This is a genomic window from Neorhizobium sp. CSC1952 (assembly GCF_030378245.1).
Lineage (GTDB): Bacteria > Pseudomonadota > Alphaproteobacteria > Rhizobiales > Rhizobiaceae > Neorhizobium > Neorhizobium oryzae_A.
Genome location: NZ_CP128416.1, coordinates 3,735,803 through 3,851,145, shown reverse-complemented (window position 1 = coordinate 3,851,145; position 115,343 = coordinate 3,735,803). Strand labels below are relative to the sequence as shown.

Annotated in this window: 100 protein-coding genes and 1 pseudogene (2 of these 101 running past the window's edge); 59 read left to right on the top strand and 42 right to left on the bottom strand. The window is 63.0% G+C overall.

Annotation, left to right across the window (positions count from 1 at the left end):
• Window positions 1-528: the 5' end (the start) of a UbiD family decarboxylase gene (locus tag QTA58_RS18700; RefSeq protein WP_289670109.1), read on the bottom strand. The gene continues 1,014 nt to the left of window position 1, outside the view; 528 of the gene's 1,542 nt are visible here — the first part of the coding sequence; it begins with the start codon at window positions 526-528; the stop codon falls past the left edge of the window.
• Between the two features lie 158 nt (window positions 529-686).
• Between QTA58_RS18700 and QTA58_RS18695 the strand changes: the two genes are divergently transcribed.
• The gene (locus QTA58_RS18695) at window positions 687-1,667 is read left to right on the top strand and encodes a tripartite tricarboxylate transporter substrate binding protein (protein WP_289670107.1); all 981 of its coding nucleotides are present in this window, start codon (window positions 687-689) and stop codon (window positions 1,665-1,667) included.
• Window positions 1,668-2,041: 374 nt separating this feature from the next.
• Entirely contained in the window at window positions 2,042-2,713 is a 672-nt protein-coding gene (locus QTA58_RS18690; protein ID WP_289670105.1) for a GntR family transcriptional regulator, read from the top strand.
• An 81-nt stretch (window positions 2,714-2,794) separates the two neighbouring features.
• Here the strand turns inward: QTA58_RS18690 and QTA58_RS18685 are convergent, their stop codons facing one another.
• A complete protein-coding gene (locus QTA58_RS18685; protein ID WP_289670103.1) occupies window positions 2,795-3,715 on the bottom strand; it encodes a LysR family transcriptional regulator in 921 nt (306 codons plus the stop codon).
• A gap of 121 nt (window positions 3,716-3,836) precedes the next feature.
• On the opposite strand from QTA58_RS18685, the gene mdlC reads away from it, so the two are divergent.
• Window positions 3,837-6,920 (top strand): benzoylformate decarboxylase, encoded by a 3,084-nt coding sequence (mdlC, locus tag QTA58_RS18680; RefSeq protein ID WP_289670102.1) that lies wholly within the window; start codon window positions 3,837-3,839, stop codon window positions 6,918-6,920.
• An 89-nt stretch (window positions 6,921-7,009) separates the two neighbouring features.
• On the opposite strand, the gene QTA58_RS18675 is transcribed toward mdlC, so the two are convergent.
• The 4 genes from QTA58_RS18675 to QTA58_RS18660 form a co-directional block, all read right to left on the bottom strand.
• Window positions 7,010-7,468, bottom strand: a complete 459-nt coding sequence (locus QTA58_RS18675; RefSeq protein ID WP_289670101.1) for a DUF3237 domain-containing protein — start codon at window positions 7,466-7,468, stop codon at window positions 7,010-7,012.
• 9 nt (window positions 7,469-7,477) lie between these two features.
• Complete coding sequence (locus QTA58_RS18670; RefSeq protein WP_289670098.1) at window positions 7,478-8,773, bottom strand: TRAP transporter permease; 1,296 nt, start codon at window positions 8,771-8,773, stop codon at window positions 7,478-7,480.
• Window positions 8,770-9,270 carry a TRAP transporter small permease gene (locus QTA58_RS18665; protein ID WP_085424712.1) on the bottom strand — a complete coding sequence of 167 codons (501 nt, stop codon included), beginning with the start codon at window positions 9,268-9,270 and terminating at the stop codon, window positions 8,770-8,772. Before QTA58_RS18665 ends, QTA58_RS18670 begins: the two co-directional genes overlap by 4 nt.
• 76 nt (window positions 9,271-9,346) lie before the next feature.
• Window positions 9,347-10,381 (bottom strand): TRAP transporter substrate-binding protein, encoded by a 1,035-nt coding sequence (locus tag QTA58_RS18660; protein WP_289670095.1) that lies wholly within the window; start codon window positions 10,379-10,381, stop codon window positions 9,347-9,349.
• A gap of 549 nt (window positions 10,382-10,930) precedes the next feature.
• On the opposite strand from QTA58_RS18660, the gene QTA58_RS18655 reads away from it, so the two are divergent.
• Window positions 10,931-12,319, top strand: coding sequence for an FAD-linked oxidase C-terminal domain-containing protein (locus tag QTA58_RS18655; RefSeq protein ID WP_289670092.1), 1,389 nt, complete (start codon window positions 10,931-10,933; stop codon window positions 12,317-12,319).
• Between the two features lie 517 nt (window positions 12,320-12,836).
• Here the strand turns inward: QTA58_RS18655 and QTA58_RS18650 are convergent.
• The 4 genes from QTA58_RS18650 to QTA58_RS18635 form a co-directional block, all read right to left on the bottom strand.
• The gene (locus tag QTA58_RS18650) at window positions 12,837-14,243 is read right to left on the bottom strand and encodes an aminomethyltransferase family protein (RefSeq protein ID WP_289670089.1); all 1,407 of its coding nucleotides are present in this window, start codon (window positions 14,241-14,243) and stop codon (window positions 12,837-12,839) included.
• A 188-nt stretch (window positions 14,244-14,431) separates the two neighbouring features.
• Entirely contained in the window at window positions 14,432-15,526 is a 1,095-nt protein-coding gene (locus QTA58_RS18645) for an ABC transporter ATP-binding protein (RefSeq protein WP_289670087.1), read from the bottom strand.
• 86 nt (window positions 15,527-15,612) lie between these two features.
• Window positions 15,613-17,379, bottom strand: coding sequence for an iron ABC transporter permease (locus tag QTA58_RS18640; RefSeq protein WP_289670085.1), 1,767 nt, complete (start codon window positions 17,377-17,379; stop codon window positions 15,613-15,615).
• A gap of 73 nt (window positions 17,380-17,452) precedes the next feature.
• Window positions 17,453-18,514, bottom strand: a complete 1,062-nt coding sequence (locus tag QTA58_RS18635; RefSeq protein ID WP_289670083.1) for an extracellular solute-binding protein — start codon at window positions 18,512-18,514, stop codon at window positions 17,453-17,455.
• Between the two features lie 522 nt (window positions 18,515-19,036).
• Between QTA58_RS18635 and QTA58_RS18630 the strand changes: the two genes are divergently transcribed.
• From QTA58_RS18630 to QTA58_RS18570, 13 genes are all read left to right on the top strand, one after another.
• A complete protein-coding gene (locus QTA58_RS18630) occupies window positions 19,037-19,963 on the top strand; it encodes a LysR family transcriptional regulator (protein ID WP_085424719.1) in 927 nt (308 codons plus the stop codon).
• A 216-nt stretch (window positions 19,964-20,179) separates the two neighbouring features.
• The gene (locus tag QTA58_RS18625; protein ID WP_289670081.1) at window positions 20,180-21,259 is read left to right on the top strand and encodes an amidohydrolase family protein; all 1,080 of its coding nucleotides are present in this window, start codon (window positions 20,180-20,182) and stop codon (window positions 21,257-21,259) included.
• 3 nt (window positions 21,260-21,262) lie between these two features.
• The gene (locus QTA58_RS18620) at window positions 21,263-22,366 is read left to right on the top strand and encodes an amidohydrolase family protein (protein ID WP_289670080.1); all 1,104 of its coding nucleotides are present in this window, start codon (window positions 21,263-21,265) and stop codon (window positions 22,364-22,366) included.
• Window positions 22,367-22,381: 15 nt separating this feature from the next.
• Window positions 22,382-23,506 (top strand): amidohydrolase family protein, encoded by a 1,125-nt coding sequence (locus QTA58_RS18615; protein WP_289670079.1) that lies wholly within the window; start codon window positions 22,382-22,384, stop codon window positions 23,504-23,506.
• Window positions 23,503-24,609 carry an amidohydrolase family protein gene (locus tag QTA58_RS18610; protein ID WP_289670078.1) on the top strand — a complete coding sequence of 369 codons (1,107 nt, stop codon included), beginning with the start codon at window positions 23,503-23,505 and terminating at the stop codon, window positions 24,607-24,609. Before QTA58_RS18615 ends, QTA58_RS18610 begins: the two co-directional genes overlap by 4 nt.
• Window positions 24,610-24,611: 2 nt before the next feature.
• Window positions 24,612-25,025 carry a Rieske (2Fe-2S) protein gene (locus QTA58_RS18605; protein ID WP_085424724.1) on the top strand — a complete coding sequence of 138 codons (414 nt, stop codon included), beginning with the start codon at window positions 24,612-24,614 and terminating at the stop codon, window positions 25,023-25,025.
• Between the two features lie 35 nt (window positions 25,026-25,060).
• The gene (locus QTA58_RS18600; RefSeq protein WP_289670075.1) at window positions 25,061-26,080 is read left to right on the top strand and encodes an extracellular solute-binding protein; all 1,020 of its coding nucleotides are present in this window, start codon (window positions 25,061-25,063) and stop codon (window positions 26,078-26,080) included.
• Window positions 26,081-26,340: 260 nt separating this feature from the next.
• A complete protein-coding gene (locus tag QTA58_RS18595; protein WP_289670073.1) occupies window positions 26,341-27,951 on the top strand; it encodes an ABC transporter substrate-binding protein in 1,611 nt (536 codons plus the stop codon).
• A 43-nt stretch (window positions 27,952-27,994) separates the two neighbouring features.
• Window positions 27,995-28,981 carry an ABC transporter permease gene (locus QTA58_RS18590; protein WP_289670071.1) on the top strand — a complete coding sequence of 329 codons (987 nt, stop codon included), beginning with the start codon at window positions 27,995-27,997 and terminating at the stop codon, window positions 28,979-28,981.
• Window positions 28,981-29,811 (top strand): ABC transporter permease, encoded by an 831-nt coding sequence (locus tag QTA58_RS18585; protein WP_289670068.1) that lies wholly within the window; start codon window positions 28,981-28,983, stop codon window positions 29,809-29,811. Before QTA58_RS18590 ends, QTA58_RS18585 begins: the two co-directional genes overlap by 1 nt.
• Window positions 29,808-30,590 (top strand): ABC transporter ATP-binding protein, encoded by a 783-nt coding sequence (locus QTA58_RS18580; RefSeq protein ID WP_289670066.1) that lies wholly within the window; start codon window positions 29,808-29,810, stop codon window positions 30,588-30,590. The genes QTA58_RS18585 and QTA58_RS18580 overlap by 4 nt, the downstream gene beginning before the upstream one ends.
• Window positions 30,587-31,390 (top strand): ATP-binding cassette domain-containing protein, encoded by an 804-nt coding sequence (locus QTA58_RS18575; RefSeq protein ID WP_289670065.1) that lies wholly within the window; start codon window positions 30,587-30,589, stop codon window positions 31,388-31,390. Before QTA58_RS18580 ends, QTA58_RS18575 begins: the two co-directional genes overlap by 4 nt.
• The gene (locus QTA58_RS18570; RefSeq protein WP_289670064.1) at window positions 31,387-32,478 is read left to right on the top strand and encodes an aminotransferase class V-fold PLP-dependent enzyme; all 1,092 of its coding nucleotides are present in this window, start codon (window positions 31,387-31,389) and stop codon (window positions 32,476-32,478) included. The genes QTA58_RS18575 and QTA58_RS18570 overlap by 4 nt, the downstream gene beginning before the upstream one ends.
• Window positions 32,479-32,585: 107 nt before the next feature.
• On the opposite strand, the gene QTA58_RS18565 is transcribed toward QTA58_RS18570, so the two are convergent.
• Genes QTA58_RS18565 through QTA58_RS18555 form a run of 3 tightly spaced genes read right to left on the bottom strand, consistent with a single transcriptional unit; the run spans window position 32,586 to window position 37,008 of the window.
• Entirely contained in the window at window positions 32,586-34,142 is a 1,557-nt protein-coding gene (locus QTA58_RS18565; RefSeq protein ID WP_289670062.1) for a VOC family protein, read from the bottom strand.
• An 11-nt stretch (window positions 34,143-34,153) separates the two neighbouring features.
• On the bottom strand, window positions 34,154-35,152 hold the full coding sequence (locus QTA58_RS18560) for a TRAP transporter substrate-binding protein (RefSeq protein ID WP_289670061.1): 999 nt from the start codon (window positions 35,150-35,152) through the stop codon (window positions 34,154-34,156).
• Between the two features lie 26 nt (window positions 35,153-35,178).
• Window positions 35,179-37,008, bottom strand: coding sequence for a TRAP transporter large permease subunit (locus QTA58_RS18555; protein WP_289670060.1), 1,830 nt, complete (start codon window positions 37,006-37,008; stop codon window positions 35,179-35,181).
• Between the two features lie 328 nt (window positions 37,009-37,336).
• Between QTA58_RS18555 and QTA58_RS18550 the strand changes: the two genes are divergently transcribed.
• Together QTA58_RS18550 and QTA58_RS18545 are read left to right on the top strand one after the other, a co-directional pair.
• Complete coding sequence (locus QTA58_RS18550; RefSeq protein ID WP_289670058.1) at window positions 37,337-39,190, top strand: ABC transporter ATP-binding protein; 1,854 nt, start codon at window positions 37,337-37,339, stop codon at window positions 39,188-39,190.
• 15 nt (window positions 39,191-39,205) lie between these two features.
• Window positions 39,206-41,104 (top strand): ABC transporter ATP-binding protein, encoded by a 1,899-nt coding sequence (locus QTA58_RS18545; RefSeq protein WP_289670056.1) that lies wholly within the window; start codon window positions 39,206-39,208, stop codon window positions 41,102-41,104.
• 155 nt (window positions 41,105-41,259) lie between these two features.
• Here the strand turns inward: QTA58_RS18545 and mmsB are convergent, their stop codons facing one another.
• The 6 genes from mmsB to araD1 all read right to left on the bottom strand — a co-directional run bounded on the left by mmsB (window position 41,260) and on the right by araD1 (window position 48,994).
• Window positions 41,260-42,450 (bottom strand): multiple monosaccharide ABC transporter permease, encoded by a 1,191-nt coding sequence (mmsB, locus tag QTA58_RS18540; RefSeq protein WP_289670054.1) that lies wholly within the window; start codon window positions 42,448-42,450, stop codon window positions 41,260-41,262.
• A complete protein-coding gene (gene mmsA, locus QTA58_RS18535; RefSeq protein WP_085424738.1) occupies window positions 42,447-44,009 on the bottom strand; it encodes a multiple monosaccharide ABC transporter ATP-binding protein in 1,563 nt (520 codons plus the stop codon). The genes mmsB and mmsA overlap by 4 nt, the downstream gene beginning before the upstream one ends.
• Before the next feature lie 62 nt (window positions 44,010-44,071).
• Window positions 44,072-45,136, bottom strand: a complete 1,065-nt coding sequence (chvE, locus tag QTA58_RS18530; RefSeq protein ID WP_085424739.1) for a multiple monosaccharide ABC transporter substrate-binding protein — start codon at window positions 45,134-45,136, stop codon at window positions 44,072-44,074.
• An 84-nt stretch (window positions 45,137-45,220) separates the two neighbouring features.
• Window positions 45,221-47,065, bottom strand: a complete 1,845-nt coding sequence (locus QTA58_RS18525; RefSeq protein WP_289670050.1) for an IlvD/Edd family dehydratase — start codon at window positions 47,063-47,065, stop codon at window positions 45,221-45,223.
• Window positions 47,066-47,067: 2 nt separating this feature from the next.
• A complete protein-coding gene (locus QTA58_RS18520; protein WP_289670047.1) occupies window positions 47,068-47,994 on the bottom strand; it encodes a Gfo/Idh/MocA family oxidoreductase in 927 nt (308 codons plus the stop codon).
• 7 nt (window positions 47,995-48,001) lie between these two features.
• A complete protein-coding gene (gene araD1, locus QTA58_RS18515; protein WP_289673216.1) occupies window positions 48,002-48,994 on the bottom strand; it encodes an AraD1 family protein in 993 nt (330 codons plus the stop codon).
• 329 nt (window positions 48,995-49,323) lie between these two features.
• Here araD1 and ytfQ point away from each other — a divergent pair, with 329 nt between their 5' ends.
• The 5 genes from ytfQ to QTA58_RS18490 all read left to right on the top strand — a co-directional run bounded on the left by ytfQ (window position 49,324) and on the right by QTA58_RS18490 (window position 54,672).
• Window positions 49,324-50,283 carry a galactofuranose ABC transporter, galactofuranose-binding protein YtfQ gene (gene ytfQ, locus QTA58_RS18510; RefSeq protein WP_085424741.1) on the top strand — a complete coding sequence of 320 codons (960 nt, stop codon included), beginning with the start codon at window positions 49,324-49,326 and terminating at the stop codon, window positions 50,281-50,283.
• A 101-nt stretch (window positions 50,284-50,384) separates the two neighbouring features.
• A complete protein-coding gene (locus QTA58_RS18505) occupies window positions 50,385-51,911 on the top strand; it encodes a sugar ABC transporter ATP-binding protein (RefSeq protein ID WP_289670044.1) in 1,527 nt (508 codons plus the stop codon).
• Window positions 51,911-52,945 (top strand): ABC transporter permease, encoded by a 1,035-nt coding sequence (locus QTA58_RS18500; RefSeq protein WP_085424742.1) that lies wholly within the window; start codon window positions 51,911-51,913, stop codon window positions 52,943-52,945. The genes QTA58_RS18505 and QTA58_RS18500 overlap by 1 nt, the downstream gene beginning before the upstream one ends.
• Window positions 52,942-53,928, top strand: a complete 987-nt coding sequence (yjfF, locus tag QTA58_RS18495) for a galactofuranose ABC transporter, permease protein YjfF (RefSeq protein ID WP_289670042.1) — start codon at window positions 52,942-52,944, stop codon at window positions 53,926-53,928. Before QTA58_RS18500 ends, yjfF begins: the two co-directional genes overlap by 4 nt.
• A complete protein-coding gene (locus tag QTA58_RS18490; RefSeq protein ID WP_289670040.1) occupies window positions 53,929-54,672 on the top strand; it encodes a FadR/GntR family transcriptional regulator in 744 nt (247 codons plus the stop codon).
• Window position 54,673: 1 nt separating this feature from the next.
• On the opposite strand, the gene QTA58_RS18485 is transcribed toward QTA58_RS18490, so the two are convergent.
• The 3 genes from QTA58_RS18485 to QTA58_RS18475 form a co-directional block, all read right to left on the bottom strand.
• A complete protein-coding gene (locus QTA58_RS18485; RefSeq protein WP_289670039.1) occupies window positions 54,674-55,822 on the bottom strand; it encodes a M20 family metallopeptidase in 1,149 nt (382 codons plus the stop codon).
• Between the two features lie 156 nt (window positions 55,823-55,978).
• Entirely contained in the window at window positions 55,979-56,401 is a 423-nt protein-coding gene (locus QTA58_RS18480) for a heme-binding protein (RefSeq protein ID WP_085424746.1), read from the bottom strand.
• Between the two features lie 135 nt (window positions 56,402-56,536).
• Window positions 56,537-57,475, bottom strand: a complete 939-nt coding sequence (locus tag QTA58_RS18475; protein ID WP_289670036.1) for a LysR substrate-binding domain-containing protein — start codon at window positions 57,473-57,475, stop codon at window positions 56,537-56,539.
• A gap of 125 nt (window positions 57,476-57,600) precedes the next feature.
• Between QTA58_RS18475 and QTA58_RS18470 the strand changes: the two genes are divergently transcribed.
• The 8 genes and pseudogenes from QTA58_RS18470 (at window position 57,601) to QTA58_RS18435 (ending at window position 66,313) form a co-directional block, all read left to right on the top strand.
• Window positions 57,601-58,521: an ABC transporter permease gene (locus QTA58_RS18470; protein ID WP_289670034.1), complete on the top strand. Its 921-nt coding sequence runs from the start codon at window positions 57,601-57,603 to the stop codon at window positions 58,519-58,521.
• 10 nt (window positions 58,522-58,531) lie between these two features.
• Window positions 58,532-59,371 carry an ABC transporter permease gene (locus QTA58_RS18465; protein ID WP_289670033.1) on the top strand — a complete coding sequence of 280 codons (840 nt, stop codon included), beginning with the start codon at window positions 58,532-58,534 and terminating at the stop codon, window positions 59,369-59,371.
• Between the two features lie 56 nt (window positions 59,372-59,427).
• Entirely contained in the window at window positions 59,428-61,008 is a 1,581-nt protein-coding gene (locus QTA58_RS18460) for an ABC transporter substrate-binding protein (protein ID WP_289670032.1), read from the top strand.
• Entirely contained in the window at window positions 61,008-61,844 is an 837-nt protein-coding gene (locus tag QTA58_RS18455; RefSeq protein ID WP_289670031.1) for a creatininase family protein, read from the top strand. Before QTA58_RS18460 ends, QTA58_RS18455 begins: the two co-directional genes overlap by 1 nt.
• A 108-nt stretch (window positions 61,845-61,952) precedes the next feature.
• Window positions 61,953-63,208, top strand: a pseudogene (locus QTA58_RS18450) (ABC transporter ATP-binding protein); the annotation flags it as partial.
• Entirely contained in the window at window positions 63,205-63,882 is a 678-nt protein-coding gene (locus tag QTA58_RS18445) for an RraA family protein (protein WP_289670030.1), read from the top strand. The pseudogene QTA58_RS18450 and the gene QTA58_RS18445, both read left to right, overlap by 4 nt.
• Entirely contained in the window at window positions 63,882-65,429 is a 1,548-nt protein-coding gene (locus QTA58_RS18440) for a gamma-glutamyltransferase (RefSeq protein WP_289670028.1), read from the top strand. Before QTA58_RS18445 ends, QTA58_RS18440 begins: the two co-directional genes overlap by 1 nt.
• Window positions 65,430-65,440: 11 nt before the next feature.
• Complete coding sequence (locus tag QTA58_RS18435; RefSeq protein ID WP_289670027.1) at window positions 65,441-66,313, top strand: N-formylglutamate amidohydrolase; 873 nt, start codon at window positions 65,441-65,443, stop codon at window positions 66,311-66,313.
• 7 nt (window positions 66,314-66,320) lie between these two features.
• Here QTA58_RS18435 and QTA58_RS18430 read toward each other — a convergent pair whose 3' ends face one another.
• The 4 genes from QTA58_RS18430 to QTA58_RS18415 form a co-directional block, all read right to left on the bottom strand.
• Window positions 66,321-67,181 (bottom strand): shikimate dehydrogenase, encoded by an 861-nt coding sequence (locus tag QTA58_RS18430; RefSeq protein ID WP_289670026.1) that lies wholly within the window; start codon window positions 67,179-67,181, stop codon window positions 66,321-66,323.
• 61 nt (window positions 67,182-67,242) lie between these two features.
• A complete protein-coding gene (locus QTA58_RS18425; protein ID WP_289670025.1) occupies window positions 67,243-68,256 on the bottom strand; it encodes a TRAP transporter substrate-binding protein in 1,014 nt (337 codons plus the stop codon).
• 70 nt (window positions 68,257-68,326) lie between these two features.
• On the bottom strand, window positions 68,327-69,607 hold the full coding sequence (locus QTA58_RS18420; protein ID WP_289670023.1) for a TRAP transporter large permease subunit: 1,281 nt from the start codon (window positions 69,605-69,607) through the stop codon (window positions 68,327-68,329).
• Between the two features lie 11 nt (window positions 69,608-69,618).
• The gene (locus QTA58_RS18415; protein WP_085424759.1) at window positions 69,619-70,185 is read right to left on the bottom strand and encodes a TRAP transporter small permease; all 567 of its coding nucleotides are present in this window, start codon (window positions 70,183-70,185) and stop codon (window positions 69,619-69,621) included.
• A gap of 294 nt (window positions 70,186-70,479) precedes the next feature.
• Here QTA58_RS18415 and QTA58_RS18410 point away from each other — a divergent pair, with 294 nt between their 5' ends.
• The gene (locus QTA58_RS18410; protein WP_085424760.1) at window positions 70,480-71,127 is read left to right on the top strand and encodes a TetR/AcrR family transcriptional regulator; all 648 of its coding nucleotides are present in this window, start codon (window positions 70,480-70,482) and stop codon (window positions 71,125-71,127) included.
• 56 nt (window positions 71,128-71,183) lie between these two features.
• Here the strand turns inward: QTA58_RS18410 and QTA58_RS18405 are convergent, their stop codons facing one another.
• Window positions 71,184-71,504, bottom strand: coding sequence for a hypothetical protein (locus QTA58_RS18405; RefSeq protein WP_289670020.1), 321 nt, complete (start codon window positions 71,502-71,504; stop codon window positions 71,184-71,186).
• Between the two features lie 114 nt (window positions 71,505-71,618).
• Entirely contained in the window at window positions 71,619-72,548 is a 930-nt protein-coding gene (locus tag QTA58_RS18400; protein ID WP_289673215.1) for a LysR substrate-binding domain-containing protein, read from the bottom strand.
• An 85-nt stretch (window positions 72,549-72,633) separates the two neighbouring features.
• Here QTA58_RS18400 and QTA58_RS18395 point away from each other — a divergent pair, with 85 nt between their 5' ends.
• Window positions 72,634-73,542 carry a DMT family transporter gene (locus tag QTA58_RS18395; protein WP_289670019.1) on the top strand — a complete coding sequence of 303 codons (909 nt, stop codon included), beginning with the start codon at window positions 72,634-72,636 and terminating at the stop codon, window positions 73,540-73,542.
• 6 nt (window positions 73,543-73,548) lie between these two features.
• Here QTA58_RS18395 and QTA58_RS18390 read toward each other — a convergent pair whose 3' ends face one another.
• Window positions 73,549-74,109, bottom strand: coding sequence for a DUF922 domain-containing protein (locus QTA58_RS18390; protein WP_289673213.1), 561 nt, complete (start codon window positions 74,107-74,109; stop codon window positions 73,549-73,551).
• Between the two features lie 157 nt (window positions 74,110-74,266).
• Window positions 74,267-75,226: a trypsin-like peptidase domain-containing protein gene (locus QTA58_RS18385; protein ID WP_085424764.1), complete on the bottom strand. Its 960-nt coding sequence runs from the start codon at window positions 75,224-75,226 to the stop codon at window positions 74,267-74,269.
• A gap of 268 nt (window positions 75,227-75,494) precedes the next feature.
• On the opposite strand from QTA58_RS18385, the gene QTA58_RS18380 reads away from it, so the two are divergent.
• Together QTA58_RS18380 and QTA58_RS18375 are read left to right on the top strand one after the other, a co-directional pair.
• Complete coding sequence (locus tag QTA58_RS18380; protein WP_289670018.1) at window positions 75,495-77,582, top strand: TonB-dependent siderophore receptor; 2,088 nt, start codon at window positions 75,495-75,497, stop codon at window positions 77,580-77,582.
• Complete coding sequence (locus QTA58_RS18375; RefSeq protein WP_289670016.1) at window positions 77,582-78,808, top strand: MFS transporter; 1,227 nt, start codon at window positions 77,582-77,584, stop codon at window positions 78,806-78,808. The genes QTA58_RS18380 and QTA58_RS18375 overlap by 1 nt, the downstream gene beginning before the upstream one ends.
• Window positions 78,809-78,829: 21 nt before the next feature.
• On the opposite strand, the gene QTA58_RS18370 is transcribed toward QTA58_RS18375, so the two are convergent.
• Window positions 78,830-79,915, bottom strand: a complete 1,086-nt coding sequence (locus QTA58_RS18370; RefSeq protein WP_289670015.1) for a siderophore-interacting protein — start codon at window positions 79,913-79,915, stop codon at window positions 78,830-78,832.
• 263 nt (window positions 79,916-80,178) lie between these two features.
• Between QTA58_RS18370 and QTA58_RS18365 the strand changes: the two genes are divergently transcribed.
• The 8 genes from QTA58_RS18365 to QTA58_RS18330 all read left to right on the top strand — a co-directional run bounded on the left by QTA58_RS18365 (window position 80,179) and on the right by QTA58_RS18330 (window position 88,345).
• Window positions 80,179-80,931, top strand: coding sequence for a FadR/GntR family transcriptional regulator (locus QTA58_RS18365; protein ID WP_289670014.1), 753 nt, complete (start codon window positions 80,179-80,181; stop codon window positions 80,929-80,931).
• Window positions 80,932-81,002: 71 nt separating this feature from the next.
• Window positions 81,003-81,908: a 5-dehydro-4-deoxyglucarate dehydratase gene (gene kdgD / locus QTA58_RS18360; RefSeq protein ID WP_289670013.1), complete on the top strand. Its 906-nt coding sequence runs from the start codon at window positions 81,003-81,005 to the stop codon at window positions 81,906-81,908.
• 4 nt (window positions 81,909-81,912) lie between these two features.
• Complete coding sequence (locus tag QTA58_RS18355; RefSeq protein ID WP_289670012.1) at window positions 81,913-83,049, top strand: mandelate racemase/muconate lactonizing enzyme family protein; 1,137 nt, start codon at window positions 81,913-81,915, stop codon at window positions 83,047-83,049.
• Window positions 83,049-83,930, top strand: a complete 882-nt coding sequence (locus QTA58_RS18350) for an amidohydrolase family protein (protein WP_289670011.1) — start codon at window positions 83,049-83,051, stop codon at window positions 83,928-83,930. The genes QTA58_RS18355 and QTA58_RS18350 overlap by 1 nt, the downstream gene beginning before the upstream one ends.
• Before the next feature lie 67 nt (window positions 83,931-83,997).
• Window positions 83,998-84,957, top strand: a complete 960-nt coding sequence (locus QTA58_RS18345) for a TRAP transporter substrate-binding protein (RefSeq protein WP_289673211.1) — start codon at window positions 83,998-84,000, stop codon at window positions 84,955-84,957.
• A gap of 85 nt (window positions 84,958-85,042) precedes the next feature.
• Window positions 85,043-85,564: a TRAP transporter small permease gene (locus QTA58_RS18340; RefSeq protein WP_085424773.1), complete on the top strand. Its 522-nt coding sequence runs from the start codon at window positions 85,043-85,045 to the stop codon at window positions 85,562-85,564.
• Window positions 85,564-86,844, top strand: a complete 1,281-nt coding sequence (locus QTA58_RS18335) for a TRAP transporter large permease (protein ID WP_289670010.1) — start codon at window positions 85,564-85,566, stop codon at window positions 86,842-86,844. Before QTA58_RS18340 ends, QTA58_RS18335 begins: the two co-directional genes overlap by 1 nt.
• A 67-nt stretch (window positions 86,845-86,911) precedes the next feature.
• A complete protein-coding gene (locus tag QTA58_RS18330; RefSeq protein ID WP_289670008.1) occupies window positions 86,912-88,345 on the top strand; it encodes an aldehyde dehydrogenase family protein in 1,434 nt (477 codons plus the stop codon).
• A gap of 72 nt (window positions 88,346-88,417) precedes the next feature.
• On the opposite strand, the gene msrA is transcribed toward QTA58_RS18330, so the two are convergent.
• The 9 genes from msrA to QTA58_RS18285 all read right to left on the bottom strand — a co-directional run bounded on the left by msrA (window position 88,418) and on the right by QTA58_RS18285 (window position 98,121).
• Complete coding sequence (gene msrA, locus QTA58_RS18325; protein WP_085425135.1) at window positions 88,418-88,942, bottom strand: peptide-methionine (S)-S-oxide reductase MsrA; 525 nt, start codon at window positions 88,940-88,942, stop codon at window positions 88,418-88,420.
• A 77-nt stretch (window positions 88,943-89,019) separates the two neighbouring features.
• Window positions 89,020-90,213 carry a mandelate racemase/muconate lactonizing enzyme family protein gene (locus tag QTA58_RS18320; RefSeq protein ID WP_289670007.1) on the bottom strand — a complete coding sequence of 398 codons (1,194 nt, stop codon included), beginning with the start codon at window positions 90,211-90,213 and terminating at the stop codon, window positions 89,020-89,022.
• A 10-nt stretch (window positions 90,214-90,223) separates the two neighbouring features.
• Window positions 90,224-91,135 carry a dihydrodipicolinate synthase family protein gene (locus QTA58_RS18315; protein ID WP_289670006.1) on the bottom strand — a complete coding sequence of 304 codons (912 nt, stop codon included), beginning with the start codon at window positions 91,133-91,135 and terminating at the stop codon, window positions 90,224-90,226.
• Complete coding sequence (locus QTA58_RS18310; protein WP_289670005.1) at window positions 91,132-91,968, bottom strand: carbohydrate ABC transporter permease; 837 nt, start codon at window positions 91,966-91,968, stop codon at window positions 91,132-91,134. Before QTA58_RS18310 ends, QTA58_RS18315 begins: the two co-directional genes overlap by 4 nt.
• 1 nt (window position 91,969) lies before the next feature.
• Complete coding sequence (locus QTA58_RS18305) at window positions 91,970-92,902, bottom strand: sugar ABC transporter permease (RefSeq protein WP_289670004.1); 933 nt, start codon at window positions 92,900-92,902, stop codon at window positions 91,970-91,972.
• Window positions 92,903-93,117: 215 nt separating this feature from the next.
• Window positions 93,118-94,389, bottom strand: coding sequence for a sugar ABC transporter substrate-binding protein (locus tag QTA58_RS18300; RefSeq protein ID WP_289670003.1), 1,272 nt, complete (start codon window positions 94,387-94,389; stop codon window positions 93,118-93,120).
• A gap of 81 nt (window positions 94,390-94,470) precedes the next feature.
• Window positions 94,471-95,277 carry an SDR family oxidoreductase gene (locus QTA58_RS18295; protein ID WP_289670002.1) on the bottom strand — a complete coding sequence of 269 codons (807 nt, stop codon included), beginning with the start codon at window positions 95,275-95,277 and terminating at the stop codon, window positions 94,471-94,473.
• Window positions 95,274-96,368 (bottom strand): sn-glycerol-3-phosphate ABC transporter ATP-binding protein UgpC, encoded by a 1,095-nt coding sequence (ugpC, locus tag QTA58_RS18290; protein ID WP_289670000.1) that lies wholly within the window; start codon window positions 96,366-96,368, stop codon window positions 95,274-95,276. Before ugpC ends, QTA58_RS18295 begins: the two co-directional genes overlap by 4 nt.
• A gap of 28 nt (window positions 96,369-96,396) precedes the next feature.
• Window positions 96,397-98,121 (bottom strand): SMP-30/gluconolactonase/LRE family protein, encoded by a 1,725-nt coding sequence (locus QTA58_RS18285; RefSeq protein WP_289669999.1) that lies wholly within the window; start codon window positions 98,119-98,121, stop codon window positions 96,397-96,399.
• Between the two features lie 142 nt (window positions 98,122-98,263).
• On the opposite strand from QTA58_RS18285, the gene QTA58_RS18280 reads away from it, so the two are divergent.
• The 5 genes from QTA58_RS18280 to QTA58_RS18260 all read left to right on the top strand — a co-directional run bounded on the left by QTA58_RS18280 (window position 98,264) and on the right by QTA58_RS18260 (window position 102,670).
• Window positions 98,264-99,415, top strand: a complete 1,152-nt coding sequence (locus tag QTA58_RS18280; RefSeq protein ID WP_289669998.1) for a mandelate racemase/muconate lactonizing enzyme family protein — start codon at window positions 98,264-98,266, stop codon at window positions 99,413-99,415.
• 12 nt (window positions 99,416-99,427) lie between these two features.
• Entirely contained in the window at window positions 99,428-100,351 is a 924-nt protein-coding gene (locus QTA58_RS18275) for a 2-dehydro-3-deoxygalactonokinase (protein WP_289669997.1), read from the top strand.
• A 2-nt stretch (window positions 100,352-100,353) separates the two neighbouring features.
• A complete protein-coding gene (locus tag QTA58_RS18270; protein WP_289669996.1) occupies window positions 100,354-101,283 on the top strand; it encodes a 2-dehydro-3-deoxygalactonokinase in 930 nt (309 codons plus the stop codon).
• Between the two features lie 13 nt (window positions 101,284-101,296).
• The gene (locus QTA58_RS18265) at window positions 101,297-101,917 is read left to right on the top strand and encodes a 2-dehydro-3-deoxy-6-phosphogalactonate aldolase (protein WP_289669995.1); all 621 of its coding nucleotides are present in this window, start codon (window positions 101,297-101,299) and stop codon (window positions 101,915-101,917) included.
• Window positions 101,918-102,019: 102 nt separating this feature from the next.
• The gene (locus tag QTA58_RS18260) at window positions 102,020-102,670 is read left to right on the top strand and encodes a class I SAM-dependent methyltransferase (protein WP_289669994.1); all 651 of its coding nucleotides are present in this window, start codon (window positions 102,020-102,022) and stop codon (window positions 102,668-102,670) included.
• Window positions 102,671-102,678: 8 nt separating this feature from the next.
• Here QTA58_RS18260 and QTA58_RS18255 read toward each other — a convergent pair whose 3' ends face one another.
• A complete protein-coding gene (locus QTA58_RS18255) occupies window positions 102,679-103,530 on the bottom strand; it encodes a MurR/RpiR family transcriptional regulator (RefSeq protein ID WP_289669993.1) in 852 nt (283 codons plus the stop codon).
• Between the two features lie 223 nt (window positions 103,531-103,753).
• Here QTA58_RS18255 and murA point away from each other — a divergent pair, with 223 nt between their 5' ends.
• The 10 genes from murA to QTA58_RS18205 all read left to right on the top strand — a co-directional run bounded on the left by murA (window position 103,754) and on the right by QTA58_RS18205 (window position 115,337).
• Window positions 103,754-105,010 (top strand): UDP-N-acetylglucosamine 1-carboxyvinyltransferase, encoded by a 1,257-nt coding sequence (murA, locus tag QTA58_RS18250; protein WP_289669992.1) that lies wholly within the window; start codon window positions 103,754-103,756, stop codon window positions 105,008-105,010.
• On the top strand, window positions 105,007-105,891 hold the full coding sequence (locus QTA58_RS18245; protein ID WP_289669991.1) for an N-acetylglucosamine kinase: 885 nt from the start codon (window positions 105,007-105,009) through the stop codon (window positions 105,889-105,891). Before murA ends, QTA58_RS18245 begins: the two co-directional genes overlap by 4 nt.
• A 181-nt stretch (window positions 105,892-106,072) precedes the next feature.
• Window positions 106,073-106,996: an N-acetylmuramic acid 6-phosphate etherase gene (murQ, locus tag QTA58_RS18240; RefSeq protein ID WP_289669990.1), complete on the top strand. Its 924-nt coding sequence runs from the start codon at window positions 106,073-106,075 to the stop codon at window positions 106,994-106,996.
• A 78-nt stretch (window positions 106,997-107,074) separates the two neighbouring features.
• Complete coding sequence (locus QTA58_RS18235) at window positions 107,075-108,610, top strand: ABC transporter substrate-binding protein (RefSeq protein ID WP_085424792.1); 1,536 nt, start codon at window positions 107,075-107,077, stop codon at window positions 108,608-108,610.
• 38 nt (window positions 108,611-108,648) lie between these two features.
• Window positions 108,649-109,611 (top strand): ABC transporter permease, encoded by a 963-nt coding sequence (locus QTA58_RS18230; protein ID WP_289669987.1) that lies wholly within the window; start codon window positions 108,649-108,651, stop codon window positions 109,609-109,611.
• Window positions 109,611-110,450, top strand: a complete 840-nt coding sequence (locus QTA58_RS18225) for an ABC transporter permease (protein ID WP_289669986.1) — start codon at window positions 109,611-109,613, stop codon at window positions 110,448-110,450. The genes QTA58_RS18230 and QTA58_RS18225 overlap by 1 nt, the downstream gene beginning before the upstream one ends.
• Entirely contained in the window at window positions 110,447-112,204 is a 1,758-nt protein-coding gene (locus QTA58_RS18220; RefSeq protein WP_289669984.1) for an ABC transporter ATP-binding protein, read from the top strand. The genes QTA58_RS18225 and QTA58_RS18220 overlap by 4 nt, the downstream gene beginning before the upstream one ends.
• Before the next feature lie 11 nt (window positions 112,205-112,215).
• Window positions 112,216-113,247, top strand: a complete 1,032-nt coding sequence (locus tag QTA58_RS18215; protein WP_289669983.1) for a serine hydrolase — start codon at window positions 112,216-112,218, stop codon at window positions 113,245-113,247.
• 11 nt (window positions 113,248-113,258) lie between these two features.
• Window positions 113,259-114,374, top strand: a complete 1,116-nt coding sequence (locus QTA58_RS18210) for an anhydro-N-acetylmuramic acid kinase (protein ID WP_289669981.1) — start codon at window positions 113,259-113,261, stop codon at window positions 114,372-114,374.
• Window positions 114,375-114,416: 42 nt separating this feature from the next.
• Entirely contained in the window at window positions 114,417-115,337 is a 921-nt protein-coding gene (locus tag QTA58_RS18205; protein ID WP_289669980.1) for a DMT family transporter, read from the top strand.
• Here the strand turns inward: QTA58_RS18205 and QTA58_RS18200 are convergent, their stop codons facing one another.
• Window positions 115,338-115,343, bottom strand: partial view of an ABC transporter permease gene (locus tag QTA58_RS18200; RefSeq protein WP_289669979.1) — the final stretch only. The gene runs 735 nt beyond the window's last position; only the last 6 of its 741 coding nucleotides appear in the window; its start codon lies off the right edge, out of view; its stop codon occupies window positions 115,338-115,340.

The window sequence follows — 115,343 nt, the reverse complement described above, 5'->3', positions numbered from 1 at the left end:
CAGGTCGACGCCCGCTTCCTGGGGACCGCGCAGCATCAGGCGGCGCATGCCGCAATTGTAGCGGCCATCCTTCGGATCGATCGTGTAGTCGATCGTCGCGGAGATATAGGGCGCGCCGTCAAGCGCGTGCTGCACATGGACCGGCAGCTTGAGGAGGTCGGCATCCGTACCGGTGAGCACGACCTGCTGCACCGGGGCCTCGTCTTTCGAAAGCTTGACGAGTTCGGGCTTCAGCGACAGCCGGCGGCGCATTTCGAGAGCGACCTCGCCCGCGGACACGCCGAAGGCCTTGGCGAGACGCGACCGGCTGCCGACGACATTGCCGACCAGTTGCTGGCCTTCCGGTCCGACATTCTTGAAGAGGACCGCCTTCGGATTGTTCTGCAGGATAACCGCCACATCGGCCAGATCGACCTTCTCCTCGCGGATCTCCAGCTCGTCGGCACCCAGCGCGTCGACGAAATTCCTCAGCCGAAACCGGTCAAGATCGAGCGCGGCGGCGGATTTGGTTGTGGTGTTGACGGTCATTCTGTCCTCTCCCGAAAACGCGTTTTCTGCGTGCCGTGTTTTCTATCCAGAACAGTTGATTAAATCAAATATAATTATACAATGTCGCATCAGGTCGCATTGGGAGACGCGACCGACCGGCTCGATGCGACGTCCGGTCATTCACAGGGAGGGACTTTATGCAGAACATTACACGTCGTTTCATGCTTGCGGCTTCGGTAGCCCTTGCGGGCACCGCCTTCGGCCTCTCGCCGGCCGCGGCGCAGGCGGATTATCCGAGCCAGACCATCAGCATGATCTGTGCTTTCCCGGCAGGCAGCGGTGCCGATGTCATCGTCCGCTTTTTCGCCGAGAAGATCTCCAAGCTTTCGGGCGCGACCATCATCGTCGAGAACAAGCCCGGCGCCGGCGGCAATATCGCCGCCGAATATGTCGCCCGCGCCAAGCCGGACGGCTACACGATCTTCTTCCATACCGGCAGCGCCATCGCCGGCAACATGCACATGTTCAAGAAGCCGCCGATCGATGTCGTGAAGGACCTTCAGGTCGCAGCGACGATCAACAAGCAGCCGCACATGATTGCCGTTCCGGTCTCGAGCCCGATCAAGAACATGAAGGAACTGACCGAATATCTGAAGAAGGAAGGCTCGAACGCCAGCTACGCCGTCAACAACACGTCGGGCAAGGTTCTTGCCGCCATCTACAAGCAGGAAGCCGGCCTGGAAACGGTCGAGGTCTCCTATAAGAGCAGCGCCGATTCGATGAACGACGTGATGAGCGGCGCGATGGCGTTTGCCGCCCAGGATCCGGTTTTCTCCCTCGCCCAGCTTCGCGAAGGCCGCTATCGCCTGCTGGCGGTCAGCTCCGGCAAGCGCATTCCCGGCGCCCCCGAGGTTCCGACGATGACCGAGGAAGGCTATCCGATGGACCAGGTCGGCTGGTTCGCCATGATGGTTCCATCAGAGACACCGAAGGAAGTCGTCGCCAAGATCAACGGCTGGACGAAGGAAGTCCTCGGGCAGGACGACGTCAAGAAGTTCGTGACCGACCAGGGCGGCGACATCTTCGTCAGCACGCCGGAAGAAGGCCAGGAATATCTCAAGAAAGAGGTCGCGGCCTGGGCCGATTACGTCAAGATCGCCAACATTCCGCAGCAGTAAGACGGCCATTCGCTCCAAAACTTTAAACGGCGCCTCACGGCGCCGTCAGCTTGATGACAAACCTCGCCTCTTGTTCGGCGTCATCCTCGGCCTTGTGCCGAGGATCTATAAACGTCAATGGTTTGCAGATGCTCGGGACAGGCCCGAGCATGACGATCGGAGATTTTCGAGCCTTTGTCAGCAGTCTGACGGCGCCTCACGGCGCCGTTTCTATTTCATAGGTCGTTTCGACATCGACCTTTCGCTCATCGCTGTGAAAGAAAACCACCCTTCCCGGCAGCCGCCGCTTTTCAAGGTTGCGCTTGACGATATATCCAAGCGGATATATCGATTGAAAATTCCCGTCAATGCGGATACGAGGGAGCCGGAGACCTATGACCATCCTTGGAATGAATATCGTGCCGGAGCCTTTGCTCCGCGAGAAGGTCACCGAAGCCATTCGCGCCTCGATCGCTGCCGGGAACCTGGCACCCGGACAAAAGCTGGTGGAACGGGAAATCTGCGGCGAACTCGGCATCAGCCGCACCGTCCTTCGCGAAGCCTTGCAGCATCTGGAAGCGGAGGGACTGATCGTCAACCGCTCCCGGCGCGGCCGCACGGTGATCAGCATCGGACGACGGGAAGCCGCCGAGATCTACGCGGTCCGCAAGGCACTCGAAGGGTTGATCGGCACCGGCTTTGCCGACAACGCAACCGCCGCGCAGATCAAGAAACTCAAGGCCCATCTCCAGTCGATGCGAAGCAGGCAGCCGCGCGATGCCTTCGCTGCCGGGCAGCAGTTCTTTGCGATCATGCGGGACCATTGCGGCAACCATGTCGCCGCCGATTTCGCCCGCCAGCTCGACGGCCGCGTGATGATCCTGAAGCAGCTTTCGACCTTCCAGAATATTCCCTATCAGGAACGGCTGCAGGAGCTCGACGCCATCGTTGCCGCGATCGAAACGCGCAACGGCAAGCTGGCAGGCGAGCTTTGCATGAGGCGGATCGAGAGATTGTCGGAAGGTGTCGTCAATCTCATGGAGGACGCGGAGGCCATGGCTTCCTGACGGATCAGCGGCCACGGTCAGACCTGCTCTCGTCTAGCAGTCTGCGCGATCGCGGGCCGGTCGTTGCATAGGCGAGCTATGTCAGATGGTCTGCCCTCGCCACGTCTCGCTGATCCGGCGGATGGCCTGCAGCAGGTTGGCGGTCGGCGGCGTCATCAGGCCCTTCTTGCGGCGGTAGACGCGAAATGTCCTCTGCCAGTCGAGTTCGGGCACGTTGACCCGCGCCATGTCGCCGCGTTCGACTTCCTCGCGCACCAGCGGCAGCGGCATCCAGCAGAACAGCGCTTCCGACAGAACGGCCGCCTTCAGCACCGGAACCGAACGGGAGATGATCGACGGCGCATTCGGCTCCAGCGCATTGTCGTGGAAACGGCGCTGCCATTCGCGCACGGTCGGCGTTCCCGGCGGCGGCAGGGCCCAACCGAATCCGGCAGCCTCGGCGAGCGTCACATGCTGCCGCCCGATGATCGGATGGTCGGCGCGTGCGAAGACGGAGACGGTGTCGTGCATGATGTCCGGCGTCGCGATGACGATATCGTCGTCCAGATAGGGCTCCGGGGAGATTGCGATGTCGATCATCCCGCCCTTCAATCCTTCCAATACCCGGTCTTCGAGATCCTCGATGATCTGGTACTGCACCTCCGGATGCTCCTTGCGCATCTCGCGGATGACGGCGATGACGAAGCCGCTGACGACGCTCGCAACCCCGCCGATCCGGACCACGCCGCGGCTCGCACCCCGCATCTGTCGGATCACGTCGGTGGCGTTGCCGATCTCCGACACCACCAGTTTCGCATAGGGAAGCAGCGCCTCGCCGAAGACGGTCGGCACGACGCCGCGGGTCGTGCGCTCGAAGAGCGGCACTCCATAGCTTTCTTCGAGACGCTTCAGCATCCGGGTGATCGCCGGCTGGGTCATGTTCAATGCGGAAGCGGCCGCACCGAGGCTTCCACGGCGTGCGCATTCGAGCACGATCTGGGCTGATCGAACATCCAAAGTCATGCCTTTATGTAATGGATTTTTGGAGATTCTTCAATTCCAAGACAAGGCGCCATCTGCGACATTGATAGGGCACGATACGCGCTCAGGATGCATTCCTGAAGGCCGGGAGGAGGCCTCAAGCATGAACAAGATGACGCGGGATTTCCTGTCCGGCAGCACGAAGCTGCATGGCCAGACGGTCAGCGAAGCGGTTTTCGATTTTCTGAGGCAGAAGGGCATCGACCGGATATTCGGCAATCCCGGTTCCACCGAGCTGCCGATGTTCATGAACATTCCGGAAGATTTTTCCTATGTGCTCGGCCTGCAGGAATCGATCGTAGTCGCCATGGCGGACGCCTATGCGCAGGTGAGCCGCAAACCGGCCTTCGTCAACCTGCATTCGGCCGCCGGCCTCGGCCATGCGCTCGGCAATATCTATACGGCCTACCGCAACCGCGCGCCGCTGATCATTACCACCGGCCAGCAGAGCCGCGAACTCCTGCCGCACGACCCCTTCCTGTTTGCCGAGAGCCCGACCGATTTCCCGAAACCTTATGTGAAATGGGCCTGCGAGCCCGCCCGCGCCGAGGATGTGCCGGCGGCGATCGCCCGGGCCTACCATATGGCGATGCAGGCGCCGCGCGGCCCGGTCATGGTCTCCGTCCCATTGAGCGACTGGCAGGCGGAAGCCCGGCCGATCGCCATCCGCGACGTGGAGACGGTAATCAGCGCACCGGCAGAAGCGCTGGACAGGCTCGCCCGGGAGTTGAACGAGGCGAAGGAGCCGGTGCTCGTCGTCGGCCCCGGGGTCGATCTCGACGATGCCTGGGATTCGGCGGTCCGGCTTGCGGAAATCCTGCAGGCCAAAGTCTGGGTGAGCCCCCTTTCCTCGCGCTGCAGTTTTCCGGAGCGGCATCCGCTCTTTGCCGGTTTCCTGCCCGCTTTTCAGCCGAAACTCGCGCAATGTCTCGGCAATGCCGACCTCGTGCTGGTCCTCGGCGCGCCGGCCTTCACCTATCATTTCGCCGGATCCGGCCCGGATGTTCCGGAAGGTGCCGAGCTCCGGCTCATCACCGACGACCCGGCACAGGCGGCAAATGCCGTCACCGGCAATGCGATGGTCTCGAACCTTCGCGCAGCCGCCGAAGGCCTCGTCTATCGTTTGCGCTGCCGGCCGCAGCGCACCGACGGGCCGGCGCGCGTCATTCCCCGGCTGAAACAGCCGAAGGGCATCACCCAGGAATTCTTCTACCAGACGCTCGCCGATGTCCGCTCGCCGGAGAGCATCGTCTTCGAGGAGGCGCCGGGCGGCCGCGACGCGCTGCACGACTTCTTTCCGATCGAGCGGCCGGGCGGCTTTTTCGCCACCGCCAGCGGCGGCCTGGGTTACGCCCTGCCCGGCTCCGTCGGCGCCGCGCTGACGAAACCGGAACAGCCGGTCATCGCGGTGATCGGCGACGGGTCGAGCCTCTATTCGATACAGTCGATCTGGTCGGCCGTCGAATATGACGCGAACCTGCTGATCGTCATCCTGAACAACGGCGGCTACAAGGTCCTGAAGGCCATTGCCGAGAAGACCGGGTCCGGGCGCATCGACGGCGTCGACATCGGCCACATGGATTTTGTGAAGGTCGCGGAGGCTCAGGGCTGCAAGGCCGTCCGCTGCGACGAGGGAGAAGAACTGGCATCGTGCCTGCGGTCCCTTCTCGGGATGAAAGGGCCGCGCCTTTTGGAAGTCATTCTATCAGAGGAGGAGACTGAAATGAATGTCGCTGTCAGAAACGAGAAAGTCCTGAAGACCCCGGAGAAATTCTTCATCAACGGCGAATGGGTGACCCCGTCCGGAACCGGCAAGCTGGATGTCATTTCGCCCGTCACCGAGGAACTGCTGCTGAGCTATCCGGAAGCGAGCAATGCCGATATCGACAAGGCCGTGGCGGCCGCCCGCGACGCCTTCGACAACGGCCCCTGGCCGCGCCTGAGCAACAAGGAGCGTGCCGGCTATCTGCGCAAGGTGGCCGAACTGCTCACCGCCCGCCTGGACGAGATCGCCAATGCCTGGACGACCCAGGTCGGCGCACCGATCTTCCTGACCAAGAAGCTCGTCGGCCAGAACCCGGGCCTCTTCACCTTCTATGCCGACCTGATCGAGAAGGACGACTTCGTCAGTCACCGTAAGCGCGCCGACGGCGGCGAAGTCCGCGTCGTACGCGAGCCGGTCGGCGTCTGCGCGGCGATCACGCCGTGGAATGCCCCGATGGTGCTTCTGAACTACAAGGTCTCGGCGGCACTCGCCGCAGGCTGCACCATCGTCGCCAAGCCTTCGCCGGAAACCCCGCTGGAAGCCTATATCCTGGCCGAATGCATCGAACAGGCAGGCCTGCCGAAGGGCGTCTTCAACCTCGTGCCGGCCGGCCGCGAAGGCGGCGATTATCTCGTCCGCCACAAAGGCATCGACAAGGTCTCGTTCACCGGCTCGACGATTGCCGGCCGGGCGATCGCGGCCGCCTGCTCCGAGCGCCTCGCCCGCTACAGCCTGGAACTCGGCGGCAAATCCGCAGCCGTGCTCCTGGATGACGCCGATTTCGCGAAGGCGCTGCCGAGCCTGATGGTCTATTCCATGCCGATCACTGGTCAGGTCTGCTTCTCGCTGACCCGCATCCTGGTGCCGGAATCCCGCAGCCGAGAATTCACAGACATGTTCGTCGGCGCGGTGAAGAACATCAAGGTGGGCGATCCGGCCGATCCGACCACCCATATGGGACCGCTCACCATGGCCCGTCAGCTCGCCCGCGTCGAAGGCTATATCGCCGCCGGCCGTGAAGGCGGCGCGAAGATCGCCTGCGGCGGCGGCCGTCCGGCCGGTCTCGACAAGGGCTACTTCATCGAGCCGACCATCTTCACCGACGTGACGATGGACATGAAGATCGCGCAGGAGGAAATCTTCGGTCCGGTCGTGTCGATCATCAGCTACAAGGACGAGGACGAAGCCGCGAAGATCGCCAACGATACCATGTACGGCCTCTCCGGCGCGGTCTTCACCGCCGATCCGGAACGCGGCTACGCCTTCGCCCGCAGAATGCGCACCGGCAGCGTGACGGTGAACGGCATGATCGTCGACATCCATCATCCCTTCGGCGGCTTCAAGCAGTCGGGCATGGGCCGCGAAGGCGGGCCGGAGGGTCTCGAAAACTATTTCGAGGTCAAGACGATCCACATGGCCTGAGGGTGATCCATCCTATTGCATGAGATAAAAAGGCCGCCGGGATGAAATCCGGCGGCCTTTTCCCCCTCGGTACTCCGGTGGATCGTTGATCAGAGCACTTCGAAGATGAAAATTCTTACGAAATTGGCCATGCGCTCGCCGGTGCCGATGAACATGGTGTGGTTGAGCCAGGCATAACGCGGATCGCCCGTCTGGAAGCGCGGATTGGTGCGCATGTAATAGAGCGCCGGATCGACCGTCTCTCCTGCCGCGAGCCGCGCCAGCACCTCCGGCGGCCCGTGCCGGAAACCGAAATTGCGGATGTCGATCATCGCGCCGTCATGGGTCTCGATGACATAACGGGTATCGAGCTCCGCATAGCCCGCATCGTAGACGTTCTGCCAATCCGCGCCGAGATCGAGGATGCGACCCGAAAGGCGCTCCCCTTCCACGGTTCCGCCGATGATCGGGATGATCCGCCAGCGACCGCCCGGGCCGCCTCCCTTCTCGATCGGCGGGCCGAGGTCGGCACGGATTTCGCAAAGCGGTCTGAGGCCGGGAGCCTGCATCATCTCCTCCTATCGCATTGTCGTCGGCAGCCAGAGCGCGATCATCGGGAAGATCACGAGCAGGATGAGGCGGATGATATCCGTCAGGATGAAAGGCATCACCCCGCCATAGATCGTCGTGATCTTCACATCCTTGGCTATCGAATTGATGACGAAGACGTTGATGCCGACCGGCGGCGTGATCATCCCGAGTTCGCAGGCGACGACGATGATAACGCCGAACCAGATCGGATCGAAACCGAGATGGACTATGACCGGAAAGACGATCGGCACGAGCAGGATGATCATCGCCATCTCGTCCATCAGGGCACCGGCGATGAAAAAGATCAGGAGGATCAGCGCCAGCGTACCATAAGGCCCGAGATCCATGGCCACCAGGAACGCCGTCAGCTTCTGGGGCGACTGGGTGATTGCCAGGAAATAACCGAACAGGATGGCGCCGATCAGCACGCTGAACAGCGAGACGGAGGTGCGGAGCGATTCCACCAGGCTCGCCATGATGAGCTTGGTGTTGAGCCGCCCGCGCAATATGCCGATCACCATGGTCAGCAACGCGCCCACCGCCGCCGCCTCGGTCGCGGTGGCGACGCCCAGATAGATGACGCCGATCACCGCGATGAAGAGAAGCAGCACGGCCCAGACGTCGCGGAGCGAGGCGATCGCCTCCTTCAGGTCGAAGGTCTTGCCGGGGGGCAGTCGCTTGCCGTGCGCGATCAGCACGGTCGCCATATACATGAGCGTCGCCATGATGCCCGGGACGATGCCCGCCATCAGCAATTGACCGACATCCGTCTCGGTCAGAAAGGCATAGACCACCATCATCACCGACGGCGGGATGAGGATGCCGAGCGTGCCGCCGGCGGCGATCACCCCCGTCGACGTGGCATCCTCATAACCGGCCTTGCGCATTTCGGGCAGTGCGATGCGGGTCATGGTCGCGGCGGTGGCGATCGAACTGCCGCAGATCGCCGCAAACCCGGCGCAGGCGGCGATCGTCGAAAGCGCAAGGCCACCCCGGAACTGCCCGAGCCAGGCATTGCCGGTCCTGAACAATTCCCGCGACATGCCGGAATTGGTGGCGAACACGCCCATCAGGATGAAGAACGGCACCAGCGTCAGGTTGAAATCGGTGATGACGCGGATCGGTGATGTGGTGAGAAGATTGAGCGCCGGGGCAATGCCGCGCATGGAAGCAAAGCCGAAGACCCCGACGAGCCCCATGGCGACACCGAGCGGCACGCGCAGCCCCATGAGCACGAACATGGCGACGAAGCCGCCGATGGCAACGAGATCAGCGGTGTTCATACGCCATGGCCCTCGAGCGGATTGGGTTCCTCTGATTTGCGGCGCAGGAACGGCACCACGGCCGTCGTGATGACGGCCGATGCGCAGCCGAGCCAGATCAGGCCGATGAGTGGCCATACCGGAATGCGCAGGTCAAAGGTTGCTTCGTTGCTGCGATAGGCGCTCGTCAGGCGGAAGAACATCATGTAGGCGAGCATCGCCGTGAACGCGAGCAGCGAGGCCCAGGCGATGAAATCCAGGACGCGGCGCCCCCTCGGGCCAAGCGGCTCGTAGAGCAGGTCCACCGCGATATGCCCGCCGCGATATCCGAGCGAGGCGAAACCCCACATCATGCAGGCCCCGATCAGATAGCGGGAAAGGTCGAAGGAATCCGGTATCGCCCAGGAGAAGACGTAGCGGCCGACTGTGGAGGCGACGATCAGGATCGTGCACAGGCCTAGCAGAAGACCGGCGATCATATCGACAGCTTCGCTGAAGCGTTCGAGATATCGGTTCATGGCACAAGCTCGAAATACGAATGAGGGGAAGGACGGGCACCGCAACGGCGCCTGTCCCGGTCGGCCTGCCGGACGTTTACTTCACGTCCGCATTGTACTTCTTGAGCGTCTCTTCAAGGCTCGCCCAGGCGGCTTTGGCATCGATCCCGGCCTTGGTCGCGGCCGCTTCCCATTCGCCCTGGAGCGATGCGGTCGCCTTCTTCCAAAGCTCCACCTCATCGGGCGTCGGCTTGTAGAACGTATGGCCGCCCGCATCGAGCATCTTCTGGCGGCCTGCCGCTTCCGCATCCGCCCATTTGCTCGCCATCTTCTCCGCCCATTCGGGCGTGCAGTGATCGTCGATCACCTTGCGGTCCTGCGGCTCGAGCCCGTCGATCTTGTCCTTGTTCATCACGAAGGCGAAGGTCGTGACGTAGAAGGGCATGTCGAGATGGTGCGTCGTCACGTCCTGCAGTCCGAACGTGTAGATCGAGTTCCACGGCGATGCGGTCATGTCGGCCGCTCCCTTGGAGATCAGTTCGCGCATCTCGCCGGCCGGCACCTGCACGGAGGCTGCCCCCAGCGAGTTGACCAGACGGGCCATCGTGGCATGCGCCGGGCGGATGTTCTTGCCCTTGAGATCGGCCGGGACCTGGATCGGCCCCTTGGTGCCGTGCAGCGTGCCGGGGTCATGGATATGCACCATGCAGACATAGACGTCGCTCATCTCCTTGCCGGAATACTGGCGATACCATTCGTCGAGCGCCCGCGAGCCCCCTTTGGCATTGGAGATCAGGAACGGAATCTCGCCCGCGGCGAGGATGGGGAAACGGCCCGGCTGATAGCCCGGGTTGATGAAGCCGATATCGACGATACCGTCACGCGCCATATCGTAATGGTCGGGCGCCGCACCGAGCTGCGAGGCCGGATAGATGGTGATGCTGATGCGTCCGCCGGACGCCTCGCTGATCGATTTCGCCCAGGGCTCCATGCCGCCGGGTTGCAGGGCATGGGTGGCGGGCACCCAATGCGACAAGGTCAGTTCCACTTCGGCGGCCCGTGCAGCTGTGACCGGCGCCGTGGCGGCCAGCGCTGCGAGGCAGGCCGAAGCAAGCAATGCCTTCAGTTTCATGCGTTTCTCCTCCCGTTGAAAATGAAGTCGGCGGGGCTCCCTCCCCGTCCGGTCAATGAGCTGTTCGCACCCTCTCGTTAAGGAAGAAGGCTGCAAGCGGACATCGATCTGGTGGCCGAAACCGAACTTGCCATAGGCATGGCAGACGCAACTGTGATGACCAGTTGTGTATACATCGATCTCCTCCCATGCCCGATTTACCACGACGATCCGTTCTCCCTTGAGATCGCCTGTTCGAGCATTCGAATTTCAACACATTGCAGCGGAAACGACAAGTTGTCATTTGGGTTCGGGATGCAAAAATCAGGCATCCTGAGATTTTTCCGAGAGGCTCTTCACCCCGGGTTCAAACTGTTTAGAATGATACAGTACGACGCTCGTGCATACATGGGAGCCGGCCGGAGGAATGTAGCGCGACGGGAGGCGCCGCGCCGAGGGAGACGTGGCTTGACCGCCCGTGCGGCCGGCTGGGATTGCATGACCGCATCACGACATCCGGAGCGGCACGCTTCGCTTCATCGGTGCGGAGATCAGGGAGGAAGACAGAACATGGATGATCTCATCACGCCCGCCGGCAGGGCCATTGCCGAGCTCAAGACCGTTCTCGGTGACCGGCTGGTGACATCGGCCTCGGTTCGCGACCACCACAGCCACGACACGTCGCGCCTGAAGCCTCACCTTCCCGATGCGGTGGCCTTTCCGCGCACCGAAGAGGAAGTGCAGGCGATCGTCTCGGCCTGCGCCGCACATGGGGTGCCGGTCGTGCCGTTCGGCGCCGGCTCCTCGATGGAAGGCCATACGATCCCGATCCGCGGCGGCATCTCGCTCGATACCCGCGAGATGAACCGGATCGTCGAAATCCGTCCGGAAGATCTGCTCGCCGTCGTACAGCCGGGCGTCACGCGCAAGCAGCTCAATGTAGAACTGCGCGAGACCGGCCTGATGTTCTCGGTCGATCCCGGCGCGGATGCCTCCATCGGCGGCATGGCCTCGACCCGCGGCAGCGGAACCACCGCCGTGCGCTATGGCACGATGCGGGAAAACGTTCTGGCTCTCCGGGTGGTGACACCGGACGGAACGGCGATCCAGACCGGCTCGCGGGCGCGAAAATCCTCGACCGGCTACGACCTCACACATCTCTTCGTCGGCGCGGAAGGCACGCTCGGCGTCATCACCGAGCTTACCGTTCGCCTGCATCCGATTCCGGAAGCGGTGTCATCGGCGATCTGCTCCTTCCCGACGGTCGCGAATGCCGTGGAAGCCGTGATCGAAGCCGTCCAGTACGGCATTCCCGTCGCGCGCGTCGAGTTCCTGGACGAGGTGGCGATCGCCGGCGTCAACAACTATTCGAAGCTCACTCTTCCCGTCGCGCCCACGCTCTTCTTCGAGTTCCACGGCACCCAGGCCTGGGTCGAAGAGCAGGCACGCCTCGTCGAGGAGATCACCGGGAGCCACGACGCGATCTCCTTCCGCTGGACCGCGGACGCCGACGAACGCACGAAACTCTGGCAGGCCCGCCACGACCTCTATTGGGCGACGAAGGCGATCATCCCCGGCTACGATCTCTATACCGGCGATATCTGCGTGCCGATTTCGCGGCTTGCGGAAAGCATCGTCGCGGCACGCGCCGATATCGATGCCTCGTCCCTGAAAGGCCAGATCATCGGCCATGTGGGCGACGGCAACTTCCATACCGCCTATCTGATCGATCCGGACAACCCCGCGCATCTTCAGGAGGCGGAGGAAATGTCTGACAGGCTCGTCGAGCGTGCGCTTGCGGTCGGCGGCACGGCGAGCGGCGAGCATGGCATCGGCATGGCGAAGCAGAAATTCATGCGCCGGGAACACGGCAAGGCGGTCGACGTGATGAAGAAGATCAAGGCCGCGCTCGATCCGCTGGGCATCATGAATCCCGGCAAAATGGGGGACGCCGGGTGAGATCAAAAAGGGCAAAGTTCAACCGGCCGTCATCCTCCAGCTGTCCCGAGGAACTATCCACGTTGATCGAAGGTTTATTGTCCGGAGAAGCCCGGGGTAACGCAAGCAATTATCCTCACTTATTCGGCGTAAAGCCTTGCTCTGCCATGCAAGCGCGGAATGTACTATCTGACGCAGCTAGACCAAGTATCCACAACCGTCCTGCGACCACTCGCGTTTCGGCTGCTCGACCATTGCAGATGCTTTTTGCCCGCTCAAATCTTGCATCCTTGGTACTCGGCGATGTTTCCGACCATTCAGCGCTTGAACTGGTATTGCACGCCGAAAGTAGTGGGATAACAATCAGCAAGCAGATTTGCGCCATACTCCTCATGCTCTAGACCTCCCCATGCCCTCGATCGATTGATAGAATTGCATGGGATTGTCCGAACAGACAAGATGACGAGCCTTCCTCCTTTTCCCCATAACGAAAAACGGCGCCCGAAGGCGCCGTTCCCGTATTGGCCTTGGGAGGCAGTTAGACCTTTTTGGTGCGCCAGCTTTCGGCGTAGTTCTCGCGGGCTTCGCGGGCATAGGGCGTCGGCGAAACGCGGACGCGGATCTCCGCCTGCTTGTGCCCCTTCTCGATCGAGGTCTTGTCGGTGCCGCCATTCGGCTCGCCCCAGATGAGCGTCAGCACATCGCCTTCCTGGATATCCGGATCGACGACGCCGAGCGACAGCATGCAACGCTCGTTATAGCTGTAGCCGTTGAACATCGACATGCCGACGACCTTGTCGCCATGCATGATCCGGTCGGCACTGGAGGAGGCGTAGTTCGGCTGCGGCAGATCGATCCACTTGTAGGCCTCACCGCCCGGCACGAAGTTCGAGGCGATGACCTTCATCACGTCCTCGGCATTCCACTCGAAGGTGACCTTCTTGCGCTGCGGCTTGCCCTTCATCGCTTCGAGAGCGGCACGGCCGACGAAGTCATGGTCGAACTTGATGTAGATGCCGTAACCCAGCTCGTACGGGTTGACGTAATAGTCCTCGATATTGTCGGAGACGAGGCTGCCGCCGATGGAGCCGGTCGCTTCATAGCTGTCTTCCGTCAGCCAGTCGCGGTAGCCCTTGAGCTCCTCGCCGGTATAGATGGCCGGCAGCGGCGATGGGATCCAGCCGGATTCGAGCGTGTTGGTGGAATAGGCGCGCGCACCGACGAGATAGAGCTCGACTCCCGCATCCTTGGCCGCCTTGACGATGATGTCGCGCACCTCGTCCTTCTCGGCATAGGGACCCCAGATTTCGAGACCCGGGGCGCCGGCCATGCCGTGGCGCAGTGCCTGGACCTTCTTGTTGCCGACATTGATCCAGTCGACGTGGAAGAACTTGATGTCCGGGATCGGGCCGCCGTTCATCTTCTCGAAGATCTTCGGCGCATCCGGACCCTGGATCTGGAACCGGTAATGGACGCGGGTGACGAGCTTGCCGTCCGGACGCGACGGAGACCGCGGGTCATGGGTGAGCTTGACGTTGTGCTTGCCGAGCGAGGCGTTGTAGCGCAGCCAGTTGGCGGTCGGCGCACGGCCGACGAGTACGAACTTCTGTTCGGTCTCGCGGAAGATGATCATGTCGCCGATGACATGGCCGGCCGGCGTCACCGGGACGTAATGCTTGGCGCGGTTGGTGTCGAAATTGGCAAAGCTGTTGATCGCCAGGCTTTCGAGAAATTTCGCAGCGTCCGGACCTTCGACGATCAGTTCGTCCATGTGATGCGACTGATCGAAAAGAACGGCAGACTGGCGCCATGCGACCTGTTCGGTGCGCCAGTTGGAAAATTCCGGGGCAACGACCGGATAGATGTACATGCCGATGCGCGAATTGCGCAGCATCTCGACGGTATTGCCCTTCTCTTTAAGGATCTGGGTCAGATTCTTGAGCATTTCTCCTCCTCACTCGATTGTGCCTGTGGTCCCGGGCGCAAGTCCACCGTCGCCCGGAGCAATTCATCGAGACCATCTATGTATACATAAACGAGCCGGCAGCCAATTAGAAATGGATGAAGGTCATAATTTCCTTGCAACTCGCGCCGGTCGATAACGGACGTGTACACACGACGGATGAAGAATCCTTAATTACGGACCGCCCAGGCCGCGTCCGAAGGTGCCGCGACCGTGACCGGCCGGCCGATGCCGACATCGGCAAGCGAGGGCGTTTCCACATGCAGCGTCTGGGCCGGAGTCTTGACCATGATCGAACGGTGCGGGCCCCGGAAGATCGCCTGTGAAATCTCGCCCGACCAGGAAAGCCCGCCGTTCACCGTGCCGGTCTCCCGGATATGCAGGTTTTCCGGCCGCACCATGACGGTGACGTCAGCACCCTTCGGCATTTCGCTCGCCGCATGACATTCGCCGGACCACCCCTGCCCTTCGACATCCAGCTTGTAATACTGGCCGCCGTTTGGGCGACAATCCCTGACCTTCGCATCGAGCAGGTTCGGGGTGCCGAAAAAGGCCGCCACCTGTCGGTTTTCCGGCCTGCGGTAGATGTCTTCCGGCGCGCCCACCTGCAGGATCTTGCCGCCATGCATGACGACGACCCGGTCGGAGAGCGCCATGGCCTCCGACTGATCGTGTGTCACGTAGAGCGCGGTGATCTTCAGCCGCTGCTGGAGCTGGCGGAACTCGTCGCCCATCTGGGTGCGCAGCCGCGCGTCGAGGTTGGAGAGCGGCTCATCGAGAAGCAGCACCTCCGGCTCGAAAACGAGGGCGCGGGCAATCGCCACGCGCTGCTGCTGACCGCCCGAAAGTGCCGGCGACGGGCGCTCCGCATATTGCTCCATCTCGACGAGCCGCAACGCGTTCATGACCCGATCCTGGATTTCCTTGTCCGGGCGGCGGCGGATGCGCAGCGGATAGGCGACGTTGTCGAACACCGTCATGTGCGGCCAGATCGCATAGGACTGAAAAACCATCCCGAGGCGGCGCCGCTCGGAGGGCACGAAATAGCCCTTGTCCGCATCCGAGACCACATTGTCTCCGATCGAGATGCGCCCGCCGGTGTTCTTTTCGAGCCCCGCCACCATGCGCAGCGTCGTCGTCTTGCCGCAACCCGACGGCCCGAGCAGCGTGACGAATTCGCCGCTCTTGATCTTCAGGTTCACGTGATCCACGGCCGTGATCGCGCCATACATGCGGGTCACGTTTTCGAGCGTTACCGAAGCCATATTTCTCTTCCTTGCCGAGCGCGGATTTGGAAATCCGCTGACTGAAAAATCGATTGGTGCCGGCGGCCGCAGCCGCCGGATCGGGTTCAAAGCTTGCTGATGCGGGCCTTGATGAAGCGAAGCTGCACCCAGCGGAACAGGATGACGAGCAACATCATCATCAGACCGATGACGCTCACCTGTTCGGCATTGCCGTTCGCCCACAGTTTCAGGAGCACGACGGCCAAGGTCTCCGAACCGACCGAATAGAGCAGGATCGATGCGGACAGCTCGCGCATGATGCCGAAGAAGGTGAGCACCCAGCCGACCGCGAAAGCGGGCCAGGCGAGCGCCACGAGGATGCGCCAGAGGGTCTGCAGCCAGCTTGCGCCGTGAACGCGGGAGCATTCTTCCAGATCGTAGGAAAGCTGGTGGTAGGAGCCCGTCATGACGCGCACGGCGACCGGGGTTCCGAGCGCGATATAGGCAAGCAACAGCGCCCAGATGGTCCCGTAGATCGGGATCGGCCCCGGCAGCATGGCAAACGCCCAGAGGAAGCCGACGCCGAGCACCATGCCGGGCATCATCCAGGGAAGCCAGGCCATGCCGTCGATCAGGCTGCGGCCCCGCCACTTGGTACGCACCGAGATATAGGCGACGATCGCACCGAGCGCCATGGTCGCGGTCGCGCCAAGCAGGCCGAGCACCATCGTGTTACGCATAGCCCGCCAGAATTCGGAATTCGAGAAGACCGCCCTGTAATGCTCCAGCGTCAGCATGTCGTAGGTATAGAAACCGAAGAACCGGAAGAAGGAGCCGAGCAGAAGCTGGCCGACCGGCAAAACGACGGTGACTAAGAAGAAGAGCACACAGATCGCGAAGGTCACCCAACGCCAGGGGCCGAGTTCCATCACGTTCGGACGGAACCCCTTGCCGGTGACCGTCTGGAAACTCTTGCCGCGCAGGATCGCCCATTGCGCGATGACCAGCAGGAACATCAGCCCCATGATCGCGAAGGAAAGCGAGGTCGCGTACTGGTAATCCGGTGTCGCGCGGTGGTTGATCGACTCGTAGATATCCGTGGTGATCACCTTGATGCCGGCCGGCAGGCCGAAGAACAGCGCCGACTCGAAGGTCTCGATGCCCTTGATGAAGCTCAGCATGAAGGAACTGGTCAGCACCGGCAGCATCAGGAGCAGCGTGACCTTGCGGAAGGTCGTCCAGCGCGAGGCGCCGCACATGCGGCTCGATTCCTCGAGCGACGGGTCCATCGCCCGGAATGCATCGACCATGAACAGGAAAAGGAAGGGGATCGAATACTGGCACATGTGCCAGATGACCCCGCCATAGGAATAGATGTTGATCAGCGGGTCCTGGGCACCGGTGAGCCAGCGCCACACCATGTTGATGACGCCGACCTGCGGATTGGCGAGCATGCCCCAGGCCATCGCCGTCAGGATCGGCGGGATGAAGAAGGGCAGCGTGATCAGCACTTCCAGCGTCCCGCGGAACGGCGTGTCGGTGCGCGCGACGATCCAGGCGAGAAACACCGCGATCGTCAGCGACGGAATGGTTTTCGCAAGCGAAATGCCGACCGTATTGACCAGAACGATGAGGTTCTGGGTCGTCATGATCGAGCGGTATCCGTTGAGGTTGAACTCGCCGGCCATCCCGGGAGGCGTCGAATGCAGGCTGCCGTAAAGCAACATGGAGAGCGGATAGATCGTCAGGAAGCCGAGGATTAAGATCAGCAACAGCATGCCGATCAGGCGCGTCAGCGAGCCGCCCGAAAAAGCGCGCGTAATGGCATTGCCGCCGAGAACCGGCGTGGTGTCGTTGATATCGTCCAGGGAGCGATTATGGATAATCGTCATAAGGATCCTCGCTGCTCCAATGTCATGGGAAAGCGCCTCCGCCGGATCGTATCCCGGCGGAGGTGCTGTAATATCACTTGAAGATGTCCTTCGACTTCGCGAGCATCTCGTTCTGGCGGGTCGTGTCCGTCGTGCCGTAGAGCTTGGCTTCGGAAATCGCCTTGACGTCCGCCGGCAGGCCCTCGGTCATGCCGTCAAGCACGGGGCCGTAGCCGAGGCTTGCGTAGATCTTCTGCACGACCGGCCCCTGCAGGAAGTCGAGATAGAGCTTCGCGGCGTTCGGATGCGGTGCCTTCTTGAGCAGAACGTTGCCGTAAAGGACATACGGCACGCCCTCTTCCGGAATGATGAACTTGACCGGGAGACCCTTGAGATCCGAAAAATCGGTCAGGATGACCGGCATGTAGATCGAATATTCGCCGCGGGCGGTGCGCCGCTGCGATTCGCGCTGGTCGCGCGTGAAGGAGAGCTTCTGGGCCGCGACCTTCCTGGCATAGTCCTCGCCGATCCGATCATGGGTCGAGAAGAACCAGAGATAGCCGGCCCCGATCGCACGCGGATCATCGGAGAGAATCTTGCCCTGCCATTTCGGATCGGCAAGGTCCTTCCAGCTCTTCGGCTCGTCCTCCGGCTTGACGAGGCCGGTATTGACCATGATGCCGTAAGGAATGGTCATCACCGAAGCCATCGGCACCTTGAGCTTGAACCTGTCGTTGATCTTCTGGGAATTCGGCGTCACCGGCAGCGGATCGACCGACTTGTCCTCCTTGTCGTAGAGCATCGTCTGCCCTTCGCTGGTAAACATCACGTCGGCCGCGAAACGACCGGCCGCCTGCTCGACGCGGACACGCTCGCGGATTTCGCTGGCGCGCGCCTCAAGGATCTCGACGTCGATGCCGTATTCCTTGGTGAAGGCCTCGGCGATCGCCTTGGTGCTCGGCTGGCCTACAAGGGCGGTATAGAGGACGAGCGTGCCCTCCTTCTTGCCCGCTTCGATCACTTTCTGCCATTCGGCATCCTGCGCGTGAACCGGCAGGCCTGCCGCCGCCGCGATGGCAATGCTGCCTGCGGCCGTCAGAAAAAACCGGCGCGACCAATTGCGAATGGCCGAAGTCCTGAATGTCGTTCTCGTCACGTATCTCTCCTCCCTGGAACCGACGATGGGGCGCGATGGCGAATTGCGACATCGACGCTGAAACTGCCTGCGGCCACCCTGCCGCAATGTCCTTCTCCACTTGACGGCACCGTTTTCCCGGACGATGCCGTCGCCTCCGCCCGCCTGAAAGGCCATGGCGGGATTTACGTCCTGTCAGTGTCTACCGTTCCGGCCTGGACCAGGTCGATCTCGCGCACCCGCAGTGACAAGCTCCCTGATACGTACCGCGCGATACGGCACGAAAAGCTTTCCGTTCGGGCAAGATCGGCATCTGCCAATTGAAACTCCCTAATTCCGAATTCCGACCCAACACCTGTCTTTTCCGCCACCGGAACGGCGGCGCAGGGCACCGGAATTTCCTCCATTGCTAGATTGACCTTTTCCCTTGCAGTGGAAAAGCACCATTTTTTTACATTCACTTTTCTCGAAAATAGAAAGATGAATCGTGGTAGCTTTCCTGCGGAGGACCGCCCTTTCGGGCGGCTTGGGAGACTTAAAGCATTGGATACGCTCATCAATATTCGTACGTTTCTGGCGGTTGCCAGATCCGGCAGCTTCTCGGCGGCCGGCCGTCATCTCGGTGTCGCGCCGTCCGTCGTGACGAAGCGCATCAGCCGCCTGGAGGACGAAATGCGGGTGAAGCTCTTCGTCCGCTCGACCCGCCAGCTCATCCTGACGGAAGTCGGCGAACGTTACCTGCCGCGCTACCAGTCACTGGTGAAGGAGATAGACGATGCGATCAGCGGCGCCGCCGCGGTTGCCCAGCGCATCGAGGGACATCTGCGCATCAAGGCGCCGACGACGGTGACGATCGCTTTCCTCGCCCGCATCCTTAGCGACTTCCAGCAGGAAAATCCCAACGTCACCATGGACCTCGCCCTGGTGGACCGATCCGTCAACCCTGCGGAAGAGGGATATGACATCGCGCTTGGGGCGCTCCCCGCCTCCTATTCCAACGTCATCGACGAACCGCTCTGTCCCTATCCGCGGAAGCTCTGCGCCGCCCCGTCCTATCTCGAAAGCCGCGGCATCCCGAAACATCCCCGCGATCTCGTCAACCATATCTGCCTGACATTTCATGCTACGGGCTCGACCTGGTCCTTTCTGAGCCCCGGGGGACCGATCGATGTCGAGGTGCGTTCCGCCTTCAGCGCCAACGATACGCAGATACTCCACGACCTGGCCTTGCGCGGCCGCGGCATCGCCATGGTGGCAAGCTATGTCGCCGAGGAATCGATCCGAACCGGCAAGCTGATCGAACTCATGCCGGACTATCCGGTGGCGGAACTCTGGCTGAAGGCGCTGATTCCCCAGACCCAGGCCCGCAAGCCCAGTGTCCGGGCGGTGATGGACTGGCTGAAAGTCCATATGCATGCCTCGCTGGTAAGCGGCGACAGGCCCGGCCGCGACGCCGCATCTTTGCTCTAGGAGAAAAAGCAAAGGCCGTTCAGCTTTCTCGTTTTGCGAAAGCCGCTCGGACGAAAAAGAGTATTCTCACTCGCTCGACCGCCCCTTACCCTTCCAAATCGAGGAAACGCATCGCTGATGCGATGAGCGGCAGCCGCCTGAAGGGTACCGCTCGGGAGTAAGGCTTCTGCCTGCCGCTGAGGAAGTGGCGGCCGAACAGACAGGGAGGTTTGCGCGGTGGATACTGCTGTGATGCAGCGGAACCCGGTGCTTTCGCAATTGGGCGCGATTGATTGTGACGTTCACCCCGATGCGCCGCAGCGTGCGGATCTGATGCCCTATTTCGACGATTACTGGCAGGAGATCATGGTCTCCCGCGATGTCGACCGGCTGGAACTCACCAATTTCCCGACCCGCAGCAAGCCCTTCTTCCGCGAGGACTGGAAGGCGACGGAAGGAAAAGGGGTCGAGAAGCTCCGCAAGAACCTGCTCGACCCATTCGGCCTGAAATACGCGATTCTCAACTGCGTCACCGGCGTTCATGCGATCTACGATCCCTACCTCGCGACGGCGATTTGCCGAGCCACCAATGACTGGCTGAAGGCGGAATGGCTGGACCGGGATCCGCGCCTGCGCGCCTCGCTCGTTCTGCCGATGCAGAACCCCGAAGCGGCCGTCGAGGAGATCGAGCGGTTTGCCGACGACAAGCGCTTCGTGCAGGTTCTGGCGCTTTGCATGGGCGAAATGCCCCTCGGCCGCCGCCTCTACTGGCCGGTTTACGAGGCCGCGCAACGTCACGGTTTCACGCTCGGCGTGCATGCCGGCAGCACCTATCGCCACGCGCCGAGCCAGAGCGGCTTCCTCTCCTACCTGGCGGAGGATTACGTCCACCAGATCCAGGGCTTTGCCGCCCAGGTCGGCAGCTTCGTCGCCGAAGGGGTGCTCGGCAAGTTCCCCGGCATGAAGATCGTGCTGATCGAATCCGGCGTCTCGTGGCTGCCCGGCCAGATGTGGCGGATGAGCAAGGATTGGCGCGGCGCCCGCATCGAGGTGCCCTGGGTGAAGGAGCCGCCGGCATCGCTGATCCGCCGCCAGATCCGCATGACCACGCAACCTTTCGACGCCCCGCGGGACCCGAAGGAGCTGGAGCACATCATCGAGCATCTCGATGCCGACGACATGCTGCTCTTCTCCACCGACTATCCGCATGCGCAGTTCGAGGGCGACGCCGCCATTCCCGCGGGCTTCCCGGAACGCCTGATTGACCGGCTGGTCCGGGAGAACGCGCTCGCCACCTATCCGCGGCTGGAGGGCTAAGCCATGAATCAGACCATTCTGGAAAAGGACACCAAAGCCGAAGCCAAGCTCGGCATCGTCGATTGCGACATCCATCCGGCGCTCGGCACGCCGGGCGAGCTTGCGAAATTCCTGCCCGCACGCTGGCGCGACCATCTGGCGGACTATGGACAGCGCAGCGCCAACCCGGTCGTCGGCACCCTTCCCTATCCGCGCATGACGCCCGGCAACGGCATGCGCCGCGATGCCTGGCCTCCGAACGGCGGGCCGCCGGCCTCCGACCTCGCCTATCTGCGCGAGCAGCTTCTCGATCCGCTTGGTATTGAATACGGCGTACTGCAGCCGCTCGCGGCCGGTTCCTCGACGCTGAACCAGGAGCTCGGTGCAGCCATGTGCGTCGCCGTCAACGACTGGCAGATCGACAAATGGATGGCCCCGGAACCGCGTCTCAAGGGATCGATCTGCGTCACGCAGGAGGACGTCCCCTCCGCGCTCGCCGAAATCGAAGCGCGCTTCGGCGACACGCGTTTCGTGCAGATCGCCATTCCGCCGCGCACAATCGAACCGGCCGGACGGCGGCGCTACTGGCCGATCTACGAAGCGGCCGAACACTACGATCTGCCGATCGGCATGCATTCCGCCGCCTATGGGCAGCACACCAATAGCGGCGCAGGCTGGCTGTCCTTCTATATCGAGGAACATTACGCGTTCTCGCACAGCCTGCAGAGCGTCGTGACGAGCATGATCTTCGAAGGCGTTTTCGAGCGCTTCCCGAAGCTGAAGCTCGTCGTCGTCGAAGGCGGCTTCGCCTGGGCCGCACCGCTGATGTGGCGGCTCGACAAACAATGGGAACGGATGCGTTCGGAGGTTCCGCATGTGAAACGGCCGCCATCGGAATATCTCCGCGAAAACGTCTGGTTCACGACGCAGCCGATCGAGGAGCCGGAGAACAACCGCCATCTGCTGGATACGCTGCGGTGGGTCGGCACGGACCGGCTGATGTTTTCGACCGACTATCCGCATTGGGATTTCGACGATCCGCGCTACGCCTTCAAGGTGCCGCTGTCGCCGACCGAACGCGCGCAGATCTTTCGCGAAAACGCAAAAGCCGTCTACCGCCTGCCCTGACCCGGAGCGCCCCGCATGAATGAAATGATCAGATCGTTAGGCAAGGAATCGAGGCTTTCGACGGTCGGCGGCATAGACTGCGACCTGCATCCGGCCTCGCCGGCAACGACGACGCTGCTCCCCTATCTCGACGACTATTGGCGCGAGACCTTTGTCATGCGAGGCGTCGACCGGCTGAGCCTGGCGATGACGTCCTCGCCGGCCCGCGCACCGATCAACGTCCGCGCCGACTGGAGGGCGAAGAGCGGTTTCGCCGGCGACACGCTGGAGACGGTCCGCTCCCAGGCGCTCGATCCTTTCGGCACGCGGCTTGCAATCTGCAACGTCCTGCACGGCTCGATGATCATGCATTCCGACGACATGGCTGCAGCCCTTTGCGGCGCGGTCAACGAATGGCTGGCGCGGGAATGGCTCGACAAGGAACCGCGCCTGCGCGGATCGATCATCGTCTCCGCCCAGAATGCCGAGCTTGCCGTCGCCGAGATCGAGACGCGCGCCGACGACAATCGTTTCGTGCAGGTGCTGATCCTCGCCCAGAACGACGAACCGCTCGGCCGCCGCCGCTATTGGCCGATCTACGAGGCGGCCGCCCGCAATAAGCTGCCCATCTGTATTCATGCCGGCGGCAGCAACCGCCATGCGCCGACCGCAACCGGCTGGCCGAGCTTCTTCGTGGAAGCCTATGTGGCGCAGGGTTCGATCTTCGAGAGCCAGTTGCTCAGCCTGGTTGCCGAAGGCGTCTTCCACAAGATACCGGAGCTCAAGGTGGTCTTCGCCGAGAGCGGCTTCACCTGGCTTCCCTCCTTCTTCTGGCGGGCCGACAAGACCTGGCGCGGCGTCCGCGCCGAAACGCCTTGGGTGACCGAACAGCCGAGCGACATCGTCAAGCGGCACGTGCGCTTCACGCTGCAGCCGGTCGAGGCCCCGCTGGAGACCGACGCTCTCGTTCGAACGCTGGCCCACATCGACTGCGACGACATCCTGCTGTTCTCGACCGACTATCCGCATGCCCAGTTTGAAGGACTGAACGCACTTCCCGCCGCGCTCGGGGAAACGCTTGCCCGCAAGATCATGATCGACAACCCGCTCGCCACCTATCCGCGGATCGCCGCGGATTTCGGAAAGGAGGTCTCGAAATGACAGAAGCGCAGACACTCGAACGCCCGGTCGGGGCAAAGGCCAAATACAATCTGATCGATTGCGACATCCATCCGTCGATGAAGACGCCGGCGGAAATGCATCCGTATCTGTCGCAGCGCTGGCGGGATCATCTGGCCACCTATGGCGGCCATACCCGGCAGGGACTTGCCGAAACGCTCTCCCATCCGCGCATGGTGCCGGAAGTCTCGCGCGTCGATTCCTGGCCGCCGGCCGGCGGACCGCCGGGCTCCGACCTGCCCTTCCTGCGCGAACAGCATCTCGACGGGCTCGGCATCGACATCGGGGTGCTTGTGCCGCTGCGCTTCAACGCCAGCGGCCAGCGCCATCCGGACTTTGCCGCCGCGATCGCCACGGCCATCAACGACTGGCAGGTCGGCAAATTCCTGGAGCCGGAACCGCGGCTGCGCGGCTCGATCATCGCCACACAGGAAGATCCGGCCAATGCCGTGGCAGAAATCAACCGCCGCGCCTCCGACAGGCGCTTTCTGCAGATCCTCCTGCCGCCGCGCTCCATCGAACCGCTCGGCAAGCGCCGTCACTGGCCGATCTTCGAGGCCGCGCTCAGCCATAACCTGCCGATCTCGATGCATGTGGGGGGCATCGGCGGCCACCAGGCCACCGGCGCCGGCTGGCCTTCCTACTATATCGAGGAGCACCACAGCCAGGTGCAGACCATGCAGGCGATCATCGCCAGCCTGATCTTCGAAGGCGTCTTCGAGCAGTTCCCGGACTTGAAGGTCTCCTTCGTCGAGGGCGGCTTCTCCTGGGTACCGGCCTATGGCTGGCGCATGGACAAGGCCTGGGCGGCCATGCGCGACGAGGTTCCGCATGTGAAGCGGCCGCCGTCCGAATACCTCAGACAGAACATCTGGTTCACGACCCAGCCGATGGAGGAGCCGAACCCGGCCAGGAACCTCACCGATACGCTCAACTGGATCGGCACGGACCGGCTGATGTTCTCGACCGACTATCCGCACTGGGATTTCGACGATCCCCGCTATGCCTTCAAGGTGCCGCTCACCGCGGCAGAAAAAGCGGCGATCTTCGCCGGAAACGCTGTCAACTTCTATGGATTGAACTGAGAATGGCTCGTCACGTCGTCGCCAAGGTCGATGAACTCGATATCGGCAAATCGAAACTGGTGAAGGTCGCAGGCCGCGACATCGCCCTCTTCAACGTCAAAGGCGAGTTCTTCGCCATCGCCAACCGTTGCCCGCATGAGGGCGCCGACCTCTGCCGGGGCCAGATGGTGGGGCTCGCCGAATCCGACGAACCGGGCCAGTACCGCATGACGCGGCACGGCGAGCTCGTTCGCTGCCCCTGGCACGGCTGGGAATTCGACATCCGCACCGGCAAATCCTGGTGCGACCCGGCGCGCACGCGGGTGAAAAGCTTCGACGTCTCCGTCGCCAGCGGCGGAGCGCTCGTGGAAGGTCCCTATCAGGCCGAAACCTTTCCGGTCTCCATCGATGAAGACTACGTGGTCGTGGAGATCTGAACGTCCATCAAGCGAGCACTCCAGGGAGGAGAATAATGTCGTTTATCCGGAAATTGACCGCATTCGCGCTCGGCGCAATGCTCGCTGCACCTGCGCTTGCGCAGGATGCCCGCTGGGACAAGGTGGTGGAAGCCGCCAAGAAAGAAGGAACGGTCACCGTCTACAACTCGCAGCTCGGCGCGCCGAATTTCGTCGCCGTCATCGAGTCCTTTCAGGAGAAATATGGCATCAAGGTCGAGTCGCTGGACGTGCGCGCCAGCGAACTCACCGAACGCCTGCGCTCCGAACAGACCGCCGGCCGCTACCTCGCCGACATCCAGATGCACTCGGCGAATTCGATCGAAACGGGCAAGGCTCAAGGCATTGCCGTCGAACCGCTCGGCAATATCCCGAACGTCGCCAATATCCGCGACGACATGAAGAAGGAAGTGACCGACGATCATGTGCCGGGTTTTCTGCAGGCCTATGGCATTCTGGTGAATACCGGCCTCGTGAAGCCGGAGGACGAGCCGAAGAGCTGGAAAGACCTTGCCGACCCGAAATGGAAAGGCAAGATCCTTTCCGACGACATGCGTCCGCTCGGCTCCGGCGGCACCATGTTCGTGGTCTTCAACAAGTCCTTCGGCCAGGCGTTCAACGAACAGCTCGCCGAAAACAAGCCGGTCTTCAGCCGCGACCTGCGCAACGACGCCCGTCGCGTGGCCCGTGGCGAATATCCGATCTACATCCCGCAGATGTTCGCCTTCGCCAACGATTTGCAGGGTCTGCCGATCAAGGTCGTGGTCCCGGAGGAAGGCGTTCCCTATGTCTCGATCCACTTCGCGATCATGAAGAACGCGCCGCATCCGAACGCGGCCAGGCTCTTCATCAACCATTTCCTCGAGATGGAATCGCAGGTCACCTACGCCAAGGCCTGGATGCTGCCGGTGGTGAAAGGCGTGGAAGATCAGCTGGACCCCGAATCCAAGCGCTTCGCCAGCGCAAAGCTGCTCGGCACCCGCGAGCTGGACGAATACGGTCCGATGATGGATCTTGCCAAGAAGATCTATCCATAAGGTCGGGCGACCCTAAAAACATCCTCTCCGGATGGAAGAAACGGTGTGTCGCCCGCGCGGTTTGCGATACACCGTCCGCATCGCGCATAAGGTAAGCCCCCGCCACGACCTAAACCTTTCTATCGCAAAGGAAATGCGCTTCCACCCGCCCGGTCGACGAGAATTTGTTCCCGAAGGCATGGAAGTGAAATTTCCTGCCTGTGCGGCGGACGATTTCGCTGGCAATATCCTGTTCGAAAAGCTGGACGCAGGAGAGAGCCATGACGATCGCCGACCTATCCCGACGCACTCTTTTACAGGCGGGCGCCGCCCTCCTCGCCTCGACGGCGCTCCCGACTTTCGCCCGCGCCCAGAATGCGCCTTCCGGTGGCCGCCTCATCGTCGCCGCCGATTCCGAGCCGAAGAACCTCAATCCGGCGATCGTTGCCTCCAACGGCGTTTTCTTCGTCGCCAGCAAGGTGGTCGAGCCGCTCGCCGAAGCCTCGTTCGAGGGCAAGGACGGTCTTTCTCCGCGTCTGGCGACCTCCTGGGAAGGCTCTGCGGACGGCAAGTCCGTCACCTTCAAGCTGCGCGAAGGCGTGAAATGGCACGACGGCAAGCCCTTTACCTCCGCCGACGTCGCCTTCTCCGCCCTCAGCATCTGGAAGCCGCTGCAGAATCTCGGCCGCCTCGTCTTCGCCAATCTCGAAGCCGTCGACACGCCGGATGAAACGACGGCGGTCTTCCGCTTCTCCAAGCCGACGCCGCTGCAGCTCATCCGCAACGCGCTGCCGGTCGTCAGCAGCGTCGTGCCGAAGCACGTCTATGAAGGCACCGACATCGGCGCCAATCCGGCCAATGTGAAGCTTGTCGGCACCGGCCCGTTCAAGTTCACCGAGTACAAGCCGGGCGAATATTACCGCCTGACCAGGAACGAGGATTATTGGGCGGAGGGTGAGCCGAAGCTGGACGAGGTCATCTTCCGCGTGCTGCCGGATCGTGCCGGGGCCGGCACGGCGCTGGAGGCGGAGGAAATACAGCTTGCTGCCTTCTCCGCCGTGCCGCTCACCGATCTCGACCGCATTTCCAAGGTGCCGGGCATCAAGGTGATTTCGAAGGGCTACGAGGCGCTCACTTACCAGCTCGTGGTGGAGATCAACCATCGCCGCAAGGAGCTGGCCGACCTGAAGGTACGTCAGGCGATCGCCCATGCGATCGACAGGAAATTTGTCGTCGACACGATCTTCCTCGGCTACGCCGCCGCCTCCACCGGTCCCGTGCCGAAGAACGCGCCGGAATTCTATGACGCCGACGTACCCACCTATGATTTCGACATCGCCAAGGCCAATGCGCTGCTGGACGAGGCCGGCTACAAGAAGGGCGCCGACGGCACCCGCTTTTCGCTGAAGCTTCGCCCCGCTCCCTATTTCAACGAAACGAAGCAGTTCGGAGACTACCTGCGCCAGGCGCTGGCCGCCGTCGGCATCGACGCCCAGTTGGTGAATGCCGATTCCGCCGCGCATCAGAAGGCGGTCTATACGGATCACGATTTCGACCTGGCGGTCGCGCCGCCTGTCTTCCGCGGCGATCCGGCGATTTCGACCACCATCCTTGTAAAATCCGGAACGCCCGCCGGCGTCCCTTTTTCGAACCAGGGCGGGTATGCGAACAAGCAGCTGGACGATATCATCGCCAAAGCAGCCGAGACCGTCGATACGGCAGCGCGTACGGACCTTTACCGCCAGTTCCAGAAGCTTGTCGCGGCCGACCTGCCGCTGATCAACGTCGCCGAATGGGGCTTCATCACGGTGGCACGCGACACGGTGCTGAACGTCTCCAACAATCCGCGCTGGGCGGTATCGAACTGGGCGGATACCGCGCTGCAATCGTGATAGGGTCGCTCTCCAGCAACCGAGTCCCGAGGCCTCAAGCAGCGTGAACCGTGCCCTTCGATTGATCCGGCGCCGCGCGATCAGCAGCATTCCCGTGCTGCTGATCGTCATCGTTCTCACCTTTCTGCTGCTCGAATCGGCCTCCGGCGATGCGGTCGACGCCTATCTGCTCTCGATCGGCGGCGGGGACGCTACGGTCGCGCAATCGCTGCGGCAGGCTTACGGCCTCGACCAGTCCATGCCGGCGCGGCTCTGGCTCTATGTCTCGTCGCTGGCGAAGCTCGATCTCGGCTGGTCGGTCGCCTTCGGCCGGCCGGTGCGCGACCTGATCCTCGAACGCCTGCCGAACACATTGCTCCTGATGGGCAGCGCCACGGCACTCTCGTTCGGGCTCGGCTCGGCGCTCGGCATTCTCGCCGGCGCGAAACCGGAGAGCCTGCGGGACCGAGCGCTCTCGACCGTTTCCCTGATCCTTTACGCGATCCCGAGCTTCTGGCTCGGCCTGGTGCTCAGCATCATCTTTGCGGTACAGCTTCGCTGGCTTCCCACCTCCGGCATCGAAACCATCGCGTCGGGAAAAACCGGCCTCGCCCGCGCTGCAGACATCGCCGCACATCTCGTGCTGCCGGTCGCAGCACTTGCCCTCATCTACATGGCGCTCTTCCTGCGCGTCACGCGTGCCGGCATGGCGGAGGTCTGGCGGCTCGATTTCGTGCTCTTCGCGCGCTCGAAGGGGCTTTCCCGCGCCCGCATCGTGCTGCGCCACGTGGCGCGCAATGCATTGCTGCCGCTCGTGACCATGCTCGGCCTGCAATCGGCCGCCATGCTCGGCGGCAGCGTCGTCATCGAAAGCATTTTTGCCATCCCCGGCTTCGGCCGCCTGGCGCAGGAGGCCGTCAGCGGTCGCGACGCACCGCTCCTGATGGGCATCATCGTCGTCAGCGCCGTGCTCGTCATCTGCGTCAACCTGGTGGTCGATATCGTCTATGCCGCGCTCGACCCGCGCGTGGGCGCCTCGGAGAGCGGCTGATGAGGTTGATTCGAAATCTCATCAGAACGCCGGAAGGCGTGATCGGGCTTGGCATTTTGGCTCTCCTGGTGCTGATCGCTCTCCTCGCACCCGCGCTCTCTCCCGGCGACCCGCTGAGGATTGCCGCGCGCCCGCTGCTCCCACCCTTCACCGACGTCAATTTCCCGCTTGGCACAGATCGTCTCGGCCGCGACGTGCTTGCCGGCATCATCCACGGCACACGCACCTCACTTGCGGTCGGGATCGCAGCGGCGCTCGCCGCGATCGCAATCGGCCTCTGCGTCGGGCTGGCGGCCGGCTTTGCCGGAGGGCTGGTCGACGAAGCGCTGATGCGTGTGGTCGATGCTTTCCAGATCGTCCCGAGCTTTCTGCTGGCGCTCGCCTTCGTCAGCGTCATCGGCGCCTCGGTGCCCGTCGTCGTGCTTGCGATCGCGCTCGGTGCATGGGCCGATCCGGCGCGGCTGACACGCGCCCAGGTGCTCTCGATCCGCGAACGGGATTATATCGCGTCGGCGCGGGTGATCGGCATGCATCCTGCTGAAATCGCCTTCAAGGAAATCCTGCCGAACGCGCTGCCGCCCGTTCTGGCGCTCTCCGCCATCATCGTCGCGGCTGCGATCCTCACCGAGGCGGCCCTCTCCTTCCTAGGCCTCGGCGATCCGAATGTGGTCACCTGGGGTTCGATGATCGCAGAAGGCCGCAATATCCTGGGCTCTTCGCCGTCGCTGTCGATCTTTCCCGGCATTGCGCTGGTGGTGACGGTCGTCGGCGTCTATCTCTTCAGTGAAGGCCTCACCAATGCGCTTGCCGGACGAAGGAGCGAAGCATGAGCGTGCTTTGCGAAATCGGAAACCTTTCGGTCACCTATCGCGGCCAGAAGATACCGGCGCTGAAAGGCATCGACCTTGACGTCATTGCCGGGGAGCGCCTGGCGATCATTGGCGAAAGCGGCTCCGGCAAAAGCACGTTGGCCCGTGCCGTTGCGGGGCTCTTGCCATCCGGCTCGGTGACGAGCGGCGGAATGCGCTGGTCGTCTGGTCATCCGCTTCAGCCCGGACGCGATCTCGGCTTCGTCTTCCAGGACCCGTCCGCCAGCCTCAATCCGGTGCTGACGATCGGCGAACAGGTCGCCGAAGGCGCCCGCCGGCATCTCGGGCTTTCATGGAACAGGGCCTATTCCCGGGCGCTGGACATGCTGGAACGGGTCCATATTCCTGAGCCCGACAAGGCACTCAAGGCGTTTCCGCATCAGCTTTCGGGCGGCCAGCGCCAGCGGGTTGCGATCGCGGCCGCACTTGCGGCAAAACCCGGCTTCCTCATCGCCGACGAGGCGACCAGCGCGCTCGACATGGTGGTTCAAGCCGAGATCGTCTCGCTGCTCGACGAGCTCGTCCGCGAAGCCGGGATGACCCTGCTCTTCATCACGCACGACATCGCGCTTGCGTCGGGCTTCGCCGACCGGGTGGCGATCTTCAAGGATGGCTGCCTGGTCGAATCCGGCCTGACGGCCACCGTCCTGGCGACGCCTCAGGAAACCTATACGAAAGCGCTGATCGCCAGCCACCGCGATCTCTCCACGCCGCCCCTTGTCCGTGAGGTGGCATCATGACGCTGCTGTCGGTCGAAAATCTCTCCAAACGTTTTTCCTCGGGCGGTCGCCAGGTCGCAGCGCTCCACGATGTCTCCTTCATGCTTGCGGCGGGGGAGACGCTCGGGCTCGTCGGCGCCTCCGGCAGCGGAAAATCGACCCTTGCCCGCATCCTCATGCGGTTGATCTCCGCCGATGCCGGGAGGATCCGCTTCGACGGCGAAGACTGGCTTGCGCTTACCGGACCTGAACTGCGTCGCCGGCGTGCGAAAATGCAGATGGTGTTCCAGGACGTGCTCGGCGCCTTCAACCCGCGCGCCACGGTCGCGTCCGTGCTGGATGATCCGCTGCGCATCCACGGCATCGTGCCGAAAAACGAAAGACCGAAGGAGATCGCCACGCTGCTCGACCGCGTCGGTCTGCCGGCGAGCTATGCGGAACGCTCCATCCGTGAAGTCTCCGGCGGCCAGAGGCAGCGGATCGCGATCGCCCGCGCCATCGCCACCCGGCCGTCGCTGGTCGTCCTCGACGAAGCCGTCTCGGCGCTCGATGTCTCGATCCGGGGAAAGATCCTCGAACTGCTCGTCGAGTTGCAAGAGGAGCGCGGTATCGCCTATCTCTTCGTCTCGCATGATCTCGCCGTGCTGCGCGCCGTCTCGCACCGGATCGCCGTTATGGATGCCGGGCGCCTGGTGGAAACCGGAACCGCTCGCCAGGTGATCGACAATCCGCAATCCTCGGCAGCGCGGGCGCTGATCGCCGCCGTGCCGCGCTTTGCTACCGGGACATCTGCCGGAATTTCGGAAGGACACGACTCATGACGCTTGACCGCTGGCATCCGCTGAACGACGTGCCCGCCTTTCCCGCCGCCCGCTACGCCTCGGTCGCCGACAGGATCGGCAGGATCTTGAAGACACGCAACGACGTGCTGCTGATCCAGTCGGAAGCGGTCGTGGCGCTGGAAGCAGTCGCCGCGAGCCTCGCGCGGCCGGGCCTGAAGGCGGTCAACATCGTCACCAGCCTCTACGGCGGCTGGTTCGGCAACTGGCTGCGGCGAGGCGGTGCCGATGTCGTCAGTCTCGCGGCCGAGCCGGCGCGTCCCATAGAACTTGACGCGGTCGAGGCGGCGCTCAATGCCCATCCGGACGTGAGCGTTCTTGCCCTTGTGCACGCCGAATCGGCAAGCGGCATCCGCAATCCCCTGGAAGAGATCGCGACGCTTGCGCGGGCCCGCGGCATCGTGACGGTGGTCGATGCGGTGGCTTCGGTCGGCGGCCATGCGCTTAATGTCGATGAACTCGGCATCGACATCGCCGTCATCGGCCCGCAGAAGGCGCTGGCTGGTCCCGCCGGACTTTCGGCCATTTCCGTCAGCCCGGCCGCCTGGGAGCTGATTTCCAGGCAAGGCGGCCCAAGAGATTCCATTCTCTCGCTTATCGACCAGAGGGCCTGGCTCGACACCGGGCGCGGCGTGTTGCCGGGAACCACCGCGCCGCTGGAATTCTTCGCGCTCGAAGCGGCCCTGGATCGGGTCGAGGCGGAAGGCGTAGATCAGATTGTCGCCCGGCATGTTCGCGCCGCGAGGGCGACACGCGCCGCACTGGCCGCCTTGGGTGCCGAGTTGTGGGTGGACTCCACCAAGGCGTCGAACCTGGTGACGACCGCCGGACTTCCGGCCGGAGCCGATATGACCGCACTCCTCGCCGTTGCCCCGCGCGTCATGGAGCTTTCCGCCGGCATCGGACCGGGTGCCGAACGGCTGGTCCGGCTGAACCATACCGGCCGGCGCGCCCGCTTCGACAGCGTGCTCGGCAATGTCACGGCTTTCGGGATGGGCCTGCGAAGGCTCGGCTTCAAAGCGGATATCGCCGCAGCGGTCGATGCCATCGCCCTCCACTACGGCGACTGACTACAGCATCGTGCTTACCGAAAATCGGAATCGATTTTCGGTAAGCACGATGCGTAGATTCAATAAGTTAGAGCGTCCTTTGTGCGTCCGTTCGGACGCACGGCGCTCTAAAAGGCTTTCCCGATCAGCCAGTCGCGGGCGATGGCCTCGTCCTCGGGACCGATGCCGTGGTTCGCATCGAGCTTTCGCGCCGTAACCTCCGCGCCCGCCGCGCGAAGCCGGTCTTCCAGCTCGGCCGCGAGAGACCCGTAGAAATCGTCGGTCGCGCTGAGCGACAGGACCTCGGCATCGGAAAGATCGACCTGCGGCCTTGCCTCCAGGCAGTTCATGGAGCGCAGCAGCACGGCCTTGCGGATCATTCCGGGATGAAGCTGCATGACCGCGGCGATCATGTTGCCGCCGTTCGACCAGCCGACGAAAGCCGTCCGGTCCGGGTCGACGCCATAGGCCGGGCCGATATCCTCCACGAAGGCGGCGAAGGCTTCCGCTTCGGAAGCAATCTCCTTCTGGTCGAACGTCGTCTCGGTGAAACGGCGGAAGTAGCGTGGATGCCCCTCGTCAGTGGACCGTCCCCGGACGCCGATCAGCATCGCGTTGGGCGCAGCCTTGCGCCCGAACGGCAGCATGGTCGTCTCGTTGCCGCCTGAGCCGTGCAACAGGACCAGCGTCGAACCGTCCCATTCGTCCGGCATGTGGATGCGATGCACGAAAGGCAGGTCGCGATAGGTGATGCGCTCCTCGCCCGGCAGGCCGAATTGCGGCAGCATGACCCGGAGAACGTCGTGGTCCTCCTTGAAATGCGCGGGGATGAAAAGCTTGCTGCCGAGTGTCTCCAGCGGCTCGTCGATCGTAAAACCGGGGCCGTCGGTCGCAAGCTCTATCAGCGTGCCGGCCGGCTCACGCACATAAAGCGAGTAGAAATAATGCCGGTCGTGTATGTTGATCTCGCCGCGATCTTCCGTCTGAAGAGCCACATGCACCGCCTCCACATGGGCCCGGTCGGGGGCCCGGAAGGCGATATGGTCGATCGTCCCGGTGCCCGGCGCGGCGGTCCAGAACCCGCCGGCGTCACGGATGTCGACGATATCCCGCGCTTCGGAGATCAGCCGCTGGATATTGCCCTCCCTTGGCCCGGGCGTAAGCCCCATGTGGCGGGTCAGGAAGTCCGCGGTCTCGTCCGGTTTCTCGGAAAGGACCGTTGCGCCGCGCAGCCGTCTGATTGCATCCGCCTCCGCAATCCCGCCGCCCTGCCACCAGACCCAGGGTGCCGTCTCCTCGACCCCGACCAGCTTGACGATGATGCCGTCCGGATCGGTCAATCTCAGCACTGTTTCCCCGAACTCCTGAACCGGACCGCTGAGCTTGACGTTGAACTGCAACGCCCGTGTCAGCCAGAAGCCGATCGCCTCCGGCGCGATCGAAAAGCTGATCTCGCTCGGCGCGCCATGCCCGACCCGCCCCAGCGAGCCATCCTCCCAGGCAAGGAAAGTCACCAGAGAACCCGGCGAAGCCGCGCCGTCGCCGTAGAACAGGTGGAGCTGGCGGGCGTCCTCGAACCCCGCCGTCCGCTTGACCAGCCTCAGCCCCAGGAAACCGGCATAGAAATCCACGTTCGCCTGGATCTTGCGGGTAATGGCGGTGATGTGGTGCAGGCCGCTCGTCATGAAGAGATCTCCTAAGCCGCCTGGACGGTCTTGATGCGCTCGATGCCGCCGACGATCGGGGCGAAGTCCTGCCAGACCCCTTGGGCGCCCTTCTGCCATTCCTCGAAGGCTTCCGGCTTCAGGAGCTTACCACCGTTCTTGAGCGACTGCTCGACGGACTTCGCTTCGTCCTCGACGATGAGCTGGTTGAAATAGGCGGCACCTTCACGGGAGGCGTCGAGGAACACGGCTTTCTGCCCGTCGTCGAGCTGGTTCCAGAAACCGGCGGCGTAGAAGATCACGCCGGACGCCCAGATATGACCCGTCTCCGTCATGTAGGGCACGACCTCGTAAAGCTTGAAGCCCGCATAGGCCGACTTGGTGAGGTCCATCGCGTCGGCCACACCGGTCGACAGCGCATTGTAGGTCTCGGTGATCGGGATGCCGACCGGGGCGGTGCCGAAAGCGCTCCACAGCTTGGTGTGCAACGGGCTCTGGATGACCCGGATCTTCTTGCCGTTGAGCTGCTCGGGACGGGTGACCGGCTCCTTGGTGAGCAGATGCCGGGCGCCATAGTTGATGAAGTCCCCGACCACGAAATTCTGGGCTGCGAGCTTCTGCTTCAGGTCGGCGCCGATATCGCCGTCGACCGTCTTGCGGACATGGTCGTCGTCGCGAAACAGGAACGGCAGGTCGAGGAGTTGCAGCTCCGGCACCCAGCCGGATAGTGAGGAGACGGTGGAGAGGCTGGCGTGGATCGAGCCGAGGCGCGCGCCTTCGGCGACTTCCTTCTCGCCGCCGAGCGCGCCGTTCCTGACGATGTTGAACCTGAACTGGCCGGGCAATCTGGCCTCCACCAGTTCACCGATCTTCACCCAGATCCTGGTCTCCGGCTTGTCGTCGCCGAGCAGCGAGGCGACGGTGATCGTCGTGGTGCGGGCAGCTGCGGTGCGAACGAACGCGGGTGTCGCAAGAGCGGCACCGGTTGCGGCGGCGGTCTTCAAAAGCGTGCGACGGTTGAGGTTTTGCATGTCCAAGGTCCCCGAAACAAGAAGCGTTAGAAGATGACAGCCCAGGCGCAGAGGATCGCCAGGGAAACGAGCAAAGCGAAAAGGTAGGGCACGACGGCGCGGAAGAGCGCGGTTGCCGGAACGCGGGTGACGCCGCTGACGACGAAGATCAGCATGCCGAGCGGCGGCGTCAGCCCGTGGATCATCAGGTTGACGACGAGGATGACCCCGAAATGGATCGGGTCGATGCCGGCGGAAACGGCGGCCGGCAGCAGGATCGGCCCGAACAGCAGGATCGCCGCGCCGATATCGAGCACCAGGCCGACGACCAGCAAGATGACGTTCGAGAGAACGAGAACCGCAAGCGCGCTGCCGCCGAGCACGGTCACGAAGTCCGAGACGAGGCCTGAAACGTCGTCGACTGCGAGCAGGAAGGCGAAGGGACCCGCCGTACCGATCAGCAGGCCGATCGCCGCAGCCTCCGTCGCCGCCTGCCGGAAGGAGGCAAGCAGCGAACCGAAGCCGAGCCGCGCCCAGCCCCCCAGCAAAAGCGTGTAGAGCGCCGCGAGCGCTGCCGCCTCCGTCGTCGTGACGATGCCGATGCGGATGCCGATCACCACGATGATGCCGAGGCCGAAAGCAGGAATGGCGGAGACGGCCGCCTGCCAGCGATCTCCGGCCGTCACGCGCGGCTCGGTCGCCTGTTCCCGCACCGTCAGGTGGATGGCGACCGCCAGGCAGACCGCCATCAGCCCGCCGGCGAAGAAGCCGCCGACCAGCAGCGAACCGACCGATAGATTGGTGGCGGCAGCCAGGATCAGGAAGGCGATCGAGGGGGGAATGACATTGTCCAGCACCGATGTCGCCGCGATGATGGCACCCGCCCGGGCAGGCGGATAGCCGTGCCTGACGAGTTCAGGCTGGAAGGTCGAGGCTCCGAAGGCGGCATTGGCGACGGACGATCCGGACGCGCCGGAGAAGAGCACGCTGGTGAGCAGCGTCGTCTGCGCCAGCCCGGCGCGGCGATGGCCGACCATCGAGGCTGCGAAGCGCACGAGCTGGTTGGCGACGCCGGAAGAGGTCAGAAGCCCGCCGGCGAGCAGGAAGAAGGGGATGGCAAGCAGCAGGAACTTCGACATGCCGGTGACGGTGGTCGAGACGATCGCCGGCTCCGGCAGGCTGCTGCCGAAGGCGATCGCCACATAGGCGGCGGCCAGGAAGGCATGCGCCAGCGGTGCGGCCAGCACCAGGCCGAGCGCCGCCGTCAGCGCCAGGAACAGGCTCGGCGGCAATCCGCTGTCGACGAAGATGTCCGGCACGCCGAAATAAACCGCCGCGCCGATCGCCAGGGAAACCGCGATGCCGAGGGTCCTGCCGTCGGCGATCCGCTGCAGCAGCAGAACCAGGAGGATCAGCCCGCCACCCGCCCCGAGAAGGCCGAAGCGGATCCATTCCGGCACGCCCAATGTCGGCGAGACGCCGCCGAGCATGGTCATGATCTCCGCCCCGCCGAAGACCAGGATCAGCGCTGCGACGACCGTGAAGACATCCGCCAGCACCCGCGCCGCCGGTACCAGCCGCGCGGGCAGAATGCGCACGAAAACGTCGAGCCGCATCGCCAGCGCGCTGTTCAGGCTAAGCGGAGCGGCGAGCGAAATCAGCGCCACATGCAGCCAGATGCCGAGGTCCTCTGAACCGATCAGGCCCGTATTGAAGACATAGCGCAGCAGCACGTTCACCAGAACGACAGCCAACAGCACCGCAAGGATAAGCGCCGCAAGCGTGCCGAGAACCGTTTCGACAGCCCTCAATGCGACGACGATCAAGCGAGGGCGGAAAACCGGCGTAGCGATGTCCGGTTGACTGACTGTCACCATTCCAACTCCGGCACGAGCAAAATACATCCGACCGCCATGTCGCGATCGGAAAACCCGCCGGCGCAAAGGAAAATGCCCGCCGGTTCTGCCTTTTCGCCCAGTCGGGAAAATTCCTCAAGCACGGATATGCTGAACACGCGCCGATGGTGGAAATTCCATCGTCACACCGGCCTGAAAAAGAGGCAACGATTGCCGCGTTTTTGACCCAAATCTGTTGACTGATCACCTTCGTTGTGCACGCTAGCTGGTGCACGAATCTTCATCTCATAACCGCCGTGTTCCCGGATAAGCTTTATCCGGGCCAGTGATTCATTTTTGGAATAAAACCGTGAGCAGCGATGCGACAGTTCGCGCCGCGAAGCCTTCGGCTTCGCTTGCGCTGGTGAAGGCAGCAGGCTGGGGCAAGGGCCTCTCGATCCTGACCCGCATCACCGTCATGGCCTTCCGCCACCCCTGGCAATCGGGCTTCGCGATCGGCGCGACCCTCGTCGCCTCCACTTTCCAGCTCATGATCCCGCAGCTTCTGGGACAGGCGGTCGATCACACGCAGGTGTTTTTGACGGGCGGCGATGCCGGCCAGGCGGCGCAGGATGCGTTGCTGACCACCGCCCTCCTTCTGCTCGGCGCAAGCGTGCTGCGCGGCATCTTCACGCTCATCCAGAACTATTACAGCGAGGCGGTCGGTCACCACATGGGCTACCGGCTGAGGCTCGCCTGTTACGAGAAGATCCAGCGTCTTTCCTTCAGCTTCCACGACAGCATGCATTCGGGCGACCTGATCACGGTCGGTCTGCTCGACCTCGAAGGCGTGCGCATGTATTTCTCGACAGCCCTGATACGCATGGTGTTGCTCACCATGCTGATCGGCATCGGCGCCTATCTGCTGCTCTCGACCGATCTCGTGCTCGGCCTGCTGGCGTTGAGCTTCGTGCCTTTCGTCGGCTGGCGCTCGTCCGTCACGCAGCTTCGCCTGCGCGCCACCTGGCTCGACCTCCAGGAGCGGCTTTCGGTTCTGACCCGCGTCATGGAAGAGAATCTCGGCGGCATCCGTGTGGTGCGCGCCTTTGCCGCCCAGGAACACGAACTCGACAAGTTCGAAACCGCGTCCAAGAGTGCCGTATCGCTGGCGCATCGGCGCGTCGGCATCCGCGTCGCCAATACCAGCGCCATGACCTTCTCCTTCTTCGCGGCGATGGGCCTCGTGCTCTGGGTCGGCGGCGGCAAGGTGATGGCCGGCGAGATGACGGTGGGCACGCTTACCTCCTTCCTCACCTTCATGACCATCCTGCAGATGCCGGTGCGCCAGCTCGGGCTGATGGTGAACGCGTTTGCCCGCGCCTCCACCTGCGGCGCCCGCCTTTTCGAGCTGCTCGACCTCGACCTCGCCATCAAGGACGAGAAGGACGCCAGGGAGCTGAAGGTCACCGACGGCACGCTGCGCTTCGAACACGTGGACTTCGCCTATCCGAGTGCCGAAAAGCATCAGGTGCTGACTGACATCACATTCGAAGCCAGGCGCGGCGAGACGATCGGCATCGTCGGTCCGCCCGGCAGCGGCAAATCCACCCTCGCCCACCTGATCCCCCGCTTCTACGACGTCACCGGCGGCAAGATCACCATCGACGGGCAGGACATCCGCCACGCGACGCTGCAGTCGCTGCGCCGCTCCGTCGCGGTCGTGCAGCAGGATTCGTTCCTGTTCACCACGACGATCGAGAACAACATTGCCTATGGCGACCCCTGGGCCAAGGAAGCCCGCATCGAGCGCGCCAGCGAAAGCGCCCAGCTCCACAATTACGTGCTCGGCCTGCCGACCGGCTACGGCACGGTTGTCGGCGAGCGCGGCGTCTCCCTCTCGGGCGGCCAGCGTCAGCGCCTGTCGATCGCCCGTGCGCTGATGCTCAGACCCGCCGTGATGGTCTTCGACGACTCGACCGCCGCGATCGATGCCGGCACCGAGCAGCGCATCCGCAGCGCCATGCGCAGGTATGCCGCCGACCGCGTGACGATCATCGTCGCCCATCGCCTGAGCTCGCTCATGCATGCCGACCGGATCCTGTTCATGGAAAACGGCAGGGTCGTCGAGAGCGGCACCCATGAGGAATTGCTGGCGCTCGGCGGCCGCTACAAGGCGCTTTACGACCTGCAGGTCCGCCCTGGCGACGAAGTGCTGACGGCCTGAGGAAGGAATAGATACATGGCCGAGGAACTGGAAACCGAACGCTCCGACATCCGCGACGATGGCAGGCGCCCGCCCCGCGCGGTCGTCGGTTCGCACCGCATCGAAGAGGAGATCTTCGGCAAGGTCTTCGACGGCAACATCGTCAAGCGCATCTGGGCCTTCGTGCGCCCCTACAAGGTGAAGATTTACTGGGCCGTTTTGGCGGTGCTGACCTTCACCGCGATGCAGCTCATGATCCCGCTGATCATCCGTTACGCGATCGACCACGGCATGCAGCCGGGCAGCGTCGATCACAGCGTGCTCACCTGGTCGATCATTGCCTTCCTGGTGGCGATCCTGATCAATTTCGGCGCGAGCTACGTGCAGGAAACCCTCGTCGGCAATGTCGCCGAGGACGTGCTCTTCGATATCCGCAAGGCGATGTTCACGCATCTCCAGCGCGTCTCGCTCTCCTGGATGGACAAGACGGAAGTCGGCCGCCTGATGTCACGCCTGCAGGGCGATGTGAACTCGATGCAGGAATTCCTCGAAACCTCAGTGCTTTCGGTCGGCGATATCGCGCTGCTTTTCGGCATCGTTTTCGTGATGCTCACTCTTGACTTCAAGCTCGGCCTGCTGACGCTCTCGGCGCTCCCCGTGCTGTTCATCGTCCGCATCTTCTGGCTGCCGCGCGCGCGAAAATCCTTCATGGCGGCGCATGAGACGAATTCGGTGGCGAACGGTGCTTTGGCCGAAGCGATCCACGGCGTCCGTGCCGTGCAGAGCATGGACCGCGAGCGCGTCAACTTCATGCTCTACGACGACAAGGCGCACGCCAATCTGAAGACCCATCTGACGGCCGCGAAATATGCGCAGGTCATGGTGCCGATCGTGGATTCGCTGACCGGCCTTGCCATGGCGCTCGTGATCGTGGTCGGCGGCGCGCGCGTGCTGAACCAGGCGCTCGACGTCGGCGTCATGGTCGCCTTCCTCTTCTACATCCAGCGCTTCTTCGACCCGATCCGTTCGCTGACCCTGCAATATTCGGTCATGCAGCGCGCCATGGCCTCGGGCCAGCGGCTGACGGACGTGCTGGACGTGCCGGTCGACATCAAGGACGCGCCCGACGCCAAGGTGCTTTCACCCGACATGGACGGTTCGGTGGAGTTCCGCGACGTCGTCTTCGATTATAATCCGAAGCATCCGGTATTGAAGCACGTGAGCTTCAAGGTGAACCCCGGCGAAACGGTCGCGCTCGTCGGCCCGACGGGCTCCGGCAAGTCGAGCTGCATGTCGCTGATCCATCGTTTCTACGAGGTTCAGGGCGGCCAGGTCTTGGTCGGCGGCCACGATGTGCGCGACCTCACGCAGGATTCGCTCGGCCGCCAGATCGCCATGGTGCTGCAGGAGCCCTTCCTCTTCACCGGAACGGTGTTTGAGAACATCCGCTACCACAAGACCGACGCGACGCGCGAACAGGTGATCGAAGCGGCCAAGGCCGTCGGCGCTCATGACTTCATCATGCGCCTGCCCGACGGTTACGAGAGCATCCTCGGCCAGCGCGGCGGCAATCTTTCCCTTGGCCAGCGGCAGCTCATCAGCTTCGCCCGTGCGCTGGTGGCGGACGCGAAAATCCTCGTGCTGGACGAGGCGACCGCCAATATCGACAGCTATACGGAAATGCTGATCCAGAAAGCGCTGGTGAAGCTGCTCGAAGGCCGCACCGGTCTCGTGATCGCCCATCGCCTTGCGACGATCCGCGAAGCCGACCGCATCATCGTGCTGCAGAACGGCGAGCTGATCGAAAGCGGCAATCATCGCGAGCTGATGAAGAACGGCAAGCTCTATTCGAAGCTCTACAACCTCAACTACGCGTCCTTCGACGACATTCCCGAGGATGTGCTTGAGGAAGCGGTTACGGATTCGGCGACGTGACTCGGAAGCCTGAAAACTCGCTCCGACGTCATCCTCGGCCTTGTGCCGAGGATCCACAAACATTGATCAAAACTAAGCGCTAGCAGATCCTCGGCACAAGGCCGAGGATGACGTCGAGTAGGGGCGAGGCTCATCAGAACCTCCCAGGGAGCGCCTCAGCGCCGCTGGTTGTAGACGTCGACGCAGACGGCGCCGAGCAGCACCAGGCCCTTGATGACCTGCTGGTAGTCGATGCCGATGCCGAGGATCGACATGCCGTTGTTCATCACGCCCATCAGGAATGCGCCGATCACCGCGCCGGTCACCTTGCCGACGCCGCCATAGGCGGAGGCGCCGCCGATGAAGCAGGCGGCGATGACGTCCAGCTCGAAGCCGGCGCCGGCCTTCGGCGTAGCGCTATTGAGACGCGCGGCGACCACGAGCCCGCCGAGGGCTGCAAGCACGCCCATGTTGACGAAGGTGAAGAAGACCAGCCGCGTCGTCTTGATGCCGGAGAGCTCGGCCGCACGGGCATTGCCGCCGACCGCATAGATCTGCCGGCCGATCACCGTGCGGGTGGTCAGGAAACTATAGGCGGCGATCAGCACCGCCATGATGATCAGTACGTTCGGCATGCCGCGATGCGATGAGATCAGGAAGGCGATGTAGCCGACGCCTGCGAGAATCAGCAGGTTCTTGGCGACGAAGAAACCGAACGGTTCCGTCTCCACACCATGCGAAATGCGCCGTTTGCGGCCCGCGAGGTTTTGCATGATAAGGATGATCGCAAGCACCAGTCCGAGCAGGAAAGAGGTGATGTAGAGGCCGCCGGCCGACGAGATGAGCTCGACGACATAACCGGACGAAAGCTTCTGGAATATCGGCGGAAAGGGTCCGATCGCCTGGCTGCCGAGAATGGCGATCATCAGGCCGCGGAAGACCAGCATGCCCGCGAGCGTCACGATGAACGAGGGTATCTTGAAATAGGCGACGAAATAGCCCTGGATCGCGCCGATCAGGGCGCCGACCGCCAGGCAGGCAACGATGACCACGGCGAAATTCATGCCCAGTTTGACCATCATCAGCCCGGCGAGACCGCCGATGAAGCCCGCGACCGAACCCACCGACAGATCGATATGGCCTGTGACGATCACCATCAGCATGCCGAGCGCCATGATGACGATATAGCTGTTTTGCAGCACGATATTGGTGACGTTGAGCGGCTTCAGGAGAACGCCGCCCGTGGCGATCTGAAAGAAGACGACGATCGCGACCAGCGAGATCAGCATGCCGAAGTCACGTAGATTGTCCTTCAGAAAACCGGCCGCGCTCTGCGGCGCGGTAATTGCTTCCTGGGGCGTGCTCATTCTTCTCTCCCTTTGCGCCGCATGATGGCGCGCATGATATTTTCCTGCGTGGCTCCCTCGCCGGACACTTCGCCGACGAACGCACCTTCGTGCATGACCACGATACGGTCGCAGATGCCGATCAGCTCGGGCATTTCCGACGAGATCACGATCACCGCCTTGCCGGCATCGGCGAGTTCGTTGATGATCATGTAGATTTCATATTTTGCGCCGACATCGATGCCGCGCGTCGGCTCGTCCAGGATCAGCACTTCGGGTCCCGTGAACAGCCACTTCGACAATACCACTTTCTGCTGGTTACCGCCCGAAAGTTTGCCGGTTTCCTGGTAGACGTTGTGGCTGCGGATGCGCATGCGGCCGCGGAACTCCTGCGCCACCTTCATTTCCGCGATGTCGTCGATCACGCCGCGCGAGGAAACGCCGCCGAGATGGGCGAGCGAGACATTCTTGCGGATGTCTTCCGGCAGGATGAGGCCAAGCTGCTTGCGGTCCTCGGTCACATAGGCGAGGCCCGCCTTGATGGCCTTGTGGACGTCGGAAAGATCGAGTTCCTTGCCGTGCAGCTTGGCGGTACCTGTGATGTGGCGGCCCCAGGACCGGCCGAACAGGCTCATGGCGAATTCGGTGCGCCCGGCGCCCATCAGCCCGGATATGCCGACGATCTCGCCGGCTCGCACCTTGAGCGAGACATTCTTGACGACCTGCCGGTCGGAATGCATCGGATGATAGGCGGACCAGTTCTCGACTTCGAAAATGACGTCGCCGATCTTCGGCTCGCGCTTCGGATAACGGCTTTCGAGGTCGCGGTCGACCATGCGCCGCACGATCTCGTCCTCGTCCACGGGGCCGGCATGGCAATCGAGCGTACCGACCGTGCGGCCGTCGCGCAGCACGGTGATGCGGTCCGCGACTTCGGAAATCTCGTTGAGCTTGTGGGAGATCAGGATCGAGGTGATGCCGTGCGACCGGAACTCCTTGAGCAGTTCCAGAAGCGCCGCACTGTCCGTCTCGTTCAGCGAGGCGGTCGGCTCGTCGAGGATCAGGAGCCGCACGTCCTTCGACAGCGCCTTGGCGATCTCGACCAGCTGCTGCTTGCCCACGCCGATGTTGGTGATCAGCGTGTCCGGCTGTTCGCTGAGCCCCACCTTGGCGAGCAGTGCCTGGGTGCGCCTATGCCGTTCGCCGCGATCGATGATGCCGTGACGCGCCGGCGGATGGGTTAGGAAGATGTTTTCCGCGATCGACATCAGCGGGATCAGCGCCAGCTCCTGGTGGATGATGATGATGCCGAGCGCTTCGGAATTGTTGATGTTGTGGAAGTGCCGTTCCTCTCCGTCAAAGAGGATCGAACCTTCGTAGGAACCGTGCGGATAGACGCCCGACAGCACCTTCATCAAGGTCGATTTGCCGGCGCCGTTCTCGCCGACCAGCGCATGGATCTCGCCCTCTCTGACGGTGAAGCTGACATCCGAAAGCGCCTTCACGGCACCAAAGCTCTTCGAAATGCCGCGCATCTCGAGAATGGGCGGTTTCTCGGGAAGAGAGACGGGATCAAGCATGACGACTCCGAAACGATAAAGGCCGCGCGGCAGGCGAACCTGTCGCGCGGCTTCGAGACAGCTTACTGGATCTGCGATTCCTGATAGTAACCGCTGTCGACCAGGACCTGCTTCCAGTTCGACTTATCGACGATGACCGGCTTCAGGAGATAGGACGGCACGACCTTCTTGCCGTTCTCATAGGTCTTGGTGTCGTTGACGGTCGGCTCCTTGCCACTCATCACGGCATCGACCATGTCGACGGTCACCTTGGCGAGATCGCGCGTGTCCTTGAAGATCGTCGAATACTGCTCGCCGGCGAGGATCGACTTGACGGACGGCACTTCCGCGTCCTGGCCGGTGACGACCGGCATCGGCATGTCGCCGCTGCCGTAGCCGACGCCCTTGAGCGAGGAGAGAATGCCGATCGAGATGCCGTCATAGGGCGAAAGCACGCCATTCAGCTTCTTGTCCGCATAGGTGGAGGACAGGATCGCGTCCATGCGGGCCTGAGCGGTAGCGCCGTCCCAGCGCAGCGTCGCAACCTTGTCCATGCCGGTCTGACCGCTGCCGACGATCAGCGTGCCCTTGTCGATCAGCGGCTGCAGCACGCTCATAGCGCCGTTGTAGAAGAAGAAGGCGTTGTTGTCGTCCGGCGAGCCGCCGAAGAGTTCGATATAGAACGGCCCCGCCTCGGTGTCCGCCTTGAGCCCCTTCACGAGCGAGGTCGCCTGCTGAACGCCGACCTGGAAGTTGTCGAAGGTCGCGTAATAATCGACATTCGGCGTGTCGCGGATCAGGCGGTCATAGGCGATGACCTTGATCTTCTGGTCGGCGGCCTGCTGCAGCACGTCCGACAGCGTCGTACCGTCGATCGAGGCGATGACGAGCACCTTGGCGCCCTTGGTGATCATGTTCTCGATCTGCGAAAGCTGGTTCGGAATGTCGTCCTCGGCATATTGCAGGTCCGTCTTGTACCCGCGTTCCTGAAGGACCTTCACCATGTTGTCGCCGTCGGCGATCCAGCGGGCCGAGGACTTGGTCGGCATGGCGACGCCGACAAGACCCTTTTCCTGGGCGCCGGCCGGCGCCGCGAAGGCCAGCCCTGCCAGCATCGCGGCGGTGGTCAGATATTTGAAGATTCGCATGACTACTCCTCCTTTGGGGCGGTCTCCCTTCGAGCCGCCGAGTTTACCTCCGAGGGCAGCCCTCCCGCCCCCGGCATGATGACGTCAGTGATTGTCGCGCGGCAGCCCGGCTGTCTGGGCGATCCGCTGATATTTGACGGCCGGCTCCAGCACCGCGCCGGTCTCCATCTGGCCGACGATGCCGCGCTGGATTTCCTGCCAGGGCGTCTGGTGCTTGGGGTAATGATAACCGCCATTCGCCTCGAAGGCCTTGCGGCGCTCCGCCAGTTCCTCGTCCGAGAGCAGGATGTTGGCCTCGCCGCGGCCGAGATCGATGCGGACCCGGTCGCCGGTTTTCAGGAGCGCGAGACCGCCGCCTGCCGCCGCTTCCGGCGAAGCATTGAGGATCGACGGACTGCCCGACGTGCCCGACTGACGGCCGTCGCCGATACAGGCGAGCGAGGTAATCCCCCGCTTCAGCAGGTAGTCCGGCGCGCGCATGTTCACGACCTCCGCCGCGCCCGGATAGCCGATCGGACCGGCGCCGCGCATGAAGAGGATCGTATGCTCGTCGATTTCGAGCGACGGATCATCGATCCGGTGGTGATAATCCTCCGGTCCGTCGAACACGACCGCCCTGCCCTCGAAGGCTTCCGGATCGGCGGGATTGGATAGGTAACGCTCGCGGAATTCCTTCGAGATGACGCTGGTCTTCATGATCGCCGAGGAGAAAAGATTGCCGCGCAGCACCCGGAAGCCGGCATGTTCCTTCAACGGCTCCTCATAGCGGCGGATGACCTTCTCGTCCTCGATGATCGCGCCGCGGCAGTTCTCGCCGATCGTCTTGCCGTTCACCGTCATGGCGTCCTCATGGATGAGGCCCTGGCGCATGAGCTGGTTGACGACGGCGGGCACGCCGCCTGCGTGGTAATAATCCTCGCCGAGATATTCGCCGGCCGGCTGCAGGTTGACGAGCAGCGGCACTTCTTCGCCATAGGTCTGCCAATCGTCGACGGTGAGCTCCACGCCGATATGACGCGCCAGCGCGTTCAGATGGATCGGCGCATTGGTGGAGCCGCCGATCGCGGAGTTGACGCGGATCGCGTTGATGAACGCCTCCCTCGTCAGGATGTCGGAAGGCTTCAGGTCCTCCTTGACCATCTCGACGATGCGCAGACCCGTGAGATAGGCAACTTCCTGACGGTCGCGGTACGGTGCAGGGATGGCCGCGGAACCGGGAAGCTGCATGCCGAGCGCTTCGGCAAGCGAGTTCATCGTCGTCGCCGTGCCCATCGTGTTGCAATAGCCGGTCGACGGAGCGGAGGATGCGACGAGCTTCACGAAGCCGGCATAGTCGATTTCGCCCTTTGCGAGCAGTTCGCGCGCCTTCCAGACGATCGTGCCGGACCCCGTGCGCTCGCCGCGGAACCAGCCGTTCAGCATCGGCCCGACCGAGAGCGCGATCGACGGGATATTGACCGTGGCCGCGGCCATGAGACAGGCGGGCGTGGTCTTGTCGCAGCCGATCGTCAGCACCACGCCGTCGAGCGGGTAACCGTAGAGGACTTCGACGAGACCGAGATAGGCAAGGTTGCGGTCAAGGCCCGCGGTGGGACGCTTGCCGGTTTCCTGGATCGGATGGACGGGAAATTCGATTGCAATGCCGCCCGCCTCGCGAATGCCCTCGCGAAGGCGCTTGGCAAGCTCCAGGTGGTGACGGTTGCAGGGAGAGAGGTCCGAGCCGGTCTGGGCGATGCCGATGATCGGCCGATCCGACTGCAGTTCCGCCTGGCTGAGGCCGAAATTCATGTAGCGTTCGAGATAGAGCGCCGTCATGTCCACATTCGCCGGATTGTCGAACCAGGCGCGGGAGCGGAGCTTTCTCACCTCCTGCCGGCGATGATCCGTTTCGGCGATCTCATTGGATGGAGCGTTCTCGGAATTGCTCATCGTCAGTCCTCAAAAGCATCTGTTTGAATGCGCCGGCCCAGCATGAAAGCGTCGGCGACATGAACCAGCGGCGAAAAATCGGCATCGCTGCGGTGGTCCGCAACCAGCGCCACGAAATCGCGGTAGAGAGTGCGGTATTCCCGGTCCTCTTCGACGATCCTTTGCACGCCGTCGACGACAAGCCGGCTGCCGCCATGGGTGAGCACGACCGGACCTTCGTCCGTTTCGACGCGGATGTCCCAGGTCTGCGGACCGGTCTGGCGCCAGTCGAATTCGGCGGAAACCGGTACGCCGCCATCCGTCTCGAAGGCGAGGTTGGCAGCGATCGGTGCGGCCCGGTTGGTTGGGAACGTCAGGTCGGAACGCGTGAGATGAAACTTTTCCGGCAGGATCCGGGTGACGATCGACAGCGCGTTGATACCCGGATCGAAGACGCCGAGACCGCCCGGCTCCCAAATCCACGCCTGCCCCGGATGCCAGTGGCGCACGTCTTCCTTCCACTCGACCGCAACGCTGCGGATTTTTCGTTTCGCGAGCAGCCCCCGCGCCGGCTCGACGGCGGCCGCAGCCCGCGAATGCCAAGTCGCAAAAAGCGTGAGGCCCTTCTCCTTGGCGAGCGCCTCAAGCGCGTAGACTTCCGACAATGTCGCGCCCGGCGGCTTTTCGAGCATCACATGCTTGCCGGCATCGAGCGCTGCCTTGGCCTGTTCGAACCGGCCCTGCGGAGGCGTACAGAGCGAAACGGCGTCGATCTCCACATCGGATGCCAGCAGGTCGCCGATCTCATGGAAGCAGCGGACACCGTCGAGCTTCGCATGGCGGCTTGCGACCGCCACGAGATCGATGCCTTCGGTCGCGTCGATGGCGCCGAGATGCTGATCCCTGGCGATCTTTCCAAGCCCGACGATGGCGAGACGGATAGGAGCCATGACCGCCTCAGAGCTTCTTGATCGTCACGGGCTTGTCCGCCGCGACGGTCAGCCGGTTGACGAGAGGCAGCTTGAAGGGCGCCGCAGAAATCTCGAAGATGTCGCCCGCTTCCGTCTTGACGCCTTCGGAGAAGGAAAGCGTCGCCGTGCCGAAGAAATGCACGTGCAAATCGCCGGGCTGGCGGAATAGCTCGTATTTGAAATTGTGATGCTCCAGGTTGGCGATCGTGTGCGACATGTTCGCCTCGCCGGACAGGAAGGGTTTTTCGAAGATCACCCTGTCACCGCGACGCACCCGGGAGGTGCCCTCCACATGGTCCGGCAGGTCGCCAACCAGGAGCTCGGGACCCAGCGATGCCTGGCGGAGCTTCGAGTGGGCGAGCCAGAGATAATTGCCCTTCTCCGTCACATGGTCGGAGAATTCATTGGCAAGACAGAAGCCGAGCCGGAAAGGCGTGCCGTCGGGGCCGATGATATAGATCGCCGCCAGTTCCGGCTCCTCGCCGCCATCAAGCGCAAAGGCCGGCGACACGAGGTCTTCGCCGGTCGCGCGAAGCTGCGAGCCATTGCCTTTATAGAACCATTCCGGCTGAACGCCGGCCTCGCCCGGTTTCGGCTTGCCGCCTTCGACGCCCATCAGGAACATGCGCATGGAATCGGTCGGCTTCTCGGCAGCCTGAGCCGCCTTATGCATCTTGTCGCGCCCGTCGGCCGAACCGAGATGGGTGAGCCCCGTGCCGGCAACGATAAAATGCGCCACGTCCGGATGGGTGATCGGCAAAAGGAGACGTCCCTCGTCCGCAGCCTTTTCGAGATCGACCGGATCACCGAGGCCTGCCGCTTCGATCCGCTGAGCCAGGGTCTGGCCGGCCGCGATCGCTTGTTTGGCAAGGTCATAGGTGGAAGAAACGCCATTCACCGCGCGTGCCGGGTTTTCCCCATCCCACGCAACGACCTGCAACCGGCCGGCATCGTCCCTAACCTGAAGAATTCGCAACATCGACATCGTCATCCAAATGCTTCCGTATCCATATGGCGCACTGCGCAGCCACACAGCTCCTCCCGTCGGAACCATTCAAGCTCGACGCGGCATTAATACGACTATTGGATTGCGATCATGCTTGTCAAGAACGAGAAAACAGCCTCTCCAAGGGGATCGACACCGTTTGCGACATCGTCCAACAAATTGTATTAATTACATTATTTTCATGAAAGACTCGATAGCCACGTGTATTTTTGGGCTTCGCCGAAATTATCGCTTGAAAAAGTATTATTATATGCCAATCCTGCCGGTGTCAGTTCGTTTTCTCATCTCTGGGAGGATTTAAGATGAAAAGAACACTCGCGGCGGCAACGGTTGCTTTTGCCGTATCCCTAGCTTCAGGCGTTTCCGCTCAATCGCTTACGGTCGGTTTTTCGCAAATCGGTTCCGAATCCGGCTGGCGCGCCGCCGAAACGACCGTCACCAAGCAGGAGGCGGAAAAGCGTGGCGTGAACCTGAAATTCGCCGATGCGCAGCAGAAGCAGGAAAACCAGATCAAAGCGATCCGCGGTTTCATCGCGCAGGGCGTCGATGCGATCCTCGTGGCGCCGGTCGTCGCCACCGGATGGGATGCGGTCCTGAAGGAAGCCAAGGAAGAGAATATCCCGGTCATCCTGCTCGATCGCGAGATCGAATCGCCGAAGGATCTCTATCTGACGGCCGTCACCTCCGATCAGGTCTTCGAAGGCAAGGTCGCGGGCGACTGGCTGGTCAAGGAGATCGGCTCGAAGGACTGCAAGGTGATGGAGCTTCAGGGCACGACCGGTTCCTCGCCCGCCATCAACCGCAAGAAGGGCTTCGAGCAGGCGATCGCCTCGCATCCCAACATCAAGATCGCCCGCTCGCAGACCGGCGACTTCACCCGCACCAAGGGCAAGGAAGTCATGGAGAGCTTCATCAAGGCGGAAGGCGGCGGCAAGGACATCTGTGCGGTCTACGCCCATAACGACGACATGGCCGTCGGAGCCATCCAGGCGATCAAGGAAGCCGGCCTGAAGCCCGGCACCGACATCAAGATCGTCTCGATCGACGCCGTGCCGGACATCTTTCAGGCAATGGCCAAGGGCGAAGCCAATGCAACGGTGGAACTGACCCCCAACATGGCCGGCCCCGCCTTCGATGTGCTTGAAGCTTACCTCAAGGACAAGAAGGAACCGCCGAAGTGGATCCAGACCGAATCCAAGCTCTACACGGCTGCCGATGACCCGATGAAGGTCTACGAAGCCAAGAAGGGCCTCGGCTACTAACCTCCCGCCGCCCGGCCGCTCCTCAACTCGGCCGGGCAAACTCAGCAACCGGAGCGGAGCCCCCTTGCCGCTCCGGTTCTTCGACAGATGCGGGATTGAACATGACGGATTCCACCTCACTCCTGGAAGCCCGGGGCATCGGCAAGGCCTTCCTCGGCATCACCGCGCTGGACAATGTCGATTTCACGCTGGAACGCGGCGAAATCCATGCACTGCTCGGTGAAAACGGCGCAGGCAAGTCGACGTTGATCAAGATCCTGACCGGCGTCTACACCCGCGATCACGGAACGATGCGCCTCGACGGCGTCGAGGTCACTCCGGCCAGCGTGGCGGAAGCCCAGGCGCTCGGCATCGGCACGGTCTACCAGGAGGTCAACCTGCTGGAAAACCTGACGGTGGCGGAAAACCTCTTCCTCGGCCGTCAGCCGCGCAAGTTGGGCCTGATCGACCGCCGCGAGATGCGGCGGCGTTCGAAGGCCCTGCTTGCCCGCTACGGCCTCGACATCGATGTCGACGCCCTGCTCTCATCATACTCCGTCGCCATCCGCCAGATCGTCGCGATCGCCCGCGCGGTCGACCTCTCCGGCAAGGTGCTGGTACTCGACGAACCGACCGCCAGCCTCGATACGCACGAAGTGGAGATGCTGTTCTCCGTATTGCGGCGGCTGCGTGAGGACGGTCTCGGCATCATCATCATCACCCACTTCCTCAATCAGGTCTATGCCGTTGCCGATCGCGTCACGGTCCTGCGCAATGGCAGGCTCGTCGGCACGCGAAGGCTCTCTGAACTGCCCCGTCTGGAACTGATCTCGATGATGCTCGGCCGCGAGTTGCAGCACATCACCCGGGAACATCAGGCCCAGGAGGAGACGGTGGCCGACACCGCCGAGGCGCCTATCCGTTTCGCGGGCTACGGCAAACGCGGCAGCGTCGCTCCTTTCGATCTCGACATCCGCCCCGGAGAGGTGGTCGGCATTGCCGGCCTGCTCGGCTCCGGCCGCACGGAAACCGCCTTCCTCCTCTTCGGCATCGACCGAGCCGACAGCGGAACCGCCAGCGTCGACAATCAGGACATTGCCCTTTCTTCGCCGGAGGCGGCGATCGCCAAGGGTTTCGGCTTCTGTCCGGAAGAGCGCAAGACGGACGGCATCATCGGCGACTTCTCGGTCGCCGACAACATCGCGCTCGCGCTGCAGGCGCGCCAGGGCTGGGCAAAACCGATCTCCTCGCGCGAAAAGCGGTCGCTGGCGGAGAACTTCATCAAGTCGCTCGACATCCGTCCCGCAGATACGGAGCGGCCGATCAAATTCCTCTCCGGCGGCAATCAGCAGAAGGCGATCCTCGCCCGCTGGCTGGCGACCGAACCGCGGCTTCTGATCCTTGACGAACCCACTCGCGGCATCGACATCGGGGCGCATGCGGAAATCCTGAAGATGATCGAGCGTCTCTGCACCGAGGGCATGTCGCTGGTCGTCATCTCCTCCGAGTTGGAGGAACTCACGGCCGTCGCCCATCGGGTGATCGTGCTTTCCGACCGCCGCCATGTCGCGGAACTGTCGGGCGATCAGGTGACGGCCGACAATATCATGCAGGCGATCGCCGCATCCGCCCGCACGGAGGCCGCGTGATGAACCGCATTACCCGCCGCCTCAAACGCCTCGCGCCCCAGCTCATCGCGCTCGCCATCATCCTGGCGCTGATCACCGCCATCGCGCCGGGCTTCCTGACGGTCTCCGTTCAGAATGGCCGTCTTTACGGCAGCCTGATCGATATTCTGGTGCGTGCCGCACCTGTCGCCTTGCTGACCATCGGCATGACGCTGGTGATCGCCACGCGCGGCATCGACCTCTCGATCGGCGCTGTGATCGCCATTTGCGGCGCAGTTGCCGCAACGCTGATCAGCAAGGATTACCCGTTATCGGCCGTCATCCTGATCTCGCTTGGCGTCGGTCTCCTATGCGGGCTCTGGAACGGCGTGCTGGTGGCGATTCTCGACATTCAGCCGATCATCGCCACACTGATCCTGATGGTGGCCGGCCGCGGCATCGCGCAGCTCATCACCGAAGGGGTCATCCTCACCTTCAACGACGATACGTTCGCGGCCCTTGGCTCCGGCTCGTTCGCGGGCATTCCGGTCCCGATCTATCTCTGGGCCGGCGCCGGCCTGGCCGTCGGGTTGCTGGTGCGCCGCTCGGCGCTCGGCTTCCTCATCGAGGCGACCGGGATAAACCGCCGCGCCGCGACGCTCGCCGGCGTTCGCGCCCGTTTCCTTCTCTTCTTCGTCTACGCGGTCTCCGGCATCTGCGCCGCCATCGCCGGCCTGATCGTCACCGCCGACATCCGCGGCGCCGACGCCAACAATGCGGGCCTCTGGCTGGAGCTCGACGCCATCCTCGCGGTGGTGATCGGCGGCACGTCGCTGAACGGCGGACGCTTTTCGATCGCAGCCTCGCTGATCGGCGCGCTGATCATCCAGTCGATCAATACCGGCATCCTGGTTTCCGGTTTCCCGCCGGAATTCAATCTCATCATCAAGGCGGGCATCATCATCATTGTGTTGACGCTCCAGTCGCCGGCGATTTTCTCGCTGTTCCATTTCCTCAAACCGGCCAGCCGACGGCCGGAAACCGTGACCAAAAAGGCGGAAGGAACGGCGCGATGATCCACAGCCGCAACCTGCCATTCGTAACGACGCTCGCTATCCTGATCATCGCCTATGCGCTCTGCGTGCTGCAGTTCCCGAACATGCTGTCGACACGGGTGATCGGCAATCTGCTCACCGATAACGCCTTTCTCGGCATTGCCGCAGTCGGCATGACCTTCGTGATCCTCTCGGGCGGCATCGACCTGTCGATCGGGTCCGTGATTGCCTTCACCAGCGTTTTCGTGGCGGTCATGGTCGGCACGCTCGGCGTCCACCCTCTCATCGCGTTTGCCGCCGTTCTCGTCATCTCGACGCTCTTCGGCTGCCTGATGGGAGCGATGATCCGCTATCTCGGCATCCCGCCTTTCGTGGTGACGCTTGCCGGCATGTTCCTCGCCCGCGGCGCCGCTTACCTGATCTCCACCGAATCCGTGCCGATCTCCCACCCGATGATCGATGCGATCCAGGGCTTCTATTTCCGCTTCCCCGGCGGCGGCCGTCTGACGGCGCTCGCCATGCTGATGCTGCTGGTCTTCATCGTCGGCGCCTTCGTCGCCGGCCGCACACGCTTCGGCGCCAATGTCTATGCGATCGGCGGCAACCAGCAATCCGCCGAGCTGATGGGCGTCCCGGTCGGCTCCACGACCGTCGGCATCTATGCGCTGTCCGGCTTCCTGTCCGGCCTCGCCGGCATCGCCTATACGCTCTACACCTCGTCCGGTTATTCGCTTGCGACCGTCGGCGTCGAGCTCGATGCGATCGCCGCCGTCGTCATCGGCGGCACTTTGCTCACCGGCGGCGTCGGCCTCATCGCCGGCACGTTCGTCGGCATCCTGATCCAGGGGCTGATCCAGACCTACATCGTCTTCGACGGCACGTTGTCGTCCTGGTGGACAAAAATCGTCATCGGCATCCTGCTCTTCGTCTTCATCGTATTGCAGCGCGGCATCATCTGGTATTCAAACAGGAAATTGGCCGAGGGCCGGCTGAAGGAGGTTTGATTGGGTCTTCTGGAGACGACGATCAGTGGACGAAAGCGCCGCAGCAACCACGCGCATGTGGTCGCCGAGCTCGGCCGCGGGATCGTGTCCGGCAAGATACCCGAAGGCTCGCTGCTGCCTGGCGATGCGGAGCTTTCGGCCCGTTTCGGCGTCTCCCGAACGGTCTTGCGCGAGTCGATGAAGACGCTTGCCGCCAAACGGCTGGTCGAGCCCAAAGCGAAAGTCGGCACCCGCGTGCTGGACAAGGCGAGCTGGAACTTCTTCGATTCCGATGTGCTCGGCTGGCGATTCGAATCCGGCCTCGACTTCGAGTTCATCGAACATCTCGCCGAGATGCGCATGGCATTGGAGCCGGCGGCGGCGGCGGCGGCGGCAATACGGGCCACCAGCGACGACATCGTCGCGCTTTATGCGATCGCCGCAAGGTTCGACGATCTCTCGCACACGCCGGAAACCATCGCCAAGGTGGACCTGGAATTCCACCTCGCCATCGCGCGCATGTCAGGCAATCCCTTCATGCGCTCGGCGAGTGCGCTGATCGAGGCGGCGCTGGCAATCTCCTTCCAGCTCTCCTCGCCGGCGGCTTCGCCCGAAAAGATCGAGGAAGTCGCCTCCAACCACCTCAGGATCACGCATGCGATCGCCTCGCGAGATCCGCAGAAGGCAATCGCGGCGATGCGCCACGTCATCGACGTCGGCAAGAGCCGCATCCGCACCTCGCTGGATGTGAAGCTGCCGGTCTGAGCTATCTTGCTTCCAGCGAGACCATGAGGTTGGCGAGAAGCGCCGTGCGCGGTGCGATGCTGCTCAAGAAGACATGCTCGTTGAAGGTATGCGGTCCGGCGCCGTCCGCTCCCAGTCCATCGAGCGTCGGCACGCCGAGCGCCGCCGTGAAATTGCCGTCCGATCCGCCGCCGGTCGCCATGCCTTCGAGCGCGATGCCGAGACCCGCCGCTATCTCCGCTGCCGCATCGAACAAACGTTTGCCCTCTTCCGATTGCGCGAAAGGCGGACGGTTCATCTGGCCGACGATCTCGAAGGTGATGTCCGGATCGACCGGCCTCATCGCTTCGATCCTGCCGGTGATCTCGGCGGCGATCTTGTCGTCCGGCACACGCACATCGACCTGCAGCCGGCATTCCGCAGGCACCGTATTGCGGCCGGTGCCGCCCTGGATAGTGCCGACCGTGACGGTGACGCCGCGCTCGGTATCGTTGAGCGCCTCCAGCTCCAGCACCAGGCGGGCGGCGGCGCGGATGGCGCTGCGTCCGTCCTGCGGCCTTGCGCCCGCATGCGCCGCACGTCCCCGAACGGTGACGTCGTACATGGCCACACCCTTGCGGGCGGTGACGACCTTGCCGCCGTCTCGGGCGGGCTCGACCACCAGCGTGTAGCCCGCATTCTTCGCCGCCTCCTCCATGAAGGCGCGCGAGGAAAGGCTGCCCATCTCCTCGTCCGGCACGAAGATCAGATCGATCGGCATCCTGGTGCCTCGCCTGACGGCAAGTTTCATCGCTTCGAGCGCCATCAGCGCGCCGGACTTCATGTCGTATATGCCGGGACCATAGAGCTTGTCGCCTTCCTGCCGCAGCTGAAGCCGATCGTTGATGACGCCGACAGCATGCACCGTATCGAGATGCGCGAGGATCAATACGGTCTTCTCATTGCTGCCGGCCGGGCGCGGCGAACGCAGCGCCAGGATGTCGCCGAAACCGAGCGTGCCCGGCAAACGTTCCGTCTCAAGCCCCGCCTCCCTGCCCAGAACCTCGACACGGTCGGCAAGCCGGTTGACGGCGGCGGCATCCAGCGTCGGGGTCTCGATCTCGACCCAGCGCTTCAGCTCCTCGATGAGAGCCTTGGCGTCGATATCGTTGGCGGAAACGGCAAGCGTCATGGGAAATAACCTTGGACATGTTCGGGCGGGCGAAGAAGATACCGCAGGGCCGCGGCCCGGCCACTATAGTGAGCCGGGCAAGGATCGCCATACCTGCTGCGTGGGAATCAGGGGAAATTTCCCTGCCTCTGAGGAGGCGTCACCCGTCGCCCCGAATCAGAGAGATTTCAGGAAGAAATCGATGCCGGCCTGGGCGCATTCGGCGTCCTGCGCCGGCGTGCCGGAGCTGAGGCCGATGCCGCCCACGACCTCGCCGTCGACGATCACCGGCAAACCGCCTGCGACGACGAGAAGGCGGCCGCCGATCGCGGAATTGATGCCGTAGGCCGGGCTGCCCGGCTGGCTGGCGACGCCGTAGCTTTCCGTCGTGCGTTTCGCGCCGGCGGCCGTATAGGCCTTGTCCTGGGCGATGATCGAGCTGGTGATCTTGCCGCCGTCCATGCGTTCGAAGGCGATGAGCTGGCCGGATTCGTCGGTCACCGCAATGCACATCGGCACGCCGATCTCCTCTGCCTTGGCGCGGGCGCCCGCTATCAGCACGCGCGCATCCTCAAGGCTCAAACGCTTGATCGTCAGCATGGATTCTCCTTCCGATTCACAATATCCGCTGGTATCGATTCGCATCAGCCTATGCCAGAAAACCAGCCTGCCTGATACGCCGCATCGCGCAAAAGCGGGGAATTTTCGCCCGCGCCGCCGCTCCGCGCCGTGTTTTCAGACGGGCTCGAAGTGACTGCTGCGGATGAAGCTATTGCCGGCCTCCGCCATCACCCGCTGCGTCGTTTCCAGGAAATCGAGCACGATCTTGGACTTCTCCTCCGCCTGCCAGGCGACCAGCAGCTCGACTTCCGCCGGGATATCCGGAAGCGGCCGGTAGACGAGATAGGGGCTAGGATTGTGCGCCAGCCATGAGGGCGCGACTGCGATGCCGACGCCTGCCGCGACAAGCGTTCCTATCGCCAGCGTATGCGAGACTTCCTGCGCAATGACCGGGTAGACGCCGGCACGGCGCAGCGCATCCATGATCGCGTGGTAATAACTGGCTCCCACGGTCGGCGCATAGGTGATGATCGGTTCGCCGGCAAAATCCTTCACCGTCAGATCGCTTTTCCCGGCCAACCGGTGATCCCTCGGCAGAACCGCGACGAAGCCTTCCTTGAGAATATGCTCGGTCTTCAGGAAACCCGCCGGATTGGTCGGGCGGATGAACGCCACCTGTATCTTGCCGCTTTGCAGGAGCTCGAGCTGCTGGGCGGTGCCGAGCACCTGCACGTCGACGGTCATCGCCGGGTAGCGTTTCCGGAACTGCGAAATGACCGGCGGCAGGACGTGCGATAGCGCCACATGCACGCCGCTGACGTAAATCGTTCCGCTGTCCTCGCCGGAAATGGAACGGGTATGCGTGACCGCCCGGTCGATGCCCCCTAGGATCTCCTGCGCATGACGCAGGAAGATCTCGCCGGCCGGCGTGAGCTTCACGCGACGCGTGGTGCGACGGAAAAGCCTGGTGCCCAGCCTCTCCTCGAGCTGGCGGATCTGCTGGCTGAGCGGAGCCTGCGCCATGCCGAGCTTGTCTGCCGCGCGGCTGAAATGCAGCTCTTCCGCAACGCAGGCGAAATAATGGAGGTGACGAAATTCAATGCCGTATTTCATATCTGCAACATATCAATGCTCCAGCGATTTTGTAATAGATTACAATTTATTCCCGTGATTAGCTTTCAAAAAAACGACATAAAAATTGGAACAGCTGGGCCTGTCGGCCCTGAAACGGGGCGTTCATGACGCGTTTCTGGTTGCTGAAGATCCTGCGGACCGTATTTACGCTCTGGTTCGTGGTGACTTTCACATTCGTGGTTCTGAGAACGTCGGGCGATCCGGTGGTAGCACTTGTCGGCGCCGACGCCACGCCGGAGGAAATCGAGCAGTTCCGCGCGCTCTGGCGTCTCGATGATCCGCTCTGGGTCCAATACGTCCGTTACGTCATGCAGATGGCGACCGGCCAGTTCGGCATCTCCTACCGCGACGGCCGCGAAGTGATCGACATCATCGCGGAACGCGTGCCGTGGACGCTGATGCTCGGCCTGTTCTCCTATATCGGCGCGATCCTGATCGGCGTGCCGGCCGGCATCGTCGCCGCCATCAAGCGCGGCTCGACCTTCGACAACCTGATCATGGCGACCGCCGTCTTCGGCTTCGCGCTGCCGAACTTCTTCCTCGGCATTCTCATGATCCTGCTCTTTTCGCTGAGCCTGCAATGGCTGCCGAGTTCCGGTACGGGCACCGTCTGGCACCTCATCATGCCGGCGGTCACTTTGGCGACCTTCACGGCCGGCACGCTTGCCCGCTTTACCAGGTCGGCCATGCTGGAAGTGCTCGACAAGCTTTATATCCGGGCCGCGGCGGCCAAGGGCGTCGGCTATTGGAAACGCGTCATCCTGCATGCGCTTCCCAATGCCAGCATTCCCCTCGTCACCATCATCGGCCTCAATCTCGGCGAACTGATCGGCGGGGCGATCGTGGTCGAGACGGTGTTTGCCTGGCCGGGCATCGGCCGCCTTCTGGTGACAGCCGTTTCCTCGCGCGATCTCGCGGTCGTGCAGGGCCTGGTCCTCATCATGGCCGTCACCATGGTTCTGGCCAACCTCGTGGTCGACCTGCTCTACGGCCTGCTCGACCCGCGCATCCGCGTGCAGAACTGAGGACAGGCGGATGAAGCGCGTCTCTCCAATTCTCGTTTTTGCTGTTATCGTTCTTGCGGTCGCGGTCCTCGTCGCCATCGTCGGAAATGTCTTCACGCCCTACGGCATGTCGCAGCAGAACCTGCTCGCGCGCCTGAAGCCACCGGCTTTCATGACCGGCGGCAATCCGAACTTTCCGCTCGGCACCGACCGCATCGGCCGCGACATGGTCGCCAGACTGATCGCCGGCCTGCAGATGTCGCTCTCGGTCGCGATCGCCGGCACGATCATCGGCGCGGTCTTCGGCTCATTGGTCGGCTTCATCGCCGCGCATTTCCGCGGCTGGGTCAGCGAGGCGCTGATGATGCTCGTCGACTTCCAGGCCTCCCTCCCCTTCATCCTCATCACGCTGACGCTGCTTGCCTTCTTCGGCAACAGCATGACGTTCTTTGTCATCCTGATGGGATTGTTCGGCTGGGAAAAATACGCGCGCCTCGCCCGGGGCGTAGTCCTTTCGGCGATCAACCAGCCTTATGCCAAGGCGATCGTCGCGCTCGGCGCCGGAAACGGCCGCCTCTACTTGAAGCATGTGCTGCCGAACGTGGCGAGCGCCCTGATCGTCCAGGTCACGCTCACGTTCCCGCAGATCATTCTTCTGGAAACCTCGCTCAGTTTCCTGGGCCTCGGCATTCAGGCCCCGCAAACCAGCCTCGGCCAGATCCTCGGAGATGGCCGCGACTACCTTTCGACCGCCTGGTGGATTTCGGTCTGGCCGGGCCTGGTCATTTTTCTCGTCACTCTTTCGATGAGCATCGTCGGCGACTGGTTGCGTGACCGGCTCGACCCGATGCTGCGTGCCAGAACCGCCTGAGGGGGCTGGGCTCTGGAAACGGCTTGAACACAACAGGAGCAAGGGAAGGTAGAGCCATGTTTACAAGGCGTGAAGTTGGAAGTCTCATTCTGGGAGCCGGGGCCGTTTCCCTGGCGGGCAGGCTGCCGAAGGCCTATGCACAAGAGGACCGGCCGTCGCTGACGATCGCGGTCGACAATCTCTGGGCCAACATGGCGACGATCAACGGCATCTCGACCACGTCGCGCCGCATCTTTCCCAATTTCTACGACAATCTCGTAGACCGCGACTATATCAACGACGAGAACGGCCTGATCTTCGCGCCGAAGCTCGCGACCAAATGGGAGCAGAACGGCAACGTCTGGAGCTTCACGCTGCGTGAAGGCGTGAAATTCCACGACGGCACGGAAATGACGGCGGAAGACGCCGTCTTCACGCTGTCGCCGGAGCGCCTGTGGGGGCCGAAGCCGTTCGAGCCGCGCGGCAAGACGTTTACCGCCGGCTTCAAGCGCGTCGAGGCGACCGGCAAATACACGTTCGAGATCGAAACCGAGCGGCCGGACCCGAACATTCCGAGCAAGCTCACCGGTTATATCGGCTTCGTCGTGCCGAAGAAATATTACCTGGAAGTGGGCGTCGACGGTTTCGGCCAGAAGCCGATCGGCACCGGTCCCTACAAGGTGACGACCTTCCGCTCCGGCGAGATCATGGTGCTCGAAGCCTTCGACGACTATTGGGACGGTCCGCCGCCGGTCAAGCAGATTTCCTGGAAGATCGTGCCGGAATTCGCTGCCCGCATGGCGGGCCTCGTTTCGAAGGAATTCGACTTCATCGTCAACATCCCGACCGACCAGGAAGCGACGCTCGAAGGTTACGAGGGCGTCACGCTGAAACGGGTGCTGGCCGACAACTACCCCGCCTTCGCCTTCAACACCCGTCCCGATCCGGAAGACAATCCGCTCGTCGACGCCAATCTGCGTTATGCCATGGTGCAGGCGATCGACATGAATTCGATCGTTCAGGCCCTCTTCAACGGCACGACCGAACATCCGGCCGTCCCCTTCAACTTCAAGGAATACGGCAAGTTCTACGATCCGAACCTGCCGGTGAAGCTGCCCTACGATGTGGAGGCCGCCAAGGCGCTCGTCGCCAAGACCAAATACAAGGGCGAAAGGTTGCGCTGGCACATTACCCGCCAGTTCTATCCCAACTATGAAGCGGCCGCCGAGATCATGGTCGAACAATGGCGCGAGATCGGCGTCAACGTCGATGCGGTGGTCCTCGACAATTTCGAGCTCGTCTATCGCCGGCCGTTCCATCTGATGAACATGTCGATGAGTTCGGACTTCATCCCCGGCGATCCCTACCAGCCGCTCTGGCTGGATTGGGGCCCGACGGCATCCCGCTCGACCGCCAACTGGAAGACGTGGGATCCGACGCCGGAATTCATCGAACTCGGCAAGAAATTCGATGCCGCCACCGAATTCGAGGAGCGCAAAAAGGCCTATCTGGCGCTTTCGGACGAATGGCAGCGCGTAACGCCCGGTTATTATCTCTGGAAGAGCGTCTACAACTGCGCCCACCGCGCCGGCATTGAATTCAAGTTCAAGCCGAACGGCGAAATGCGCATCTACGGCGACTACTTCAAGTTCGTATGATGACCGCTACACGCAAGCATGCGCTGAAGGACATGACGTTCGCGGAATTCCGCGAACGTCTTTCCGAAAAGCCCGTCATCCTGCTGCCTTTCGGCAGCCAGGAAGAACAGGGACCGCACGCCCCGATGGGCGATTTCATGCTGACCGAGGCGGTTGCGGCAAAGGTGGCGGAAGCCGCCGATGCGATCGTCGCGCCGACCATACCGTTCGGCTGGGCGGATTTCTTCAGGACCATCCCCGGGGGCATCCAGTTCCGGCCGTCCACCTTCTCCGCGGTCGTGGAGGATACCGTCACGGCGTTCCTCGACCACGGCATCGAACACATCCTCGTCCTGAACGGCCATACGAGCAATGCGTCGCTCTTCGACCAGACGCTGAGGCGCATCCGCGCCGAACGCGGCGTCTCCGTTCCTTTCATCAATCTCTGGCAGTCGATCCCCGATGCGCTCTGGAAGGAATTGCACGGCCCTTCGGTCGCAGCGGCCCGCGGCCATGGCGGCGATCCGCTGACCTCCATCTATCTGCATCTCTTCCCCGAACTGATGCGCATGGATCTTGCCAGGCCTTCGGTTCGCACCAAAGCCTTCGGGCTGCCGACCGGCGGCGTCAACAATGTCCAGTTCGAGGGCATGCCCGTGCATGTGCCGCTCGACTGCCATGAGGTGAATGCCGACGGCATGCTGGGCGGCGATCCGTCACTCGCCAGTGCCGAGAAGGGCGCGAAAATGGTCGAGCATCTTGTGGGCTTCTGCGCCCGTTTCGTCGAGCATATGCGCCGTTGCGACATGCGTTCGGTGACAGCCTTCACGCCGGAAGAAACAAGGGCGATCTCATGAGCAGCGAGCGGCTTTCGATCGAGCATCTGAACGTGCCCCTGCCGCTGGGCGCAGATCGGCGTTTCGCGGTCGAGGACCTGTCGCTGACGGTGAGCAAAGGTGAAATCCTCTCAGGCGGAGATCCGCCGGAAGGTGATCGATCTTTTCCGGGAGGTACAGCTCCCGAACCCCGAACTTTCCGGCGGCGGCCAGCGCCAGCGCGTGATGATCGCGATGGCGCTCGCGCTCGATCCGACGTTCTGATTGCCGACGAACCGACGACCGCGCTCGATGTCACCACGCAGGCGCAGATCCTCGAATTGATCCGCAAGATCCAGCGGCGCAAGAACATGAGCATCATCTTCATCACCCACGATTTCGGTGTGGTGGCCGAGATCGCCGACCGCGTCGCCGTCATGCAGATGGGCAGGCTGGTCGAGATCGGCACGCGCGACGAAATCCTCAATCACCCCAGGGAAGATTACACCCGCCGGCTGCTTGCCGCCGTGCCGACGCTGACGCCCCGCAAGGAACGCGAGGGCCTCGGCAATCCGGTTCTTGTCGCAAGGAACATCGTGAAAACCTTTACCCGTTCGGGACTGTTCGGCAGCGGCCGCACGGTGAAGGCGGTGGACGATGTCGACATCACCATCCGCCGCGGCGAAACGCTCGGGCTCGTTGGCGAATCCGGCTCCGGCAAATCGACGCTGGCGCAGTGCGTCATCCGCCTTGTGCAGCCGGAAAGCGGCGATATCCTCATCTCAGGCGGCGATTTCGCCGGCCTTTCCGGCAAGGCGCTGCGCGAAGCGCGCCGCAAGGTGCAGATCGTCTTCCAGGATCCCTATACCGCCCTCGACCCGCGCCAGAAGGTCGGCGACTCCATCGCCGAAGGACCGATCATCCACGGGCTCGACCGCAAGGCGGCCATGGCGCGCGCACTCGATCTGCTGGAAGCCTGCGGGCTCGACCGCGCTACCGCGAACCGTTTCCCGCATGAATTCTCCGGCGGTCAGCGGCAGCGCATCTGCATTGCCCGGGCGCTTGCCGTCGAGCCGGAGCTTCTGATTGCCGACGAGAGCGTTTCCGCGCTCGATGTCTCGGTCCAGGCACAGGTCCTGAAACTCTTGGCCGACATGCAGGCGCGGCTCGGCTTCGGCATTCTCTTCATCACCCATGACCTGCGCGTCGCGAGCCAGATCTGCGACAACATCGCGGTAATGAAGAACGGCAGGATCGTCGAGCGGGGCGATCCTGCATCGCTCTTCGGCGCGCCTAAGGAAGCCTACACGAAAGAACTGCTCGCCGCCGTGCCCGGCAAGAGCTGGCAGCACCACGCGAGTGAAAACGAGGCCGGAGAGCCAAAACTCCGGAAGGAAGCACCATGAAGAAATACCAGATCGGCTCCGTGCCGAAACAGGTCGATGCCGAACTCGTCCGCAAGTTCGAGAGCGTCGAGGTGGCGACGATCGGCCATTTCCGTCATCGCGGTTTCGTGCGCCATTCGATCACGCCGGTGGTCGAGCCGAAAAAGACCCTGGTCGGCACGGCGGTGACGGTGGCGATCCCCGGCACCGATTCCACGCTGCTGCATCACGCGATCGGCTTTCTGCGTCCCGGCGACTTCCTGTTCGTCGACCGGCTCGGCGACGACCGGCACGCCTGCATCGGCGGCGGCGTCGCCTTCGCGATCAGGACGGCGGGTGCGATCGGCGTCGCGATCGATGGCCCCTGCACGGACGTGGAGGAGATCGTCGAGCTCGGCATGCCGCTCTGGTGCCGCGGCGTCTCGGGCATCACGACAAGGCTCAACGATCTCGGCGGTGCGCTGAACCTTCCCGTCTCCTGCGGCAACGTCCCGATATTGCCGGGCGATGTCGTCGTCGCCGATGCGAGCGGCATCGTGGTCATCCCGATCGACGAGGCCGACGAGGTCGTCGAGGAGGCGATGGCGCGGCAGGCCCGCGCCGGCCGTAACAAGGACAAGGTCGCGGCCGGGGAAAAGCTCGGCGACCTCTCGGGTGCAAGCCGCCTCATTGCCGCCGCGCTGGAGCAGAAGTGATGGAAAATCCGCAATACAACCACCTGCGCGTCGAGCGCGGCATCTATCGCAAGGTAGCGGGCGTCAGCGAACGCGGCGTCGTCACCTCGCAGCATTACGCGGCGGCCGAGGCAGGCGCCGCGGTTCTGTCGGCGGGCGGCAATGCCGTCGATGCCGCGGTGACCGCCGCCTTCACCTTGCAGACCGTAGAGCCGTGGATGACCAGCCTCGCCGCGTGCGGTTACATGCTGGTCGCCCAGCCGGACGGCAAGGTCGAGGTCGTAGAATTCACCGGCCGGGTTCCTTCCCGCTTCGACGAGGAATTTTACAAACCCGATCCCACGATCAAGACCTTCATCGGCCATCCGGCCTCGATCGACAACCGCAATGTCCGCGGCTTCACCGCTGCCGTCGTGCCGGGCTGCGTGCGCGGCTTCGCCGAGGCCCTGAAACGCTACGGCACGATCGGCTTCGACCGGGCGCTGACGCCGGCCATCGAGCGTGCCCGCAAGGGCATGTATGTGGACTGGCACACGACGCTGGCGATCGCGATCGCCGAGGGCGATCTCGCCATGGATCCGGGGACACGGTCGATCTTCCTCCCGGACGGCCACGCGCCCGAGCCCGGCGCCACACTGCCCTTGTCCCAGCTCGCCGGAACCCTGGAGCAGCTCGCAGGAGAAGGTCCGGATGCCCTCTATGGCGGCGCGATCGGCGAAAGGCTCGTTGCCGACCTGAATGCCGGCGGCAGTTCGATCACGCTGGAGAACATGGCGAACTATGCGCCGCTTCTCTATCCGTCCCAGACCATGCCGCTGCAGGGCAAGACCGTGCATGTGGCGGGAGAAACCAGCGCCGGCCAGCGGCTCTTCGACGCGCTCGATCACTTCGACAGGAAGCGCGGCAAAGGCCCGGTCGATGCCGGCTTCTTCACCGCCATGGCCGAAGCCCTCTGGGAAAGCTTCGGCGCCCACCGCAAGCGCCTCAACCCGGCCGAGACGAACGGCAAGACCAGCACGACCCAGGTCAACGCCGTGGATTCCGAAGGCCGCATGGTGGCGATCACCTTCACGCTGCTCAACCGTTTTGGCGCCCGCGCGCTCTCACCCTCGACAGGCATCCTCCTGAACAACGGCATGTCGTGGTTCGACCCGACGCCGGGCCGCGCAAACTCGCTGAAGCCTAACGCCTATGCGCCGAGCAACATGTGCCCCGTCGCGATCACCGACGAGAACGGTCCCTTCGCGGCCTATGGTGCTGCCGGCGGCAACCAGATCGTCCCCGCGCTCGCGCAGCTCACCGGCATGATCCTGCATGCCGGCCTCGATATCGAGGAGGCGATGAACCTGCCGCGCATGACGACGGGCCCGCATAGCGACGTCATCTTCAATGTCGACATGCCGGCCGACCAGATCGAGGCGCTCGAAAAGATCGCCAGGGTGAAGCCGGCTGCCGCGGTCGTCTATCCCCGTCCCTTCGCCGCGCCCGGCATGGTGGGCCGGCGCGGCAGAGCCTTCGTCGGCATGCCCGACATCACCTATCCGGCCGCCTACGCCGCTACAGCCTGAATGGGGCTTCCATGACCGACCTGACCTTCGCTCCCGTCGATATCGACGGCGTTCTCCAGATCATTCCGCCGACCGCACCGGCGGTTCCGCTGGTCTTCGACTCGCCCCATAGCGGGCTGGTGATCCCGGATTTCGAACGGATCGTTCCGGACGAGTTGGTACGTATCGCAGCCGACACCTATGTGGACGACCTCTTCGGCTTCGCGCCGTCGATCGGCGCGCCGCTGTTGATCGCGCACTTTCCGCGCAGTTTCCTCGATTTGAACCGTTCGCTGAAGGACGTCGACCTGGAAATGGTGGAAGGCGAATGGCCGCATCCGGTACGCGACAGCGCGTCTGCCCGCCGCGGCATGGGGCTCACCTGGCGTTATGCCTGGGGCGACACGCCGATGTATGGACGCAAGTTCACCGCGAAGGAACTGGAAGACCGCATCGATACCTATTGGCGGCCCTATCACCGCGAGATCGTCCGGCTGCTGGATGAGACATATGCGGCCTTCGGCAAGGTCTACCACGTCAACTGCCATTCCATGCCGGCGGTCGGCCACGTGCTCTCGCCGGATCCGGCCGGCACGGTGCGCAAGGACGTCGTCGTCGGAGATTACGACGGACAGGCAAGCGAACCGGATTTTGTCAGGCTGGTTGTCGAGACGCTGGAAGCCTTCGGCTATTCGGTCTCGCTCAACATCCCCTTCCGTGGCGCCGAACTGGTTTCCGCCTATTCTGCGCCGGCAAGGAACCGCCACAGCATCCAGATCGAGCTCAACCGCAAGCTCTATATGGACGAGGTCAGCCGGGAGAAGACCGCCGGCTACGGCGAGCTGAAAGCCAATCTCGCCAAGCTCGGCCATGTCATGCGCGACTACGTGACCGGCAAGGCCTGAAACGGTTCTACGCCGTCATGCTCTGGAAATGCCGCATCATGCGGGCGGCATCCGGCTCACGGCCGGTGATGAGCTGGAAGGCGCCCACCGCCTGGAAGACCGCCATGCCGCCGCCATCCAGAACCCGGCAGCCGCGCCTTTTCGCTTGCTTCAGGAGCTCGGTTTCCAGAGGAAAATAGACGATCTCCGCCACCCAGTGATGGGGCTGGAGCAGTCCAGGCGGCAGCGGTATGCCGGGATATTTCACCATGCCTGTCGGCGTGGCGTGGATAAGCCCGGATGCGGCCTCCACGGCGGAGGTTATGTCGCCGGGTGCCCGGATGGTTGCTTTCGGAAAGAGCGATGACATCGTCTCGGCCAATTGCTCGGCCTTCTCCTGCTCCCGGTCGAAGACCGTCAGCGCCTTCAGGCCGAGAGAAAGGACTGCATAGGCGGTGGCGACACCCGCTCCGCCGGCGCCGATCTGGACCGCGGCGGTGAGGTCGGCCCCCGGCAGGCCGCGCCGAAAGCTCTCGGCAAAGCCCCACCAGTCCGTGTTGTGCCCAAGCCGCCTGCCATCCTTCAGCACCACCGTGTTGACGGCTCCGAGCGCTCGCGCCTCTTCGGAAAGTTCGTCGAGATAGGAGATGACGAGTTGCTTGCAGGGATGGGTGATGTTGAGACCGCTCAAACCCCTCTCTTCCGCATCCTTGAGCAGGTCCGGCAGGCTCTCGGTCGTCAGCCCCAGCTGGGCGAGATCGATCAGCTCGTATTCATAGCGGAAACCCTGTGCGTCGCCTTCCTTCATATGCATGGAAGGCGTCAGTGATGCCTGTATGCCGGAGCCGATCAGCCCGGCCTTCAAAGGTTTCAGCAATGTCTCGGCCATAGCGCTCTAGCCCCGTCTGCATGATGAAGCCGGCCCGCCGGCAAAGCGGGCCGGCGAGGTCTTACTGCTTGCGAACCGCGTCCAGCTCCTTGAAGAGCAGCGACACCGTGTCGGCGCCGATATTGGCGCTGAACTTGTCGATCAGCGGCTTCACCGCATCACGCAGCTTCTGCGTCTCTTCCGGGCTGAGTTCGGTCACCTGCATGCCGGTCGACTTGATCTCTTCGAGCGCCTTGGCGTCCGCTTCCCGCGAAACCTTGCGCTGGAAGTCCCGGGCCTCTACGGCGGCCGATTGCAGGATCGCCTTCTCCTCGTCGTTGAGGCCGTCCCAGAACTTCTTGCTGATCAGCACGATCTGCGGATTGTACTGATGACGGGTGACCGTCAGGTACTTCTGCACTTCGTAGAACTTGGCGTTGATGATGTTCGCGAAGGGATTTTCCTGGCCGTCGACCGTGCCGGTTTCGAGCGCGGTATAGAGTTCGGTATAGGGCAGCGGCACCGCGTTTGCGCCGAGGCTGTTGAAGAGCTCGATCGGGATCGGCGACTGGAGCGTACGGATCTTCAGGCCCTTGATGTCCTCAAACTTGGCAACCGGATGGCGGTTGTTGGTGAGATTGCGGAAACCGAGCTCCCAATAGGCGAGGCCCACGAGGCCGGTCGCCGGCAGCTTGTCGGTGAGACTCTTGCCGAACGGACCGTCCATCACCTTGTCGGCCTCTTCGCCGCTGTTGAAGAGGAACGGCAGATCGACCGCGCCGAAGTCCTTCACGTTGCTGGCAAGGATGCCGGCGTTCAGAACCAGCATCTCGACCACACCGCCCTGCAGCGCGGAGACGGTCTGAACGTCGCCGCCAAGCACGCCGCCCGGGAAAAGCCTCACGTCGATCTTGCCGCCGCTCTTCTCCTTGACGATCTCGGCGAATTTCTCCATGCCGGTGACCTGCGGATGGCCCTTGTTGTTGGCGGCCGCGAATTTCAGCGTATGCGCACGGATCTCGGCGGATGCCGTGCCCGCGAAGAGAAGCGCCGGAATGGCAATCCCGAGCGCCAGTTTCATTACCTTGTTGAACATGCTTTCCTCCCTCTGATGGCCGCGATCCTCCACGGCCGGTTGACATTGCACTGCTAAGGACCTTCCGGCCTCAATGCCCGAACCAGGCAACCGGCACGGTCACCAGCTGCGGGAAGAGGACGAGAAGGAAAAGGACGATCAGTTCGGCGATCATGAAGGGCATGACGCCTTTCATGAGGTCTTCCATCGACAGCTTCGAGACGCCGCAGATGACGTTGAGCACGGTGCCGACGGGCGGCGTGATGAGGCCGATCGAATTGTTGATGATGAACAGCACGCCGAAATAGACCGGATCGATGCCCGCCTGCTTGATGATCGGCATCAGCACCGGCGTCATCACGAGAATGGTCGGCGTCATGTCCATGGCCGTCCCGACGACGACGATCAGCACCATGATCGCAATGAGCAGCAGCGTCTGGTTGTCCATCAGCGGCTCGATCAGCTTCACGAGGTCGCCGGGCACGTCGGCAACGGTGATCAGCCAGGCGGAGACCGCCGCACAGGCAACCAGGAACATCACGACGGCGGTGATCTTGGCGGCTGCGACGAAGACCTCGAAGAGCCGCGAGAGCGGCAGCTCGCGATAGACCACCATCGAGACGAAGAGTGAGTAAACCGCCGCAACGACGCCTGCCTCGGTCGGCGTGAAGACGCCGAATTTCAGGCCGACGATGATGATGACCGGCAGCATCAGCGCCCAGATGCTGTCGAGGAAGGCCTTGAGGCGCACCTCGCCGCTCTGTCGTCTCGGCAGTTCGAACTGCTCCTTGCGCGCGACGAGCAGCCAGGTGATGCAGAGCGCGAGCGCGATCAGCAGGCCGGGAACGATGCCGGCAAGGAAAAGCTTGGTGATCGAGACGCCGCCAATGACGCCGTAGAGGATGAAGCCGATCGACGGCGGGATGATCGGGCCGATGATCGACGCGGAGGCGAGCAGACCGCCCGTGCGGGCCGGATCATGGCCGGACTTGATCATCATCGGGAAAAGCAGCGCCCCGAGCGCCGCCGCATCCGCCACGGCAGAACCGGAAAGGCTCGAAAGGATGCAGGCCGCGAAGATCGCCACGAAGCCGAGGCCGCCGCGAATATGGCCGACCATGGCCATGGCGAGATTGACGATACGCTTCGACAATCCGCCGGTGTTCATGACCTCGCCGGCAAGCAGGAAGAAGGGGACCGCCATCAGCGGAAAACTGTCGGCTCCGTTCAGGACGTTCTGCGCGACGATCTGAGCGTCGAAAATGTCCATGTACATCATCAGCGCGACGCCGCTGAGGATCAGGGCAAAGGCGATCGGCACGCCGAGCGCCATGGGGCCGAGAAGCGCGCCGAGGAAAACGGTAAGCGTCATGATCCGTCTCCTCAGACCTTGGTGCCGCCGGCGGCGGTCGCCGCCGCTTCGGGATGATCGTCGAGGGCGACCTCTTCCTCGCTGTCGCGCACGAGCTGCGCGGTCGCAATGTCGATGCGGCCGGCCGCCACCTGGAACGCATCCCAGAGGATGATGAGGAAGGTCGGCACACCGAAGGCGAGGCCTGCGCCGTAGAACCAGCCCATGGAAATGCCCGTCGCCGGCATCGAGGCCGGCAGGTTGATGAGTGTCTGCGTCCAGCTTCCACTGATCATCAGCCAGGTTGCGACAAGCATCAGGCCCTGCCCCAGCAGAACCGCGATCCTGGCTCCGGCCGGCGGCAGGCGCTTCAGCAACGAATCGACCCCGAGATGGCCATGCTCGCGCATGGCGACGACGGCCCCGAGGAATGTCAGCCAGATGAAGAAGACGCGCGACAGCTCTTCCGAAATCGTGATGCCCTGATTGAAGGCGTAGCGCAGCACGACGTTGCCGAAGACCAGCACGACCATGCCCGCCAGAAGCAGCGCGATGATGATCTTCAGTACGAAGAAGTAAAAATCGATGATCCGTGTCATTTTCCAGTCCTCCCAAGGCCCTGCCATCGAATGGTGACAGGCGTGACCGCTCAAGCAGCGACCCGATCACGCGCTTTGACAAGTGCCTTTGCCAGAACCACCTCCTCAGGGATCGACTGGCATGGCTCGTAAAATGTACGAACTAGTGAGTATGTCAAGCGCGATCTATTGAAAGCTGCCTCCGGCCCCGCTATGACTTTGGAAAAAATGCGGAAAAACCGGTGTGGATAATTGGGGAGCCGGGACGCGCTTCCGCAAGACAGGTGAACAAGGGTGGAGAAAGCGGCTTCGGAGATGGCAGCAAGACGCGAAAACGGCAGGAAGAATGATCCGCAGCGCACCCAGGAGGACATCCTGGAAGTCGCGACGGAAGAGTTTTCCACCCACGGCCTCGCCGGCGGTCGCGTCGACGCGATCGCGGAAAAGACCCGCACCTCGAAGCGGATGATCTACTATTATTTCGGCAGCAAGGAAGGGCTCTACCTGGCAGTCCTGGAACGTGCCTATCGCAAGATCCGCACGTTGGAAGCGGATCTCCAGCTTTCCAACCTGCCGCCGGAGCAGGCGCTGCGCGTGCTGATCTCGACGACGTTCGAGCACGATGAAACAAATCCGGATTTCGTCCGCCTCGTCAGCATCGAGAACATCCATCACGCCGCCCACATGCTGCGTTCGGAGGCGATCCGCGACTTGAACGTCTCGGTTATCGAGACGATCGCCGCAATCCTGGAACGCGGCGCCGCCGAAGGCGTGTTCACCCGCAAGGCGGATCCGATCGACATCCATATGCTGATCAGCGCCTTCTGCTTCTTCCGCGTCTCGAACCGCTACACCTTCAGCACCATCTTCCGCCGCGATCTCTCCGAAGCGGCGACGATGGAGCGGCACAAGGGAATGATCGCCGATGCGGTGGTCAGCTATCTTCAGGGCAAAGCCGGCTAACCGGGGGCGCAATACGACCGCAATCCGATGATCGCCGACGGCACCCCACCGGCAGCTCAATGTTGCCGGTCGATCAGGATGCGCATGATCGCCACCCGCTCGGGCAGCGCGACGAGAAATTCGGGATCCCGGTCGAGGTGATGCACTTTGTCGGGATCGCCGCCGGTGAACGCCGCCATGGACTCGAAATCGGGCCAATAGGAGGTGGTCACGAACTCCGTCTCCTCACCCAGCTCCTCGCGGAAGAGCTGCACGGCAAGTGCGGTTTTCACGAGCGGCGGAATGCCCACCTCTCGCAAATATGCTTCATATTGGTCGGCGATCTTTGCGGGCGTCCGACCCCGCCAGATTCTCGCGATCGTTGCCTTGCTGTTCATGGAATGCTCCTCCGTCTTGGTTTGCCGGAGCAAGTAGAACCACGACACGAACAGGCAAGTATCGCCCCTCAGAAGACACCTTTCAGACATCCGAAAGCGCAACCCTGCCCGCCCTTATCCCCTGCCCCGGCCGGGAGCAAGGAAGGCGGCGATCGCTGTCTCGTCATGACCGGCAGCCTCCAGGAACCGGCGCGCGAATTCGGCCGCCGAACCTTTCAGCGCGTCGTTGGGGCGGATCAGATGAAACGCCAGATGATGATCGATCGTCCTCTCCGAAACCGCAACGAGCCGGCCGGATGCCAAAGCCGCATCGACAAGCGGCGGGCGGGCAAGCGCGATCCCGATACCTTGCGCGCAGGCATCGATCACCAGATTATAGTCTTCGAAGCGTCGGTCCTGACCCCGCGGCACGTACTCCACCCCTTCGGCAGCCAGCCAGCGACGCCAGCCCTCGATGTTGGAATCGTGCAGGATCGGCAGCTCGAGCAATGCCTTGGCGTCCGGGCATGGCCCCAGCCGGTCGGTCAGCGCAGGCGATGCAATCGGGAAAAGCTTCTCCTGCCAGAGCGGCAGGCTGCGCACGCCGGCCCAGGGCCCCTTGCCGCAGCGGATCGCCAGATCGATCCCTTCGCTGAAATCCGCCAGGCGATGCTCCAGGATCATGTCGAGATGGATGTCGTTTGCCTCCAGCATCGGCAGGCGCGAAAACAGCCAAAGCGAGGCGACCGAGGGCGTCACCGAAAGCCGGACCACCGTCTTGCTGCGGCGAGGCCGCCAGCGTTCGTCGGAATCGCCGAGCAGCGCCAGCGCTTCCTCCGCCCGTGCAAAAAAGCGCGCGCCCTCCGGCGTCAGCGTCACGCCCCGTGCCTCGCGCGAGAAAAGCCGCACGCCCATCCAGCGCTCCAGGCGCGCTACCTGCCGCGAGACGGCGCCATGAGTGACGCCGCCCTCTTCCGCTGCGGCGGAGAACGAGCCAAGCCTGGCGGCGCGCGCAAAGGTTTCGAGCGTGTCGAGCGGCGGCAAGGTCTGCGAGCTGTGAACCATAAGCACATATGATCATCGATCTCGATGCTTTTCAAGCACGGATCAAGAGCGTAAGCCGGCGAGCACAAACATGGATGGAGCGGACATGAGCGCGGTTCCGATGAACGAAAGTGCCGGGAACGAAAGACAGGGATTTGATGCGATCGCTTTCCTGGCGATCCTGGTGACCATCGTCTTCTGGGCGTCATCCTTCGTGGTGATCCGCATCTGCCTCGGCCCGCTGACGCCGGTCGAACTCGCGGCAGCGCGTTACGTGGGAGCCGCGCTGATTGCCGCCGTCTATCTCGCCGCCGTTCGGCCGGCGCTTCCCGCCAGACGCGATCTTCTGCGCCTCACAGTCGCCGGCGTGCTCTTCATCGCGGCCTATGCCGTTCTCTTGAACATGGGTGAACGCACCGTGGCGGCAGGCCCCGCAAGCTTCATCATCAACACCATGCCGGTCTTCACCGCCCTTATCGCCACCTTCGCGCTCGGCGAGAAATTCGGGCGCTGGGGCTGGGTCGGAACGGCGATCTCCTTCGCCGGCGTGGCGCTGATCGCCGCTTCGAGCGACGCGGGCTTCGATCTCGATCCGAACGCGGTCCTCATCCTCGGCGCGGCCCTCTGCTCCGCCATTGCGAGCGTGTTGCAGAAGCCGATCCTCGGCCGCATGCCGGCGCTGGCCGTCACGGCCTGGCTGCTGCTGATCGGCGCCATTCCATTGCTGCCGGCCGTCCCGGCGACCGTTCAAGCGCTCGCCGCCGCGCCAGCCGAGGTGAATTGGGGCGTTGCCTATCTGGTGCTTTTCCCGACGGCCATCGGCTACGTCACCTGGGCGATCGCATTGAAACGGCTTTCCGCTGCCCGGGCGGCCAATTTCCTCTACGGCGTTCCGCCGACCGCAACGCTTATCGGCTTCGTCTGGCTGGGCGAAGTCCCGACGCCGATCGGCGCAATCGGAGGGGTCATGGCCATTCTCGGCGTCCTGGTCGTCAACCTGATGCGGAAAAGATAGAGCCGATTATTTCCCATTGACCAGATTGAGGATGAGCTGATGGACGTTGCCGCCGTCGCTCATCTCCATGCGGTCGAAATCGCTGCTCCGTTGCCGCTGCGCCCGTGAAATTTCGCCGAGCTTCGACTGCAGCTCGGTCCTGACCTTCGCGCATTTCGGGTCATCGGGGACGCTGAGCCCGACGCTCACCCGCTCGATCTCCTTCACCATGTCGGTGATCATCACTCCATGCACCTCTTCGTGCCTGCGGACACCGGCGATGAAAACGTCCCACTTCTTCTTGAGATCCGGCGACAGGGCCGAAACCGGCTTCGGCAGCACATAGGTGATGACGAGCCGCGGCAGGGCAGAAACCAGTGTGCAGGCGCCGTTCGGCTGCGGCTCGTATTTCCGCGTCCAGGTGAGCTTGAAATTGGTGTGGGCGATGGTGCGCACCTCTCGGCCGATCTTCGGACCGCGTTCGCCGATCGAGGCATAGAGTTCTATGCCGGACGTGCCGGTGATCGCATAGGTCTGCACCTGCTCGGTGGCCCGCCATTGCATCTGAGCGGTCGCAGGAAGAGGCATGAGCGCGAGACAGGCTGCCTGCCACCAGATTCCAATGCCTCTTCTCACGTCCTGCCTCCAGATGCGCGCCGGAGGACGAAACTAAAAGTGGAAGGAGATGGTTGCAATCGTCGAAACGAAGCATTCTCCGCGAAGTCGACAGGCGCGGACGGAAAGCTCAGCTCTTCGGGCGCGCTGCGGGAACCAGAACCCGGTCGACGATCTGAGAATCGAGATCGTAGACGGAAATCGGCGTCTCCTTGCCGATGCGGGTCCCGTCGAGCAGACGGATCAGGTCGTCTGCGCCGGCAACGGGATGGCCGTCGATCGCCAGGATGAAATCGCCTTCCTTCAGGCCCGCTCTGTCGGCCGGACTGCCCGGATCGATGCGGCGGATGCGCACCGTCGTTTCCTGCACCATCCCCGCTTTCAGCGCGACGCGGCGCGGCAGCGCCGTGGTGTCGACGACGATGCCGATGAAGGCGCGGCGTACATGGCCGAAGCGCAGGAGCTCCGACACGACGAAGTTCGCGGTGTTGGACGCAACGGCGAAGGCAATCCCCTGCGCGCCGTGGATGACGGCCGTGTTGACACCGACGACCTCGCCCGACGCGGAAACCAGCGGTCCGCCGGAATTGCCGGGGTTGAGCGCCGCATCCGTCTGCACCACGTCGTCGATGAGCCGGCCGGTGGAGGCGCGCATGGAGCGCCCGAGCGCCGAGACGACTCCAGCGGTGACCGACCAGTCGAAGCCGAGCGGATTGCCGATCGCGATGGCGATGTGGCCGCGCCTCAGTTTCTTGGAATCTCCGAGCCGCGCCCAGGCCTGGACGTCCATGTCGGCGCGCACCAGCGCGATATCCGTATCGGCATCGCGCCCGAGCACGCTGCCGTGTCCGACAGCACCATTCGCGCTGCGGATACGGACGGTCTTGGCGTCGGCGACGACGTGATGGTTGGTAATGATCAGGCCGTCGGGCGAGATGGCAAAGCCCGATCCATGCCCGCTGTCGCCGAGCCGTTCGATGCGGCTGACGGCGGGGCCGACGCGATCGACAGCGCCGGCAACGGTCTCCGAATAGGCGTCAATGAGGGCGCCATCCTCGGGGACCGGAGGATTGGTATCGATAAATCCCATGACAAGAACTCCGGAAAGTCACCCTTCGGAAGAGGAAGGGAGAAAGAAGAAGCTGATGTGGTGGGCGTAAGAGCGCGAAACAAGGACCCGAAACTCTGCACCGCCGCTCTCGGACTAAGATGAAGGAGCGAGGCACCGGCCAAATGATGCCCGCAGGATACACCCGCCGATAGAGCTCGAATTGTCTCCGCCCGGTCGGCTCACGAATACTTGACAATCTATGTCATATTTGTGAGTCCCCGCAAATCATGAGCGGTGGAGACAAGTTATGATTCTAAAATACCGTATCGGCCTGCTGACGGCCGGCGTTGCCATAATATCCTGCGGTCCGGCCTTCGCGCAGGCTCCCGACGCCGACACGACCCTGGCACCGATCGTGCTGGAATCGGAAAGCGACGACATCCTTGTCCAGGACGGCTACGTCGCGAAATCCGACCGCATCGGCACCAAGGTGGACACGCCGATCGTCCAGATTCCCCAAGCCATTTCGGTCGTGACCCAGGACCAGATCGAGGATCAGAAGCCGCGCACCCTCAACGAATCGCTGACCTATACGGCAGGCGCCAACCCCAACAGCTTCGGCTACGATTCGCGCTATGACGCCTTCTACCTGCGAGGCTTCCCCGTCTATTACACCGGCATGTTCCGTGATGGGCTCAAGCAGTTCAACGGCCCCTCCGCCTGGTTCCGCACCGAACCCTACGGCCTCGAAGGCATCACGGTCCTCAAAGGGCCGGCATCCTCGCTCTACGGCGTCAGCGGCCCGGGCGGCATCGTCAATTTGGTGACCAAGCGGCCCAAGGACGAGCCGTTCCATGAAGTCGAAACGCTGATCGGCCAGGACAACCGCTACCAGGCGGCCTTCGATTTCTCCGGTCCGGTCGATGAGGAAGGCGCGTTCCTCTATCGCCTGACCGGGCTCGGCCGGAAAAGCGACACGCACATCGAAGGCTATCGGGACGACACGGCCTACATCGCCCCCGCCTTCACCTGGAAGCCCGACGAGGATACCAAGTTCACCCTGCTTGGCGAATATTCCCGTTCCGTCACCGGCAGCACCGCCTACTTCTACAATCCTTCCCTTGGAGAGGTCTCCGACATCTATAGCGGCGACCCCGACTGGAACGACCTGACGACCAGGCAAGGCCGGATCGGCTACGAATTCGAGCATCGCCTGAACGACGTTGTGACGTTACGTCAAAACCTGCGTTACCATGATGTGGATGTCGACCTCCAATATAGCGGGTTCAATCCTTCACCGCCGGCCCGCTCCTGGGCCCATTACAAGGAGCGCGTGAAGAATTTCGGCGTCGACAACATGGCGCAGTTCGAGTTCGACACCGGACCGGTGAGCCATACGGCCGTGGTTGGCTTCAACTACAGCTGGTGGGACTACTCCACGCGTGCCAAGGGCTCGGCAATTTCCATCGACGATCTGAAAGGACTTCCCTTCAATCCGGCCGGAAGCCAGGAAATGGACCAGTATGGCTTGTACGTCCATGATCAGATGGAATGGGACAACTGGACGCTCTTCCTGAGCGGCCGGCAAGACTGGGCCATGTCCAAGAGTGTTCCCTCCACGGGTACGGAGGTGGACAGCACCGACAGCGCCTTCTCCGGCCGTGTCGGCCTGTCCTATAGAACGGATTGGGGCGTAATACCCTATGCGAATTATTCCCGGTCTTTCTCGCCCAATGTCGGCTTCGTCTACGATGCCTCCAACACCCGCTCGGTTGCCAAGCCTACCTTGGCCGACCAGGTCGAGGTTGGTGTCAAATACGAGATTCCGGACACGAACGCAGTGCTCACTGCCAACTATTTCGACATCAAGCAAACCGATGGCGTGATTTTCGACGGCACGTTCGATACGGACGGCAACCAGGTCCAGCGCCAGCTCGACCTGCATTCGCGCGGCGTCGAACTTGAGGCGAACGCCTCCTTCGACAATGGCTTCAGCCTGATTGCCTCTTATACGTATATGCGGATGGAAATCGACGAAGGCCTGCCTGGAACCGTCGGAAACCAGCTTTCCGCAACGCCTAATCACATCGCATCTCTCTGGGGTCACTATCTCTTCGAGGACGGTCCGCTGGCGGGTCTGGGAATAGGCGCCGGCGTCCGCTACATCGGTAAAAGCTATGGCGATGACGGGAACACCTTCAAGAACGAGGCTCGGACGCTCGTCGATGCTGCCGTCTCCTATGATTTCGGCTATCAGAACCCGGATCTGAAGGGGCTTACGCTGCAGGTGAATGCCAAGAACCTGTTCGATACGGTCAAGCCTATCTGCTCTGCCGGCAATTGCTACTGGGATGAAGGCCGCACCGTCTATGGCAGCCTGCGGTACCGCTTCTGATGTCTGAGGCCGTGCAAACCGGAAAGGTCTCGCCGCTCCTCGTGCTTTCGGGGATCGGCGGACTTTATGTGGCGCAGAGCGTCATCGGCGGCATCACCTGGACGGGCCTGCCGGCGATCATGCGCTCGGAGGGCGTGCCCCTCGACCAGATCGGCTACGTGTCGCTGATCGCACTGCCCTGGGCGCTGAAATTTCTATGGTCGCCGTGGGCGGAACGTTATCGCCTGCCCCCGGCCGGAAAAAACCGCTCGGCTGAGATCGTGGCGATCGGCGGGCTGATCTGCATCGTCGGCCTGTTTCTGGCCGGCAATCTTTCGCCCAGCGAAGCGATGCCGCTGCTCGGTTGCCTGACGATCGTCGCTTTCGCCGCTTCCACCGTCGATATCGCTTGCGACGGCTTTGCGGTGCAGAGCCTGGCGAAGGCCGAGCACGGCTGGGGCAACGCGGCACAGGTCGGCGGCGCCTATCTCGGCTCGGCGATCGGCGGCGGCCTGTTCCTCTTCCTCGTGGGCATCTTCGGCTGGTCCTGGGCAGCCTGGACCATGACCACCGTTCTCGTCCTGCTCGGCCTGCCCTTCCTGCTGGGGGCCGCCCGCAACCTGCCGGAAGAGGCCCGCCAGCACGTGCCGTCGCTCGGCGCGGCATTGAAGCGACCCGAACTCCGCCGGGGTTTGCTCGTTTCGGCGGTCTTCGTCATCGCGCAGAAGACGGCGATGGGCATGATCGGACCATTCCTGGTCGATACCGGCTTCGATGTGGCGACGATCGGGCTTTTGAACGGTCTCGGCAGCATTTTCGTCGGACTTGGCGCAGCACTCCTTGGCGGACTTTGCGTCAGGCTCTGGGGTGTCCGCGCCGTGCTGGTCCTGTCCCTGTTGATCCAGGCCGCCTTTCTTGCCCTGTTCTCCTTTGCCGCCTTCACGAGACTGCTGCCGGAAAGCCTGCTGGTGATTGCCGCGATCGGCAGCTCTTCCGGCATCATGGCCTTCGGCTTCGTGGCGCTCTACGCGCAATTCATGCGCTGGTCCAACCCGAAGCAGGCCGGCGTCGATTTCACGCTCTTCCAATGCATGGATGCGCTTGTGAGCATCATCGGCGGCATGCTGGCCGGTCAGATCGCCAATGCTTTCGGCTACGGCATCTTCTTCGGCTGCGCGGCCGCTCTTGCTGTCAGCGCCGCGCCGGCGATCGCAACGGCGGCAAAGCCGGAAAATGCTGTCGCCTGAATTCTTAAGAGCGGCGTGACTTCACGCCGCTTCGCTGCGGGCATCGTCGCCCTGCGCACCGCGGCGCCAATAGGCGACGATGAGCTGCCTGTCCTTCGCCAGTCCCCACTCCTTGCGAACGATCCGGCGGATTTCCTTGAAGTCGGTGAACTCCGAACCGGACCAGACGAAGATGTCTTCCGGTAAGGTTTTCGGATCGATCTTCCGCACGGCGTCCGAAAGAAGCCCGGTGGTCCCGGCCGGACGGCCTTTGCGGAAGAGCCACCGCACCGATGCGGTTTCGGCCTTGAGCGGCAGGATATCGCCCGGGCCATCCACCTCGATCCACACATCGGCGGTCCTGCCCTCAGGCAGCTCCCTGAGAATGCGGGAGATCGCCGGGATGGCCGTATCGTCGCCGAGCAGGATCAGGTGCCCGCCATCTGGAACATGTTCGCCGCCGGGGCCGATCATGCCGATCACCTCACCCGGTTTCGCCGTCTGCGCGAACTTCGCGGCCGGCGTTTCCAGGCCCGGATGCAGCACGAAATCGATATCGACAAAGCCTTTTTCCACGTCGATCGCCTGGATCGTATAGATCCGCACGGTAAGCGCATCCTCGCCCTGCGGCCAGACGAGAAGCCCGTCCTCGCCGATCGTCGGCCAGACAGGTTTCCGTCCCCGCGGCGGGATCAGCAGCCGGAGATGGATACCACCGGACGTGAAGCGGCCGATATCCCTCGCGGAGAAACGCAACCGCTGCATATGCGGTGAAATCCGCTCGGACGACATCACCGTGATCTCACGGAAGAACACAGGGATCGATGACGTGCCGCCATCGCCCGACCAGCGGATGGCCACGGCGGAGTCGAGATATTCCCGCACATGGCCGGCAACGATCATCCTCATATAGGAAAGATCGGTCTCATCCGCCGCGGAAACCCTGATCTTCAGGTCCTGATCGTCCAGCTCCAGGATCACAGAACCGTAATGCATGCGGAACCGCCATTCGTTTCTGCGCTCGACCGGAAGCTGATGGTCCTCGTGGTCCCGGCACATCCCGCGGACCGCGACCGCCGCCGCCTGGTGCCGGATCACAGTCTCGGCGGTGAGTTCCTGGCTTGTCATCGAATGTCCTTTCGTGCGGGTATGGCAAGCCCACAGATAAAGCGGATTCGATCTATCAAGTTTTTATCCGGTATTGAAGTCTCTTGCGAATGTTTCTTCGGAGTATGGGAGAGGAGTGAATCCAACTTGTTCGTGACAAGCGCCGCTACTTATCATACATGTTTGAGAACTCGACTAATGAGCTGGCTCGGTTTGGCGCCGAGGCTCACTTGATATATGAGTTGGCGCCACATCGCGGCACGCCCTGAGCATGGAGGAAGGAAATGAGCGTTGAGACGAAACTCGATACCGGAAAAGGATCGGGGACGCTTGTTTCAAAACTGGGCGATACGCTCCGCCATGCGATCGTGACCGGCCAGTTTCCGCCGGGCTCGCGCCTGCCGAGCGAAGCACAGCTGACCGAAACCCATGGCGTCAGCCGCACCGTCGTGCGCGAGGCGATCGCCGCTCTCCGCGCCGACCGCCTCGTGGAGGCTCGCCAGGGCGCCGGCGTCTTCGTGCTGGAGCCGCCCTCTTCCACGCCATCGTCCATGCTGTCGTTTCCCAGCATCGATCTCGCGCGTGTCTCCTCGATGATCGAACTCCTGGAGCTGCGGACAGCGGTCGAGGTCGAAGCGGCAGGTCTTGCTGCACTGCGCCGGTCGCCTGCACAGGAGGAGGTCATCCTCGAGCGGCATTATGCGGTGAGAGCCTGCCTGGAGGCGTCGCGGCCGACCAGCAAGGCCGATTTCGCCCTGCATCTCGCCATCGCCGAAGCGACCAACAATCCTCGCTTCCGCGAGTTCCTGACGATGATCGGCCGCAGCCTCATTCCGCGCGCCGCCCTTCGCCCGGACGACTCGGAGACCGACCAGACCGCCTATATCAAGCTTCTCGACGAGGAGCATGAGGCGATCGTGGCGGCGATCTCGGACGGCGACGAGGAAGCCGCTCGCGAGGCCATGCGCAGCCACCTGCGCGGCAGCCAGTTGCGCTATCGGTCGCTTCTCAGGGAGCTCAGGGAATCTGTAAGATGACTTGTTGACACAAGTCGGGCCGACCTGTACGACAATTCTGTCTGGAGGAGACGCTACAGAGGAAGTCCATTATGGCGCCAGAAGAGATCAAGGCTGCGCTTGGCGCTGGCCTGCTGTCCTTTCCCGTAACCCACTTCGACAAGGAAGGTCAGTTTCAGCCGGAAAGCTACCGCCGCCACGTCGAATGGCTGTCCGGTTTCGAGGCCCCTGTTCTGTTCGCGGCTGGCGGCACGGGCGAATTCTTCTCGCTGTCCCCGAATGAAATTCCAGGCATCGTCGCCGCCGCCAAGGAAGCTTCCGGCAAGACGGCGATCGTCTCAGGCTGCGGCTTCGGCACGCATGTCGGCGTCGAACTGGCCCGGGCGGTCGAAAAGGCCGGTGCCGACGGCATCCTGCTCCTGCCCCATTATCTGATCGATGCCCCGCAGGAAGGCCTCTATCAGCATGTGAAGCGCATCTGCCAGTCGGTCGGCATCGGCGTCATGGTCTACAACCGAGACAATTCGGTTCTCGGCGTGGACACGTTGAAGCGGCTCTGCGACGAATGCCCGAACCTGATCGCCTTCAAGGACGGCACCGGCGATATCGGCCTTGTGCGGCAGATCACCGCCACCATGGGCGACCGTCTGATGTATCTCGGCGGCATGCCGACGGCGGAGCTCTTCGCAGAAGCCTATCTCGGCGCCGGCTTCACCACCTACTCCTCGGCGGTCTTCAATTTCGTGCCCGGCCTCGCGGTCGAATTCTACAAGACGCTGCGTGCGGGCAACCGCGCCCGTTGCGAGGAAATCCTCAGGGATTTCTTCTATCCCTTCATGGCGCTGCGCAGCCGCCGCAAGGGGTATGCCGTCGCGGCCATCAAGGCCGGTGTGCGCCTGCAGGGCTTCGATGCCGGAAAGGTGCGGCCGCCACTCGACGACCTGACCGCGGAAGAGGAGGACATGCTCCTCAAGCTTATCGGCTCTCACAGGCGCTAATCCGATGAAGATCGCCTCCGTCCGCACCCACCTCCTCGAGCACAAGCTAGACGTCGCCTTCGAAAGCGCATCCATGCGCTTCGATCGCCGCGCGCACGTGCTCGTCGAAATCGAATGCGACGACGGCACGATCGGGTGGGGCGAATGCCTCGGCCCTGCCCGTCCGAATGCTGCGGTCGTTGCGACCTACGCGAACTGGCTGATCGGCGAGAACCCGCTGGAGACGGAGAAGATCTGGGCGCGGCTTTATAACGCGCTGCGCGACCAGGGCCAGAGCGGGCTCGCCGTCACCGCTCTCTCCGGCATCGACATTGCGCTCTGGGATATCAAGGGCAAGCATTTCGGCGTACCAGTTTCGATCCTGCTCGGGGGTCGTTTCCGCGAATCCGTCAGGGCCTATGCGACGGGCAGTTTCAAGCGCGACGGCGTCGATCGCGCCGAGGACAATGCGGCGGATGTCGCCCGTTACCGCGAGCAGGGTTTTCACGCCACCAAGATCAAGATCGGCTTCGGTGTCGAGGAGGACCTGGCGGTCATTCGCGCCGTGCGCGATGCGGCCGGCCCCGACATGCGGCTGATGATCGATGCCAATCACGGTTATGACGCCGTCGAGGCGATCAGGCTCGGCAACGCGGCTGCCGAATACGGTATCGACTGGTTCGAGGAGCCGGTCGTGCCCGAACAGCTCGCCACCTATCGCGAAGTGCGCGCCCGCCAGCCGATCCCGGTCGCCGGCGGCGAGACCTGGCATAGCCGCTGGGGCATGCGCGAGCCGGTGGAAACCCGCGCCGTCGATATCCTGCAGCCCGACCTTGCAGGCGTCGGCGGTTTTACCGAGGCTAAGCGGGTTGCCGACCTTGCGGCGCTGCATGGCATACGCGTCGTACCGCATGTCTGGGGCACCGCCGTCCATATCGCCGCCGCCTTGCAGTTCATGGCCGCGATGGTGCCAAGCCCCGTTCGGGTCAACCCGATCGAACCGATCCTCGAATTCGACCGCACCCACAATCCGTTCCGTCAGGCGGTGATCAAAACGCCGATCGAACACGAGCGCGGCGTGGTCCAGATCCCGAACGGCCCTGGCCTCGGGATCGAAATCAACCGCGATGCGCTCGCCGAATTCCGCATGGGAGATATCTGATGCTCGTCCGTACCCTTTCCGGCACCCCTCTCAAGACCAAGCTGCCGAAGGGCACAGTCGACACTCAGATGCACATGTACCTGCCGGGCTATCCCTCCCTCCCTGGTGGACCGGCGCTGCCGGTCGGCGCTCTGCCGGATGCGGACCAGTACAGGCAGCTCATGCGCTGGCTCGGCATCGACCGGGTCGTCATCACCCAGGGCAACGCCCACCAGAGGGACAATTCCAATCTTGTCGCCTGCCTTGCCGAAATGGGTGATATCGCCCGCGGCGTCGGCGTCATCGACGCGACCACTTCCGATTCCGAGATGGAGCGTCTTTCAGCAGCCGGGATCGTCGGCGCGCGGATCATGGATCTGCCCGGCGGCGCCGTAAATCTCGGCGAGCTCGAGGCGGTCGATGCGAAGGCGACGGCCCATGGCTGGATGCTGGCGGTCCAGTTCGACGGCAGCGATATCCAGGATCACGAAGAGCGGCTCGCCAAGCTGAAGTCCCGCTGGGTCCTCGATCACCATGGCAAGTTCTTTGCCGGCGTCACGCCGGAGAGCCCGCAGATCGCGGCCGTCAAAAGGCTGATCGATGCCGGGCGCTGCTGGTTCAAGTTCGCCGGCGTCTACGAATCCTCGAAAGCCGGCGGACCGGACTATGCCGATGTCGCCGCCTTTTCCCGCGAGATCGCGAAATACGCGCCGGAACGCATCGTCTGGGGCACCAACTGGCCGCACAATCTCGCCCGCGAACAGGCCGACTATCCGGATGACGCCGCACTCACCGACACCGTGCTTGGCTGGCTGCCGGACGAAGCCGCGCGCCATCGCGCGCTCGTGAAAAATCCCGAGGAGCTTTACGGCCTTCCCGAGTGGGAAGCCGGAGGGAAGTGACGAACGATAACCGGAGCGAGGAGGCTCCGGATTTTAACCAGAGGAGGAAGACTTGAAAATCACCACGATGATCGGCCTCGCATTGGGCCTGGCGCTCGGTGCAACCACGGTTCACGCGCAGGAGATCACGCTGCGCTCCGCCGACATCCATCCGGACGGCTATCCGACGGTCGATGCCGTCAAATATATGGGCGAACTGGTGTCGCAACGCACCAACGGCCGCATCAAGATCCAGGTCATGAACAATTCGGTTCTCGGCCAGGAAAAGGATACGATCGAGCAGACCCGCTTCGGCGTCATCGACATGAACCGCGTCAATGCGGCACCGTTCAACAATCTCGTGCCCGAGACGGCCGTTCTCGGTCTCCCCTTCCTTTTCCGTTCGCCGGACCACATGCACAAGGTCGTCGATGGTCCGATCGGCGATGAAGTTCTCAAGGCCTTTGAACCTCATGGGCTGATCGGCCTTGCCTATTACGACTCCGGCGCGCGCTCGTTCTATACGACCAGGAAGCCGGTCGAGAAACTTGCCGACCTCAAGGGCATGAAGATCCGCGTCCAGCAGTCCGACATGTGGATCGCCATGATGCAGGCCTTCGGCGCCAACCCGACGCCGATGCCGATGGGCGAAGTTTATTCCTCGCTGGAAACCGGCGTGGTGGACGGCGCGGAAAACAACTGGCCCTCCTACGAATCGGCGCGTCATTACGAAGTTGCCAAGAACTACTCTCTCACCCAGCATTCCATGACGCCGGAAATTCTCGTCATGTCCAAGATATCCTGGGACAAGCTTACCCCGGACGACCAGAAGATCGTTCGCGAAGCGGCCAAGGAATCGGTCGGCAAGATGCGGGAATTGTGGGCGGCCCGCGAAAAGAGCTCTGAAGAGAAGGTCCGTGCCGGAGGCGTCAACGTTGTCACCGTCAACAAGGATGAATTCGCCGCGGCGATGAAGCCGGTCTACGACCGCTTCGTCACCGATGCCAAGCTGAAGGATCTTTTGAAGCGCATTCAGGACGTGCAGTAAATTGAAACAGCAGCCCGGCCCTCGAGCGGGGGCCGGGCTTTAACGGGCCGGTTGTCGTCATGTTTCGGCGAGGAGGACAAGAACCATGAGGAATTTCATGCTGGCCGTGAGACCGATACTGGGCGGTCTCAGCCGGATATCGCTCTACATCGCCGGCATCGGCATCGTCGCCATGACGCTCATTGTCGGGTGGCAGGTTTTCGGCCGATATGTGCTGAACGATTCACCGACATGGTCGGAACCGCTTTCCCTTTACCTCATGTCCTGGTTCATCATGCTCGGGGCCGCGGTGGGCGTCCGTGAAAGCGTCCATCTCGGCCTCGACATCGTACGCTATGTCATGCCCCCGGCAATCCAGAAGGCCATGGACCTCGTGAGCCTCGGCCTGATCGTGCTGTTCGGCATCGGCATGGCTTATTATTCCACATTGCTTGCCATCGGCACATGGTCGGCCACCATCCCGGTTCTCGGCTGGCCGGGCGGCACCGACTTCTTTCCCATGATCGCCGGGGGCGTCATGATCGCTCTTTTTTCCCTCGAACGCTTCGTTGACGTCGCCATCGGCGAGGAAATCGCCGCGGATGTCCTGGTTCAGGAGGCGGCATAATGGCCTATACCATCCTTTTCGGCACCTTCACGCTTCTCATGCTGATCGGCACGCCGATCGCCTTCTGCCTCGGCATCGCTTCGCTGGCCACCGTGCTCTACATGGGCCTTCCGCCGATCGTCGTCTTCCAGCAGTTGAATTCGGGCATGAACGTCTTTGCCATGATGGCAATCCCGTTCTTCATCTTTGCCGGCGACCTGATGGTGCGCGGCGGCATCGCGCACCGGCTGATCCGCTTCGCAGCCGGTCTCGTGGGCCACATGCGCGGCGGGCTCGGTCAGGTGAACGTCGTCGCTTCGACCCTGTTCGGCGGCATCTCCGGCTCCGCGGTGGCGGACGCTTCCGCCGTCGGCGGCCTGATGATCCCGCAAATGGCGAAGCGCGGCTATGACAAGGACTATGCCGTCAACGTGACGGTGAACGCGGCGATCATCGCCCTGATGATCCCGCCGTCGCACAACATGATCCTCTATTCGATCGCGGCTGGCGGCAACGTCTCGGTGGCCGACCTCTTCACGGCCGGCATCATTCCAGGCCTGCTTCTGGCAGTGGCGCTGATGTTTACGGCCTGGTGGGTTGCCCGCAAGCGCGGTTATCCGGCGGAGCCTTTTCCGGGCTTGGCGCGCGTAGGCTATTACCTGCTTGCCTCGCTGCCGGGCATCCTGCTGATCGGCATCATCTTCGGCGGCGTCCGCTCAGGCGTGTTCACCGCAACCGAAAGCTCCTGCATCGCCGTCCTCTATGCCTTCCTCGTCGCCATGCTGGTCTATCGCGAGCTGAACTGGGAAGGCTTCGTCGAAGCGGTCATGGGCGCGGTCCGCACCACCGCCATGGTTCTGCTGGTCATCGGCACGGCTGCGTCGTTCGGCTGGCTGATGGCTTTCCTCCAGGTACAGACACTGATCATCAGCGCGATCGGCGCCGTCTCGGACAATCCGATCATCGTCCTGCTCATGATCAACATCATCCTGCTGATCCTCGGCACCTTCATGGACATGGCGCCCATGGTGATCATCTCGACCCCCATTCTGCTGCCGGTCGTCAAGGCGTTCGGCATCGATCCGGTGCATTTCGGCGTCGTCATGATCCTCAATGCCGGCATCGGCTTGAACACGCCGCCGGTCGGCACCGTGCTCTTTGTCGGCTGTGCAGTCGGCGGCATATCGATCCGGGAGGCGATGCGCACGATATGGCCTTTCTTTGGCGCCAGCATCGCCGTACTGATGGCGGTGACGTACATTCCAGCTCTCTCGCTCTGGCTGCCGAGTCTCTTCAGATAGAAACGGCACGCATCATCTTCCTGCCGGTCCCGCTCCCACGGGACCTTTCACATGAAAGGAGAGGTCCATGACCATCTACCAGAACCTGATCGCCGGCGAATGGGTCGGCGCTGACGCTTCGAAAAACATCAACCCTTCCGACACCAACGACGTCGTCGGCCTGTATGCCCAAGGCAGCGCCGAGGACGCCAGACAGGCGATTGCCGCGGCCAAGGCTGCCTTTCCGGCCTGGTCGCGCTCCGGCATCCTGGAACGCCATGCGGTGCTGAGGAAGACTTCCGACGAGATTCTTGCGCGCAAGGAAGAACTCGGAAAACTGCTGGCGCGCGAAGAAGGCAAGACGCTGCCGGAAGCGATCGGCGAAGTCACCCGCGCCGCGCAGATCTTCGATTTCTTCGCCGGCGAGGCGCTGCGCCTGACGGGAGAAATGGTTCCTTCCGCCCGTCCGGGGATCGGCGTCGAGATCACCCGCGAACCGCTCGGCGTCATCGGTATCATCACGCCCTGGAATTTCCCGATCGCCATTCCGGCCTGGAAGATCGCGCCAGCGCTCTGCTACGGCAATACCGTGGTCTTCAAGCCGGCCGATCTCGTGCCCGGCTGCGCCTGGGCGATCGTGGATATCCTGAACCGAGCCGGTCTCCCGAAGGGCGTCCTGAACCTCGTCATGGGCCGCGGTTCCGTCGTCGGGCAGGCCATGCTCGACAGCCCGGATCTTGCCGGCATCACCTTCACCGGCTCGACCGGCACCGGCAAGCGCGTGGCTCTCGCCTCGATCGAGCATAACCGCAAGTTCCAGCTGGAAATGGGCGGCAAGAACCCGATGGTCGTGCTCGACGATGCCGACCTCGCCGTCGCCGTCGAGGCCGCCGCCAATTCAGGCTTCTTCTCGACCGGCCAGCGCTGCACCGCCTCCTCCCGCCTGATCGTCACGGAAGGCATCCACGACAGGTTCGTCGCGGCGCTGACCGAGAAGCTCAAGTCGCTGACGGTGGACAACGCCTTGAAGCAGGGCACGCATATCGGCCCGGTCGTCGACGAAAAGCAGTTGAAGCAGGACACCGATTATATCGAGATCGGCAAACAGGAAGGAGCGAAGCTTGCTTATGGCGGCGAGCTCCTGAAGCGCGACACGCCCGGTTTCTACCTGCAGCCGACGCTCTTCACCGAAGCCACCAATCAGATGCGCATCAGCCAGGAAGAAATCTTCGGGCCGGTCGCGTCGGTCATCCGCGTGAAGAATTACGAGGAAGCGCTGGCCGTCGCGAACGACACGCCCTTCGGTCTTTCGGCCGGCATCGCCACCACGAGCCTGAAATACGCCACCCATTTCAAGCGCAATTCGGAGGCCGGCATGGTGATGGTCAACCTGCCGACGGCCGGCGTTGACTTCCACGTGCCCTTCGGCGGCCGCAAGGCTTCGTCCTTCGGCCCGCGCGAACAGGGCAAATATGCCGCCGAGTTCTTCACCGTGGTGAAGACCGCCTACACGCAGCCCTGACAAAAACCGGCGCAAACAAAAGGGCGCTGCCGTTGACGATGGCAGCGCCCTTTTTCATTCAGTTATGATCGTTCATTCGGCGGCCGCAACACTGGAGCGTTTCGGCAGCGTCCAGTTCGGGCGCGGGAAATGGCAGGTATAGCCATTCGGATAGCGCTCCAGATAATCTTGGTGCTCCGGTTCCGCCTCCCAGAAGTCTCCGACCGGTTCAACTTCCGTCACCACCCTGCCCGGCCACAGGCCGGAGGCGTTCACATCGGCGATCGTGTCTTCGGCGACACGCTTCTGCTCGTCGTTTTCGTAATAGATCGCCGAGCGGTAGCTCATGCCGATATCGTTGCCCTGTCGGTTCTTGGTGGTGGGATCGTGGATCTGGAAGAAGAACTCCAGAAGGTCGCGATAGCTCATCTTCGCAGGGTCGAAGATGACTTCGATGGCTTCGGCATGGGTGCCGTGATTGCGGTAGGTGGCGTTCGGAACATCGCCGCCGCTATAGCCGACGCGGGTGGAGATCACGCCCGGAAAACGGCGGATCAGGTCCTGCATGCCCCAGAAACAACCGCCCGCCAAGACGGCCCGTTCGGTAGTCGTCGTCATGCTTTCCTCCTTCGGTTTGGGATTTGCCCTAAAATGGCGCTCCGCGGACGGAAATTCAATGACGATCAGCCAGCCCGTCACCGCCGGATGGCGAATTCGAACACCTCTTCCTTGGGTTCCACGCCGAGGCCGGCGCCGGTCGGCACCACATAGGTCCCCTCGCCCGAAGCCATGTCGCCCCTGGTATAGGTGAGGTTCCGGTCGAAGATCGAGTGCTGGTATTCGTGATAGGGCACGTTCTGCAGCGCCGACGACGCCTGCAGGCTCGCCGCCATGAAGATGCCGACGCTGATCGAAGCATGCGGCATGATATTCATGTGGAAGGCCTGCGCCATCTGGCCGATGCGGATGAATTCCGTAATTCCCGTATGGCCCATTTCCGGCTGGACGATGCTCATCGCCCGTGCTTCGAAGCGCGGCCTGTATTCGTAGGTCGTGCGCAATTCCTCGCCGAGAGCGAGCGGCACGCCGATGCCGGCCGCAACCCGCGCCTGGCCTTCGAGGTTTTCCGGCTGCACCGGGGCTTCCGCGAAATAGAGATTATAGGGCTCCAGCCGCCGGATGATGCGGATCGCCTCGCCCGCCTCGAACTTCCAGTGCAGATCGACCATCAGGTCGATATCGGGCCCGACGGCTTCGCGCAGCGCCGCCATTTCCTTGACGATATCCTCCTCGGAAACGACAGCCGCGAACTTGATGCCCTTGTAGCCCTTGCCGACCCAATAGGCGGCGAGATCGCAGCGCTCCTTCAGCGTCGCCTTCGGCAGGCCGGAGACATAGGCTCGGATCGTATCGTGCCGCCGCCCGCCGAGCAGCGTCGAGACCGGCACGCCGAGGTTCTTGCCGGCGATATCCCAGAGCGCAATATCGACGCCCGCCAACGCATCGAGATAGTAGCCGCCGAAGAAGCCGCGCACCCGCATCAGGTCGTAGAGGTCTTCGTGGATGACCGCCGCATCGCCGGGATCCCGGCCGATGATGACCGGCCCGAGCACGTCGTCGATGATCGCCTTGGTCGCTTCCGGCGCCACGATGCCGTAGCACTCGCCCCAGCCCACCTTGCCGCTTTCGCCCGTCACCTTGATAAGCAGCGTCATGTCGGTCGAGGGATAGATCGTGCGGTTGCCCTTGCGGATCAGGTAACCACGCTCATTGATCGCCTCGCCCTCCTTCAGCGGCCCGAGATAGGGCACCTCCCGCGGAATGGAGATGATGAACGTCTCCACCGCGACGATCGCATCGACAACGTTTTTCGGCCTAGATCTCGGCATGGGTCCCGGCTCAGTTCGGCTTGTGATTGGTATAGGGCAAATCGGCCTCCGCCAGAAGCAGCGCCAATTCCTTGCGGTCGCCCTCGTCGAATTTCGGTCCCTTGCCGCGCACGAACGTATTCCTGATGACGCCGCGGCGGCGCAGCACTTCCTTGGTCATGTGCATGCGGAAGATCGCCTGGAAGTTCAAAAGCGGCAGCGAGACGTTGTAGAGCTTTCGCGTCGTCGCGACATCGCCCTTTTGCCAGGCATGGATCATCTGCGCATGGATGTCGGCGAGTTCGGCGGCCGGCATGGTGCCCGCGGCACCCCGCGCCAGCTCATCGGTGATATAGCGTCCGCCGGCGCCGCCGAAGATCGCGTCCAGCGAGCCGTTGGCCGCCGCCTTGATGCGGGTCAGATGCTGGCCGCAGGGCGCGGTCTCTTCCTTGACGTAGCGGATTTCCGGAACGGCATTGGCGATCGCCGCCACCTCTTCCGGCGTCAGCCCCGCACCGATCGGCTTCGGCTGGTTCTGCAGCATGATCGGCACGCCGGCATTCGCGGCGACTTGCCTGAAATAGGCCGTCTGGGCAGCGATGTCGTTGCCGAGCGAGAGCGGCGCCATCACCATGGCAGCTCCCGCCCCGATCTCCGCCGCCTGTGCGACGTGCCGCGCTGCTGCTTTCGGATCCGGATCACTGGCTCCGATGATGATCGGTATGCGCCCGCCGATCCGCTGGGCGAGCAGTTCCACCTGCCGTTGGCGTTCCTCCTGCGTCAGCGTGTCCACTTCGCTCGCGACCCCCGGATAGACGACGCCGTCCACCCGGCTCTCCAGCGCGAAGTCGATAATGGAGATGAAATCCGCCTCGTCGATCGAGCCGTCGTCGCGGAAGGGGGTCGGAAGAACGGGAAAAGCTCCGGCTAAAGGTTTGGTCATTTGACTGCTCCGGCGGTGACGCCCTGAATGAAGTAACGTTGGAGGAACATGAAGGCCACGACGATGGGCGCGGATGCGATCAGCGATGCCGCCATGGCGCCCCCCCAATCGGAATTGACCTCGTTGAGATAGGTGAGAAGCAGGCCCGGCCCGATCGTGCGCTTGTCCTCCGAGACGATCAGCGTCATCGAATAGAGAAGATCGTTCCAGGACCACATGAAGGAATAGAGGAAGACGGTGACGATCGGCGGGATCGAGATCGGGATGACGATCGTATGGAAGATGCGCAGATCGCTGGCGCCGTCCGCCCGCGCCGCATCGATCAGCTCGTCCGGCACCTGGGAGAAGTAGCTGTAGAGCATGTAGGTCGAGACGGGCAGCGCGAAGACGATATAGCTCAGGATCAGCCCCGGCCGGGTGTCGAGCAGGCCGATTTCGCTCATCAGCGGATAGATGGAGATCAAGAGCAGGCCGAACGGGAACATCTGCGCCGACAGCATGAAGAGCATCACCGGCTGGCGGCCGATATAACGATACTTGGCGAAGCTGAAGCCGGCATAGAGAGCCAGCAGCGTCACGAGTGCCGCGCTGCATGTCGAGGTGATCAGGCTATTGGTCAGGTACATCGGCAGCTTGCCGGTGGTCAGCGCAGTCACGAAATGCTGCAGGCTCGGCATGGTCGGGAACGGCGTCGGCACGACCTGATAGAGCTCGGCATTCGCCTTCAGCGAGGAGATCACCAGCCAATAGAGCGGAAAGAACAGGAAGAACCCGATCGCGATCAGCGCGAGGAAGAAGACGAACCTCGCCTGGCGGGAGGAAAGATCGAACATATCAGTTTCCTTTCACCAGCATGCGCAGATAGAGGAAGGCGGGCGGCAGAAGCGAAGCGACCCAGAGCACGCCGACCGCCGACGCAAAACCGATGTCCCACTGCTCGAAGGCGCGGCGATAGACCTCGACGGAGAGCACCGTCGTCGCCCGCACCGGACCGCCGCCGGTCAGCGCATAGATCGTATCGAACTGCTGCAGATTGCCGATCACGCCCAGCACCACCACGATGATCAGGACGGGACGCAGGTGCGGCAGGATATGGTCGCGCAGCACCGCCCAGTTGCCGGCGCCGTCAACGCGGGCTGCATCGATCTGCTCCTTGTCGAGGTTCTGCAGGCCGGCCAGGAAGAAGGACATGAAAAGCGGGATCGACAGCCAGATTTTGGTGAGCACCACCGCAAGCATGGCGCCCTCAGGTGTCGAGAGCCAGGCTTGCGGGAAATCGATGATCCCGAATTCCATCAGGAAGGCGTTCAGCACACCGTAACGGGAGTTGAAGATCCAGCCCCAGATGAAGGCGCTCACCGTCGACGGCAGCACCCAGGGAAGCAGCGAGAGCGAACGCAGCACCCCGCGCCCGGCAAAGGGCTGGTTCATGATCAGCGCCCAGCCGAGCCCCGCGACCAGCGTGCCAAGCGTCGTCAAGGTCACATAGACCGCAGTGGTCCAGAACGCCGCCCAGACATCCGGGTCGGAAGCGATCTTCGCGAAATTCTCGAAGCCGATGTAACGCGGCTCCATCATCTCGACCGTGTATTCGAAAAGCGACAGGCCAAGCGCCGAAAGGAATGGATAAAGGATGACCGCGGAAAAGGCGATCGCGGCCGGCAGGAGCAGCAGAAGACCCATGCGGCTCTGCCCGGCCTTCAACCCGCCCCGGTTCGCATGCGGCGAGACCGGATAGGCTCCGACATTGTTTTCGATCACGGCCATGAGATCATTTCCTGTTTGGTATTGAAGGCAGTCCGCTTTGAGAGGCAGCCCCCTCACCCGGCCTCCGCTTCGCTAGGCCACCAGCCGGGGACGGACCGACGGCCCCGCCCCGTCCTCCGCCCCCCGAGGGGAGAGGAGGAATGGCGACCGCTCGGCAAATCCCTTCTCCCCTCGGGGAGAAGGTGCCGGCAGGCGGATGAGGGGGCGCCCCGCCCCTACTCCGACTTCTTCGCCTTTTCCATGCTGGCCGTAAGCCGCGCCTGCATGGATTTGACGGCATCATCGGCAGACTTCTGGCCGAGCAGCGCACCCTGCACTTCCTCACCGATGACATTGGTGAGCTCGGCGGCATTCGACCAGATACCGACCTCGTTGCGGCGGGCATCGCCTGTCGCAGCGGACCAGTTCTTCAGATAGGCGTCGCCGGCAACGGCATCCCGGGCGGACTTGGTGACCGGCAGCGCGCTCATCTTCAGCGGAAAGTCGGTCTGCACCTTGTCGGAGGTGAGATAGGTCAGGAACTTGTCGGCCGGGTCATCCGCCTTGGCCTTGCCGCCATCGGCGAACTGTACGAGCAGGTGTCCCCACTGTACGGAGACCGGCTTGTCCTCGGCCTTCAGAACCGGCGTCGGCATCGGCAGCACGTTGACGTCGAAAGCCTCGCCCTTGCCGGAAAAGTCGCGCAGGAAGGTACGGGTCTGCGGCGCGTCGAAATAGAAGGCGGAAGCGCCCTGTCCCATCAGGCGGCGGCCGTCCGGACGGTCGATTTCCGGTGCGGCCAGCCGATCCTTCATCAGGCCGACCATGAAGGTAAGCGCGTCGCGGCTCTGCTGGCTGTCGACCACCACCTTGCCGCTATCGTCGATGATGCGGCCGCCATGGACCCAGTTCCAGACCATGAAGTCGATCAGGATCGACCCGTTGTTCTTCGTTGCCATCGTATAGGGCACCGAATTCGGCACCTTGTCGCGCACCGCAACCAGAGCGGCCTTGAACTCATCCAGCGTCTTCGGAGCGTCGTTGATACCGGCCTTGGCAAGGACCTCCTTGTTTGCGACCATGCCGATCGATCCGGAGAGCAGCGGCAGCGCAAGCTGCTTGCCGTTGATATTGCCCATCGCGAGCGCATCCGGTGCGAAGGCGGCTTCGAGCTTGTCCTTGCCATAGACCGTGTTCAGGTCGACGAGGTTGTCGAGGCTCGCGAAGGTCGGCAGCCAGCGCTCGGAGAGCTGGGCAATGTCCGGCAGGGTTTTCGACCGGGCGCGCAGGAAAATGTTCTTCTGCATGTCGCCCCAGGCGAAACCGAGCGGCTCGACCGCCAGGTTCTCGGCTTTCTTGAAATCGTCGAGCGTCGTCTGGACGATCGCCTTGTTGGCTTCTTCCGCATAAGTGAAGCTCATGAAGCTCAAATCGGCTGCGTTCGCGGCACCTGCTCCAAGAGAGCAGGCGATCGCCGCGGTCCCGATCAGTCTGGTTATGCAGTTCATCAGATCCTCCCAATGAAACGATGATGGAACTCTGTTTCAATCTAAAAAGAGACAAGCGGCGAGCGCCAATCCGCCTGCCCCTCAGACAACGCCCCCGTCCACGATGAATGTCTGCGCCGTGATAAGGCGGGAATCGTCCGCCGCCAGGAAGAGCGCCATGCGGGCGATATCGGGCGGCAGCAGATGCTCCTTGAGGCACTGGACCTCAAGATATTCGGAAAACTTGCCCTGGTAGATGCGTTTCGCCCGCTCCACCTGACGTTCGGTCAACACCCAGCCGGGCGCGATCGAGTTGACCCGGATGTTGCGCTCTCCAAGCTCGCGGGCGAGCGACTTGGTCATGCCCATGACGGCGGACTTCGCGGTCGTATAGAAAATCAGACCCGCTGCGCCGCGCATCCAGGAAATCGAGCCCATATTGATGATCGCGCCGCCGCCGGCTTCCGCCATTTCGGGCACGACGGCCTGGACTGCAAAGAACTGGTGCCGCAGGTTCGTCTGGAACCGCTCGTCCCAGTATTCCGGCGTGACCTCTTCGATCGGCCTGCGGTCGTCGTTGCCGGCATTGTTGACCAGGATACGGATCGGCCCGATCTCCGACCGCAGTGCCGCGATACCGGCCTTCAGCGCATCGATGTCGCGCAGGTCGGCAGCCCGATAGAACGGCTTGTTACCGGTCTTCTTGCCGATGGCCTCCGCCGTCTCATCCGCCACATTGGCGTTGAGCTCGATAAAACCGACCCTGCAGCCTTGTGCGCAAAAATGCTCGACCAGCGAGGCGCCGATGCCGGAACCGCCGCCGGTAATCAGCACGCCCTTTCCCTTGAGGCTCGGATATTTCGCGGCCTCGACACGGACTTTCTCGACGAGTTCCGGATGGATGGTCATGCAGCCTCCAGGGCGACGGGGCGCGCAGACGCGAGCGACAGACCATCGGCGGAAAAGACATGGATCATCGCCGGATCGACATGAACGCCGATCGGTTCGTTGCGCTTGACGGCGCGGTCGCCGGAAAGACGGACGACGACCATCTCTTCCGAACCATCGAGCGCAACATAGGCATAAGTGTCGCTGCCGAGGTGCTCGGTGATGGTCACCGTGCCGGCGAGCGAATCCGGCGCACCGCGGTTGACCAGCTCCACATGCTCCGGCCGAATGCCGATCTCGGCCGGGGCGGACGCGAGATTGCGCGGCAGCCGCACCTCGCCGCCCGGCACGGTGAAGACGCCCTCGCCTTTCCTGGACCCGAGCTTCAGGAAATTCATCTTCGGCGAGCCGATGAAGCCCGCGACGAAACGGTTGACGGGCTTGTTGTAAAGATCGAGCGGCGAACCGATCTGCTCCACCCGGCCGGCGTTCAGCACGACGATCTTGTCCGCGAGCGTCATCGCCTCGATCTGGTCGTGGGTGACGTAGATCATCGTCGTGCCGAGCGTTTCCTTCATGCGGGCGATCTCGATCCGCATCTCGACGCGCAACGCCGCATCAAGGTTGGAGAGCGGTTCGTCGAACAGGAAGATGCGCGGTTCACGTACGATGGCGCGGCCGATCGCGACGCGCTGACGCTGGCCGCCCGAAAGCTGGCGCGGCTTGCGCTCCAGATAGGCATCGATGCGAAGCTTCTCTGCGGCTTTGGCGACGCGGGCGGCGATCTCCTGTTTCGGCGTACCGGCAAGCCGCAGCGCATAGCCCATGTTTTCCGCAACCGTCATATGCGGGTAAAGCGCATAGGACTGGAAGACCATGGCGATGCCGCGCTTGGCCGGCGGCACGTCGTTCACCAGCTCTCCATCGATCGCCATCTGTCCGGACGAGATCTCGTCGAGGCCGCAGATGAGCCTGAGAAGAGTGGATTTTCCGCAGCCGGAAGGCCCCACGAAGGCGACGAATTCACCGTCCTCGACCGTCAGGTCGATGCCCTTCAGCACTTCGGCCGAGCCGAAGGATTTGCGGATGTCTTTGAGTTCAAGCTTGGCCATTGGCTCCTCTCGGGGCTCCTCTTCCCTTTCAGCCCGCGAACATCTGCGCGGCCTGGCCCTTGATGCCGGTATCGACGGCGAAAACGCTGCCGGAAAGCGGCGCTTCGGAAAGCTGCGCTGCCGAAAGCCGGATGCGCGCGGACGTGACGAACAGGGTCTGCAGGTCCGGACCGCCGAAGACGCAGCTCGTCGGCCGCGGTACCGGCAGATGCACGACCCTCTCCACCTTGCCGTCGGGATCGTAGCGGGTGACGCACCAGCCGTCCCAATGAGCTATCCAGAGGAAGCCCTCCGCATCGACGGTCATGCCATCCGGCTTGCCTTCCGCTTCCGGCACCACAACGAATGGCCGCCGGTTGGCGATCTCGCCGCTTTCGATATCGAAATCATAGGCATAGATGGTCTGGCGGTTGGTGTCAGTGAAATACATGGTGCGATCGTCCGGGCTCCAGCCGAGCCCGTTCGAGACGTGGAAGCCGCGATCCATCTCCCTCGTCCGGCCATCCGGATCGATCCGCCACAGCCGCCCCTGGTCCGGCGTCGTGTCGATCGCCAGCGTGCCCGCCCAGAGCCTTCCGCGGCGGTCGCATTTGCCGTCGTTGAAACGGTTGTTCGGCCGGTCCGCTTCAGGCCGGGCGATCGTCGTGATATCGCCGGTCGCAAGATCGATGCCGCGGATTTCCCCATGCATGGCGGCGACGAAGCCGCCCCGCGAGCGCGGGATCACGAAACCGATCAGCTCCGGCACCTGCATGGATGTGTAGGTGCCCTTGACCGGATCGCCCGTGTGCACGGCCGGCGCCAGGATATCGACGAAATAGAGTTTCTTGTGCTCCGGCGACCAGTGCGGCCCCTCGCCAAGAAAGGTGCTTGCCGGAATGACGCAGCGCACATCGGCGCGATCGGGGCCGAGGGGACGCGGCTTGACCGCAAGCGACATGGCGAATTCTCCAAAATTGCCGGATGTGCGGCGCGCCGCCTCGATGACATCGCGCCCGAACGCGTGCAGCCGGTCGACCGGCAGCCGGAAGGACGGACCGATGATGCCGATCGCGCCGATCGGCTCGCCGCGGTGGTTGAGGACGGGTGCGGCAACCGAGGAAATGCCGATATGCTGCTCATCGACGGAGACGGCATAACCCCGCGCCTTGGTGAGATCGAGCTGACGGCTGAGTTCTTCCGGATTGACGATCGTGTTCGGCGTCAAGCGTTCGAGCTCAATGCCGTCGAGCAGCGCACGGCGTTTTTCGAGCGACAGATGCGCCAGGATCGCCTTGCCGAGGCCGCTGGCATGCGGCACGGCGCGCGAACCGACGCCGTTGTTGAGCCGAAGCGGCTGCGGCACTTCGCGCTGGTCGATATAAAGCACGCTGTCGCCATCCAGCACGCCGAGACGGATCGCTTCGCCGGTCAGGTCGCGTAGCCGCGCCAGTTCCGGTTCGGCCGCGCCGCGCAGGTCGAAATTGTCCCAGACCTTGTGGGCCCATTGAAAAAGCCGCGGCGCCAATCTGTAGACCTGATCGCGCGTGTCGAAAGCGAGCAGCCGCTCATCCACCAGCGCCTGCAGAAGACGATGCAGCGTGCCCTTCGGCAGTTGTGTCTGGTCGAGCAGTTCGGTGAAGCGCAGCCCCCGGGCTTCGGCCGCCACGGCATCGACGATCTGGATGCCGCGCGTCAGCGCCTGGACGCCCGGCACGCCATGCGTGTCGTTCGCCGCTTCCTTGTCGATCGCTTCCAGTTGAACCTTGGCCATAACCTCTCCCGAGCGGCGTTTTTTGTCCCTGCTCCCACAGCACGCCGCCTTGCTCTTGCCAAGAGAGTTATCTTGGAACTAAGTTCCATGTCAACAGCGAAACTGAAACGGCCCTTTCGACGGCCGTGTATGGGAGGACATCTTGCGCATTACCAAAGTGGACCATTGGCTGGTCCGTATGCCCTTTACCGAGGATATTCTCTGGGGATCCGGGCGCAGGATCGGCACGACCCGGCTGATCTGCAGGATAGAGACGGATGCCGGGATCATCGGCTGGGGCGAGACGATCTCGCTGATCGCCAATGTGCCGGCCGTCTTCGCGGATATCGTCGCGCCGCTCGCCATCGGTTACCCGGTCGCGGATGCCGAGCGCTTTCACCGGCATGTTCTCGGTGCAGGCTTCTATCATCACAAGCGCGCCGCGGTGATGGCGATTTGCGCCATGGAAATGGCCATGTGGGATGCGCTCGGCAAACAGGCCGGCCTGCCGCTTTACGCGCTATGGGGCGGACGTTGGCGCAAGGATGTGGAAGCCGCCGCCTATCTTTTCACCAACGACCCGCAAGGCCTGTCGGAACGGCTGAAGCGTTTCCTCGATCTGGGCTACGCGACCTTCAAGGTGAAGATCGGTTTCGACGAACGGAGCGATATCACGCTGGCCGAGACCTCCCGAAAGGTGATCGGCGGTCATCCGCTGCGTCTCGACGTCAATGGCGCCTGGAACCCTGCGACCGCCAAACGCCAGCTCGAAAAGCTGAAGATCTTCGATCCCGCCTATGTGGAGCAGCCGCTGGAGCTCGACGATCTCGCCGGCCATGCAGCCCTCGTAGCCAGTTCGTCCGTGCCGATCGCGCTCGACGAAAGCGCCTACACGCTTGCCGATGTCGGCAACATCGTCCGCGCCCATGCGGCCGATGTGGTCCTGCTCGATCCTCACGAGGCGGGCGGGCTCTGGCAGACGATCAAGGCGGCGGCAATCTGCGAATCGGTCGGCATACCGGTGACGCTGCATTCCGGCGCCGAACTGGCGCTGTCGCAATCCGCCTATATCCATCTTGCAGCTTCGTTACCGAACATGTCGATCGCCATCGATACCGAGCGCGCCTATCTCGGCGGTGACATTTCGCGGAATTCGCCGGTCCTGAAGGACGGTCGTTTCCAGGTGCCGGAGGGCCCTGGCCTCGGCGTCGAGATCGATATCGAACAGCTCGAGAAATACCGCGTCACCGGTATCGCCGGCGCCTATCTCGATGCCGAGCGCAAGGACTGGTTCCCCGTAAAGCCCGCCTATTAGGATCATTCTCTCATGTACATTGCCATCGAATGGACTTCCGCCGCCTTTCGCGCCCTGCTCATGGATGACGAAAAGGTATTCGGCGAGAAGAAGAGCGACCACGGCACGACCAGGATCGCGAACGGCGCTTTCGAAGCAGCGCTCCGCGAAGAGCTCGGAGACTGGGTCGCGAAAGCTGAAAAGATCCTGTTTTCCGGCATGATCACCAGCCGCAACGGCTGGATCGAGAGCCCGTTCGCACCAGTCCCCGCTGGCCCTGGAGACCTCGCGACCCAAGCGGTCATCCATCGTGTCGATGGTCTGCCGCCGCTCGTCTTCCTGCCCGGTATCGCCCAGACGAAACCACTTCCCGACGTCATGCGCGGCGAGGAAATGTCGCTCTTCGGCTTGAAGGAGACCGATGGCCTTTTCGTCCTTCCGGGCCCGCACGCCAAATGGGTGACGATGGCGGATGGCCGCATTGCCGCCATCACCACCTATATGTCTGGCGAAATCCTCAATCTCCTCAGGAAGGATTCGCTCGTCTCGCGGCTCATGCCGGCCTCATACGAGGAACGACCGGAGGCTTTCCGCCGCGGTGCCTTAACCGCCTACGAGCAGGGCACCCTGCCCGGCCGCATTCTGGCGCGCATCTTCTCAGCCCGCAGCCTCGTCCTGTTCGACCGGCTGGCGCCTGAGGAAGTCGCCGACTATCTCGCCGGCCTGATGATCGGTGCGGAGGTCTGCGAAGCCATCGGCACGGACAAACCGGAGAAAATCCATATCGTCGGCCATACGGCGCTTGCCGAGCGATACAAGACCGCGATCGAATTGTTCGGTGTTGCAGCAACGCTCGTGACGCCGGACATTGCCGCCGGTTTCCGCCGGATCGCCTCTCGACAGGAGGATGCGACGCGGGCTATCGAAGGAGCAACATCTGCTTCCGGAGGATTGTGATAATGCCAAAGCCGACCTCGATCATCCTCGATTGGGGCACGAGTTCGCTGCGCGCCATGCTGGTGTCGGAGGCGGGGGAAACGCTGGACACCCGCGAATCCGCAAGCGGCGGCATCCAGTTCGTCAAGGACGGCGCCTTTGAAGCGGCGCTGATGCAAGCGGTCGGCGAATGGTTTTCCGTCCATGGTCCGCTGCCGGTGCTGGCGAGCGGCATGATCACCAGCCGCAACGGCTGGGTTGAAGTGGCGTATGTCGATACGCCGGCCGGTACTGCAGAGCTTGCCGCCGGTACGAAAACGCTGACGCTTCTAAATGGCGCGGTCATCACCTTCCTGCCCGGCATGCGTGATCCCGCCTCAAAGCCGTTCCCCGATGTGATGCGCGGAGAAGAGACCCAGATCGTCGGTTACGGGCTCGACCGAGACCGTACGCTCGTGCTTCCCGGTACCCACAGCAAATGGGCGCGGATCAAGGGCGGCCTCATAGACGGTTTTCAGACCTATGCGACCGGCGAGGTTTTTGCGCTGCTGACCAAGCATTCCTTCATCGCCAAGGCTCAGGAACCTGCGCCCGGCGCCGAGCCGGACTGGCAGAGCTTCGATCGCGGCGCGGAATTCGCCGCAAGCGCATCCGCCTCCGCCGATTCCTTCCTCTCGGCGATCTTCAGCGCCCGCACCGGCATTCTCGACGGCAGGCTGAAGCCGGAAAACATCCTCGATTACGTCTCCGGCCTCGTGATCGGTTCGGAATTCCGCCAGGCGCGCGCCGCCGGCTGGTTCAGATCCGGCGATACGATCGGTATCGTCGGCAACAATGCGCTGAACAGCCGTTACGGCCGCATCGCGCCGCTCTTCGGCCTGACGGTCGAGCCCGGCCCCGACAACGCCGCCAAGCGCGGCATTCTGCTGATCGCGGCCGCAGCCGCCAAGTAACAAGGAGTCCGAGATGACCTTCGAAGAGGCGCTCAAGGCATGCAATCTCGTCGCCATCCTGCGCGGCATCAAGCCGGAGGAAGCTGAAAGCGTCGGCGAAGTGCTGGTCGAAGCCGGCTGGCGGATCATCGAAGTGCCGCTCAATTCTCCCGAACCGCTGAAGAGCATCGAAAAGCTCGTCAAGCGCTTCGGCGAAAACACCCTGATCGGCGCAGGCACGGTCCTGACGCCCGCCCAGGTCGCCGATGTCGCCGCGACCGGCGCCAAAGTGATCATCTCGCCGAACGCCAACCCGGCTGTCATCAAGGCCTCGCGCGCCGCGGGCATGGTGAGCCTGCCGGGCGTCGCCACGCCGACCGAAGCCTTCGCGGCGATCGAGGCAGGCGCCACCGGCATCAAGGCGTTTCCGGCGGAAGCCATCCCGCCGATCGTCATCAAGGCCTGGAAAGCGGTCTTGCCGAGGGAGATCCCCGTGCTTGCGGTCGGCGGCGTGACGCCGGAAAACATGACCGCCTACGCCCAGGCGGGCGCTGCCGGCTTCGGCATCGGTTCCTCGCTCTATAAACCCGGAGCCGATCTCGCCTCGATCGCCGAGAAGGCCCGGAAATTCATCGAGGCCATGCGCGCCGCCTGAGCCTCCATAGCTCTCAACCCGTCGCAAAACATTCGCCGAGCGGAACTATCGTCTTAGTCCCGAGTTACAACCGGCAGTGGGACAATCGAGGGGGAGACGATCTTGGCGGCGATCCGCAACAGCTCCGAACATCAGCAGAAGGTGTATGAACGCTGGGCTCCGGTCTATGATCGGGTCTATCGCGGCTTGTTGAAAGACGGGCACCGTACGGTCGCGAGGCTGGCCTCCGAAGCGGGCCGGGAGATTCTTGAAGTCGGCGTCGGCACGGGGCTGGTCCTGCCCTACTATCCGAAGCAGTGCAGCGTTACCGGCATCGATCTCTCCGAACACATGATCGCCAAGGCGCGGGAAAAGGTAGCCCGGAACCGGCTCTTTCACGTCCGGGCGCTCCAGGTCATGGATGCCCGCCGCCTCCAGTTCGCAGACCGATCGTTCGATGCGGTCTGCCTGCCTTTTGTCATCACCCTGATCCCCGACCCGGAACGGGCGCTCGACGAATGCGCCCGCGTGCTGAGACCCGGCGGCGAGATCATCATCGCCAGCAAGCTCGGCGACGGACGTGGCCTGCAGGGCGCGATCGAAGAGGCTGTGGCGCCGCTCGTTCACAAGGTCGGGTGGAGCTCGGCTTTCCGCATCGCCCGGATTGCCGAATGGGTCGAACGCCGCGGCGATTTCGAGGTGGCGGATATCCGCCGTGTCTTCCCCAACGGCTTCTTCAAGGTCATGCGGCTGAGGCATCTCGCCGGCCATTGAGGAAAAAACTACTTTGCCTTCAGCACCGAGACAGCAAGCTCGCTGTTATGGACATATTCGTTGGCGTCCGCCTGACGCTGGACGAGCAGGATGAACAACAGGTCCGTCAGCATGAGCTGCGCGTCGCGCGCGGTGATGGACGACGAACGGACGCGTTCCTCGTCGGCGACCGTATAAAGCCGGATACTCGCCACCTGCAGAAGAGGGCCGCCGCTGAGACCCGTCACGGCGATGACAGTGGCGCCGCGCTCGCGCGCCAGTTCGGCGATCCTGAGCGTTTCGATACTGGCGCCCGAATAGGAAAGCGCGAACAGCACATCCCCTCCGGCAAGCGTCGAGACATTGGCCATCTGCACATGACTGTCGCTGTCATGCAGCACGTTGCGGCCGAGCTTCATGAGCTTGTAGGAAAAGTCGCGTGCCACCAATGAGGAAGCGCCGACGCCTGCCATGTGGATGCGGCGCGCATCGTTCAGCGCCATCAGCGCCCGCTCGATCTCCTGTTCGCTGTTGACGGCAAGCGTCTGCTGCATCGAGAGCATCTTGCTGCCGATCAGCTTCTGCAAAATGGTCAGATAGCTGTCACCGACCTCGATCGTGCCGTGGATCATGCCCGGGGGCGCGTGCCATTCCTGCGCCTTCGCCTCGCTGACCGCGAGCTTCAGGTCCTGGTATCCCGCAAAGCCCAGCTTCTGGCTGAATTTGACGACGCTCGACTGGCTGCGGCCGGTCTCGGCGGCAAGCGCCGCGGAGGAAAGCCGCAGCATCTGATCCGGATTGTCGAGGATGAACTGGCCGATCTCGCGGTCCGCCGGCGCCATGTCCTCGAGCTGCGCGTTGATCTTCTTTAAGACTGACATGCGTTCCTTTGGAAGCCTCGCGATACCCGCCCACCAGTTTACGAAAGATATCATCGCAGCGGAGACCTGCAACACGTTTCCGCGCCTCAATTCTCATGATCTATCACAAACCATACCATATGGCGGAATAAAAAATTCCGAACGATTGACACGGTAGCCGGGAGGTTTAGTTTCGGCTGGCGTGCGGGCGAGCAGGTCCGCCCCTCATTCGGCAGGTTTCGTCATGGACAGATTGCGCATCGTCGGCGGTCATCGGCTCCAGGGCGCCGTCACCATTGCCGGCGCGAAGAATGCCGCACTGCCGCAGATCGCGGCGGCACTGTTAAGCCCCTACCCGGTCGAGCTTACCAACCTCCCGCAGGTCAGCGACGTGGAAAACATGCTCGGCGTCGTCGGCCTGCACGGAGCCGAGGTGACGCGTGCCGCCCATTCCACGATCATCGACGCCAAAGCGATCGTCTCCAAGGAAACTTCCTACGACACCGTACGCAGGATGCGCGCGACGGTGCTGGTGCTGGCGCCCCTTCTCGCCCGCTTCGGCCACGCACGCGTCTCCATGCCCGGCGGCTGCGCCATCGGTGCGCGGCCGGTCGATATGCACATCAAGGCGCTCGCAGCGCTCGGCGCCGATATCGGTATCGAAAGCGGGCTGATCGTCGCCGCAGCACCCGGGGGCCTGAAGGGAGCACACATCGTGCTCGCCTCGCCTTCCGTCGGCGCCACCGAAACGGCGATGATGGCGGCCACGGCAGCCAAGGGCGAGACGGAAATCCTCAATGCCGCGCGAGAGCCGGAAGTCGCCGATCTTGCCGCCTGCCTGATCGCCATGGGTGCCAGGATCGAAGGCGCCGGCACTCACCGGATCCTCGTCGAAGGCTCGACTTCCTGGCAGCCGGCGAAACACCACGGCATCCCGGACCGGATCGAGGCAGGCACCTATGCGGTGGCGGCGGCGATCACCGGCGGCATGCTGGAACTCATCAATGCCCGGCTCGAGAACCTGGCATCCGCCGTGCAGGTATTGGAAGCGATGGGCGTCAGCGTCTGGCCGAGCGACCGCGGCCTCGTCGTCTCACGCGAAGGCTCCCTGAAGGCCGCCGACATCACCACCGAGCCCTATCCCGGCTTCCCGACCGATCTGCAGGCGCAGTTCATGGCGCTGGCTGCGTGCGCAGAAGGCGCCTCGCTGATCCGCGAAACCGTGTTCGAAAGCCGTTTCATGCACGTGCCGGAACTGATGCGGCTGGGAGCCAACGTCTCTCTGCAGGGCACGACGGCGCTGGTGCGCGGCGGCGCTCCGCTCAAGGGCGCGCAGGTGATGGCGACCGACCTTCGCGCCTCCGTTTCCCTCGTCCTGGCTGGCCTCGTGTCCAAGGGTGAAACGATCGTCAACCGCGTCTACCATCTCGATCGCGGCTACGAACAGCTCGATCGCAAACTCCGGCTCTGCGGCGCCGATATCGAACGGCTGAGCGCATGACGGCGGGAGCGGAACATTACTTCCTGGGCGTCGATGGCGGCGGCACCGGCTGCCGCGCCCGTGTCGAGGACGGTTCCGGCGCCGTGCTGGGACAGGGCCTTTCCGGCCCGGCCACGACCCGTTTGGGCATCGAGGAAGCATGGGCCTCCATTTCCCGCGCCTTCAACGCGGCTCTGGATGAGGCAGGGCTTGGGCCGGATGAGGTCGCCCGCACCCATGTCGGCATCGGCCTTGCCGGGATCAGCCGTAAGGGTGCGCTGGAAGCCCTCCAGGCGATCCCCCATCCCTTCGCCGGCATCGACTTCACGAGCGACGGGATGGGCGCCTGCCTCGGCGCGCATTCCGGCCGTGACGGCGCGATCGTCATCGCCGGTACCGGCTCCATCGGGCTCGGCTTCGTGGACGGCCGCAGCCTGCGGGTCGGAGGCTATGGCTTTCCGATTTCCGACGAGGGCAGCGGCGCGGATCTGGGCCTCAAGGCGATCCGGCTGGCGCTGCGAGCCAATGACGGCAGGCTGGAAAAGACGGCCTTGCTGACAGAGGTCATGCAGCGGTTCCAGAATGATCCGATGGAAGCGGTTGCCTGGATGGATCGCGCCACCGCAACCGATTACGCGGCACTCGCCCCCATGGTCATGCGCCATGCCGATCAGGGCGATTCCGCCGGCCGCCGCATCGTCCAGAGCGCGGCGGAACAGATCGACACGCTGGTACGCACCCTCTTCGATCTCGGAGCCCCGCGCGTGACGCTTCTCGGCGGACTTTCCAGCCCGCTCGAACCCTGGCTGGCGCCGGATGTCCGCCGCCGCCTCAAGCCAGCCGACGGCGATGCCGTCTCCGGCGCCATCATCCTCGCCCGCAAAGCCGCCCAAGCTCACTGATCCGCGGATTCCGCAGGTGTGAAAACCTGCCATAGTTGGAATAAAATATTCCAACTATCGATTGACTGAAGGAATGGAAAATCCTAATTTCTTAACAAAACGTAACGAGCGAACGAGAAGGCACGGCATGACGCAGATCTTGCGGAAAGCAGTCTCTCGGCCTGAGTTCGAAAGCAGAATCATGAGCGATGCACGGCTGATATCCGAACTGGAAAGACTGGTTTCCGAAGACCGCAATCCGCGTTCCATGGATATCGATCTTCTGCCGACCGCCGACGTGCTGCGCGAGATCAACGAGGAGGACAAAGGCGTCCCGGCAGCCGTCGAGAAGGTGATCCCCCAGATCGCGGAGGCGGTCGACGAAATCGTGAGGGCGTTCCAGAAAGGTGGGCGGCTGGTCTATATCGGGGCCGGCACCAGCGGCCGGCTTGGCGTGCTCGATGCGTCCGAATGCCCGCCGACCTTCAGCGTGCCGGAAGGCATGGTCATCGGCCTGATCGCCGGGGGCGCGCACGCCCTGCAGCACGCAGTCGAAGGCGCCGAGGACGATCCGGAAGAGGGCCGGCAGGCGCTTGTCGATATCGGCCTGACGGCAGATGACCTCGTCGTCGGCATCGCAGTCAGCGGCCGTACACCCTACGTCATCGGCGCCCTCGACTACGCGAAGTCGCTTGGAGCCGGTACGGTCGCCCTCTCCTGCAACCCCGATTCGGTGATCGCCGCGATTGCCGACATCGCCATTTCTCCGGTCGTCGGCCCGGAAATCCTCACCGGTTCGACGCGGTTGAAATCCGGCACCGCGCAGAAACTCGTGCTCAACATGCTGACGACGGCAAGCATGATCCGCATCGGCAAGAGCTACCAGAACCTGATGGTCGATCTGCACGCCAGCAACCAGAAGCTCGTCGCCCGGGCAGCACGCATCGTCATGCAGGCGACGGGCTGCACGGCGGAAGAAGCGCGCCGCGCGCTGGACCTCACCGGCAACGACGTCAAGCCCGCGATCCTGATCCAGCTCACCGGAATGGATGTGGATGCGGCGCGTACCGCGCTTGACGATGCCGGAGGCTTCCTTCGGAAGGCAATAAATGGGAAGACAGCGTAAAGCTGCTGAACGACCGCCCGGACCGCTTGGATGGTCGGGCTAAAAAGCAACGAATCTCGAAGAGAGGGAGAATTGAAAATGGGAAGGAATTTTTCGGCAAAGCAGGTTTCCGGGCTCGTTTCCGGCCTGGCGCTGGCCGTTGCCCTCGGGGCCGCGGTCGCGGCAGGCCCCGCCTCGGCTGCAACGCTGCGCATGGCCTGGTCGCAGGATGCGACGGGTCTCGACCCCCACAAGCAGACCGCGTTTTCCTCGATCCGCCTGCTGGAACTGATCTACGAGCCGCTGGTGCGTCTCGACAAGGACCTGCAGATCGTCCCGGCGGTCGCATCCTCCTGGGAGTTCTCCGCTGACGGGACCCAGCTTACCTTCAAACTCAATCCCAACGCCAAGTTCCAGGACGGCAAGCCCGTAACCCCGGCGGACGTGAAGGCGTCCTTCGAGCGCATCCTCGACGAGAAGACGGCAGCTGCCGCACGCGCCAACTTCGGCTCGATCGCCAGCATCGAAACCCCGGACCAGACGACCGTTACCTTCAAGCTCTCCCGGCCTGACGTGCCGCTGCTGACGGCCATGGCCAGCATCAATGCAGCGATCGTGCCGGCAGCGGAAATCACGGCCGGCTCGGTCGGGACGAAGGCGCTCGGCTCCGGTCCGTTCAAGCTGGAAAAATGGGACCCCAATTCCAAGGAGGTTCTGACCGCCAACAAGGATTGGGCCGGCGGCAAGATCGGTGTCGATGGCATCGACATCAGCGTCCTGCCCGACGAGACCGCGATCCTTGCGTCCCTGCGCACGAAGCAGATCGACTTCGCGCTGCTCAATGATCCGCTGGTCGCAACCCTCGTGCCGAAGGAGACCAACCTCATCCTGAACCGCACGCCGGTTCTCGCCTATCACGTCCTGCAGCTGAACCCTGCCCGCAAGCCGATGGACAATCTCGCCGTGCGCCAGGCGATCTCCTGCGCCATCGACCGTCAGGACGTTCTCGACACGGCGTCCGTCGGCGAAGGCAAGGTGACAGGCCCGCTGACCATGCCGGGCTACACCACCGACGCCAGCACCCTTTTCTGCTACAAGCGTGACGTGGAGAAGGCCAAGAAGCTGATGGCCGATGCGGGCTTTGCGGACGGCTTTTCGGCAACCGTCATCGCCGCCAACGGCGAACCGGCAACCGCTGCTGCCGAAGCGCAGGTCATCCAGTCGCAGCTTGCGGAAATCGGCGTCAAGCTCGACATCAAGATGATGGAACTGAACGTCTATGTCGACGCCTGGCTGAAGGGCGATTTCGACATGGCCGTTGCCCTGAACGGCGGCCGCGCCGATCCTTATTCCATGTACAACCGCTACTGGACCAAGGCCGGCAACCTGCAGAAGGTCGCGAACTATATCGACGATACGCTCGACAGCCTGATGCAGAAGGGCCGCGAGGAAACCGATCCCGCCAAGCGCAAGGCGATCTTCGCCGATTTCGAGAAACATCTCGTCGAGGTGTCGCCCTGGGTCTGGCTCTATACGTCCTACAGCTATACGGCCCAGCAGAAGACCGTTCAGGGCTTCGTACCGACGCCGGAAGGCTCCCTGTTCGGATTGAGCAGCGTCAGCATCCAGCAGTGACGATCGCGTGACGTAACGGATACGAGGTTGGTTGATCCATGAGTTACCTGACGCGACGGCTGTTGACCTTTCCGCTCGTCATGCTCGGGGTTTCCATCCTCGTCTTCGTGACGATCCGCATGGTGCCGGGCGATGCGATTACCGCGATGCTCGGAACCGAAGCCGGTCTCCTGACGCCGGCACAAAGGGATGCGCTGGCGGGCTATTTCGGCATCGATCAGCCGATTCTGGTGCAATACTGGCGCTGGCTCGCCGGCGTCTTCCAGGGCGATCTCGGCATTTCCGTCACTTACGGCCGGCCGGTGCTCGCCGTCATCCTGGAACGTTTCCCGCTGACGCTTCAGCTTGCCCTGATGTCCATGTGCGTCGCGCTTCTCGTCGGCCTGCCGGCCGGCGTCTTCGCCGCCACCCGTAACGAGAAGATGTCCGACCTCGGCGTCCGGATCTTCGCGATGATCGGCCAGTCGACCCCGAATTTCGTCGTCGGCCTGCTGATCATCTACGCCCTGTCGGCGGGCTTCGGCATCCTGCCGGTTATGGGGGAATTCACGCCGTTCTTCGAGGATCCGCTGCGCAATCTCGGCCAGATGATCCTGCCGGCCATCACGCTCGGTTTTGCCTTCGCCGCCTCCGTCACCCGCATATCACGCTCCGCCATGCTGGACGTGCTGAGCGACGATTACGTCCGCACCGCCCGCTCCAAGGGCGCCTCGAAACGCAGCGTCATCTGGCGCCATGCGCTTCCCAATGCGTTGATCCCGGTCGTCACCTTGAGCGGCGTGGAATTCGGCTATCTGCTCGGCGGCGCGGTTCTGGTGGAACAGATCTATGCCCTGCCGGGCCTCGGCCGTCTCGTCCTCGACGCCATCCTGCAGCGCGACTATGCGCTCGTGCAGGGCTGCGTCCTCTTCATCGCCTTCAACTTCATGGTGGTCAATCTGTTCGTCGACCTCGCTTATGCCGCGCTCGACCCGCGCATCCGTCTCGGAGAAGGCGGCTGATGTCGATGCTGCGTGCGATCTTTTCCCATGCCAGCGGCAGGATCGGCGGTACGATCGTCGTGGTCTACATCATCATCGCCCTGCTCGGCATGTTCGACATCACCCCGCACAATCCGCTCCAGCAGTTTCGCATCGACCGGCTGCATGCGCCGAATGCGACCTATTGGATGGGCACCGACCTCTTCGGCCGCGACGTCGCAAGCCGCCTGATGAAAGGCATCGGTCAGTCCTTCCTGGTCGGCTTCTGCGCCGTCGCGCTGGCCACGATCGCCGGCACGGTGCTGGGCTTGACCGCCGCCTGGTTCGGCAGAGCCTGGGATGGGTTCGTCATGCGCGTCATGGACGTGCTGCTGGCCTTCCCGGCGATCCTGCTGGCACTCCTCATCATCGCCGTCGCCGGCCCGGGCACGTGGACGAGCGTGGCTGCGATCGCGACCGTCTACACGCCGATCTTCACGCGGGTGGTGCGCGGCCCGGCGCTCTCCATCAAGTCGCGCGAATTCGTCGATGCCGCCCGCACCTTCGGTTCGAGCCGGCGCTATATCCTGACCCGCCACCTGCTTCTCAATCTTGTCGCGCCGCTGACCGTCCAGGTGACGCTGGCGCTCGCCTGGTCGCTGCTGACGGAAGCAGGTCTCTCCTTCCTCGGCCTCGGCACTCAGCCGCCGGCCTCTTCGCTCGGCCTGATGCTGGCGGACAGCCGCAACCTGATGGAGACGGCGCCCTGGCTGCTGATCTTCCCGGCGCTGGCGATCATGATCAGCATCCTTGGCTTCAACCTGCTTGGTGACGCGCTGCGCGATATCCTCGACCCTAGGACGAGGAGCCGGCCGGCATGACCACTCCGCTCCTCTCCACATCGAATTTGCGCGTCGGCTTTGGACGAGACCCGTCGAAGAACGAGATCGTCAAAGGCGTCAGCTTCGATCTCGCAGCCGGCGAGACGCTGGCGATCGTCGGCGAAAGCGGCTCGGGCAAGTCCGTGACCGCACTTTCGATCAACCGCCTCGTGGATTTCGGCGGCGGCCGCATCATCGGCGGCTCGATCGACTTCAAGCGCCGCGATGGTAGTATCCTCGACCTCGCTCAAGCGGGCGAACCGGTACTCGAAAAGATCCGTGGCTCGGAGATCGGCATGATCTTCCAGGAGCCGATGACCTCGCTCAACCCGGTGCTCACCATCGGTACACAGATCGAGGAATCCTTCCGCCTGCACCGGGGCCTGACCGGCCGGCAGGCGACCGCCGCCGCCAGGGATGCGCTGGATCGCGTGCGCATTCCCGATGCGGCGCGGCGACTGAAATACTGCCCGAACCAGCTCTCCGGCGGCATGCTCCAGCGGGTGATGATCGCGACCGCTCTCGCCTGCAACCCGCGCCTTTTGATCGCGGACGAACCGACCACCGCCCTCGATGTCACCGTTCAGGCGCAGATCATGGCATTGCTCGGCGAACTGAAGCACGAGACCGGCATGGCGATGATCTTCATCACCCATGACATCGGCCTCGTCGCCGGCATTGCCGACAAGATCATGGTCATGCAGGCCGGCGAAGCGGTGGAACAGGGGCAGCTTGACCAGGTCCTCGATCGGCCGCAGCATCCATATACCCGTCACCTGTTGAGCGCCGTGCCGCATTTCGAATCCGGCCGCGCCGCCCGCGCCGATTTCCGGCGGGAGAAGGCCAAGCCCCCTGCCCTGAGCGTCGACGGCCTGACGGTGCGCTTCAAGGTTTCGGGCGGGCTGCTCGGCCGTTCGCCGGGATCGGTCCATGCCGTGGAAAACGTCGGCTTCGACCTGATGCCGGGCGAGACGCTGGCGATCGTCGGCGAAAGCGGCTCGGGCAAATCCACCACGGCGCGCGCGATCCTTGGTCTTGTGCGCCCGACCCGCGGCAGGTTCTCGGCCCATGGTTTAACGGAGAGGGCTGGCAGCGTCGCGGATGCGACCGATCCAGCCACGCAAATGGTGTTTCAGAACCCCTACGCCTCGCTCAATCCGCGGCTTCGGATCGACAGCATACTTGCCGAGCCCGTCATCGCCGCCGGCGGCCGGATCACTACCGAAACCCGCGACAAGATGAAGGCGCTCCTGAAGCGGGTCGGCCTGCCGGAGGATAGCCTGGAGCGCTACCCGCACCAATTCTCCGGCGGTCAGCGACAGAGGCTCTGCATCGCCCGTGCGCTGATGCTCAATCCGTCGGTCGTCGTCCTCGACGAGGCGGTCTCGGCGCTCGACGTCTCGGTCCAGGCGAAAGTGCTGGAACTGCTGGTCGACCTGCAGAAGGAATACGGTCTCGCCTATCTCTTCGTGTCCCATGACATGGCGGTCGTGGAGCGCATCGCCCATCGCATCGCCGTGCTTTATGCGGGACAGATCGTCGAAATCGGCGATGCCGCTTCGGTACTTTCCAATCCGCAGCATTCCTATACAAAGCGGTTGATTTCCGCCGTGCCGAGCATCGATCGCCGCAACCAGCATTTCGAGCTCGATACGCGCCAGGTTCCGTCCCTCGTCCGCCCGCCCGGTTTTGAACCGCCGGAGCCGCAGTGGCGGGATTTCGGACCGGATCACCGGGCGCGGGCGGAGGCCTGAGGAACAGGACCATGGACGACCGGACCCGAACCACCGCCGATGCCGAATTGACCGCCACCTTCGAGCGGGCGTTCGCACCGTTGCAGAAATCGGTGGCGGACAAGCGCATCCCGGGCGGCGTGTTCGGCATCGTCGATCTGAAACACGGCCGCATGACGCGCGCGACCGGAGCGGCGCAGGTCACTCCGATCATCCGGCCGATGGCGCTCGACACATGGTTCGACCTCGCCTCGCTGACCAAGGTGATTTTCACCACGACGCGCATCCTGAGACTGGCGGATGAAGGCGTGATCGACCTGGACGCGCCTCTCATCACGCTCCTGCCGGACCTGCGTCAGTACGATGCCGATGCCTGGGAGCGGAAAGTCACCTTCCGCCAGTGCCTGGGCCACCAGACGCCTTTCCCGGCCGTCGCGCCAATCTATACCTATGGCCGCGATCCGGAGCTCTTGCGCGCCTTCATCCTGCAGCGGGAATGGCGCGCCGGCCCTCCGGTCTATTCCGATATCAACTTCATCCTGCTCGGTTTCGCCCTGGAACGGCTGACCGGCAAGACGCTGCGGGACCTCGATCCCGGCCCCGGTTTCGCCTGGTCTGCCGATCCGGAAAACTCCGCCGCGACGGAGGACTGCACCTGGCGACACCGCGTTCTGTCGGGCGAGGTGCATGACGACAACTGCTCGGCGCTGCAGGGCTCGGGCCATGCGGGCCTGTTCGGCACCGTAACCTCGGTTCTCGATTTCGCCGAAAGCCTGCTCGACGGCACGGGAGCCTCCAAGGAAGCCGTCACGCTGATGCGCACGCCGCTTTCCGGCAAACGCACCCATGGCTGGGAGCAGCCTTATCCGGACTGGTGGGGCGGCAACGCCTGCAGCCCCGGCACGATCGGTCATACGGGCTTCACCGGCACCGCTCTCTGGATCGACTTCGACAGGGCCCGCGCCTGGACGCTGCTCACCAACCGCATTCACCCGACCCGCCATTTCGACAGCGGCATCCTTGCGGTGCGCCAGGCGGTCGGCGATCTCGTCAATCAAAGTTGAGGAATTTCACGATGGAGCCAATCTGGGCCGTCGGCCTGATGACCGGAACTGTTCTCGACGGCAATATCGACGTGGCGCTCCTGAAGACCGACGGCGAGACAATCGATACCTTCGGCGCCTATACGCTGGCCCCTTATCCGCCGGAAATCCGCGCGCTTCTGGAGGAAACGCTGAAACAGGCCCGCGCCTGGAATTTCGAAGGCCCCGATCCGGCAATCTTTCGCGAAGCCGAAGAAGCGCTGACCCGCGCCCAATCGCAGGCAGTGAAGGACCTCGCCGAGAGCTGCGGGCTGACCATGGCCGATGTCGGCATCGTCGGCTTCCACGGCCAGACGGTATTGCACCGCGCTCCGACCAGGGAAAGGCTCGGCGACACCCGTCAGCTCGGCGACGGCAAACTCATGGCTTCGATCCTCGGCTGCAAGGTCGCCTACGACTTCCGCTCGGCGGACGTTCGCGCCGGTGGCCAGGGTGCGCCTCTCGCGGCCGCCTACCATGCCGCGCTGCTGCGCGGTCTCGACACGTCCGGCGATACGGCGGTGCTCAATCTCGGCGGCGTCGCCAACATCACCTGGTGGGACGGCAAGGAGCTTGTGATCGCCTTCGACACAGGGCCGGCCAATGCGCCGCTCAACGACTTCATGAAGGCACGCGGCCTCGGCGACATGGACAAGAACGGCACGCTCGGCGCTTCCGGCAAGGTCGATGAAGACCGCCTCGCCACACTGCTCCGGCATCCCTACCTGACCGCACCCTATCCGAAATCGCTCGATCGTTTCGATTTCAGCGCCGCCATGGCCGACGGCCTCGACGATGCTACGGGTGCCGCAACCCTCTCCGCCTTCACGGCATCGGCCGTCGGCAAGGCGCTCGACCTTTTGCCGCACAGGCCGAAGCGGCTGATCGTCAGCGGCGGCGGGAGGCGTAACCCGACGATCATGGCGATGCTGGAAAGCCGTGCCGGCGCGAAGGCCGTTTCCGCCGATGAATTCGGCTGGCGGGGCGATGCGGTGGAAGCCGAGTGCTTCGCCTTTCTCGCCGTCCGCGTGCTGCGTGGCCTGCCGATCAGTTTTCCGACAACCACCGGCGCACCAAGGCCCTTGCAAGGCGGCCGGCTCGCAGGGTAAGTCGCTGCTTTCAATGCAGAGAGTCGGGAGCGCTCGAACATCATGAACAAAAGAGCGGCCTACGCCGTGGGCGGCAATGCAGTCCTGGTTGGCGTCCTCCTGATGCTGCTCGGCGACTTCATGTTCGCGCTGAACGACGCCATGGGCAAATGGCTGGTAGCGAGTTTTTCCGTTGGCCAGGTCCTGCTCATCCGCTCGATCGGCGCCTTTTTCGTGCTCGGGCCGATGCTTAGCCGCCAGCCGGCTTCGGCGCTGTACAGGGTCGAAAAGCCTCAGCTTCATGTGCTGCGCGTGATCCTCGCGACAGCCGATACCGGGCTCTTCTACGCAGCTGTCGTCTATCTGCCGCTCGCCGATGTCATGACCTTCTACATGGCCGGGCCGATCTATGTCGCGGCGCTATCCCATTTCCTGCTCGGTGAACGCATCGGCTGGCGGCGCTGGCTCGCGGTCCTGATCGGCTTCATCGGCGTCGTCATCGCGCTGCGCCCCTCTTCCGAAATGCTGTCCTGGCCGTCGATTTTCGGCCTCGTCGGCAGCCTTTCCTTCGCGCTCACGCTGGTGCTCAACCGCATGCTCCGCTCGACGCCGGACGCGACGCTCGTCACCTGGCAGACACTCGCCTGCCTGATTGCCGGAGCGTTCCTCACGATCGGCAACTGGAGCCCCTTCGACACCGGCGAACTCCTGGCCCTGCTCCTGCTCGGCGTCGTATCCTGTGCCGCGCATCTGCTGATCACTCGCTCGCTGAAGCTTGCGCCGGCCTCAGTGCTGGCGCCGCTGCAATATACGCTGCTGCTCTGGGCGATCGTTCTCGGCTGGGTGTTCTTCGGCGATTTTCCCGATGCCCAGACATTGACCGGCGCCGCGATCATCGTGCTGGCCGGTCTGTTCATCTTCCATCGCGGCAACCTGAAACAGGACGCGGAGCCCACGATCCCGACCGATTCGAGCCACGGCTGATCAGGT

Bases quoted from the DNA above. Each gene is read 5' to 3' on its own strand.
- QTA58_RS18695 (WP_289670107.1), top strand. From the start codon at position 687: ATGCAGAACATTACACGTCGTTTCATGCTTGCGGCTTCGGTAGCCCTT.
- QTA58_RS18690 (WP_289670105.1), top strand. From the start codon at position 2,042: ATGACCATCCTTGGAATGAATATCGTGCCGGAGCCTTTGCTCCGCGAG.
- QTA58_RS18685 (WP_289670103.1), bottom strand. From the start codon at position 3,715: ATGACTTTGGATGTTCGATCAGCCCAGATCGTGCTCGAATGCGCACGC.
- mdlC (WP_289670102.1), top strand. From the start codon at position 3,837: ATGAACAAGATGACGCGGGATTTCCTGTCCGGCAGCACGAAGCTGCAT.
- QTA58_RS18675 (WP_289670101.1), bottom strand. From the start codon at position 7,468: ATGCAGGCTCCCGGCCTCAGACCGCTTTGCGAAATCCGTGCCGACCTC.
- QTA58_RS18670 (WP_289670098.1), bottom strand. From the start codon at position 8,773: ATGAACACCGCTGATCTCGTTGCCATCGGCGGCTTCGTCGCCATGTTC.
- QTA58_RS18665 (WP_085424712.1), bottom strand. From the start codon at position 9,270: ATGAACCGATATCTCGAACGCTTCAGCGAAGCTGTCGATATGATCGCC.
- QTA58_RS18660 (WP_289670095.1), bottom strand. From the start codon at position 10,381: ATGAAACTGAAGGCATTGCTTGCTTCGGCCTGCCTCGCAGCGCTGGCC.
- QTA58_RS18655 (WP_289670092.1), top strand. From the start codon at position 10,931: ATGGATGATCTCATCACGCCCGCCGGCAGGGCCATTGCCGAGCTCAAG.
- QTA58_RS18650 (WP_289670089.1), bottom strand. From the start codon at position 14,243: ATGCTCAAGAATCTGACCCAGATCCTTAAAGAGAAGGGCAATACCGTC.
- QTA58_RS18645 (WP_289670087.1), bottom strand. From the start codon at position 15,526: ATGGCTTCGGTAACGCTCGAAAACGTGACCCGCATGTATGGCGCGATC.
- QTA58_RS18640 (WP_289670085.1), bottom strand. From the start codon at position 17,379: ATGACGATTATCCATAATCGCTCCCTGGACGATATCAACGACACCACG.
- QTA58_RS18620 (WP_289670080.1), top strand. From the start codon at position 21,263: ATGAATCAGACCATTCTGGAAAAGGACACCAAAGCCGAAGCCAAGCTC.
- QTA58_RS18615 (WP_289670079.1), top strand. From the start codon at position 22,382: ATGAATGAAATGATCAGATCGTTAGGCAAGGAATCGAGGCTTTCGACG.
- QTA58_RS18610 (WP_289670078.1), top strand. From the start codon at position 23,503: ATGACAGAAGCGCAGACACTCGAACGCCCGGTCGGGGCAAAGGCCAAA.
- QTA58_RS18605 (WP_085424724.1), top strand. From the start codon at position 24,612: ATGGCTCGTCACGTCGTCGCCAAGGTCGATGAACTCGATATCGGCAAA.
- QTA58_RS18600 (WP_289670075.1), top strand. From the start codon at position 25,061: ATGTCGTTTATCCGGAAATTGACCGCATTCGCGCTCGGCGCAATGCTC.
- QTA58_RS18595 (WP_289670073.1), top strand. From the start codon at position 26,341: ATGACGATCGCCGACCTATCCCGACGCACTCTTTTACAGGCGGGCGCC.
- QTA58_RS18585 (WP_289670068.1), top strand. From the start codon at position 28,981: ATGAGGTTGATTCGAAATCTCATCAGAACGCCGGAAGGCGTGATCGGG.
- QTA58_RS18580 (WP_289670066.1), top strand. From the start codon at position 29,808: ATGAGCGTGCTTTGCGAAATCGGAAACCTTTCGGTCACCTATCGCGGC.
- QTA58_RS18575 (WP_289670065.1), top strand. From the start codon at position 30,587: ATGACGCTGCTGTCGGTCGAAAATCTCTCCAAACGTTTTTCCTCGGGC.
- QTA58_RS18570 (WP_289670064.1), top strand. From the start codon at position 31,387: ATGACGCTTGACCGCTGGCATCCGCTGAACGACGTGCCCGCCTTTCCC.
- QTA58_RS18565 (WP_289670062.1), bottom strand. From the start codon at position 34,142: ATGACGAGCGGCCTGCACCACATCACCGCCATTACCCGCAAGATCCAG.
- QTA58_RS18560 (WP_289670061.1), bottom strand. From the start codon at position 35,152: ATGCAAAACCTCAACCGTCGCACGCTTTTGAAGACCGCCGCCGCAACC.
- QTA58_RS18555 (WP_289670060.1), bottom strand. From the start codon at position 37,008: ATGGTGACAGTCAGTCAACCGGACATCGCTACGCCGGTTTTCCGCCCT.
- QTA58_RS18545 (WP_289670056.1), top strand. From the start codon at position 39,206: ATGGCCGAGGAACTGGAAACCGAACGCTCCGACATCCGCGACGATGGC.
- mmsB (WP_289670054.1), bottom strand. From the start codon at position 42,450: ATGAGCACGCCCCAGGAAGCAATTACCGCGCCGCAGAGCGCGGCCGGT.
- mmsA (WP_085424738.1), bottom strand. From the start codon at position 44,009: ATGCTTGATCCCGTCTCTCTTCCCGAGAAACCGCCCATTCTCGAGATG.
- chvE (WP_085424739.1), bottom strand. From the start codon at position 45,136: ATGCGAATCTTCAAATATCTGACCACCGCCGCGATGCTGGCAGGGCTG.
- QTA58_RS18525 (WP_289670050.1), bottom strand. From the start codon at position 47,065: ATGAGCAATTCCGAGAACGCTCCATCCAATGAGATCGCCGAAACGGAT.
- QTA58_RS18520 (WP_289670047.1), bottom strand. From the start codon at position 47,994: ATGGCTCCTATCCGTCTCGCCATCGTCGGGCTTGGAAAGATCGCCAGG.
- araD1 (WP_289673216.1), bottom strand. From the start codon at position 48,994: ATGTTGCGAATTCTTCAGGTTAGGGACGATGCCGGCCGGTTGCAGGTC.
- ytfQ (WP_085424741.1), top strand. From the start codon at position 49,324: ATGAAAAGAACACTCGCGGCGGCAACGGTTGCTTTTGCCGTATCCCTA.
- QTA58_RS18505 (WP_289670044.1), top strand. From the start codon at position 50,385: ATGACGGATTCCACCTCACTCCTGGAAGCCCGGGGCATCGGCAAGGCC.
- QTA58_RS18500 (WP_085424742.1), top strand. From the start codon at position 51,911: ATGAACCGCATTACCCGCCGCCTCAAACGCCTCGCGCCCCAGCTCATC.
- yjfF (WP_289670042.1), top strand. From the start codon at position 52,942: ATGATCCACAGCCGCAACCTGCCATTCGTAACGACGCTCGCTATCCTG.
- QTA58_RS18485 (WP_289670039.1), bottom strand. From the start codon at position 55,822: ATGACGCTTGCCGTTTCCGCCAACGATATCGACGCCAAGGCTCTCATC.
- QTA58_RS18480 (WP_085424746.1), bottom strand. From the start codon at position 56,401: ATGCTGACGATCAAGCGTTTGAGCCTTGAGGATGCGCGCGTGCTGATA.
- QTA58_RS18475 (WP_289670036.1), bottom strand. From the start codon at position 57,475: ATGAAATACGGCATTGAATTTCGTCACCTCCATTATTTCGCCTGCGTT.
- QTA58_RS18470 (WP_289670034.1), top strand. From the start codon at position 57,601: ATGACGCGTTTCTGGTTGCTGAAGATCCTGCGGACCGTATTTACGCTC.
- QTA58_RS18465 (WP_289670033.1), top strand. From the start codon at position 58,532: ATGAAGCGCGTCTCTCCAATTCTCGTTTTTGCTGTTATCGTTCTTGCG.
- QTA58_RS18460 (WP_289670032.1), top strand. From the start codon at position 59,428: ATGTTTACAAGGCGTGAAGTTGGAAGTCTCATTCTGGGAGCCGGGGCC.
- QTA58_RS18455 (WP_289670031.1), top strand. From the start codon at position 61,008: ATGACCGCTACACGCAAGCATGCGCTGAAGGACATGACGTTCGCGGAA.
- QTA58_RS18445 (WP_289670030.1), top strand. From the start codon at position 63,205: ATGAAGAAATACCAGATCGGCTCCGTGCCGAAACAGGTCGATGCCGAA.
- QTA58_RS18440 (WP_289670028.1), top strand. From the start codon at position 63,882: ATGGAAAATCCGCAATACAACCACCTGCGCGTCGAGCGCGGCATCTAT.
- QTA58_RS18435 (WP_289670027.1), top strand. From the start codon at position 65,441: ATGACCGACCTGACCTTCGCTCCCGTCGATATCGACGGCGTTCTCCAG.
- QTA58_RS18430 (WP_289670026.1), bottom strand. From the start codon at position 67,181: ATGGCCGAGACATTGCTGAAACCTTTGAAGGCCGGGCTGATCGGCTCC.
- QTA58_RS18425 (WP_289670025.1), bottom strand. From the start codon at position 68,256: ATGTTCAACAAGGTAATGAAACTGGCGCTCGGGATTGCCATTCCGGCG.
- QTA58_RS18420 (WP_289670023.1), bottom strand. From the start codon at position 69,607: ATGACGCTTACCGTTTTCCTCGGCGCGCTTCTCGGCCCCATGGCGCTC.
- QTA58_RS18415 (WP_085424759.1), bottom strand. From the start codon at position 70,185: ATGACACGGATCATCGATTTTTACTTCTTCGTACTGAAGATCATCATC.
- QTA58_RS18410 (WP_085424760.1), top strand. From the start codon at position 70,480: ATGGCAGCAAGACGCGAAAACGGCAGGAAGAATGATCCGCAGCGCACC.
- QTA58_RS18405 (WP_289670020.1), bottom strand. From the start codon at position 71,504: ATGAACAGCAAGGCAACGATCGCGAGAATCTGGCGGGGTCGGACGCCC.
- QTA58_RS18400 (WP_289673215.1), bottom strand. From the start codon at position 72,548: ATGGTTCACAGCTCGCAGACCTTGCCGCCGCTCGACACGCTCGAAACC.
- QTA58_RS18395 (WP_289670019.1), top strand. From the start codon at position 72,634: ATGAGCGCGGTTCCGATGAACGAAAGTGCCGGGAACGAAAGACAGGGA.
- QTA58_RS18390 (WP_289673213.1), bottom strand. From the start codon at position 74,109: ATGCCTCTTCCTGCGACCGCTCAGATGCAATGGCGGGCCACCGAGCAG.
- QTA58_RS18385 (WP_085424764.1), bottom strand. From the start codon at position 75,226: ATGGGATTTATCGATACCAATCCTCCGGTCCCCGAGGATGGCGCCCTC.
- QTA58_RS18380 (WP_289670018.1), top strand. From the start codon at position 75,495: ATGATTCTAAAATACCGTATCGGCCTGCTGACGGCCGGCGTTGCCATA.
- QTA58_RS18375 (WP_289670016.1), top strand. From the start codon at position 77,582: ATGTCTGAGGCCGTGCAAACCGGAAAGGTCTCGCCGCTCCTCGTGCTT.
- QTA58_RS18370 (WP_289670015.1), bottom strand. From the start codon at position 79,915: ATGACAAGCCAGGAACTCACCGCCGAGACTGTGATCCGGCACCAGGCG.
- QTA58_RS18365 (WP_289670014.1), top strand. From the start codon at position 80,179: ATGAGCGTTGAGACGAAACTCGATACCGGAAAAGGATCGGGGACGCTT.
- kdgD (WP_289670013.1), top strand. From the start codon at position 81,003: ATGGCGCCAGAAGAGATCAAGGCTGCGCTTGGCGCTGGCCTGCTGTCC.
- QTA58_RS18355 (WP_289670012.1), top strand. From the start codon at position 81,913: ATGAAGATCGCCTCCGTCCGCACCCACCTCCTCGAGCACAAGCTAGAC.
- QTA58_RS18350 (WP_289670011.1), top strand. From the start codon at position 83,049: ATGCTCGTCCGTACCCTTTCCGGCACCCCTCTCAAGACCAAGCTGCCG.
- QTA58_RS18345 (WP_289673211.1), top strand. From the start codon at position 83,998: ATGATCGGCCTCGCATTGGGCCTGGCGCTCGGTGCAACCACGGTTCAC.
- QTA58_RS18340 (WP_085424773.1), top strand. From the start codon at position 85,043: ATGAGGAATTTCATGCTGGCCGTGAGACCGATACTGGGCGGTCTCAGC.
- QTA58_RS18335 (WP_289670010.1), top strand. From the start codon at position 85,564: ATGGCCTATACCATCCTTTTCGGCACCTTCACGCTTCTCATGCTGATC.
- QTA58_RS18330 (WP_289670008.1), top strand. From the start codon at position 86,912: ATGACCATCTACCAGAACCTGATCGCCGGCGAATGGGTCGGCGCTGAC.
- msrA (WP_085425135.1), bottom strand. From the start codon at position 88,942: ATGACGACGACTACCGAACGGGCCGTCTTGGCGGGCGGTTGTTTCTGG.
- QTA58_RS18320 (WP_289670007.1), bottom strand. From the start codon at position 90,213: ATGCCGAGATCTAGGCCGAAAAACGTTGTCGATGCGATCGTCGCGGTG.
- QTA58_RS18315 (WP_289670006.1), bottom strand. From the start codon at position 91,135: ATGACCAAACCTTTAGCCGGAGCTTTTCCCGTTCTTCCGACCCCCTTC.
- QTA58_RS18310 (WP_289670005.1), bottom strand. From the start codon at position 91,968: ATGTTCGATCTTTCCTCCCGCCAGGCGAGGTTCGTCTTCTTCCTCGCG.
- QTA58_RS18305 (WP_289670004.1), bottom strand. From the start codon at position 92,902: ATGGCCGTGATCGAAAACAATGTCGGAGCCTATCCGGTCTCGCCGCAT.
- QTA58_RS18300 (WP_289670003.1), bottom strand. From the start codon at position 94,389: ATGAACTGCATAACCAGACTGATCGGGACCGCGGCGATCGCCTGCTCT.
- QTA58_RS18295 (WP_289670002.1), bottom strand. From the start codon at position 95,277: ATGACCATCCATCCGGAACTCGTCGAGAAAGTCCGTGTCGAGGCCGCG.
- ugpC (WP_289670000.1), bottom strand. From the start codon at position 96,368: ATGGCCAAGCTTGAACTCAAAGACATCCGCAAATCCTTCGGCTCGGCC.
- QTA58_RS18285 (WP_289669999.1), bottom strand. From the start codon at position 98,121: ATGGCCAAGGTTCAACTGGAAGCGATCGACAAGGAAGCGGCGAACGAC.
- QTA58_RS18275 (WP_289669997.1), top strand. From the start codon at position 99,428: ATGTACATTGCCATCGAATGGACTTCCGCCGCCTTTCGCGCCCTGCTC.
- QTA58_RS18270 (WP_289669996.1), top strand. From the start codon at position 100,354: ATGCCAAAGCCGACCTCGATCATCCTCGATTGGGGCACGAGTTCGCTG.
- QTA58_RS18265 (WP_289669995.1), top strand. From the start codon at position 101,297: ATGACCTTCGAAGAGGCGCTCAAGGCATGCAATCTCGTCGCCATCCTG.
- QTA58_RS18255 (WP_289669993.1), bottom strand. From the start codon at position 103,530: ATGTCAGTCTTAAAGAAGATCAACGCGCAGCTCGAGGACATGGCGCCG.
- murA (WP_289669992.1), top strand. From the start codon at position 103,754: ATGGACAGATTGCGCATCGTCGGCGGTCATCGGCTCCAGGGCGCCGTC.
- QTA58_RS18245 (WP_289669991.1), top strand. From the start codon at position 105,007: ATGACGGCGGGAGCGGAACATTACTTCCTGGGCGTCGATGGCGGCGGC.
- murQ (WP_289669990.1), top strand. From the start codon at position 106,073: ATGAGCGATGCACGGCTGATATCCGAACTGGAAAGACTGGTTTCCGAA.
- QTA58_RS18235 (WP_085424792.1), top strand. From the start codon at position 107,075: ATGGGAAGGAATTTTTCGGCAAAGCAGGTTTCCGGGCTCGTTTCCGGC.
- QTA58_RS18230 (WP_289669987.1), top strand. From the start codon at position 108,649: ATGAGTTACCTGACGCGACGGCTGTTGACCTTTCCGCTCGTCATGCTC.
- QTA58_RS18225 (WP_289669986.1), top strand. From the start codon at position 109,611: ATGTCGATGCTGCGTGCGATCTTTTCCCATGCCAGCGGCAGGATCGGC.
- QTA58_RS18220 (WP_289669984.1), top strand. From the start codon at position 110,447: ATGACCACTCCGCTCCTCTCCACATCGAATTTGCGCGTCGGCTTTGGA.
- QTA58_RS18215 (WP_289669983.1), top strand. From the start codon at position 112,216: ATGGACGACCGGACCCGAACCACCGCCGATGCCGAATTGACCGCCACC.
- QTA58_RS18210 (WP_289669981.1), top strand. From the start codon at position 113,259: ATGGAGCCAATCTGGGCCGTCGGCCTGATGACCGGAACTGTTCTCGAC.
- QTA58_RS18205 (WP_289669980.1), top strand. From the start codon at position 114,417: ATGAACAAAAGAGCGGCCTACGCCGTGGGCGGCAATGCAGTCCTGGTT.